The sequence below is a fragment of the Microbulbifer sp. MCCC 1A16149 genome (assembly GCF_050368945.1).
GTDB lineage: Bacteria > Pseudomonadota > Gammaproteobacteria > Pseudomonadales > Cellvibrionaceae > Microbulbifer.
The window spans coordinates 2955514-3070856 of the sequence record NZ_CP185959.1; the positions used below are offsets into that span (position 1 = coordinate 2955514).

General features: G+C 58.9%; 88 protein-coding genes and 1 tRNA gene (2 of these 89 only partly in view). 34 read left to right on the forward strand and 55 right to left on the reverse strand.

Annotated elements, in window-relative coordinates:
• The 6 genes from ACONT6_RS12470 to ACONT6_RS12495 form a co-directional block, all read right to left on the reverse strand.
• On the reverse strand, positions 1–2406 hold the 5' portion of the coding sequence (locus ACONT6_RS12470; RefSeq protein ID WP_428818821.1) for a glycosyl hydrolase family 18 protein. Its footprint begins 459 nt before the window's first position; only the first 2406 of its 2865 coding nucleotides appear in the window; the start codon lies at positions 2404–2406; its stop codon lies off the left edge, out of view.
• A 744-nt stretch (positions 2407–3150) separates the two neighbouring features.
• Positions 3151–4917 carry a carboxylesterase/lipase family protein gene (locus tag ACONT6_RS12475; RefSeq protein ID WP_428818822.1) on the reverse strand — a complete coding sequence of 589 codons (1767 nt, stop codon included), beginning with the start codon at positions 4915–4917 and terminating at the stop codon, positions 3151–3153.
• 140 nt (positions 4918–5057) lie between these two features.
• The gene (locus ACONT6_RS12480; RefSeq protein ID WP_428818823.1) at positions 5058–6689 is read right to left on the reverse strand and encodes a long-chain fatty acid--CoA ligase; all 1632 of its coding nucleotides are present in this window, start codon (positions 6687–6689) and stop codon (positions 5058–5060) included.
• Between the two features lie 39 nt (positions 6690–6728).
• Positions 6729–9005 (reverse strand): TonB-dependent receptor, encoded by a 2277-nt coding sequence (locus ACONT6_RS12485; RefSeq protein ID WP_428818824.1) that lies wholly within the window; start codon positions 9003–9005, stop codon positions 6729–6731.
• Positions 9006–9058: 53 nt separating this feature from the next.
• Positions 9059–9886, reverse strand: a complete 828-nt coding sequence (locus tag ACONT6_RS12490; protein ID WP_428818825.1) for an alpha/beta fold hydrolase — start codon at positions 9884–9886, stop codon at positions 9059–9061.
• A gap of 240 nt (positions 9887–10126) precedes the next feature.
• Positions 10127–10762 carry a TetR/AcrR family transcriptional regulator gene (locus ACONT6_RS12495; protein WP_428818826.1) on the reverse strand — a complete coding sequence of 212 codons (636 nt, stop codon included), beginning with the start codon at positions 10760–10762 and terminating at the stop codon, positions 10127–10129.
• 277 nt (positions 10763–11039) lie between these two features.
• Here ACONT6_RS12495 and ACONT6_RS12500 point away from each other — a divergent pair, with 277 nt between their 5' ends.
• Entirely contained in the window at positions 11040–11306 is a 267-nt protein-coding gene (locus ACONT6_RS12500; protein ID WP_428818827.1) for a YMGG-like glycine zipper-containing protein, read from the forward strand.
• A gap of 51 nt (positions 11307–11357) precedes the next feature.
• Here ACONT6_RS12500 and ACONT6_RS12505 read toward each other — a convergent pair whose 3' ends face one another.
• Positions 11358–11648 (reverse strand): DUF3820 family protein, encoded by a 291-nt coding sequence (locus ACONT6_RS12505; RefSeq protein ID WP_428818828.1) that lies wholly within the window; start codon positions 11646–11648, stop codon positions 11358–11360.
• Positions 11649–11903: 255 nt separating this feature from the next.
• On the opposite strand from ACONT6_RS12505, the gene ACONT6_RS12510 reads away from it, so the two are divergent.
• The 3 genes from ACONT6_RS12510 (at position 11904) to ACONT6_RS12520 (ending at position 17551) form a co-directional block, all read left to right on the forward strand.
• Positions 11904–14159, forward strand: coding sequence for a S46 family peptidase (locus ACONT6_RS12510; protein ID WP_428821514.1), 2256 nt, complete (start codon positions 11904–11906; stop codon positions 14157–14159).
• Between the two features lie 556 nt (positions 14160–14715).
• A complete protein-coding gene (locus ACONT6_RS12515) occupies positions 14716–17085 on the forward strand; it encodes a TonB-dependent receptor (protein ID WP_428818829.1) in 2370 nt (789 codons plus the stop codon).
• A 268-nt stretch (positions 17086–17353) separates the two neighbouring features.
• Entirely contained in the window at positions 17354–17551 is a 198-nt protein-coding gene (locus ACONT6_RS12520; protein WP_181252491.1) for a hypothetical protein, read from the forward strand.
• A gap of 79 nt (positions 17552–17630) precedes the next feature.
• Here ACONT6_RS12520 and ACONT6_RS12525 read toward each other — a convergent pair whose 3' ends face one another.
• Genes ACONT6_RS12525 through ACONT6_RS12535 form a run of 3 tightly spaced genes read right to left on the reverse strand, consistent with a single transcriptional unit; the run spans position 17631 to position 19479 of the window.
• Positions 17631–17816 carry a hypothetical protein gene (locus tag ACONT6_RS12525; protein WP_181252490.1) on the reverse strand — a complete coding sequence of 62 codons (186 nt, stop codon included), beginning with the start codon at positions 17814–17816 and terminating at the stop codon, positions 17631–17633.
• Between the two features lie 39 nt (positions 17817–17855).
• Positions 17856–18413: a cytochrome b gene (locus ACONT6_RS12530; RefSeq protein ID WP_428818830.1), complete on the reverse strand. Its 558-nt coding sequence runs from the start codon at positions 18411–18413 to the stop codon at positions 17856–17858.
• Positions 18406–19479 carry a catalase family peroxidase gene (locus ACONT6_RS12535; RefSeq protein ID WP_428818831.1) on the reverse strand — a complete coding sequence of 358 codons (1074 nt, stop codon included), beginning with the start codon at positions 19477–19479 and terminating at the stop codon, positions 18406–18408. Before ACONT6_RS12535 ends, ACONT6_RS12530 begins: the two co-directional genes overlap by 8 nt.
• A gap of 91 nt (positions 19480–19570) precedes the next feature.
• On the opposite strand from ACONT6_RS12535, the gene ACONT6_RS12540 reads away from it, so the two are divergent.
• On the forward strand, positions 19571–20116 hold the full coding sequence (locus tag ACONT6_RS12540; protein ID WP_428818832.1) for a MarR family winged helix-turn-helix transcriptional regulator: 546 nt from the start codon (positions 19571–19573) through the stop codon (positions 20114–20116).
• A 10-nt stretch (positions 20117–20126) separates the two neighbouring features.
• Here ACONT6_RS12540 and ACONT6_RS12545 read toward each other — a convergent pair whose 3' ends face one another.
• Both ACONT6_RS12545 and dcd read right to left on the reverse strand, forming a co-directional pair.
• On the reverse strand, positions 20127–21332 hold the full coding sequence (locus ACONT6_RS12545; protein ID WP_428818833.1) for an NAD(P)/FAD-dependent oxidoreductase: 1206 nt from the start codon (positions 21330–21332) through the stop codon (positions 20127–20129).
• Between the two features lie 26 nt (positions 21333–21358).
• Complete coding sequence (gene dcd / locus ACONT6_RS12550) at positions 21359–21928, reverse strand: dCTP deaminase (RefSeq protein ID WP_181252451.1); 570 nt, start codon at positions 21926–21928, stop codon at positions 21359–21361.
• A 198-nt stretch (positions 21929–22126) separates the two neighbouring features.
• Between dcd and imuA the strand changes: the two genes are divergently transcribed.
• The 3 genes from imuA to ACONT6_RS12565 are packed head-to-tail and all read left to right on the forward strand — an operon-like array spanning position 22127 to position 27547.
• Positions 22127–22834: a translesion DNA synthesis-associated protein ImuA gene (gene imuA / locus ACONT6_RS12555; RefSeq protein ID WP_428818834.1), complete on the forward strand. Its 708-nt coding sequence runs from the start codon at positions 22127–22129 to the stop codon at positions 22832–22834.
• A gap of 45 nt (positions 22835–22879) precedes the next feature.
• On the forward strand, positions 22880–24400 hold the full coding sequence (locus ACONT6_RS12560) for a Y-family DNA polymerase (RefSeq protein WP_428818835.1): 1521 nt from the start codon (positions 22880–22882) through the stop codon (positions 24398–24400).
• A gap of 48 nt (positions 24401–24448) precedes the next feature.
• Positions 24449–27547 carry an error-prone DNA polymerase gene (locus ACONT6_RS12565; protein ID WP_428818836.1) on the forward strand — a complete coding sequence of 1033 codons (3099 nt, stop codon included), beginning with the start codon at positions 24449–24451 and terminating at the stop codon, positions 27545–27547.
• A 58-nt stretch (positions 27548–27605) separates the two neighbouring features.
• Here the strand turns inward: ACONT6_RS12565 and ACONT6_RS12570 are convergent, their stop codons facing one another.
• From ACONT6_RS12570 to ACONT6_RS12580, 3 genes are all read right to left on the reverse strand, one after another.
• A complete protein-coding gene (locus ACONT6_RS12570; protein WP_428818837.1) occupies positions 27606–30209 on the reverse strand; it encodes a TonB-dependent receptor plug domain-containing protein in 2604 nt (867 codons plus the stop codon).
• A gap of 272 nt (positions 30210–30481) precedes the next feature.
• Positions 30482–31681, reverse strand: coding sequence for a pyridoxal phosphate-dependent aminotransferase (locus ACONT6_RS12575; protein WP_078084063.1), 1200 nt, complete (start codon positions 31679–31681; stop codon positions 30482–30484).
• Positions 31678–33132 carry an amidase gene (locus tag ACONT6_RS12580; protein ID WP_428818838.1) on the reverse strand — a complete coding sequence of 485 codons (1455 nt, stop codon included), beginning with the start codon at positions 33130–33132 and terminating at the stop codon, positions 31678–31680. Before ACONT6_RS12580 ends, ACONT6_RS12575 begins: the two co-directional genes overlap by 4 nt.
• A 257-nt stretch (positions 33133–33389) precedes the next feature.
• On the opposite strand from ACONT6_RS12580, the gene ACONT6_RS12585 reads away from it, so the two are divergent.
• Positions 33390–33716 (forward strand): hypothetical protein, encoded by a 327-nt coding sequence (locus ACONT6_RS12585; protein ID WP_428818839.1) that lies wholly within the window; start codon positions 33390–33392, stop codon positions 33714–33716.
• On the opposite strand, the gene ACONT6_RS12590 is transcribed toward ACONT6_RS12585, so the two are convergent.
• The 3 genes from ACONT6_RS12590 to arfB form a co-directional block, all read right to left on the reverse strand.
• A complete protein-coding gene (locus tag ACONT6_RS12590; RefSeq protein ID WP_428818840.1) occupies positions 33713–34015 on the reverse strand; it encodes a hypothetical protein in 303 nt (100 codons plus the stop codon). The genes ACONT6_RS12585 and ACONT6_RS12590 overlap by 4 nt on opposite strands.
• 63 nt (positions 34016–34078) lie before the next feature.
• A complete protein-coding gene (locus ACONT6_RS12595) occupies positions 34079–35134 on the reverse strand; it encodes an Ldh family oxidoreductase (RefSeq protein ID WP_428818841.1) in 1056 nt (351 codons plus the stop codon).
• A 35-nt stretch (positions 35135–35169) separates the two neighbouring features.
• Complete coding sequence (gene arfB / locus ACONT6_RS12600; RefSeq protein ID WP_428818842.1) at positions 35170–35586, reverse strand: alternative ribosome rescue aminoacyl-tRNA hydrolase ArfB; 417 nt, start codon at positions 35584–35586, stop codon at positions 35170–35172.
• 145 nt (positions 35587–35731) lie between these two features.
• Here arfB and ACONT6_RS12605 point away from each other — a divergent pair, with 145 nt between their 5' ends.
• The 4 genes from ACONT6_RS12605 (at position 35732) to ACONT6_RS12620 (ending at position 43078) form a co-directional block, all read left to right on the forward strand.
• Complete coding sequence (locus ACONT6_RS12605) at positions 35732–37717, forward strand: BCCT family transporter (RefSeq protein ID WP_428818843.1); 1986 nt, start codon at positions 35732–35734, stop codon at positions 37715–37717.
• Between the two features lie 58 nt (positions 37718–37775).
• Positions 37776–39764 (forward strand): BCCT family transporter, encoded by a 1989-nt coding sequence (locus tag ACONT6_RS12610; RefSeq protein WP_428818844.1) that lies wholly within the window; start codon positions 37776–37778, stop codon positions 39762–39764.
• 291 nt (positions 39765–40055) lie between these two features.
• Positions 40056–42428 (forward strand): autotransporter outer membrane beta-barrel domain-containing protein, encoded by a 2373-nt coding sequence (locus ACONT6_RS12615; protein ID WP_428818845.1) that lies wholly within the window; start codon positions 40056–40058, stop codon positions 42426–42428.
• A gap of 128 nt (positions 42429–42556) precedes the next feature.
• On the forward strand, positions 42557–43078 hold the full coding sequence (locus ACONT6_RS12620; RefSeq protein ID WP_428818846.1) for a GNAT family N-acetyltransferase: 522 nt from the start codon (positions 42557–42559) through the stop codon (positions 43076–43078).
• Positions 43079–43211: 133 nt separating this feature from the next.
• On the opposite strand, the gene ACONT6_RS12625 is transcribed toward ACONT6_RS12620, so the two are convergent.
• The 3 genes from ACONT6_RS12625 to ACONT6_RS12635 all read right to left on the reverse strand — a co-directional run bounded on the left by ACONT6_RS12625 (position 43212) and on the right by ACONT6_RS12635 (position 46650).
• A complete protein-coding gene (locus tag ACONT6_RS12625; protein ID WP_428818847.1) occupies positions 43212–44912 on the reverse strand; it encodes a sodium:solute symporter family protein in 1701 nt (566 codons plus the stop codon).
• A gap of 2 nt (positions 44913–44914) precedes the next feature.
• Positions 44915–45250 carry a DUF4212 domain-containing protein gene (locus tag ACONT6_RS12630; RefSeq protein WP_428818848.1) on the reverse strand — a complete coding sequence of 112 codons (336 nt, stop codon included), beginning with the start codon at positions 45248–45250 and terminating at the stop codon, positions 44915–44917.
• Positions 45251–45327: 77 nt separating this feature from the next.
• The gene (locus ACONT6_RS12635) at positions 45328–46650 is read right to left on the reverse strand and encodes a DcaP family trimeric outer membrane transporter (protein ID WP_428818849.1); all 1323 of its coding nucleotides are present in this window, start codon (positions 46648–46650) and stop codon (positions 45328–45330) included.
• A 265-nt stretch (positions 46651–46915) separates the two neighbouring features.
• Here ACONT6_RS12635 and acs point away from each other — a divergent pair, with 265 nt between their 5' ends.
• On the forward strand, positions 46916–48874 hold the full coding sequence (acs, locus tag ACONT6_RS12640) for an acetate--CoA ligase (protein WP_428818850.1): 1959 nt from the start codon (positions 46916–46918) through the stop codon (positions 48872–48874).
• A 254-nt stretch (positions 48875–49128) separates the two neighbouring features.
• Complete coding sequence (locus tag ACONT6_RS12645; protein ID WP_428818851.1) at positions 49129–49851, forward strand: response regulator transcription factor; 723 nt, start codon at positions 49129–49131, stop codon at positions 49849–49851.
• Here ACONT6_RS12645 and ACONT6_RS12650 read toward each other — a convergent pair.
• Together ACONT6_RS12650 and ACONT6_RS12655 are read right to left on the reverse strand one after the other, a co-directional pair.
• Positions 49844–53389: a NahK/ErcS family hybrid sensor histidine kinase/response regulator gene (locus ACONT6_RS12650; protein ID WP_428818852.1), complete on the reverse strand. Its 3546-nt coding sequence runs from the start codon at positions 53387–53389 to the stop codon at positions 49844–49846. The two genes, ACONT6_RS12645 and ACONT6_RS12650, sit on opposite strands and share 8 nt — an antisense overlap.
• A gap of 190 nt (positions 53390–53579) precedes the next feature.
• Complete coding sequence (locus ACONT6_RS12655; protein WP_428818853.1) at positions 53580–55007, reverse strand: catalase; 1428 nt, start codon at positions 55005–55007, stop codon at positions 53580–53582.
• Between the two features lie 248 nt (positions 55008–55255).
• On the opposite strand from ACONT6_RS12655, the gene ACONT6_RS12660 reads away from it, so the two are divergent.
• Positions 55256–55546 carry a DUF1540 domain-containing protein gene (locus ACONT6_RS12660; protein ID WP_181252434.1) on the forward strand — a complete coding sequence of 97 codons (291 nt, stop codon included), beginning with the start codon at positions 55256–55258 and terminating at the stop codon, positions 55544–55546.
• Positions 55547–55669: 123 nt separating this feature from the next.
• Here ACONT6_RS12660 and ACONT6_RS12665 read toward each other — a convergent pair whose 3' ends face one another.
• The 19 genes from ACONT6_RS12665 to ACONT6_RS12755 form a co-directional block, all read right to left on the reverse strand.
• Complete coding sequence (locus ACONT6_RS12665) at positions 55670–56920, reverse strand: sugar MFS transporter (protein ID WP_428818854.1); 1251 nt, start codon at positions 56918–56920, stop codon at positions 55670–55672.
• A 385-nt stretch (positions 56921–57305) separates the two neighbouring features.
• Positions 57306–59135 carry a glycoside hydrolase family 6 protein gene (locus ACONT6_RS12670; protein WP_428818855.1) on the reverse strand — a complete coding sequence of 610 codons (1830 nt, stop codon included), beginning with the start codon at positions 59133–59135 and terminating at the stop codon, positions 57306–57308.
• Positions 59136–59226: 91 nt separating this feature from the next.
• Positions 59227–61233, reverse strand: a complete 2007-nt coding sequence (locus tag ACONT6_RS12675; RefSeq protein WP_428818856.1) for a cellulase family glycosylhydrolase — start codon at positions 61231–61233, stop codon at positions 59227–59229.
• Positions 61234–61426: 193 nt separating this feature from the next.
• Entirely contained in the window at positions 61427–62158 is a 732-nt protein-coding gene (locus ACONT6_RS12680) for a hypothetical protein (RefSeq protein WP_428818857.1), read from the reverse strand.
• A complete protein-coding gene (locus ACONT6_RS12685; RefSeq protein ID WP_428818858.1) occupies positions 62155–62976 on the reverse strand; it encodes a TolB family protein in 822 nt (273 codons plus the stop codon). The genes ACONT6_RS12680 and ACONT6_RS12685 overlap by 4 nt, the downstream gene beginning before the upstream one ends.
• Positions 62977–63790: 814 nt before the next feature.
• Positions 63791–64843 carry a lipoyl synthase gene (gene lipA / locus ACONT6_RS12690; RefSeq protein WP_428818859.1) on the reverse strand — a complete coding sequence of 351 codons (1053 nt, stop codon included), beginning with the start codon at positions 64841–64843 and terminating at the stop codon, positions 63791–63793.
• Positions 64836–65573: a lipoyl(octanoyl) transferase LipB gene (lipB, locus tag ACONT6_RS12695; protein ID WP_428818860.1), complete on the reverse strand. Its 738-nt coding sequence runs from the start codon at positions 65571–65573 to the stop codon at positions 64836–64838. The genes lipA and lipB overlap by 8 nt, the downstream gene beginning before the upstream one ends.
• A complete protein-coding gene (locus ACONT6_RS12700) occupies positions 65573–65854 on the reverse strand; it encodes an HP0495 family protein (RefSeq protein WP_181252429.1) in 282 nt (93 codons plus the stop codon). The genes lipB and ACONT6_RS12700 overlap by 1 nt, the downstream gene beginning before the upstream one ends.
• A 200-nt stretch (positions 65855–66054) precedes the next feature.
• Entirely contained in the window at positions 66055–67203 is a 1149-nt protein-coding gene (locus tag ACONT6_RS12705) for a D-alanyl-D-alanine carboxypeptidase family protein (RefSeq protein WP_428818861.1), read from the reverse strand.
• 78 nt (positions 67204–67281) lie between these two features.
• Complete coding sequence (locus ACONT6_RS12710; RefSeq protein WP_428818862.1) at positions 67282–68196, reverse strand: septal ring lytic transglycosylase RlpA family protein; 915 nt, start codon at positions 68194–68196, stop codon at positions 67282–67284.
• A 133-nt stretch (positions 68197–68329) separates the two neighbouring features.
• The gene (gene mltB, locus ACONT6_RS12715) at positions 68330–69319 is read right to left on the reverse strand and encodes a lytic murein transglycosylase B (protein ID WP_428818863.1); all 990 of its coding nucleotides are present in this window, start codon (positions 69317–69319) and stop codon (positions 68330–68332) included.
• 161 nt (positions 69320–69480) lie between these two features.
• Complete coding sequence (gene rodA / locus ACONT6_RS12720; protein ID WP_428818864.1) at positions 69481–70626, reverse strand: rod shape-determining protein RodA; 1146 nt, start codon at positions 70624–70626, stop codon at positions 69481–69483.
• Positions 70619–72526, reverse strand: coding sequence for a penicillin-binding protein 2 (mrdA, locus tag ACONT6_RS12725; protein ID WP_428818865.1), 1908 nt, complete (start codon positions 72524–72526; stop codon positions 70619–70621). The genes rodA and mrdA overlap by 8 nt, the downstream gene beginning before the upstream one ends.
• A 237-nt stretch (positions 72527–72763) precedes the next feature.
• Positions 72764–73240 (reverse strand): 23S rRNA (pseudouridine(1915)-N(3))-methyltransferase RlmH, encoded by a 477-nt coding sequence (gene rlmH, locus ACONT6_RS12730; protein WP_428818866.1) that lies wholly within the window; start codon positions 73238–73240, stop codon positions 72764–72766.
• 41 nt (positions 73241–73281) lie between these two features.
• On the reverse strand, positions 73282–73644 hold the full coding sequence (rsfS, locus tag ACONT6_RS12735; protein ID WP_078084347.1) for a ribosome silencing factor: 363 nt from the start codon (positions 73642–73644) through the stop codon (positions 73282–73284).
• Positions 73645–73670: 26 nt separating this feature from the next.
• On the reverse strand, positions 73671–74315 hold the full coding sequence (nadD, locus tag ACONT6_RS12740; RefSeq protein WP_428818867.1) for a nicotinate-nucleotide adenylyltransferase: 645 nt from the start codon (positions 74313–74315) through the stop codon (positions 73671–73673).
• A complete protein-coding gene (locus ACONT6_RS12745; RefSeq protein WP_428818868.1) occupies positions 74312–75601 on the reverse strand; it encodes a glutamate-5-semialdehyde dehydrogenase in 1290 nt (429 codons plus the stop codon). The genes nadD and ACONT6_RS12745 overlap by 4 nt, the downstream gene beginning before the upstream one ends.
• Positions 75602–75698: 97 nt before the next feature.
• Positions 75699–78437, reverse strand: a complete 2739-nt coding sequence (locus ACONT6_RS12750) for a DUF2339 domain-containing protein (protein ID WP_428818869.1) — start codon at positions 78435–78437, stop codon at positions 75699–75701.
• Between the two features lie 76 nt (positions 78438–78513).
• The gene (locus tag ACONT6_RS12755; RefSeq protein WP_428818870.1) at positions 78514–79089 is read right to left on the reverse strand and encodes an LON peptidase substrate-binding domain-containing protein; all 576 of its coding nucleotides are present in this window, start codon (positions 79087–79089) and stop codon (positions 78514–78516) included.
• A gap of 182 nt (positions 79090–79271) precedes the next feature.
• Here ACONT6_RS12755 and ypfJ point away from each other — a divergent pair, with 182 nt between their 5' ends.
• Both ypfJ and ACONT6_RS12765 read left to right on the forward strand, forming a co-directional pair.
• Complete coding sequence (gene ypfJ / locus ACONT6_RS12760; RefSeq protein WP_181252419.1) at positions 79272–80177, forward strand: KPN_02809 family neutral zinc metallopeptidase; 906 nt, start codon at positions 79272–79274, stop codon at positions 80175–80177.
• A gap of 163 nt (positions 80178–80340) precedes the next feature.
• Complete coding sequence (locus tag ACONT6_RS12765; protein ID WP_181252418.1) at positions 80341–80622, forward strand: peptidylprolyl isomerase; 282 nt, start codon at positions 80341–80343, stop codon at positions 80620–80622.
• A gap of 237 nt (positions 80623–80859) precedes the next feature.
• Here the strand turns inward: ACONT6_RS12765 and ACONT6_RS12770 are convergent, their stop codons facing one another.
• The 7 genes from ACONT6_RS12770 to ACONT6_RS12800 all read right to left on the reverse strand — a co-directional run bounded on the left by ACONT6_RS12770 (position 80860) and on the right by ACONT6_RS12800 (position 91026).
• Complete coding sequence (locus ACONT6_RS12770) at positions 80860–81699, reverse strand: hypothetical protein (protein WP_181252417.1); 840 nt, start codon at positions 81697–81699, stop codon at positions 80860–80862.
• A gap of 107 nt (positions 81700–81806) precedes the next feature.
• Positions 81807–86117, reverse strand: a complete 4311-nt coding sequence (locus tag ACONT6_RS12775) for a YhdP family protein (protein WP_428818871.1) — start codon at positions 86115–86117, stop codon at positions 81807–81809.
• 66 nt (positions 86118–86183) lie between these two features.
• A complete protein-coding gene (gene rng, locus ACONT6_RS12780; protein WP_428818872.1) occupies positions 86184–87671 on the reverse strand; it encodes a ribonuclease G in 1488 nt (495 codons plus the stop codon).
• Positions 87672–87683: 12 nt separating this feature from the next.
• Positions 87684–88310 (reverse strand): Maf family protein, encoded by a 627-nt coding sequence (locus ACONT6_RS12785; RefSeq protein ID WP_428818873.1) that lies wholly within the window; start codon positions 88308–88310, stop codon positions 87684–87686.
• Positions 88311–88463: 153 nt separating this feature from the next.
• Positions 88464–88943, reverse strand: a complete 480-nt coding sequence (mreD, locus tag ACONT6_RS12790; RefSeq protein WP_428818874.1) for a rod shape-determining protein MreD — start codon at positions 88941–88943, stop codon at positions 88464–88466.
• Between the two features lie 4 nt (positions 88944–88947).
• Positions 88948–89820 carry a rod shape-determining protein MreC gene (gene mreC, locus ACONT6_RS12795; protein ID WP_428821515.1) on the reverse strand — a complete coding sequence of 291 codons (873 nt, stop codon included), beginning with the start codon at positions 89818–89820 and terminating at the stop codon, positions 88948–88950.
• 171 nt (positions 89821–89991) lie between these two features.
• Positions 89992–91026 (reverse strand): rod shape-determining protein, encoded by a 1035-nt coding sequence (locus tag ACONT6_RS12800; RefSeq protein ID WP_043318714.1) that lies wholly within the window; start codon positions 91024–91026, stop codon positions 89992–89994.
• Positions 91027–91398: 372 nt separating this feature from the next.
• On the opposite strand from ACONT6_RS12800, the gene gatC reads away from it, so the two are divergent.
• The 6 genes from gatC to cysZ all read left to right on the forward strand — a co-directional run bounded on the left by gatC (position 91399) and on the right by cysZ (position 97635).
• Positions 91399–91686, forward strand: coding sequence for an Asp-tRNA(Asn)/Glu-tRNA(Gln) amidotransferase subunit GatC (gene gatC / locus ACONT6_RS12805; protein WP_181252412.1), 288 nt, complete (start codon positions 91399–91401; stop codon positions 91684–91686).
• Positions 91687–91758: 72 nt separating this feature from the next.
• Positions 91759–93213, forward strand: a complete 1455-nt coding sequence (gene gatA / locus ACONT6_RS12810) for an Asp-tRNA(Asn)/Glu-tRNA(Gln) amidotransferase subunit GatA (RefSeq protein WP_428818875.1) — start codon at positions 91759–91761, stop codon at positions 93211–93213.
• Positions 93214–93224: 11 nt separating this feature from the next.
• On the forward strand, positions 93225–94676 hold the full coding sequence (gene gatB, locus ACONT6_RS12815; protein ID WP_428818876.1) for an Asp-tRNA(Asn)/Glu-tRNA(Gln) amidotransferase subunit GatB: 1452 nt from the start codon (positions 93225–93227) through the stop codon (positions 94674–94676).
• A gap of 181 nt (positions 94677–94857) precedes the next feature.
• Positions 94858–96414: an amidase gene (locus tag ACONT6_RS12820; RefSeq protein WP_428818877.1), complete on the forward strand. Its 1557-nt coding sequence runs from the start codon at positions 94858–94860 to the stop codon at positions 96412–96414.
• 15 nt (positions 96415–96429) lie between these two features.
• Positions 96430–96726 (forward strand): PA4642 family protein, encoded by a 297-nt coding sequence (locus ACONT6_RS12825; protein ID WP_428818878.1) that lies wholly within the window; start codon positions 96430–96432, stop codon positions 96724–96726.
• A 3-nt stretch (positions 96727–96729) separates the two neighbouring features.
• Positions 96730–97635 (forward strand): sulfate transporter CysZ, encoded by a 906-nt coding sequence (gene cysZ, locus ACONT6_RS12830; RefSeq protein WP_428818879.1) that lies wholly within the window; start codon positions 96730–96732, stop codon positions 97633–97635.
• A 211-nt stretch (positions 97636–97846) separates the two neighbouring features.
• Here cysZ and rhlB read toward each other — a convergent pair whose 3' ends face one another.
• Positions 97847–99355 carry an ATP-dependent RNA helicase RhlB gene (rhlB, locus tag ACONT6_RS12835; RefSeq protein ID WP_428818880.1) on the reverse strand — a complete coding sequence of 503 codons (1509 nt, stop codon included), beginning with the start codon at positions 99353–99355 and terminating at the stop codon, positions 97847–97849.
• 172 nt (positions 99356–99527) lie between these two features.
• A complete protein-coding gene (locus ACONT6_RS12840) occupies positions 99528–100154 on the reverse strand; it encodes a DoxX family protein (RefSeq protein ID WP_428818881.1) in 627 nt (208 codons plus the stop codon).
• 119 nt (positions 100155–100273) lie between these two features.
• Here ACONT6_RS12840 and ACONT6_RS12845 point away from each other — a divergent pair, with 119 nt between their 5' ends.
• Together ACONT6_RS12845 and ACONT6_RS12850 are read left to right on the forward strand one after the other, a co-directional pair.
• Positions 100274–101626: an MATE family efflux transporter gene (locus tag ACONT6_RS12845; protein WP_428818882.1), complete on the forward strand. Its 1353-nt coding sequence runs from the start codon at positions 100274–100276 to the stop codon at positions 101624–101626.
• Positions 101627–101773: 147 nt separating this feature from the next.
• The gene (locus tag ACONT6_RS12850; protein ID WP_428818883.1) at positions 101774–103336 is read left to right on the forward strand and encodes a succinylglutamate desuccinylase; all 1563 of its coding nucleotides are present in this window, start codon (positions 101774–101776) and stop codon (positions 103334–103336) included.
• A gap of 33 nt (positions 103337–103369) precedes the next feature.
• On the opposite strand, the gene ACONT6_RS12855 is transcribed toward ACONT6_RS12850, so the two are convergent.
• The 4 genes from ACONT6_RS12855 to hemA all read right to left on the reverse strand — a co-directional run bounded on the left by ACONT6_RS12855 (position 103370) and on the right by hemA (position 107605).
• Positions 103370–104278: a cation diffusion facilitator family transporter gene (locus tag ACONT6_RS12855; RefSeq protein ID WP_428818884.1), complete on the reverse strand. Its 909-nt coding sequence runs from the start codon at positions 104276–104278 to the stop codon at positions 103370–103372.
• 89 nt (positions 104279–104367) lie between these two features.
• A complete protein-coding gene (prmC, locus tag ACONT6_RS12860; protein ID WP_428818885.1) occupies positions 104368–105210 on the reverse strand; it encodes a peptide chain release factor N(5)-glutamine methyltransferase in 843 nt (280 codons plus the stop codon).
• Between the two features lie 5 nt (positions 105211–105215).
• Positions 105216–106301 carry a peptide chain release factor 1 gene (gene prfA / locus ACONT6_RS12865; protein ID WP_428818886.1) on the reverse strand — a complete coding sequence of 362 codons (1086 nt, stop codon included), beginning with the start codon at positions 106299–106301 and terminating at the stop codon, positions 105216–105218.
• Complete coding sequence (gene hemA / locus ACONT6_RS12870) at positions 106301–107605, reverse strand: glutamyl-tRNA reductase (RefSeq protein WP_428818887.1); 1305 nt, start codon at positions 107603–107605, stop codon at positions 106301–106303. The genes prfA and hemA overlap by 1 nt, the downstream gene beginning before the upstream one ends.
• A gap of 420 nt (positions 107606–108025) precedes the next feature.
• Here hemA and ACONT6_RS12875 point away from each other — a divergent pair, with 420 nt between their 5' ends.
• The 8 genes from ACONT6_RS12875 to ychF form a co-directional block, all read left to right on the forward strand.
• Positions 108026–110014, forward strand: a complete 1989-nt coding sequence (locus ACONT6_RS12875) for a tetratricopeptide repeat protein (protein WP_428818888.1) — start codon at positions 108026–108028, stop codon at positions 110012–110014.
• A gap of 10 nt (positions 110015–110024) precedes the next feature.
• Positions 110025–110678, forward strand: a complete 654-nt coding sequence (gene lolB, locus ACONT6_RS12880; protein ID WP_428818889.1) for a lipoprotein insertase outer membrane protein LolB — start codon at positions 110025–110027, stop codon at positions 110676–110678.
• A gap of 65 nt (positions 110679–110743) precedes the next feature.
• A complete protein-coding gene (gene ispE / locus ACONT6_RS12885) occupies positions 110744–111628 on the forward strand; it encodes a 4-(cytidine 5'-diphospho)-2-C-methyl-D-erythritol kinase (RefSeq protein ID WP_428818890.1) in 885 nt (294 codons plus the stop codon).
• 21 nt (positions 111629–111649) lie between these two features.
• A tRNA-Gln gene (locus ACONT6_RS12890) sits at positions 111650–111724 on the forward strand.
• Between the two features lie 426 nt (positions 111725–112150).
• Entirely contained in the window at positions 112151–113083 is a 933-nt protein-coding gene (locus ACONT6_RS12895) for a ribose-phosphate pyrophosphokinase (RefSeq protein WP_305075982.1), read from the forward strand.
• A gap of 225 nt (positions 113084–113308) precedes the next feature.
• Positions 113309–113941: a 50S ribosomal protein L25/general stress protein Ctc gene (locus tag ACONT6_RS12900; RefSeq protein WP_181252397.1), complete on the forward strand. Its 633-nt coding sequence runs from the start codon at positions 113309–113311 to the stop codon at positions 113939–113941.
• A 39-nt stretch (positions 113942–113980) separates the two neighbouring features.
• Entirely contained in the window at positions 113981–114580 is a 600-nt protein-coding gene (pth, locus tag ACONT6_RS12905; protein WP_428818891.1) for an aminoacyl-tRNA hydrolase, read from the forward strand.
• A 53-nt stretch (positions 114581–114633) separates the two neighbouring features.
• Positions 114634–115343, forward strand: partial view of a redox-regulated ATPase YchF gene (gene ychF / locus ACONT6_RS12910; RefSeq protein WP_428818892.1) — the 5' portion only. Its footprint extends 382 nt past the window's final position; 710 of the gene's 1092 nt are visible here — the first part of the coding sequence; its start codon is at positions 114634–114636; its stop codon lies off the right edge, out of view.

Genomic DNA, 115343 nt, shown 5'->3' on the forward strand with positions numbered 1-115343 from the left:
GCTTTCCATACCACTCCAGGTGTAAGTCAGTGCATCGCCGTCGGCGTCGCTGCCATTCGCGGTGACGGTGAAGCTTTCACCTTCGTCGACAGTGATCGGACCGGGCAGGCTGACTTGCGGCGGATTGTTTTCTGCCAGCAGGAATACACTCACCTGATCGGTATCGGACAGTGAACCGTCGCTGACGGTCAGCGCGAACACCAGCTCTTCTTCGGCACTCACCTGAACCGCGGAGAAGGTGGGGCTTGCTGCACTGTTGTCGCTCAGCGTTACTGCGGCGCCTGAGGTCTGGCTCCAGCTGTAGGTCAGCGCATCGCCGTCCGGATCGTTGGAAGCACTGCCGTTGAGGGTAACGGTTGCAGGCGTGACCACCATCTGGTCGGCACCGGCATCGGCGTTGGGTGCGCGATTCGGCTGCTCGGCCAGTACCGTCACGGAAACCTGATCGGTATCACTGGCATTGCTGTCATCGGCAACGGTCAGTGCAAACACCAGGGTTTCGTCGGCGGTAACGGTGGGGGCAGTAAAGCTTGCGGAAGCGCTGGTAGCGTTCTGCAGGCTCACGCTGGTTCCGGAAACCTGCGTCCAGCTATAGGTCAGCGGGTCGTTATCCAGGTCGCTGGAATTACTGCCATCGAGGGTTACGCTTGCACCACTGTCTACAGACACATCACCACCGGCGCGGGCAGTCGGCGTACGATTACCCAGGCCATCGCCGTGACCGAGGCTTTCGTGCATGGCGTTCATGATGTCGCCATTGTCCGCATCAATTTCCCAGGAGAACAGACCGGCCAGGTTGTTGGCCTGTACATAGGCACCCTTGGCCATCACGGAGCGACTGTTATCGTAGGTGATCAGGTCGCCGGTGCTCGGCTTGAAGATGTACGGCGCTTCTGCAGTTTCGTCGTAATACTCTTCCCACTCACCGGTGGCGAGTCGGCCGACGATGTCGCGGTAGTCCACAACGCCATCTTCCCAGGTACCGGAAACCATGCCAGTGGCAGTACCGGTCATGTGATCGTTGCCGGTCCAGCCGGAAACACCGGTCCAACCGCGGCCGTACATGGCAGCACCAACCACCAGCTTGCCGGGATCAACACCCAGGCCGAGCAGATTCTGGATACCATTGTCGGTGGTGTAGTCGGTGTCCGGACGCCAGCTCGGTGCGTACAGCGCAGTCTGGTGACCCAGTACTTCGTTGCTCCAACCACCGTAGAAGTCGTAGGTCATCACGAAGAAGTAATCCATGTACTGCTGTACATCGGTGTAGTCCACATCTTCGATCTTGTCGGAACCCGCACCAATCGCGGACGTAAGCTCGTACTGACGGCCGGTTTCCTGCTCGAGACCGTCGAGCATGGCACGCAGGTCGCGCATCAGCAGGCGATAGGTTTCGCCGTCGATGGACGCATCACCCAGGTTCGGGTTAGCGCCCTGGCCGCCCGGATATTCCCAGTCGATATCCACACCATCGAAGAACTTCCAGGTGCGCATGAACTCTTCAACGGAGTCGACGAAGGTTTTACGCTTGGCCGCATCGCTGAAGAAATAGAACGGATCGGACAGGGTCCAGCCACCGATGGATGGCAGGATCTTCAGATCCGGATAGGCCTGTTTCAGGGCCATCAGCTGGCCGAAGTTACCCTTGTAGGGATCGGAGAAGGTCTGGTCGGCCTGGGCTTTCTGCAAGGCCGCGAACGGGTCGTGCAGAGAAACCTTGAAGTCTTCACGGCCGGAGCAGGAGCGCTGCAGGGCCTGGAAGGAACCTTCGATTTCTTTCAGGCTGTCGTTGATGCCATCGCCACCACAGATGGGGATAAACCCGTAGATCAGGTGGGTCAGGTTGTAGGAAGGCATCATGTCCACGGAGAATTTACGGCCGTATACGCCCCACTCCACAAAGTAAGTGCCCACCACGGAATTACTGGTGTTCTGGTATGGCTGGTTGTTTTCACCGGCGGTAACGGTGATCGGGTCCAGGTGGCTGCCGTCAGTGTCGGCAACCACGATGTCTTTGGCTGCAGAAGTTGCGCAACCGTCGTCGTTACACAGCGCCACTTGCAGAGCGTACTGGCCGCCCTCGGCAACCTGCAGAGTCGCGGTACCGGATTGGGTATCGCCGCCACTGATGGTCTGTTCCAGTACGACTTCGCCATTGAGCAGGTACTGTGCGGTGGTGGCCGGGTCGCCGGACCACTTGGACCAGGCTACCGGAACTTCCGCGTAGTCGTTGATGGTCACCAGCTGCTCGTAGGCAGTGGCCGCTTCGTCTACTTCAATGATGGCAAAGCTGGTTTCCATCCAGTCGATGGTGGGAGCGCCGGGCGCGGCGATGGCAGCGGAGGAACTGGCAAGTCCCAACGCGAGGAGTGCGCGACGCCAGTGGCTTGGTGTGAGCCCTTTCATTGATTTTCACCTTGTCGTTATCTTTTATGGATCAGGATCTATCAAAGAGGGCAGCGGTGTGATGTATCCGTCAAACCTCGACGGGCAGCGCTGCCCCCGATTGAACGGCATTCAAAAACATCTCTATGCCGGTACATCTAATCTGTTACTGCGAACAGGTACCTCAAATTTCCCCAGCCGAGGCCGGGACAATGACACCGCTGTCATTTTTAATTAAATTATGACAGCGGTGTCATTACTTTTTCACAATACCCTGCTCTCTCATGATTTGGCCAGCCCCTTTGAGACAGTCTTGAGAGGTGAGTCACATGAAGATTAAGATTCTGGCGTCGAAATCCCGCTCCATGGCCTGGAGAGAGACTCGTGAAAGCACCGGGAAAGCGCAGAAGAATGCATTTCCCCGGTCCACAAAATGAAAAGCGGCCGATATACATCGACCGCTCCGCCCCACTTTACCCAATCAAGCTGACTGAAACTTCCCGCTCTTTCACTCGCTGAAATCAATCAATTTCAGATCAGTGGTCACCCGCTGTGGGCCTATTTACGGTCATGTCCAGTCTCGGTTACGGACCGCTTGTTGTTGGCACTCCACCTCGTCTCGCGATGGGGGAGTCTTCCCGGGACTGTTACCAGTTTAGGATCGCGCTGCCCTACCCCAAACTTTTTTCTCATTTTTTGCGGCAGGGCTGAAGAATCTTTTAAGCCGCTAACCCCGAGGAAATCGCTAACCCCGAGGCCCAAGACTTACTGGTAGGTCACATCCGCATCTTCCAGTTGCACCTGGAAGTTGGACATCAGCTCTTCCGCCCGCTGCCGATCCGCCGGGCTCAGCTCATTCAGTGCGCCATTCACATCCGACAGCCAGAAATCGTGTGAATTGGTATGCACGTTGTTGTCCAGAATCATCCGCTTCTGATAAATCCAAAAGTTCGACCAGTCGTACCACTCGGGCAAGCCATCGAACCATTTGTTGGGGTTGCCCGTACGCATAAACTGGCTGACGTACTGGATAAACGTATCTGACAGGGCCTCGCGCTGGGACTGGTTCTGCGCGCTGATCATATAGCGCATAAAGTCCGGTTGATCAGGGCCTGGGAAGTTGCCAAACAGAAACGGCAGGTCCATACCGTGAATCGCGCCGAAAGATTCCTTCCACGGTTGCGGAGCATCGTCCCAGTCGAAGTTGTAGCGGTAAATATTGCCCTGCATTAAACGCAGATAGCGGCAGATATTATCAACGGTCAGATCCACCGCCAGGCTGAGGGTACGGTGCACCGGGTAGTAAGAGGCGTACAGTTCCGGCTTCACGATATCCGTCACTGCCAGGTTCGCAGGGTCCTGATAATTTGCCATATCCCACAATTCGGCCAGAGACGGCTTCAGGTAACCAGCGAGCACTCCCGCAAACAGGGTACCTTCGTCTCCCGCGGTACCCAGAATCATCGGTACCTTGTGATAGCCGCCGGCAATCAAGTCTGCATACCCCGCCCAGGGAATGACGTGCCCATCGGTAAAGTGCCCCATCACAACCGGACTCGGCGTATGCCGTACTATTGCCTCCGCGGGAAGCGCGCGCAAAAAGTCACGGAGCCACGCATCGCTTTGATTCAAACGAAATTGCGCTGCGGAAAGCTTGTCTGCTGCATAGCCATTTTCGACCAACAGCTGGTCAATCACATCACTGGACTGCACCTGCCCCAGCGCCTTCGGATAGGCATTGGGAAGCCCGGACATACACAACATCCGGTCTACCAACGTATCGGCCAGTGGCGACTGCAGAAGGCCCCAGGCATTGATACAGCCTGCAGACTGGCCGGCAATGGTCACGCTATTGGGGTTGCCGCCAAACTGCTGGATATTATCGCGCACCCATTCCAGCCCCTTGATAAGGTCCAGGGTCGCATAATTTCCAGAGTCGTCTTTCGGGTCCCCCTCGGCCAGGGCATCGTTGTAGAACCAACCTAGGCTACCGACCCGATAGTTGACACTGACCACAACGGCGTTGGCTTTGTTCGCGAAGTTGGCTCCGTTGTAAAGAACCTCGGAGCCTGCACCCAGGCGGTTGGAACCACCGTGAATCCAGAACAGTACCGGCAGATTATCCGCACTACTTTTCGGTCGCCACACGTTCAGGTACAGGCAATCTTCACTGCCAATAGGTAAATCAAATGTGGCGGGATCCGGCTCGCCGAAGAAGCTGCCGGGCTGGGGGCAGATATTGCCGAACGTACTGGCATCGCGCACCCCACTCCAGACCTGGGGATTTCTCGGGGCACGCCAGCGCAGACTACCAACGGGTGCCGCCGCAAACGGGATTCCTCGCCACGACTGCGTGTTGCTCTGGTCGTTCACACCCTGGACCTGGGCACCCCCCATGGAGGGAATATTGCGTATCAGCGACTGACTGTCTGCCGCCAGGGATACCGGACTAAAGGATAAAAAGACAAGCAACATGATCAATCGCTTGCCCAAACACTTGCTTTTAACGGATAGGTCTTCGAAGTTCTTCATTATTATTTTCCTCGATTATTTTGTCCGCGACGGCAGAATTTACAGCACTCCTTTTTTCACAGAGTAACGTTCTCGCAGAATACAGGTTGAGTCCCCGGGAAAATCAGAGCTTCCCGGGTTCATCGCTAGTTGAAATAAATCTAGGCCGGATCCAGCTGTGGCCAGTGGTAGTCCCTGAGTTTTACACGCAAGTCTTTCTTGCTGGTTTTTCCGGTCGCGGTGTGCGGAATTTCGTCCACCAGCAAGCAATCATCCGGAATCCACCAGCTCGCCACTTTCCCATCAAAGCCAGCCAGTAACTGTTGCGGTTGGGGTTGACTGCCGGGCGTGGCGACAACCACAAGCAAGGGCCGCTCATCCCACTTTTCATGGGCGACACCAATCACCGCAGCCTCCTGCACGCCCTCCATCGCCACGGCAATATTTTCCAGCTCGATGGAAGAAATCCACTCTCCACCGGACTTGATCACATCCTTGGTACGATCGGTGATTCCGAGATAGCCCTGAGGGTCAATCGTGGCGACGTCGCCGGTATCGAACCAGCCATCGGCTGTCAGTGCCGAGGTTTCCGCCTTGAAATAGCGCTCGCAAACCCAGGGTCCACGCACTTGCAAAGCGCCAAAGGCAATACCATCTCTGGGCAACTCTCGACCCTCGTCATCGACGATCCGCATCTCCACCCCATACACCGCGCGCCCGGCCTTGAGGCGGCGTTTTTTCGCCTCTGCAGCGGGAAGTGAATCCGGCACTCGTCCGTTGAACGTTCCAAGAGGGCTCATCTCCGTCATACCCCAGGCATGATGGGTGTAAACACCATGACGCTCTTCGAATTCCTGCATAATCGACCAGGGACAGGCGGCGCCGCCCACGATCACCCGCTGCAGACTCGGTATTTCAAGAGCGGACTCGCGCAGGTACTTCTGCAGAGCCAGCCAGACAGTGGGGACCCCGGCGGTTACGTGGACGCCCTCCTCCCGGATCAAACGACACAGGCTTTCCCCACAGCCCATTTTGGGCCCCGGCAGAACCAGTTTGGCCCCGGTAACCGGGGCGGCGTAAGGCAGGGACCAGGCATTTACATGGAACATGGGCACGACCGGCATGACCGTCTCACAGCCCTGTAAGGCAAATGCATCAGGCAGCAATACACCGTAGGTGTGCAGCGCAATTGCCCGGTGGGAATAGAGCACGCCCTTGGGGTTACCGGTTGTGCCGGAGGTATAGCACAGCGCGGCCGCTCTGGATTCCTCAATCTCCGGCCAGTCGAAATTCCCATCTTCCGCGGCCAAAAGTTCCTCGTAACAGTAAACATTTGGCAGGCGAGTTTTCGGCATCTGCGCTTTTGGCGCGAGGACGACAAAGCCTTTCACCGCGGAAAGTTCGCTCTCCAGAGATTCGATCAACGGCACAAACATAGGATCGATGAATAGCAACCGATCTTCTGCATGCTGAATGATATAGATGAGTTGATCGGCAAATAGCCGTGGGTTAATCGTATGGCACACAAGCCCGCTACACGAGGTGGCAAAGTAAAGCTCGAAGTGCCGGTAATCGTTCCACGCCAGCGTGCCGATACAATCACCCGCGCGAGCGCCGAGTTTTTCCAGCGCGCTCGCCAGCTTCGCGACGCGCTGAAAAGCCTCCCCATAGGTATACCGGTGGCGTGGGTTGTCCGTCGTAACCGAGACAATTTCCTGTTCAGAGAAATTACTCTGCGCGTGACGCATTATCCCGGTCAGTGTCAGTTGTCCCTGCATCATCAAGCCCTGCATGTTTCTGGCCTCTTCGGTTATTTGTGTGCATCTCAATGTTTAGAGGTCTACATTCAGGCGCAGAGCCCAGACACGAGGATCGCCATAAAATCCCGAAACAATCGGAAACCCGGATCCACGCAGGTCGTACCCGGTATTTCGATATGCTTCATCGGTCAGGTTGCGTCCTTCCAGGGCCAGACGCCAGCTTTGTGCATCCGGCGTAAACACCAGCGCTGCATTCCAAAGGCCATAGCCCTCCTGGAACACGAGGTCACTCAGGTCGGTGGTCGGGTAGACATCATCCCGATAGCTGTAACTGAGCCGTGCATCCAGGGTGCCCACGTCACTGATTGGAAAACTGAAATCGCCGTTCAAGGTATAGGTCAGTTCCGGGGTGTTGGTGAATACCTGCTCATCCGCTACGTTTACTCCACCCGAGAGGTACTCTTTGTAATAGGCGTCCAACCAGGTTGCATTGCCACTTAGGGTAAAAAATTCGCTGGGCAACCATTGGTATTCCAGTTCGAGACCGCGAATCACACCGGCACCAGCATTGGTGAAATCACCGAAGAAGCTATCGGTATTTCCATCGCCCGTCGTATCCACACCGGTAAAAATGCTCAACTGGATATCTTCGTAGTCGCTGTAGAAGGCCGCAGCATTGACACGCAGGGTATCGCTGATATCAGCCTTCGCTCCCACTTCGTAACTGACCACCCGCTCCGGCTTGTAAGGTTTTCTTGAGTCTGGAACCTGTACGGTGTTGGCGCGAATATTGAAGCCACCACTTTTGAATCCCTCACTGTAGCTTGCATAAAGCAGGGTTGTTTCCGTCAGCTGATGGTCAATTCCGACACGGGGCGAAAAGTCTGTCCAACTTTCCGATTCGGTAAAGTCTGCAGATACCTGGCCATTGGGGATGGTAAAGTCCTCATCGGCCATATTCTGGTTGAGGACGTCTGCCCGCTTCTCCTCGCGGTTGAATCGCGCCCCCAGGCTCAGGGAAGTGGTGTCGGTCAGGCTGTAACTCAAATCGCCAAACAGCGCTGCCGCACTGGTTTCCACCTCACCGCCACTGGCACCGTAAATTGCAATGGTGGGCCCGATGATGGTTTCCAGCCCCGGGGCCACCAGAGCGGTAGGCAGGCCGAAGCGGTTGCGGACCATTCCGCCAGCAGTGGCATCCAGTAGATAGAGACCGAAAACACCGTCAAGCTTGTCGCCACCATACTGCCACTGGAATTCCTGACTGAGCTGTTTGTCCGTCTGCACCCCATCCACATCGGCAATCGGGTGGGGCCCCAGGTCAAAGTCAATGGCCTGATTAAATTCCCCCTGGCGTCGGGCAGTGATGGATTTAAACCCCCAGTTACCTTCCCCTTCCCAACTTACCGTCAGCGCAGTGCCGGAATTGTCTGTGTCGTTGCTCTGGTTGCTGAACCCGTTATCCACATCGTAACGGTGCTCGCTGACAGGAAGTGGTGCCGCACCACTGAAAAAGGATTCAATACCATTCACCACCATCCGCTGGGCACCGGGTACCGCAGATCGATCGTAGACCGCATCGTGTGCGAGGTTTACAGACCACTGATCGCTCGGCCGCCACTCGATCGCCGCGCGCCCGGCGTAGAGCTGCTTGTTGGAAACCTCTGCGCCGGTGAGGCGGTTTTCCCCAAAACCATCGCGTTCGAATGACCCCAGGGCCAGGCTGGCATACAAGTTTTGTGCAAGCGGCGTGCTGACGGCCACCTTGAGATCCCGCTGGTTATAGCTGCCGAGCGCCGCCTGAACAGAAACCTCCGTTTCGTCACCAATCGGCCGGCTGACATACTTGATCGCACCGCCGATGGTATTGCGGCCATAGAGCGTCCCCTGGGGACCACGCAGAATTTCCACACGCTCTACATCGAGCATTTCCAGAAGTGCACCTTGTGGTCGCGCCAGATAGACATCGTCCACATAAATGCCGACCCCCGGTTCAACTCCCCACAGCGGGTCCGACTGGCCGACACCGCGAATATACGCAGTGACCGTGGAACTGGTTGCGCGCGCCGGGTAAACCGTGAGTCCCGGAGCCTGGGACTGTAAATCTGAAAGGTCTGAAATGCCGGATATCAGCATCTCATCGCTGCTGATGGCGCTGACCGCCTGAGGAACTTCCTGCAGTGATTCATTGCGCCGGCGCGCAGAGACCACCACCTCCTCCATGACCAGGGCACTTTCTTGTGCAAAGGTTTGCGGTGCGTGAACGGCGCCTATGCTACTCAAACCGGCGATCGCCAGTGGCACAAGCTTTTTTTGAAATCCAGGTACCGCATTATTTTTATTAGACATACCCAATTCCTCTCTCGCTATCGTTTTATTGTGAAATCATTTTTCTGTTCATTTCAGTCGGCGATTTCCGCACTCGGCAACCGCGTCGTGTTCTTGGAATGTGTGCGCAGAAACGCGCGAATTCTCACGTTACAAACTTCCGGCACCTCCATGGGTGAAGCGTGGCCGGAGTTCTCAATAACAAAAAGCTCGGCATTTCCCATGGTTGCGGCGTACTCCGCCTTGTAGGCAACCGGGGTGTAATCCCGGTCTGCAGCCATGATCAGTGCCGGCACGGGACTGCCCGCAATTTCGGGCCAGACATTGAAACGACCAATTGCACGCAGGATTTTCAAGTAGGTTTCCCTGTCCACCGCAGCGATGCTGTGCAGGAACTGCTCGCGCAGTATTTGCTGATCGGTGCGGGGAAAGAGTTTGGGGGCGATGCGTTTTGCCAGGGCCGGCAGACCGAAGCTTCGCACCATCAAACTGCGCAGCGCGAGCACCATGTTCAGACGCCAGCGCCCAGCCAGCATCCCCGGCCCGGAATTGATGACCGTGACCGAACGCAACCGTTCTGGATTACTGGCGAGCAGCTGAAAGGTCACCATCCCACCCAGGGAGAGGCCGGCGATATGCGCACGGTCTATTGCGAGATAATCCAGCAGTGCCAAGGCATCTTCGGCCAGGGAGTCCATGGAGATATGTCCCGCAGGAGCATCACTGCAGCCGTGGCCGGGAAAGTCGAGTGTGAGCACACGGAATTCTTCCGCCAGGCTGTCAACCTGAGGTTGCCAGTCAGTGCCCCGGGACCCAAGCCCGTGGAGAAACAACAGGGGCTCACCCTGTCCGGCGCTGTCAGTGAAGTGGAGATTGTGGCCATTGCGGCTCAGGTACGGCATGGACTCTTCTCATTTCGCTATTGTTATTTTTCTGCGTGGGTTAACCCACTCCATACAGGGCTAACGCCCAAAAATGGAATCGGAATACTGATTCCGATAACTGAAGATTACTCCTCCCATCAGCTCTCCGCAAGGCGTTAATTCGGCAGAAATAAATTTAGGCGCCAGCAAGTGGCGCGGGCAGGTCGCGGGGGGCCGTGGAAGTGTTGTGAATTGGGCGATGGCGCCAGGAGGAAGTGCTTATCGGGGACCGCGCAGGTACCCCAACAATAAGCGGGCGATCTCGTTTCGCAGGGCGTTCGCGGGCAAACCACCGAGTGTGCCCGTTACCGTGTGCTGGTTAAGTGCACCGAGCACCATATGCACTCCGGATGCCACCGCCTGGCGGGGATTGTCGTGCAGCACCTGATCCATATAAGGCGCCAGGCAGTCACAGGCAGTCTCGGAGATATGGGTATTGAGCTGGTGCACCAGGTCCCGGAAAGCCGTACTACGGGAAGCCCTGAGAATGACGGCCCGGAGCACACCGCGCCTGCCGGTATACACATCAATGTAGGTGTCCGTGAGCAGACGCACCCCTTCCGCGAGGTTCTGGCAGCCTGCACCGGCATCCCGCAGGGAGGCGGTCGCTTCGGCCAGGCGCTGCATAAAGCGCTGCAACAAGAGCAGAGACAGAGTCTCTTTATCCCCCAACAGTCGATAAAAAGTCCCTACGGAAGAGTCTGCCTGGCTGGCAATATCGGCCACGCTCGCCTCTTCGAACTGATTGTTGGCCAGCAATTCCTCCCCCGCCGCCAACAGGCGCTCGAGAGCCTGGCGGCTGCGAACCTGGCTTGGTTCCGGCACCTGAACCAGTGTGAGATCGGGTTGCGACATTGTTATTCCATCAGTCCCTGGCTGCTTCTCGACTGTTACCTTCCGTCACTGTGTCATTGCGTCACGCTGATGACAGCTCTAACGCGCAGGCGAAAGCTTACCCCATCGCCGTCTGTTGACATACACGCAATCCTACCGACTGCAGATTTTTTGTGGTCAGGAGAACGCGACCATACACTCCCTCCGACTGTATCCCGAGTTTTACTAATAACCCGGGAGCTGATTCAACTGGTTATTCGATCTCGCTGTACTCGAACGAGTGGAGAAAGGTGTACCTATGCAGATTAAGTCGATGAAACAATTGGGGCTAGCCGCAGTAATGGTTGCAGGCCTTGCGGGCCAGGGTTGTGCCAACATGAGTGATACCGATCGCCGTGTGGGTACCGGTATTGGTATTGGCGCGGTAACCGGCGCGTTGGTTACGGGTAGACCTGGCGGCGCTGCGGTTGGCGCAGTCCTGGGCGGTGCTGGTGGCTACCTGTATGACCGCGAGAAAAAACGGCGCTACTACTACGACCGCTACGGTCGCCGGGTCTATCGCTGAACACAGCTTATTGCACCGTTTAAGTACAACCATATGAGCCCCTGCCGGGGCTCATTGTTTTTTCAGGGGTTTGACCAGCCCCTCCAGGCCTTCGATTTTTATCTCCAGCGTAATCGCCATCAGGTGGCCCAATCGCCCCTTGGGAAACTCCTTCTTTGCAAACCAGAGCAGGTACTCCTCCGGCAAGTCGATCAAAGGCCGCCCCGCATACTTGCCGAAAGGCATCTCGGTACGGGCAATATCTATCAGGTCCTGCTTTTCCAACATCGTGATTCCTGTACTACGTTTGCGAATCCGCCAGTGATTTATCCCCTGAACCTTGGGGTACTGCAGCACCCGCATCGACATCTCATCGGCTACCGGCACACATTCTACACTGTGAGTAACTTATCCCACCGAAAGTACCACTGGCCGCAGAAGTAATTCTGACGCCAGCGGTTCTGTGGCAGCATCTGGTTACATGGCCGTCTCTGCGGCCGTTCATTTTTTAACCGTCGCACATGATCCGACGCACCCGCATAAGGAATTCGAGTGAACGATAAAAAGCTTCCCCAGCGCCTGGGCCTGCCCCTAGGGCTCTCCCTCGCTATTGCCCTGCTGTCCGCCTGTAGCAAACCTGCGCAAGACGCGGCAACCGAGACCGCAGCACCCGGTGCGAACGACAGCGCCGCCAGCGCTTCCGATACCGTATCCACCGAAGGTATGTGGATGCCCCGCCAGCTACCGGAAATTGGCGGCAAGCTGAAAGATCTCGGTCTGGAGCTGGATCCGGAAACCATGACCGACCTGACCCAGTTCCCGATGAATGCGGTGGTCAGCCTCGGCGGCTGCTCCGCGTCCTTCGTATCTCCCAAGGGCCTGGTGGCCACCAACCACCACTGCGCCTACGGCTCCATCTCCTATAACTCCACCGAAGACAACGACCTGCTGGCCAACGGCTTCCTCGCCAAAACCCTGGATGAAGAAGTACCTGCAGCGCCGGGCTCGCGCATTTATGTCACCGTGGACATGCAGGAAGTCACCGACAAGGTGAAAAGCAAACTCAACGACGACATGGATGGTGCCACCCGCTTCAAGGCCATTGAAGACGCGGAAAAAGCGCTGGTTGCGGATTGCGAATCCGATCCGGGCCACCGCTGTGAGGTCTACAGCTACTACGGCGGTGCCAGCTACTACCTGATCAAACAGCTGGCCATTCGCGACGTGCGCCTGGTGCACGCTCCCGCTTCTTCCATCGGCAAGTTTGGTGGCGATATCGATAACTGGATGTGGCCGCGCCATACCGGTGATTACTCCTTCCTTCGCGCCTATGTTGGCCCGGACGGCAAGCCCGCGGACTTCTCTAAAGACAACGTACCCTACAAGCCCAAGCATCACCTGAAGGTTTCTACCGAAGGACCGCAGGAAGGCGATTTCGTAATGGTTGCCGGTTACCCCGGGCGCACCAACCGTTACCGCACCGCGGTTGAAGTAAACAACAACTTCAACTGGTATTACCCCACCATGCAGAAGGTGCTGGCGGAGTGGTCTGAAGTCATCGGCAAAGCCACCGCAAACAATAAGGACGCCGCGCTCAAATACGCAAGCCTGGTGGCCGGCCTGAACAACTATTCGAAAAACTTCACCGGCATGATGGAAGGCTACAACCGCAGCGACCTGCTGCAGCGCAAGCAGCGTCTGGAAAAAGACCTGCAGGCGTGGATTGAGGCCAACCCGGAATCCAAGAAAAAATACGCTTCAGTAATTAAAGACCTGCAGAAACTGATTGCCGAGCAACAGTCCACCCAGGAACGCGACATGCTGCTGGGTTACATGAGCCGCTCCTCAATGCTGAGCTCGGCACAGCGCCTGTACCGCCTGAGCCTGGAAAAGCAGAAGCCGAATATGGAACGCGAGCCCGGCTACCAGGAGCGCGACATGACCCGCTTTACCGAGAGCATGAAGCGTATTGAGCGCAACTTTGCGCCTTCGGTAGACCAGGCCATCTGGACCTACTTTATCGAGCGTTACAACGCACTGCCGAAAAACCAGCACCTGGAGAGCTTCGACAAGTTCTTTGACGGAGAGCTGAGTGGCGACGCCCTGCAGCAGAAGCTGAGTGCGATGTACGAGAAAACCGGCCTTACCGAAACCGACACCCGACTCGAGTGGATGGATAAATCCCCGGAAGATTTCCGCAACAGCGAAGATCCGTTCATCCAGCTGGCGGTCGCCACTTATGATGACCGCTACGCGCTGGAGCAACACGACAAAATGATGTCGGGCAAATTTGCCGAACTCCGTCCGCAGTATATGGACCTGCTGATCGCCTACTACAACGAACAGGGCAAACCGGTTTACCCGGATGCCAACAGCTCCCTGCGCCTGACCTACGGCCTGGTAAAAGGCTACACACCGCCTGCAGGTACCATCAAGGGCCCGGCCGATGGTAACGACGGCAAAGACAGCTTTGTGCCCTTCACCACCCTGCGCGGCATTGAAGCCAAGTACACCGGTGAAGACCCGTTCGATGCGCCGCAGGCAGAACTGGATGCGATCAAAAACAAGGACTACGGTCGCTTCTACGATGAGAAACTGGACTCGGTTCCGGTCAACTTCCTGACCACGGTGGATATCACCGGCGGCAACTCCGGCTCCGCCACCATGAACGCCAAGGGTGAGCTGATCGGCCTGGTCTTTGACGGCACCTATGACAGCATCAACGCCGACTGGGACTTCAACGACAACACCCGCGCGATCCACGTCGATGTGGAATACATGCTGTGGGTAATGGAAAAGGTGGACGGCGCCCATAACCTACTAGAGGAGATGGGCGTGGCAGCCGAATCAGTCGAAGCGCAACCTGCGGACTGACGGCCCGGCCCCACGAAGAAAAAACCGGCGCTTGCGCCGGTTTTTTTGTTTCTGCGCTCCTCCTCCCAGCCCCAAACCTCCCGAGACGGGATCCACATCTGGATGTCACGGCCATCAGGTCCGATCACTAGCTCCTCTCAACCGGCCCAGCGTCACCTTCCATTCCCGCCACCATCGGGGCAGCCAAAGAGTGCCTCGAGGTCAAAAAACGACCAGATAACGGTATGCAGTTCCGCCCCTTGACGCATTATTACAGCAGCTGTAATTTCTTACTCGGGAACTTACAGTAGCTGTAACTTATGAGGCTACTCAATGGAGCAACTGCCAGCCGCTTACACAGGCTCGGATGCAAATTGTTGTCGATGCCACCTCCCCGCCGTCACCCGGCGGGATGGCGACACGGCAGCAACCCCCTCTCAGGACGCTATTCAGTTAGCGCTCACGCAGTTGTGGAGGGAGATCCCCCGACGGAGTGACCTCGCTAAACAATAAAACCCAGAGGACAGACGTGATGAGACGCAACTTACTTTCCTTAGCAATTGCCACCAGTGTGACGATGGTTCCGCAAGCCTTTGCCCAGACCATTGAAGAGGTGACGGTTACGGCGCAAAAGCGTGCGCAGAGTGCACAGGATGTCGGCATCAGCATCGCCGCCATGGGCAGCGAAGAGCTGGAAAACCTTGGCGTAATGGAGGCCTCGCAAATCACCGAATTTGTGCCCAACATGGAACTGGGCATGTCGCCCGACTCGGGCATCCCCATTTTCGTGATTCGCGGTGTGGGACTGCAGGACTACAACGCCAACAACACCCCGACCACGGCCATGGTGGTGGATGATGTCTATCAACCCTTCGGGGTCTATGGCGCATTTGCCATGTTTGACACCGAGCGTATGGAGGTATTGAAAGGACCCCAGGGCGGTCTGTACGGACGCAACTCCACCGGCGGCGCCATCAATATCGTTTCACGCCGCCCAGAGTTTGGCGAAAACCAGGCCAACGCCGCGGTGGACGTCGGTAACTATGGCACCTTCAACGTGCGCGCTGGGGGCGACCTGTCCCTCACCGACAATCTGGCGGCGCGCGTGGCCCTGCAAAACGAGCTGAGCGAGGGTTGGTACGAAAACACTTACCTCAACCGCAAACAGGGTGGGCGCGACAAGACCCAGGCACGGATCACCCTGTCCTATAAACCCACCGACACACTGCGCGTGGACCTGCGCCAGACCTTCGGCCGCGACAAGTCCGAAGTGGGCATTCCCGAACCCGAAGGTTACCTGAACCCCAACAGCAGCTTCGGCCCCACCGGACTGGAAGACGGCCTGGGCAATGCCAGCCCCGACATTCAGGGCCCCAGTCCCGGTGACTACTGTGACTCGGTCATCAATACCGGCATCCCCGATTCCAGCTGCGTAACCATGAACGGCAAAACTCCCGACGGTATCTATCGCGGTGAAGATTCCGTCGTGCGCCACGTCGACGACACCTTCAATTCCACCTCGCTCAACGTAGAGTGGGACCTGGATGCTGTGACCCTGGTGTCAATAAGCAACTTCACCACCCTGGATTTCTACCACACCAACGGCCCCGGCGGGGTCGGCACCGGTGCGGCCAACCAGGCCGAGTGGGAGGCCTATGCCGAGCTGGTCGGTCGCGATATTAATTTCGACAGTAACTACGTCACCGACTACAACTCGGATATCAGTTCACTGTCCCAGGAGCTGCGCCTGCTGTCGGATAACGACGGGGCTCTTAACTGGATGGCGGGCCTCAGCTACGCGCAGGACCAGCTTGACGAAAACCGGACCTGCTCCTTCGGCGCCAACCTGTTCGCCGACTGGTTCGCCTTCCCCGGCTGCGGCACCATGGCCTATGAGCAGGAAACCCGGGTCAGCTCTGCATACGGCCAGCTGGTATACGACTTCAACGAAGCCTTTACCCTGACCACCGACCTGCGCTACACCCGCGAGCAGAAGGACTATGTCGGCGGCGTGCTGGTCAACGACGGTGCCTGGGCCTGTTACGCATGGGGTTTTGCAGACTATCAGACCTGCCTTGCGGGCTATGAAGACCAACCGATTCAACTCTCTTCCGGTACCCCGGCAACCTACGACGAAACAGACCCATCCTGGAAAGTGACCCTGGACTGGAAACCCACTGACAACACCTTGCTGTACACAAGCGTGGGACACACTTTCAAGTCTGGCGGTTTCTTCGGTGGCTTCTTCTTCAATGCCGAGGCGGTGGAATCCTACAAGCCGGAAACCAACACCGCGATAGAGCTGGGCTTCAAGTCCACCCTGGTTGACAACACAGTGCAGCTGAACGGAGCCGTCTTCCATTACGACTACAAGGGTTTCCAATCGCCGCTGGAAATCCAGACCGCTACGGGCACTTTCTCGGGCCTGACCAACATGGGTGACGTAGAGACCCGTGGAGCCGAACTGGATCTGCGCTGGCTGCCGATCGTTGGGCTGGACCTGCGCATGGGCCTGGGTTACATGGACACTGAAATCGTGAAGGGCCCGAGCGGTACCGGCCGTATCTACGATATCCTCGGTCAGGAAGTGGATGTAGTGGGCAACCAGCTCAACAACGCCCCCGGCCTGAGCGTGAGCTCCCTGGCGCGTTACGAGTTTGGCGTGACCGACGAGCTCGGCGCGGCGCTGCAGCTGGGTGTTAACTGGACCGATGACTACTACCTGAGTATCACCAACGAACCCTACTCCAAAGAAGAAGGAGGCACACTGGTCAATGCCCGCGCCGAGTTGTTCCAGGAAGCCGGTGACTGGAACCTGGCACTCTGGGGCAGGAACCTGACCGATCGTCACTATCGCACCAGCACCAACGACGACGGTGTTTTCAGCAATTACTCCAACTGGAGTGCACCGCGCACCTTTGGCGCTACCTTGTCGTACAACTTCTGATTCCTTGCACCAGACACCACCACGGTGTTCTATTGGGATTAGCGGCCCTCCGGGGCCGCTTTTTTTATGCCCACCCACAAAAACGGAGATCACCACGACTGCTAGCCCCTACTTTTGTGATTCGTTTAACGTTCCACACCTTTCGTCGAGCTCGCCGCGCTTTCATCCCTTGAAATCAAAATGTGCGCACGCATGTCATACACAGCAGCGCATACTGCATGCTATTGCACGCAGCACAGAATCCACCCGAGCTGAAAGGAGCAACCTTATGGATATTTTGAAAAAATTGAGCGTCATCGGATTTGCCGCGCTACTGGTAACGGGTATCACTGCCTGTGAAAAGGAGTCCGGCGCGGAGGAAGTAGGCGAAACCATCGATGAGACGGTGACCGACATGGGCAATGCCGTGGAAGACGCCTGTGAAGATGTGAAAGAAAAAGCCGGCGCAGAGGACCAGGACTGCTAACCAGCAAGTGGGCGGAGCTGGCTCGGACTCGTTTTACTCGAGCCCGGGCCAGCTGGCCTGATATGAGAATTCGATAAGATTACAGCAATTCCGTTTTTACTTTGCCGCACCGCTGGCAGCGGGATTCGGTAACCAGCTTCCCTCTTTTCACATCAAATTTCCGCTCGGTCACTACTTTCCACTTGTGGAATCCATCGCGACACAGGCTACTGCCTTTGTGTTTTTCCCACGCGGTTTTTCGCTTGAATGGCAGTACGTCCCCCATAAGGGTCTCCAGTCTGTTTGCTCGGCGGTTAGGCTAACGTCAATGCTGATCCCTGCGGTAAGACAACATCGTTTGCAGCACGCCATCCTTTCTGACCCAACCATGATAAAGCGCCCCGGCAATATGCAACAGCACCAGTCCCATCAACCCGAGTGCCATCAGTCCGTGCACTTCCCGCAGCAAGCCGTAGGTATCGAGGCTAGTCGGTAAAACCGGTGGCATGGCAAATTGCCCGAAAAATGTAAGAGGTCTACCGGCGGCATTCTGCATCAGATAACCGCTGACAGGTAGCACAATCATTGCCACATACAGCAGCAGATGGCTGCCCCTTGCAATGAGGCGTTGTAAACCTGACAGGCCAGCCGGGAGGGACGGCGCGGCACTCATCAGTCGCACCGCAATCCTGAAAACTACCGCGACAAAGGCAATGATCCCGAACGACTTGTGCATCGAGAGAAGGGTCGGCTGCCAGGGTTCAAGGCTGCGTACCATCAGCAAGCCGGCAAACAGCATGGAAAATACTAATGCAGCCATTCCCCAGTGCAGGATTCGTGCGCTCAGGCTGTATCGGATGACGCTGCTTCCAGAGTTATTCATCAGCGCTCTCCTCGCCATTGAACTTCAGTGTTTCTATTTTCCAGTGCTCGAAGGCGCGACGGCGATACGACTCCGCATAGGCTGCAGAACGTGCCCGCAGGATGCGATCATCTGTGGCAGCCATCCCTGGAGGCAGTACCAGGGGGTCAAAGTTGATCGCATTACAGCTGCCATTCACCTGTGGTGAAGCATCCGTAATGACCACTTTGCCGGCAACCAGCTGCTGCCGCGCAGCGGGCCAGGGCTGTGTGGGGTCGCTCTCATCGTCCTCTTCTTCCGCCAGGGTAAACACCAGGTCAAAGGTTACCGGACCGGATGCAAGACGGCGGAAAAACTCATCGTGTAGTACGTTGCTCCCCTCCCCGGTAGTCACGCCATGGTCTTCCTCCTCGGTTTTACCCGGCCGCGCTTCCCAGCGCACTGCACGCCGCTGTCCCGCACTATCCTTCAGGTAAAACGCATTGATACTGTGATAGGTTTCGGTTGCCAGACTGTCGCTTGCGCGGTACTCAGATGCCCAGCGGGTAAACGCCCTGCTTTCCGGATGCGCGGCAAAGAACTGCTGTATTTTTTTCGGGTCCCGCTTTCCGGTTTCCTGGTCTGGCGCCAGTGCGCTCAGTTGCTGGTAAAAGTCCTCGGGATTACGCACCGCCATCACGGGCGGCGTATTCATGGCGGTGCGCCAGACATTCTGTGGATCAACGGCGATACTCAGCGCCAGGCTGCGCACCGGCGCTTTCAGATCTGGGGCAGTCGGGTCATTACCGGCAATGGAGAAACGGCCAGTAAACGGCGTTGTGCGTTTGGAAAACACAAGCGCCGTGGTGTATGGCTCCAATGCTCCGTCGGAAACAAACTCTCCCGCAATACAGAATCCTTTGGCATGGGCGCGGCGAAACCCCTCGTGGACCTTGTTGCCCTGCTGCAAATCGACAAATTGCTGCGTGGTGACACGCCCGCTGCCAAACCCGCCCGCCGCGTACACAAAGGCCCCGGCCAGCCCGCCGACCACCGCGACCAGCGGCAAATAGCGCCTGGCAAAGTAGACCAGATTACCCATCTTCATTGCATCGACCTCATTGCCCTAACCTCTTTACCGCGGCTCTTTATCTAGAAACTAGTTATCTCGAAACTAGTTATCTCGAAACTATCTTCAATTGAAGATAATTCATTGGTATCTTGAACTCAAGATTTCACACCTGTACGCAGATATGGACAACCTGGATCACATTCAAGCTCTCTGGGCCAAGCAGATGCCCGAACTGGACACTCACTCAATGGCGCTGATCGGCCGGCTGCAGCTGGTGTACAAGCATATGACCCAGACGATGTCGCAGACCTTCCGCCGTTACGGCCTGACCGACGCAGGGTTCGATGTACTGGCCACACTGCTGCGCAGCGGACCGCCACATACACTGACCCCGACACAGTTACTCGAGCAAATGCTGGTGACCTCCGGATCCATGACCAGCCGCCTGAACTCTCTGGAGAAGCAAGGCCTCATCCGGCGTGAGGTGAGTGAGGATGATAGAAGGGGGCGGCAGGTCGCCCTGACAAAAAAAGGGCGCACGGTTATCGAGAAGGTGATGGCACACCACGTGGCCACTCAGGATAACTTGTTAAGCGTATTGAACGAACGGGAGAAAACGCAGTTGATCAGACTACTGCGCGGTTACCTGGCCCGCACTACGTCCGACCACTGAGGCTGCCGGGTTACACTTCGGCACCGGCAGCGTGTGCCGAAGCCCAGGCCCACTGAAAATTGAAACCACCAAGCCACCCGGTGACATCCAGTACTTCACCAATAAAGTACAGCCCTGGCTGCTTGTGGCTGCCCATACTGCGGGAAGATACCTCATTGGTATCCACGCCTCCCAGGGTCACCTCGGCGGTGCGGTAGCCTTCGGTTCCCTCGGGCACCAGGCGCCATGTCTGTAGCTTCTCACCGAGTGAGGCGATCTCACTCTCGCTGTACTGCTTGAATGGCTTGCTCTGGATAGCACTCTGCTGCAGGAAAAACTGCACCAGTTTTTTACTCCAGAGCTCTGCCAGTACCGTGTGCAGATAGCTTTCCGGTTTTTTACCGCGCTGCTCTCCCAGCCATTGGGCCAGATCCAGTCCCGGGGCCAGGTCGAACTCTACCGCTTTCCCCTCGCGCCAGTGGCTGGAAATCTGCAATACCGCAGGACCACTCAGTCCCTTGTGGGTAAACAGCATCTGTTCGTGAAAATGTCCCTCATCGCAACTGACATTCACGGCCAGAGAGGTCCCCGGCAACTCCTGCTGTCGCGCCAGTGCGCGCTTGTTCAGGGTAAATGGAACCAGCGCTGCGCGGGTGGGAATGATGTTGTGACCAAACTGACGGGCAACCTCATAGCCAAACCCGGTCGCCCCCATGGTGGGAATCGACAGGCCGCCGGTCGCGACAACCAGGGATTCGCATACCACCTTGCCGAGGGAAGTGTGCACCTCAAAGCCTTTTGACTCGCCCTCCCCCAGCGGCTCGATGCGCTGAATTTCGCAGCGAGTGCGGATCTGCGCTTTCGCCTCCCGGCACTCGGCCAGTAACAGGTCAACGATATCCCGCGACTTGTTGTCACAGAACAACTGGCCGAGGGTTTTCTCGTGGTAGGGAATGCCGTGCTTTTCCACCAGCGCAATGAAGTCCCACTGGGTGTAGCGGGCCAGGGCGGATTTACAGAAGTGCGGGTTTTCGCCGTAGAAGTTGTCCGGCGCCGTGTACAGGTTGGTGAAGTTGCAGCGACCGCCACCGGACATCAGGATTTTCTTGCCGACCTTGTTGGCGTGATCCAGCACCAACACACTGCGGCCGCGCTTGCCCGCCACCGCCGCACACATCAGGCCGGCGGCACCGGCGCCGATGATCAGCACATCGGTCTGGGCGGGAAAATCAGTCATGGCAAAAAAATTTCAGAATAGAACGATCAGGTCTTGGGCAGTGTCACGCCGCGCTGGCCCTGGTATTTGCCGCCGCGATCCTTGTAGGACACGTCGCAGATCTCATCGGATTCGAAGAACAGCATCTGCGCCACACCTTCATTAGCGTAGATCTTGGCTGGCAGGTTGGTGGTATTGGAGAATTCCAGGGTCACGTGGCCTTCCCATTCCGGCTCCAGCGGAGTCACGTTGACGATGATGCCACAGCGGGCATAGGTGGACTTGCCCAGACAGATGGTCAGCACAGAGCGCGGGATGCGGAAGTACTCAACGGTACGCGCCAGGGCAAAAGAGTTTGGCGGGATTACGCAGTAATCGCCCTGCACGTCCACAAAACTGTCTTCGTCAAACGCCTTGGGATCCACGGTTGCGGAATGCACATTGGTGAAGATCTTGAATTCGTTGGCACAGCGCACGTCGTAACCGTAGCTGGAAGTACCGTAGGAGATCAGGCGATCACCGGAGGTACCGTGACGGACCTGGCCCGGCTCGAAGGGCTCGATCATGCCCTCGTTCTCTGCCATACGGCGAATCCACTTATCGGATTTGATGCTCACCCTGCCCCCTCGATTGCTGTAAATGACTGGTCATAAAAAAGAGGCCGAATCATAGCCGGTTTGCCCTGTTCAAAAAAGTGCCAGTAACACTGCTGTCCCTCTTGCTGCCCCCAAACAACTACTGTATAAATTGCCAGTAGATACTGTATAGATAACCAGTCAAACACAGCCAGACAGCCCGAGTGGAGCAAGCCAATCGTGAACAGCGCCGAAAACTTCATGCAAAACAAGCAGTTAAGTGACCAGGCCGACAATCAGCCCCTGCGACAGCTGCTGACACGCCCGGATATATGGCAGCTGGCCAATCGCCAGCGACAGCCCCGCACGGGTATTGCCAGTGGCTACCGCGGCCTGGATGCCCTGCTCGCCAACCACGGCTGGCCCCGTGCCGCCACCACCGAGCTGCTGGTGGATAAAGCCGGTATCGGTGAAATGTCGCTGATACTCCCCACTCTCGCACAACTGACCCAGCAGGGGCGGATGGTGATATTGATCAACCCGCCGCATGTCCCCTACGCACCGGCACTGGTGCAGGCGGGTATCCAGCTGGAGAAACTGCTGATCCTCCACCCCAGAGGTCAGCGCGATCAATTGTGGGCAGCGGAACAGTCGCTGCAATCTGGTGCCTGCGGTGCCCTAGTGAACTGGCAGGGCAAGGAATCCCCGGCAGACAAGGACCTGCGCCGCCTGCAGGTTGCCGCCCGCGATGGCGACTGCCTGCACTTCCACTTCCGCCCCGGCTCCAGTGCCGACACCCCCTCACCCGCCACTCTCAGGCTGAAACTGCAGAGCGACGGGGAGCAGCTGGCGCTGCACCTGCTGAAACAGCTCAACGGTAAATCCGGCCAGCGGCTGCACCTGGCCCGCAGCCCGGATCTGGTCCGCCGCGACCAGCCGCTGCACTGATTCAGGCACCCATCGGGTTCCTGTAACGGAGAGGAGGTTTTCCCCATGCTCTGGCTCTGCATCCAGTTCCCACAGCTCCCCCTGGAAGCGCTGACCCGCGCCCACCGGGCCGGAGACCAGACCCCGGTTGCCGTTTCCCAGGGCAACCTGATCCAGGCCGCCAATGCCGCCGCCCGCGCCCACAATGTCTGCGCGGGCCTCACCATTCCCACCGCCTGCGCCTACTGCCCGCCCCTGGAGTTACTGGAGCGCGACCGGGAGCGGGAATCCCAGCTGTTGCAGCAGCTGGCCCAGTGGGGCTACAGCTTTACCCCGGTGGTCTCTCCTCGCGGCGGTGTTTCCGACAAAAGCGGGCAGGCACCGGCAACACCGGGGGACGATACCGCCTGCCTGTTTCTGGAGTTGAGTGGCAGCCTCCGGGCCAGCGGAGGCCTGGCGCCCCTGTTACAACAATTGCGCAAGGAACTGCACAAGATGCGGATCCAGCATGTCATGGGGCTGGGCCACAGCCCCAGTGCCGCGCACCTGCTCAGCCAGCTACCGGAACACCGCCAGTGGCTGGCAGAAACCAAAACCCCGGCCACGCCACAGCAGTGGCGTCAGTGGATAAGTTTTGCCCCCAGCAAACTGCTCGATTGCAGCCACACGGCCATCGCCAAGCTCTATGCCAGTGGTATCAAGCGGGTGAGTCAGCTGCTCGCCATCCCGCTGTCGGAGGTGGGCAATCGTTTCGGCCGCGGCTTTATCGATTACCTCGCCCGACTCAATGGCACCCGTCCGGACCCGGTACCCAGCTACCAGCCACCGCCGGAATTTCACAGCGAACTCTTTTTTTCCAGCCCACTGGATAACAGCGAGCAACTGCTGTTCCCCGCCGGACGCCTGGTGCGGGAACTCTGCCGGCAGCTCCAGCGCCGCCAGCTCTACAGCCAGCAACTGCGCTGGGTCCTCGATTACGGCAGCCGGGGCAGCCAGGAGGTCAACGTGGAAATCTCACGCCCACAGCTCGATCCACAGCGGCTGATCGCCCTCACCAAGCTGCAGCTGGAGCGCGTGGAGCTGCGGGAGCCGGTTCAGGCCCTGGCACTCAAATGCCAGCAGCTGCGCGCACTGGAGGCCCAGAGCCTGCGCGAAGACTTCTTCGACGAAGGCAGTAACCCACACGACAGCTATCAACTGATCGACAAGCTCAAGGCCCGGCTCGGGCACCAGGCGCTGTCCGGGGTGACCCTGCAGGAAAGTTACCTGCCGGAGCAGGCCTGGAGCAGCGCGGACAGCCTCAGCCTGCAGAGCAGACCCCGAGGCCATCAGCTGAACCCGATCAATGCACCCCGCCCCAGCTGGCTGCTGCCCCGGCCAGACAGGGTGCAACAGCGCAATCACAAACTGTTTTACGACGGCGAGCTGCAATTGCTACAGGGTCCCGAACGCATCGACGGCTACTGGTGGCAACACCATCGTCACGCCCGCGACTACTACATCGCCCGCAGCGATCAGGGCAGCCTGTACTGGGTCTATCAGGACCTGACTTCGGAAGACTGGTTTCTACACGGCGTGTATTCCTGATCCCCCCGATAAATACCGTACCAATACCCCACAGCCACAACACTTTGCATGCAGTACGCAGAACTTTTCTGCCAGAGTAATTTCTCGTTTCTCCAGGGCGCTTCCCACCCGCAGGAACTGGTCAGCACCGCCGATCAACTCGGCTACAGTGCCATCGCCATCACCGACGAGTGCTCCATGGCCGGCGTGGTGCGCGCCTATGCAGAGCTGGAAAAACTCAGGGCCACGGGCAGCCGCCTGCAGCTGATCTGCGGCAGTTTGTTCCGCCTGCCGCAGGATCGACAGGAGCTGGTTTTACTCGCCCCCGACAAAACCGCCTACAGTGAAATCTGCCAGCTGATTTCCACCTCGCGCCTGCGCGCCGAAAAAGGCCAGTACCAGACCTTCCTTCAGGATATTATCCGCTTCTGCAGGCACGCTCTCTGCCTGTGGCTTCCGGGAGATGCCACGCTGGAAATACCCGCCGTGCTGAAACAGCACTTCGGCAAGCGCCTGTACATCGCCCTCAACCACCAGCTGTTACCCGGGGAAAACCGGCAACTACAGCGCTTGCTCGCATTTGCCGAGTCCCAGCAATTACCCATCGTGGCCACCAATGCGGTGCTGATGCACAACCGCAGCCGCAAACCGCTTCAGGATGTGCTCAATGCCAACTTCCATAACTGCACGCTGGAACAGCTCGGCTATCGCCTGCAACAGAATGCGGAGCGCTATCTGCGCACCCTGCCAGAGATTGCCGCACTCTATCCCCAGGATGCCATACAAAACACGCTGAAGATCAGTAGTGAATGCACTTTCAGTCTCAGGGAACTGCAATACCAGTATCCCTCCGAGGTCCTCGCCGCGGGCAAGGGGGCCAGTGAATATTTACGCGAGCTGGTGGAAACCGGCAGTGCAAAACGCTGGCCCCAAGGACCACAGGCACATATCCGCCAGCAGATCGAAACCGAACTGGCGTTGATTGCCGAACTCAAATACGAGCACTACTTCCTCACGATTTACGACATCGTGCAGCACGCTCGCGACCAGCATATCCTCTATCAGGGACGCGGCTCGGCGGCCAACTCCGTGGTGTGTTATTGCCTGTTTATTACCGAGATCGACCCGCACAAAATCGGCCTGCTGTTCGAGCGGTTTATCTCCCGCGAACGCAACGAGCCGCCGGATATCGACGTCGACTTTGAACACGAGCGGCGCGAAGAAATCATTCAATACATTTATCGGAAGTACGGCCGGGAGCGGGCCGGGCTGGCGGCCACAAAAATCACCTACCGGTTCAAAAGTGCCCTGCGGGATATCGGCAAGGCGCTGGGCCTGGGGGCGGCAACCATCGAACGCCTACAGGCCGGGCGCGCCTGGTGGGATACCCTGGAGGATTTCCCACAGCAGATGCAAAGGGCCGGTATTCCTGCGGATGGCACCGCGGGCAGAATGCTCCCCACCCTGCTTGAGCAGATCTACGGCTTCCCACGGCACCTGTCACAGCATGTGGGCGGCTTCGTGATTACCGAACAGCCCCTGAGCCAACTGGTGCCCATCGAGAATGCGGCGATGGATGAGCGCACCATCGTGCAGTGGGACAAGGAAGATATTGAAGACCTGAAACTGATGAAGGTCGACATTCTCGCCCTCGGCATGCTCACCGCGCTGCGTAAATCCCTGACCTACATGGCCCTGTACGGACAGCGGATACAATTGCGCGACATCCCCACCGAGGACCCGCACGTCTATCGAATGATGTGCAAGGCAGACACTGTCGGTGTCTTCCAGATCGAGTCCCGGGCGCAGATGAGCATGCTGCCGCGACTGCAGCCGAGTACCTTTTACGAACTGGTGATCGAAATCGCCATCGTCCGCCCCGGTCCGATCCAGGGTGGCATGGTGCATCCCTACCTGCGCAGGAAACAGAAACAGGAACCGGTGCGCTACCCCCATGAAAACCTGCGTCCGGTACTGGAGCGGACACTGGGCGTGCCCATATTCCAGGAACAGGTGATCAAACTCTCCATGGTGGCGGCAGGATTCAGCGGCGGCCAGGCCGACGCCCTGCGCCGCGCCATGGCCAGCTGGGGAAAAAATGGCAACCTGCTGCAGTTTAAGGAAAAGCTGGTTAACGGCATGCTGCAAAACGGTTACCCGCGCAACCTGGCAGAGCAACTGTTCGAACAGATGAAGGGTTTCGGCTCCTACGGCTTTCCGGAGTCCCACTCTGCCAGCTTTGCCCTGCTCGCGTATTTTTCTGCCTGGATCAAGTACCACCATCCGGCCGCTTTTTACTGCGGCCTGCTGAACAGCCAGCCCATGGGGTTTTATGCACCGGCGCAGCTGGTGTACGACGCCCAGCGCCATAACGTGAAAATACTACCGCTGGATGTGAACCACAGCGGCTGGCACCACAGTCTGGTTATATCGGAGAAAAAAGATGGCAACGGGCAATCCGATGCAGCAGCCAGTCCCGCCATCCGCCTGGGAATGCGCCTGATAAAAGGACTCGCCGAGGAATCCGTAGACGCGATAGAAACGGAAAGGGTACAGGGCAACTTTCAATCCCTGGAGGAGTTCGCCCGGCGAGTCGACATTCCCTCCCAGCAGAGTGCGATCCTGGCCCACGCCAATTGTTTTTACAGCATTGCGGAGAACCGTTTTCAAAGCACTTGGCAGGCATTGAACCGTCAGCTGGAACAAGCCACACCGGTACAGCATCAACCAGAAACCAGCCAGGAAGACAATATTTACAGCGACTACCAAAGTACCGGCCTGACCCTGCGGGAGCACCCGATCATGCTGCTGCGCAAGCAGCGTCGCTTTTCCAATCTTACCCGCGCCTGCGATCTTGAAGGACTGAGCGATGGCGACCGAATCAAGGTGCTCGGCCTGGTTACCTGTCGCCAGCGTCCAGGCAGTGCCGCCGGTGTATTGTTTTTGACACTGGAGGATGAAACCGGGGTGATCAATGTGGTGCTGTGGAAACAGACTCAGGAGCGCTATCGTGCAGAGATTCTGCGCGGGAAAATTCTATTGATCGAGGGCAACCTGCAAATCAGCCGGGACGCGCAGCAACAGAAATATGCGGTCATCCACCTGATTGGGAAAAAACTCGACAGCCTCACCAACAAGGAAATTCAGCATGTGCGAAGTTTCCACTGAGGTAAGCGGGCAATAAAAAAGGCCCCACAGAGGGGGCCTTTGTTGCAAACAGCGCGAATCAGAATTCGGCGCTGGCTCTCAGGTACCAGAAGCCACCATTGAAACCAAACGGTGACGTCAGAGACTGGCGCACGCCGAGGAACTGCAGCGTCGGGTCTACTTCATCATCCGGGCGAACATCGAAAATATTCTCACCACCGAGGGAAAGTTTGTAGTTCTCCTTGAGAGTGATCGTGGTTTCGATATCAACCAGAATTTCACCGCCATAAGACGACGCATCGGAAGCATCACCCGGGCCGAACAGGCCGAAGGTGCTTTCCCAGCCGCTGTAGCGGTTGAACCGCAGGTAACCGTTGAACAGGTCACCGGAGTCGTAGTCGAACGTCAGGGTGGTGCGATCGCTGGGCACCTGGTTTTCCAGATCGAACACACGCGACGCGTTGATGGTATTGGGCGCAACTTTGGTCACGTCCTGCTTGTTGTGATTGTGGCGCAGGTCAACCACCAGCAAGCCACCGGCGAGGTCGAAGTCACTGGTCACTGCCAGGTCGATGCCCGACACATCGGAATCAAACGCGTTGACGAAATAGTTGGCGTTGCTGTCCTCCAGCAATGCGGCATTGGCCACACCGGCATTTTCCAGCAACGTCACCTGCGCAGCACCAATCGTGTTGTTGCGCAGCGCCAGGCGGTCCTCGATTTCGATATTGTAGTAATCGATGGTCACGCTGGTGTTATCCAGCGGGCTCCACACTGCACCCAGGGTGAAGCTGGTGGACTCTTCCGGAGTCAACTCTTTGGCGCCCAGCGCCATGGCGACCGGGTGATTTACCGGATAAGTTCCGTTGGGAATCAGGTTGCCATCGGAGTCGGAAGTGGTGGTTACGTTGAGAGTATTCACCTGCCCCGGGGTCGGTGCGCGGAAGCCGGTGTTGGCGGTACCGCGCAGGGCAAAGTTTTCGGTAAAGTCGTAGCGCGCAGAAAGCTTCCAGTCGAAAGTGGAGCCAAACTCTTCAAAGTTTTCAAAGCGCAATGCCGCACCCAGCAACAGCTTGTCGGTAACGTCTGCCTCCAGATCCACATAGGCCGCCGTACTTACACTGCTGTACTCTCCGGCCGCTTCCGTCGGGAAGCCCTGGAAGCCATCGGAGCCGACACCGAATACCGCAGCAGTTGGCCCCACAGCGATAGAAGCCTCATCACCGGCACCAATTTTGTAGGTTTCGTCCCGCCATTCCATACCGAACGCCAGGTTCAGCGGCGTAGCGAAAGCTGCAACGTCGATTGGTTTAACAAAATCCGCATTGACGCTGGTTTCGGACTGGGTGAGCGTGCCCGGATTGAACGTCAGCGGAGAATTGATCCCCAGGCTCGGGTTGATGGAATTTTGCAGTACGTAGGAAACTTCATTCTCGGCACTGCGCGCACGCAGATCCCAGCTGATGCCATTGGACCACTCACCGCGGGCACCGACCACCGCTGAGAAATCGGTGATATCAGCACCAAACGCCGGGTTGTAGCCGCCCGGGAACTGGGTGTAGATGGGGTTGCGCAACACGAAGCCGCTGTCGCTGCCGCTATCTGCAACCAGGTAATCGGCGGGGTTCAGACCCTGGGCGATAATATCGTCCACAAGCGACTGGGGCGCGTCGTCCGGAATAAAGTCTCCGTTCGCATCCTTCTGCAGGGTTTCACGGGCAGTGAACATCTCAGAGGGATCCAGTACCGGACCGCGATAGAAGAAGTCGGAAATGGTTTCGTTCTTGGAATAGCCCAGGTTGCCGTACAGCTCGGTGGTGTCGTTCAGTTCATAACCGGTGTTCACGAATAGCTTGAGTGCCTCCACTTCCGGGTCGCCCCAGCGCTGGCCAAGACCATCCAGCGGCACCTTGTCTGCACCTACCACGTCTCCGACCGCCAACGCATCCGGACGCGCACCACCGCGCCAGGTTTTGTCCGCGGTGGAATGTTCTATAGTGGCATTCAGGAAGCCCTGTTCACCCAGTGCAAAACCGCCATTGGCAGCCAGTGACGTGCGGGCGCCGTCGCCATCGAAATACTCACCGGTCTGCGCAGACAGGGCGAAGCCTTCCGCATCATCTTTCAAAATCACGTTGACCACACCGGCAATGGCGTCGGAGCCGTACTGGGCCGAGGCACCATCGCGCAGCACCTCAACCCGCTCGATCGCCATGGATGGCAGCGCGGCAAAATCCACTGCCTGGGCGCCCTGATTGGTGGTACCCAGCGGCGCCAGCTGCAGGTTTACCAGCGCAGAGCGATGGCGACGGGTACCGTTGACCAGCACCAGGGTCTGGTCCGGGGACAGGTTGCGCAGGGTCACGGGGCGGATAAACGCGGTGCCGTCGGCGATGGGGAAACGTTGGGTATTGAACGAGGGCGCCACCTTGGCCAGGGACTCGGTGAGATCAAAACTGCCCTGATCGGAAAACTTGTCGCCACCGAGTACGTCAACCGGTGACAGGGTCTCGGTAGGCGCTACCCCCTCTTTGCGGGTACCGGTGGTGATGACCTCTTCCATCACGCCGTGATCCGTCGCAGGCGCTGGATCGGCTTCCTGTTGGGAAAACGCCAATGAGGCCGGCAATGCGGTTGCCGCCGCAACCGCCAGGGTCAATGCCTTGATTCTGAATTCTCGCATAGTTATCCGTCCTATTATTTTTCTGAAATCGGGACCGATAGATCGCTTTTAGTCGTGTCACGAAAACTAACGTGACCCAATTTTCATTATTGTTTTCATATTCGAAGCTGCACCAGAGTAGGGCAAATTTTGAGATGCATCAATAAATGGTGCACGAAATGAATTAGACGCCAAAAAATAACAAAAACCCCTGTGATCAATCCTGATCCAGGGGGATAGGTATATTGGGAAATATAAAAAGAAGAGACTTTTATCCGCAAAACAGGGAACTGTCAGCCAAAGTCCTGCTTTGCCATCCAGGGAATGATGCGTTCAAAGGCACGCTCGATATTTTCGATGGACGTGGCATAGCTGAACCGCAAGGCATTGCGACTGCTTTCACCAAAGGTATCACCGGCGATGGTGCAGACACCCGTTTCGCGCAAAAGGCGCAGGGCCACATTGTTGCCATTTACCCCTTCGGGAAGGGAGGGAAACATATAAAAAGCGCCCTCTGGCACATAGCCTTCCAGGAAAGGGGTCTCATCCACCAGCTCTACCAAGCGGTTGCGACGCTTCTTGTAGGTATTCACCACGTCGGTCACAAAGCTGCGATCCCCCTTGAGCGCGGCCACCCCACCCCACTGGCAAGGCGTGTTTGCCACCGTGGTAGTGAACATGTGGTAACGGCGCAATTTGCGAATGGCACCCTGGCTGGCAATGAGCCAGCCGACCCGCATCCCAGCCATACTGAACGTCTTGGAAAAGCTACTCATGACCATCACATGGTCCAGATCCGAGCAGCACGACAGCACACTGGCGTAGTCCCGATCATCGTAGATCAGATGGTCATAAACCTCATCGCTGATCACATAAATTCCGCGATATGCCGCTTCCTGTACGATGGTCTCCACCGTTTCCCGCGGATAAACCGTGCCGGTGGGGTTGCTGGGAGAGTTGAGGATAATCGCGTGGGTGTTGGTATCGATCGCATCGATCACTTCCTGCGGATCCAGCTGGTGATTGTTTTCCGCCCGGGTCGGAATATGTTTCACCTCGCCCCCATTCATACGAATCAGCGGTGCATACAGCATGAACGATGGATCAGGCACGATAAATTCACGGCCCGGTGCAGATACCGCGGTGAGCGCCAGATAAATGGCCTCGGTAGCACCGGTGGTGATCAGGATATTTTCAGGACTGATCGCACGCCCGGAGCGCTCTCCGTAATATTCCGCCAGTGCCTCCAGTAATTCCGGCAATCCCGCATCCATGGTGTAACCGGTCTGTCCCGCATTCAACGCATCTACCGTGGCCTGTACCACATGGGGAGGGGTTGGCGCATCGGGCTGGCCAATAGACAGGTGAATAACATCGTCCATGGACGCGGCCATATTGACCATTTTGCGAATACCCGGCACAGGAATGGTAAGCAGCGCCGGGTTCCAGACCGGATCTTCCGATTCGTAAAAATCAAAATCCAGCCGGCTCATATACCCACTCCTGCGGTGGCAGTTTCTTCCGAGCTCTCAAAAAAAAGTCCCGGCCGCTTGTCGGTAAGCGGCGCCGCCAGCTGATAAGCCTGGGCCGCGCGTAACACCGCCCGATCATTGAAGCGCGCACCGACAAGCTGCAGCCCAATGGGTAGCCCGGCACCGTCGAAACCACAGGGTACGGAGACGGCCGGTTGCCCGGTCATATTGAAAGGATAGGTAAATGGCGTCCACGACGGCCAGCGCGTGCTGGGCCAATCTTCCGGAACTTCGCGGCCCGCGGTAAACGCCGTGATCGGCAGTGTCGGGGTCAACAGTAAATCGTATTTTTGATGGAAAGCCGCCATACGCTCGCACAGCGCCGCGCGCTCGTTGACCGCCTCCAGATAATCCAGCATGGAAAGCTGCGCGGCCTTCTCGGAAACCGCCACCAGCTGCGGATCCATAACCATACGTTGCTTCTTGCCGATATCGCGTAATGCATTGGCAGCGCCGCCGTAAAACAGGTGGCCAAATGCCGCCAGCGGGTCGTCAAATCCCGGAGCAACCTCCGTCACCTCAGCACCGAGAGACTGCATCAGCTGTGCCGCCTTGCGCACGGTTTCTTCAACTTCGCGATCCACCTGCACGTAGCCGAGCGTCGCACTGAAGGCAATCTTTACGCCCTTAAGCAACTGCTCTGGCTCTCCCTGGATTTCTGCGAGGTAGTCGATATTGCGCCGCGGAATGGCGTTGGTATCGCGGCAGTCCGCTTCGCTGAGTACATTCATCAGCAATGCGCAGTCGGCCACGGTCCAGGTCATGGGACCGGCGTGCGCCAGGGTACCGAATGGACTCGCGGGCCAGTGCGGCACTTCGCCAAAACTGGGTTTGAGCCCCACAAGGCCACTAAACCCAGCGGGAATACGGATTGAGCCGCCGGCATCAGTACCGAGCGCGAGCGGCCCCATCCCGAGAGGCACCGCAGCGGCGCTGCCGCCGCTGGAACCACCGGCGGTCTTGGAGGGATCCCAGGGATTGCAGGTAACGCCATCGACGGGGTTGTCGGTAACCCCCTTCCAGCCAAACTCCGGGGTAGTGGTCTTGCCCAGGGGCACCGCGCCGTTTCGATTGAGTGCCGCAACACTCGGCGCTTCCTTGCCGAGCGTGGATTTTGGATCAATGGTTTTTGAGCCCTTGATGGTGGGCCACTGGGGAGTGAGGAACACATCCTTGATCGCCACCGGCACACCGTCCAGTAGCCCTTTGGGATTACCCTGCTGGTAGCGCTGCTCGGACTCGCGGGCAAATTCCAGCGTGGTCTCTTCGTCCACCAGATTGTATGCGTTCACGACCGGGTTACATCGCGCTATCTGCGCCAGCATGGCCTGAGTGGCCTCTACCGGGGAAAACTGCTTATCTTGGTAACCTTTGAGCAATTCCAGTGCAGACATACGAATGAGATCGTTCATCGGCGATTTTCTCCCGTTTGCGCAATCACCTGCGGTGTTTTTATGACATGTCCCCCTAATGTAGACCTAATCGGCGCCGTTTCGGCAAAATACACGTCGAACAACCCGCCCCGATGATGTCTACGCCGGCACCTCTATCGATCCAGCCAGGTAAAAGGAATCCAGCCCGACATCAAAACTGTGGCGGCAATATGCTCCGTGCTTTGCGTATCCCAGACCTCCGCGGAACTGGCCATCGGTAACGCTGGATAGTTGGAGTGAGGCGCGTACAGCTTGCCCTGCCATACCATGTCACTATCCATATGGATCAGAGGCCGAGCCTCACTGCCCCCCAACTGCACAAGCGGCCAACCATCTGCCTTACGATGTTTGGTGATACGGAAGTTATTCACCACATAAAAGTGATCTGTATCGACGGCGACTCACCGCTGGGGCCGAAAAATAAAACCAGGGTTACCAGCGCTGACTTTGCTGTTTTCGATAGGAATTTTTTCAATCCTGCGATATTCATGCCAAATTTCTTTACAGCAAAAGCAAAAAAAGCCCTCCAACTGGAGGGCTTTAACATTCGCTTAAATAATTAGACTACATAAGTAGTACCGAGATAAAAGGTAGATACCTCAGTTTCGTACTCGGTATTCATCCGCTCATCGCCGCTCTGAAACGCTGTGGTGGACTCGTCGTTCGGATTATTGATATCCAGATATACGGAGAGATTTTCTTTTGCAGCATAGGAGGCACGGAAGTCCCAGTGACCAAACTCACCCCGCTCAATACCATCCGATGAATTTTCCAGGCCATTCAGGGCAGTGTACAACCCGGAAAACTGATACTGCAGATTGAATTCGCAACCGAAGATTTCCGCAGTATCAGCATTTTTCACCGTGCGAACGGTCAACTCATTAACGCCGGATCACAAATAATCGTTTTTTGCTCGGTACGCTTCTCAAGCGCCGGAAACTTCAGGCATTGGAATATTGTAGGTTTGGGACAATGCTTCCAGGTCCTGCACAATCGTGGGATACAGCATTACGCCTTCGGCCATTTGCTCACGCCGCAGATCCCAGGCCCGCTTGCCGGGTACGCGTATAGCGCCGCCGTCATCCGCTGCACAGGACTCCCACAGGTGGGTCAGTGCCGCCGTCTGGCGAAGGAAATTCTGCTCACTGCCAAACGCCTTCGGATCGATAATCTGCAGGAACACAGAGTTGGCTTCATCGTCTTCCGCCACATTGTCCGCGCGGCCATAGCCACTGAGTGCCATCGAAAGCACTTCCAGCATTGCTGACAGCGCCGCCCCCTTGTAGCCGTGATCAGCGCCCCCCACCGGCAGGATACTGCCACCGCCGGCGAAGGCTTTCGGGTCATCGGAAAGGTTGCCCTGGGAATCTTTCAGGTAGGCCTGAGGCAACTTTTTCCCTTCCCGCTCCGCCCTGGCAACATAGCCACCGGCAGTGACCGACATACTGATATCAAACAACAGTGGATAGTCAGCGGCAGGCGCGCAGAAGGCAATGGGATTGGCAGAGAACAGCGGTGTTCTGCTACCCTGCGGCGAAACGGTGTGTTCCGCCGGTGTAGAACAAGTAAGGATCGCCACACAATTTTTTTCGACGATTTTCGGCAGGTAAGCCGCAAGACAGGCGATGTGCTGGCTGCGGCGGATAGTCGCGGTCACCACACCGTGCTCCTGAACGCGCGCCAGTGCCAGGTCAATAGCCTGATTGACGACCCAGGGGCCCGGCAGGAAGTCGGCGTCCCAATTGAAGCAATTACCGCGGTCGGAAAGCGCGTGGGGCTCACCCTCAAGACGCGATTCGCCGCTTTGCAACCACTTCAAGTTGCTGGCCACACGATTGAGGCCATGGGTAGTAAACCCCATCAGGTCGGCTTGCAGAAAGGTTTCCGCCATCACATCCGCACGTTCGCGGGCGAGGCCAGAGGACACAAAGAGGTCGCTGGCAAACTGTTTCAGCGCTTGCGCCGAGTATCGGGTGGACATGGAAACTCCTCTACTTTGATTTTCGGTTGTCGGGCTCAGTGGTCGGAAACCTTGCCCCGCATGGATTTGATCTGCCCGCGGCGGGTCTTATGCTTCAGCCGGCGTTCCTTGGAGCCGCGGGTCGGTTTTGTAGGCACGCGCTTTTTCGGGGTTTTAAGCACACTGGAGATCAACGCCTGCAGCCGTGCCAGCGCATCTTCCCGATTTTTTTCCTGGGTGCGAAAGCGCTGGGCCTTGATCACCACAACACCGTCAGCGGTGATACGCTGGTCCCGCAAAGCTAGCACACGCTGCTTTATTTCTTGCGGCAGACTGGAAGCCGCGACATCAAAACGCAGGTGGATCGCGCTGGATACTTTATTGACGTTCTGGCCACCGGCACCCTGCGCACGCACGGCACTGAGTTCAATCTCAGACTCGGGCAACTGGATCTGGTTAGAAATAATCAACATGAAAAGCTCTCTGGATATTCGTACAAAGCCTAACCCGATCCATCGGCTATGCTCAAATTGTCCGGCGTGAATTTCGCCCAGACGCACCCTGCCTGAACACTGTGCAAATAGACTGAACGATTAGCAACTCCGGGAAACTCTGCGGATGGAAAAATCCAAAAATTTAGACCAGGCCCACTTCAACCCACCGGTATTTTACGCCGCGACTGCCGCCCTGTTGCTGATGGTCGCCTACGCCGTGCTGGCGCCGGACCACGCAACCAGCACCTTCAAGGCGCTGCAATCCTGGGTTGTAGTGCATATGAGCTGGTATTACGTCTTGGTAGTGGCGATCATCCTGATCGGCACGATCATGATCGCCTTTTCCAAATTCGGCGAGATCAAGATGGGACCGGAGCATGCGGAGCCCGATTACGATTACCTGTCGTGGTTCGCAATGCTGTTTTCTGCGGGCATGGGTATCGGTCTGCTGTTTTTTGGCGTCGCAGAGCCGGTCATGCACTATCTGCAACCGCCAGTGGGGGAAACCGGTACCGTCGAGGCAGCCCGTGAAGCCATGGTACTCACTTTTTTCCACTGGGGTTTTCACGCCTGGGCGATTTACGCCATCGTAGCCCTGATTCTTGCCTATTTCAGTTACCGCCACAAACTGCCATTGACCCTGCGCTCGGCGCTCTATCCGATGATCGGCGAGCGTATCTATGGCCCTATCGGTCACACCGTCGACGTATTTGCGATCGTCGGTACCGTCTGCGGTGTCGCAACCACTCTGGGATATGGTGTGTTGCAGATCAACTCCGGTCTGAATCACCTGTTCGGTCTACCGGTGGGGCCGACTGTTCAGGTCGTACTGATTATTGTCACCACCATTCTGGCCACCATCTCGGTAGTACTCGGCCTGGATGCGGGGATAAAACGACTCTCGCAGATCAACATGGCACTCGCAGCGATCCTGCTGTTCATGGTGCTGCTGTTCGGTAGCACCGTTTATCTGCTGCAGGCGTTCGTACAGAATTTTGGCAGTTACATGTCAGAAATCGTGAACAAGACCTTCAACCTGTTTGCCTACAAGCCCACCGACTGGCTGGGTGGCTGGACCATCCTGTACTGGGGCTGGTGGATGTCATGGTCACCGTTCGTGGGACTGTTTATCGCGCGGATTTCTCGCGGGCGCACCATCCGCGAATTTGTGGTCGGCGCCATGATGGTACCGGCACTGGTCACCATGCTGTGGATGACCTTCTTCGGCAACTCTGCTATCCATATGATCCTGGACGAGGGCCTCACGCAGCTGGGGGAGATAGTGGCCCAGGATCAGTCGGTGGCCCTGTTCCAGTTCCTCGAACAGTTTCCATTCTCCGCCCTATTCTCTTTTGTCGCGGTGATTATGGTGGTGGTGTTCTTTGTCACCTCTGCAGATTCCGGCGCGCTGGTGGTCAATATGCTGTCTTCCCACGGGCGCGATGACACCCCCCTGTGGCAAAGGATTTTCTGGTGTTTCCTGATCGGTGTGGTCGCCATCGCCCTGCTGCTGGCGGGCGGTCTCGGCTCCCTGCAAACCGCAGTGATCACCAGTGCACTGCCGTTCTCTGCGATTCTGCTCGTTGCCATGTACGGGCTGATAGCCGCTTTGCGCACGGAAACGGTCAAGCGGATTACCCAGTCAGCCATCGTCGCCCCGATCAGCGCGCGTAACCCGGTGGTGTGGCAGCGGCGCCTGAAAAATGCCCTGCAACTGCCCTCACTTGAGGAGGTGCGCGAGTACATTAGCAATACCGGCAAACCCGCACTGGAAGAGTTTGCCGCGGAGATGCGCAAAAACGGCTATGAGGCCAAGGTGACGGAGCACGAAAACCAGTTCGTGCAGATTGAAGTATTCCAGGGCGATGAGGTCAGCTTTGTCTACGGTCTCCACCCGAAGGCCACCATCAAACCCGATGCCAGCAATCCGGAGCAGGAACTGGACGATACCTTCGATGACGGTTCACCCGATAAATACTTCCGCGCCGATGTGCACCTCTTCGAAGGTGGCCAGGATTACGATGTCATGGGCTGGACTGCAGAGCAGTTGCTGACCGACATGGTGTCGCAGTATGAACGGCACCTGCAGTTCCTGCACACCTTGCGCTAGGGTTGAGATGTTTACGGAGTAGCCACAAAACCCCAAATTCTCAGACCGGGCCAGCCCAATGAAACTGCGTACGACCGACGACGGCAAAGCGAGATTTGATCCGCCGGTGTTCTACACCTCTACCGGCGTATTACTACTGCTGGTGGCCTACGCGGTTCTGTTTCCGGAAGATGCCACCGCGCGTTTCCAGAGCATGCAGAACACCATCGTCACCTATATGGGCTGGTACTACGTACTGATTGTGGCCATCCTGCTGGTTACGGTGGTGCTGATCAGTATGTCGCGGCTGGGCGATATCAAGCTCGGACCTGAGCACGAAAAGCCCGAGTACGGATTCTGGTCCTGGCTGGCAATGCTGTTCTCTGCCGGCATCGGTATCGGCCTGCTGTTTTTCGGCGTCGCAGAACCGGTGATGCACTACCTGAATCCGCCGGACGCCGACCCGGGCACTGTGGAAGCCGCGCGCGAGGCAATGATCCTGAGTATCTTTCACTGGGGTTTCCACGTGTGGGCCATTTTTGCCGGCGTGGCGCTGATCCTCGGCTATTTCAGTTATCGGCATAATCTGCCACTGACCCTGCGCTCCGCGCTTTATCCCTTGATCGGTGAGCGTATACACGGTCCTATCGGCCATGCGGTGGATGTATTTGCGATCGTCAGTACCGTGTGCGGTGTTGCCACCACACTCGGGTTCGGCGTGCTGCAAATGAACGCCGGTTTGAATCACCTGTTCGGCATCCCAGTGGGGGAAATCACCCAGGTTATCCTGATTGTGGTCACCACTTCCCTCGCCACCATTTCAGTCGTGGTCGGGTTGGATGCGGGCATCAAGCGGCTGTCGCAACTGAATATGGGCCTGGCGGCACTGCTGTGCCTGACTATTCTGGTGCTGGGCAGTACCGTATTTCTGTTTCAGGCGTTTGTACAAAACGTGGGAAGCTATCTCTCGGTACTGGTCAATCGCACCTTCAACCTGTACGCATATGCTCCCACCGACTGGATCGGCGGCTGGACGATTTTCTACTGGGGCTGGTGTCTCAGCTGGTCGCCTTTCGTGGGGCTGTTTATCGCGCGGATTTCCCGCGGACGCACGATTCGGGAGTTTGCGGTGGGCACTCTGCTGATGCCCACGCTGATTACCATCGTCTGGCTGACCGTATTCGGCAACTCCGCGATCAGGTTCATCAGGGATGAAGGCCTGCAATCCCTCGCGGATATCATTCAGAAAGACCAGTCCCTGGCCCTGTTCCAGTTTCTCGAGCAATTCCCATTTTCCCAGGTACTTTCCGGGCTCGCCATCATATTGGTGGTGATCTTCTTTATCACATCGGCGGACTCCGGCGCGATGGTGATGAACATGCTGTCGTCACACGGTCGCGACGACACCCCGGTTTGGCAACGCATCTTCTGGTCGGCCATTATCGGCGTGGTGGCGATCGCCCTGCTGCTGGCGGGCGGTCTCGCATCACTGCAAACCGCCGCCATCGCCAGTGCCCTGCCCTTTTCCATTATTCTGCTGGTGGCCATTTACGGATTGATCAAGGCCCTGCGCATGGACTCCGCCAAACGCGATGCGCAGTCCGCCCCGGTCGCGCCGATCAGCGCGCGCAACCCGGTGTCCTGGGAGCGTCGTCTGCGCAACCTGGTCCAACTGCCCTCACTACAGGAAGTGCACGAATATATTCGCGAAACCGCAGAGCCCGCCATGGGCAAGTTTGCGGAGCAGATGCAGAAAAACGGTTTTGTGGCGAAAGTCAGCGGAGAGGAAAATGCGGTGGTCCACCTCACCGTCTACCAGGGTGAGGAGGTGGACTTCCTGTACAGCATCTACCCCAAGGCCCATCTGAAGCCCAATGCATCCAACCCGGATACGGTCCTCGACGATACCCGCGATGACGGCTCCCCCGACATCTACTTTCGTGCAGAAGTGCACCTCAGTGAGGGCGGACAGGATTACGATGTCATGGGTTGGACCAGCGATCAGCTGCTTACCGACATCCTCTCCCAGTACGAACGGCACCTGCAGTTCCTTCACTCCCTGCGCTAAGCCAAGTGGCGCAGCCACCGCACAATCTCCTTCTTCTCGGGAGGAGATTGACGCCATTCCCCCCGGTAAATGTTTCAAAAATACCCGCCTAAAAAAATGTGACCAGCTAGGCACAATTAGTTTCGACTTTCCGTTCACTCTCCAATTTGCGTCAGTTAATATCGGACGGATCCCGGTTATTCCGGGACTTTTAGCGACATAACAATAACGACGCGCGCACCAGATAAGCATCGATAACAAGTGGCTAACGGCCGCCAAAAGCACAGTGCGCAGCGATGAAAGGAGAAAAACATGCCCAACGCCAAGCGCAGCCTGGCGGCAGCCATTGCCCTCGCCTCCCTGACATGCGGTCTGAACAGCACCGCTGCAGCGGAAGACTCCCCTTTTTCTCAAGTGATCGCCTTCGGCGACAGCCTCACAGACGTGGGCAATGCCGGCGTTTTCACCAGCGGTGAAGACAAGCAGGCGGCCATCAGCCTGATGTCACAGAACCTGGGCCTCGGCCAGGTAACCCCTTCCTGCGCGGGCATGTACCTGTGCCTGCCAGATGTCGATCCCTCACTGCCTGAAGACCAGATGCTCGCCTCGGCACAGGCACAGGTGCGCGCGGCACTTCCCAACGTGGGCGGAGGCTGGGCGGTAGGTGGCCACCGCGCTGCGGACGTCCTGCTGAATATTCTCGGCACCCGCGGCTATATGAATTACCTGAACGAACAGGGGCTCACTCTGGACACCAGCGCGCACAACTTTGCCAGCGCCCTGTTACCAGACCCCACCCGCACCACCAGTACCGGGCTTTACGCCGATCTGAACCTGCTGGGCCTGTTACTGCAGGGGCCCGCCGCGGTGGCTGAACTCCGCGCCGCCGCCGAGCAGGCGGAAGCTGCCGGAGACCCCACCACCGCAGCACAGCTCAACGCGCAGGCCGACGGTCTGCAAGCACAGATTGATGCCGCTCCCGCAATGATCGTTGCCGACTCCGGAATCACCGGCAATCCGCATCCGCTGGGGCTCGGCTACCTGGAAGCCAGCAGCGGCCGCGCTGACGGCAAGGCGCTTTACTGGGTGAACGGCGGCGGCAATGATCTGCTCGCCGGATTTACCGCAACCCTGAGCGGCGGCATCACCGCACAAGAGTTTGCCGCCCAGACTGGTCTCGCCGCCAATATGCTCGCCGATGGCGCGCAGGCGCTGTCCGATGCCGGCGCCAACTACATCCTGGTCGCCAACGTGCCGGATATCAGTCAAACCCCGGGCATGTTCGCCGCCGTCAGTCAGGCCGTTGCCGCGAGCCCGGAAGCCGCGCAGCTCGCGAACGCCGTGGCCGCAGGCCTCATGACCCAGGAAGAGGCCGACGCTCAGCTGGCTGCCGCGATAGACACCACCCTCGCCCAGGCCAGCGGTGCGGTAACCCTGTTCAATAACACCCTGCTGTCCGATGCCGGAAGCATCGACGGCGTGCTGATGGTGGATATGCAAGGCATCCTCAAGGTCTCCCTCGACAATGCCGCGGCGCTGGGCTTTTCCAGCGAGTTTGACCAGAGCACCCTGTGCTACGAAGGCGGCAGCTGTATCGAGCACCCGGTATACGGAAAAAATGGCACCGCGCCCGATGCCGACCAGTTGATTTTCAACGATGCGGTACACCCCACCCAGGCCGCACAGCGGTTGCTGGGGGATTACTATACGGCGGTGGTCAGTGCCGCGCAGATTGCCGGCCAGCTCCCCGACATGGGCGTGCAGGCATCCCGCAGCCATGTAACCGCACTGGAGGAAGGGTTTGTCGGCACTCGCTACCGCACCGCGGAAACAGGAGTATTTGTTAGCGGTGTCTTCGGCAACAGCGATTACGACAATAGTTTTGCCCAGGCAGCGAGTGGCGATGCCACCGGTAGCCTGATCGGTGCCGGATATGCACTGCGCGATAACTGGCAGTTGGGTTTCGCGGTAAGCCGATCAGACCTGTCTGTCGACAATAGCCAGAGCAATGTGGATTCCACCTCCACCAACTACAGCCTCTATACCCGCTTCCACTACAACGAGTTCTTTGTCGACGCCAGTGCGACGGTGACCGACGTGGATTACGATCGTATTGGCCGACAGTTACAGCTCGGAGACCAGTTCAGCGATACCATGGAAGGCCAGACCAGCGGCGAAAACACCACCCTGGACCTGACGGGCGGTATCAATATCTCCGGTGGCGAATCCCGCTACGGGCCCTTTGCCGGCGTTACCAGGGTCACTGCGGACGTGGATGGCTACAGCGAAGAGGCACTGGACGGATTTACCTATACCGGTGCCGACGGCAGCCAGATGGACCCGTTCGGGATGAACTTTGGCAGTCAGGAGCGCCGCTACACCACCATGCGACTCGGTGCCTTTGCCGACAAAGCCTGGGGTAATGTGAGCGCCTACGCACAGCTGTGGTATGAAGATACTACCGGGACCGAAAACGACTCCCTGGAAGTGGGCGTCAAATCCATGACCGGTAACATGAACGCCATGCCGAGCTACGCCAGCAAGGACACGGGCCTGTTCGAAGACGGCGCCGGTGCGCTGGTGGGACTGCGCTGGCAGGCGGCGAATGCCATTGCGGTAAGCGCCAACCTCACCTCGCGACCGAGCTCCGAACACGGCTCGCTCAACGTGACCTATCGCTTCTGATTGCCACCGCAATCTGCTAGCGACACCCCCTACTTCGCGCCCACTTCTGTGGGCGTTTTTATTTCCAGCCTCCGAGACGCTGCTGACGTTGTACACTCGGCACTTCCATTTCAACCAGTAAGCAATTCATGTACCTGATCCAGACACCGCGCCTGAGACTGCGCGAACTGACCGATAGTGACTCTGATGCAGCGTTTACCCTTGCACTGGTAAACGACCCGAGCTTTCACCAGTTCATCGGCGACCGCGGTGTGCGCACGCTGGAAGATGCCCGCAGCTATATCGAGCAAGGGCCCCGGGCCATGTACCGCACCCACGGCTTCGGTATGTACCGGGTAGAACTGGAAGACGGTACGCCCGTAGGCCAGTGTGGATTGATCCGGCGCGATGAGCTGGACGACGTGGATATCGGTTTCGCTTTCCTGCCCGCCTATCGCGGCTGTGGTTACGCGTTCGAGGCCGCTTCGGCGGTGATGGACTGGGGGAAACAAACCCTCGCCCTGAAACGTATCGTCGCCATCGTATCGCCGGAAAATCGGCACTCCATTCGCCTGCTGGAAAAGCTTGGCCTGCGCCACGAGAGAGACATCACGCTACCCGGCGATGACAAAGCCATTTTACTGCTGGGCTGGCAAGCGCGAGAGGGTTGAGCCCGACAGAAACCGCTACTGTCTAAAAGCCATGCTGCTGTGCACAATAGCTACCGAGAAAGAAAGTTGCTGTGCATAAAAAAACCGCAACCGGTCACCCGGCTGCGGCTTTTTTATTTACACAGGATCTCCGTCAGTGTGCGCTGGCCTGGCCGGCGCCCTGCGGGAAGCGGATGCTCTCCACCATCTCCTGAACTTCACTGGGCGCTTCGCGGGTGACTTTCGCCACGGCGATGGCGACCGCGAAGTTGATGATCATCCCCAGGGTACCGATACCTTCCGGTGAAATACCAAACCACCAGTTATCTGCGGTATTGGCCGCCGGATTGATGAACTTGAAGTACACGATATAGGCCGCGGTAAACAGGATACCTGACAGCATCCCCGCAATCGCCCCTTCCTTGTTCATGCGCTTGGAGAAGATCCCCATGATGATCGCCGGGAAGAAGGACGATGCCGCGAGCCCGAAGGCAAAGGCGACCACCTGCGCCACAAAGCCCGGTGGATTGATCCCGAGATAACCCGCAATACAGATCGCCACCGCCGCTGCAGATCGCGCATACAACAGCTCCTGTTTCTCGGTAATGCGTGGCATCAGGTTGCGCTTCAACAGGTCGTGGGATATCGAGGTGGAAATCACCAGCAGCAAGCCCGCCGAAGTGGACAGTGCCGCAGCCACACCGCCGGCAGCCACCAGCGCAATTACCCACGCAGGCAGGTTGGCAATTTCCGGGTTGGCCAGCACCATGATGTCGCGGTCCACGGACATTTCATTGCGCTCGTCACCGGAGTAGAACATCTTGCCGTCGGCATTTTTGTCTTCCCAGGAAATCAGACCGGTTTCTTCCCAGTTGCTGATCCAGCTGGGGGCTTCCGCATGGGCGGTACCCTGGCCATCCGGGCCGTTGATGGTGTCGATCATGTTCACCCGCGCAAAGGTGGCGATGGCAGGTGCGGTGGTGTACAGCAGCGCAATAAACAGCAGCGCCCAGCCCGCAGATTTTCGCGCGTCGCGCACTTTCGGTACGGTGAAGAAGCGCACGATCACATGCGGCAGACCAGCGGTACCCACCATCAGTGCAGCGGTAATAAAGAACACATCGATGGTACTTTTTGTGCCCGAGGTATATTCCGCAAACCCGAGCTCAGTTGAAAGTCCATCGAGTTTATCCAGTAAATAGGTACCGTCAGACAGCATGCCACCAAAGCCGGTTTGCGGCAGCACGTGACCGGTCATCATGATGGAGATAAAAATCGCCGGTACCATGTAGGCAAAAATCAGCACGCAGTACTGAGCCACCTGGGTATAGGTGATGCCTTTCATACCACCGAGCACCGCGTAGAAAAATACCACGCCCATACCGATGACCACGCCGGTAACGATATCCACTTCGAGGAAGCGGGAGAAAACCACACCCACACCGCGCATCTGCCCTGCCACATAGGTAAAGCACACGAAGATCGCACAGATCACTGCAACGGTACGCGCCGCCTGGGAATAGTAGCGGTCACCGATAAAGTCCGGCACGGTGAACTTGCCAAACTTGCGCAGGTAAGGTGCGAGGCAAAGTGCCAGCAGCACATAACCGCCAGTCCAGCCCAGCAGATACACGGTACCGTCGTATCCCATAAAGGAAATCAGGCCGGCCATGGAAATAAACGAGGCTGCGGACATCCAGTCCGCCGCCGTGGCCATGCCATTGGCCACGGGGTGCACACCGCCACCGGCCACGTAGAAGTCGTTGGTGGAACCGGCGCGTGCCCAGATGGCGATGCCGATATACAGCAGGAACGTCGCACCGACGATCAGGAAAGTAAGTGTTTGCACATCCATGGTCAGTGACCTCCCTGCAGCTGTTGCGCTTCGCCGGCAACGTCGGTTTTACCCGCAGTCTCGGCCACATCATCGTCTTCGTACACGTCGTACTTGTGGTCCAGCTGATTCATTTTGTAGACGTAGACAAAAATCAGGGCCAGGAACACATAGATGGCGCCCTGCTGGGCAAACCAGAAGCCGAGCTTGAAACCGCCCATGCGAATCTGGTTCAACTCATCGACAAACAAGATCCCGCAGCCGAAAGACACCACAAACCAGATCACCAGCAGGGTGAACATCAACTTCAGGTTTTCTCGCCAGTAATCACTGGCGAGCTGTTTATTTTTGAAACTCATCGTTTTCTCTCCTCAATTATTCTGGAATTATCGGATTGACGTTGAATCTGTGTTGCACCGCTGGAGTACATCCCAGTTCAGAATACATATTTCACGGACAGTTGCATGCGCTGCATGTCCCCCTCGTCGTCAACCAGCAGCCCGCTGGTATTCTCAACCTCCTTTCTGGCAAAAATGTACTCGCCACCCAGGGTCATCTTGGGTACCGGTGAATACATCAAATTCAATTGCAGGCTCTGATAGGAAGACGGCGTAGTGTCGGAAACCAACCCCGGGTTATCCGCCTCAGTGGCGGAGAGCACCAGGTTGCTGCGCCACTGTTCGCTCCAGAAGTGACGCAGAGCGACAAAACCACCGTGCTGATCGATCAGCTCGATGTCCCCGTCGACGGGATCGATGATACCGGCGCGGTAACTGTTAAGCCCCAGGTAGCGGCCGAGGGCGTTCCCGTAACTGTACATAAAACGCAGGTCGTCGCGCCCCAGCTGCCATTTTCCGGAGAGGCTGATAGCGTAACCCTGTTCCGATTCAGAGACATCTGCACCCTCATAGGCCAGCTCGCGACTCATGGAGGCAACGGAATAATTGAGGTCGCCAATGCTGTTGTTGTAACGCAGGATCAGGTCCGGACGGCTGTTGTCGTCGTAGGGGTTTTCCGACCCGTTGTACAGGGTAGTTGCCGGGTTTTCTGCGGCGAATTGCAGGCTTCCGCTGCCGATGCCCTGGGTATAGCGAATCTGCGGCTGGCGTTCAAAAATGGTCCCTACCGGGCCGACAAAGTCCAATCCCTCAGGCAGTGCGCCCACATTGAAAAATGTCGACCACGACTGTCCTGCAAGTAGTGAACGGTCGCCATCGATTTTCCAGTCTACATAGGCGTGGCGCAGCCGCTGGGCGTAGGAGTTACTGATACGCTCATCGCCCTGGGCACCGGCCATGGCATCGATCTCGATATGGGTATTTACGCTGCCCGCGCCCATTTCGGTGGACGACTTGAAAAACAGCCGGGTGGATTTTGCATGGGCGTTGTAGTGCACATCACCACTCTCGCCCCTTTCCAAACCACCAACAGGGATGGTGGACGGCACCAGGAAGTCTTCACCAATGGCCGCGGTGGCACCACTGCCATCGGAATAGTCACTGAAGATACTGTCCAGTTTGACGTAGCCGCCTATCTGAATATTGGTGTTGCCGAATGTGGGGGACTTGGCCGGTTCCGGGTTTTCAATTTCAACCGGGCGCGCGGCGAGCGCGTCCACCTGTGCCTGCAGTTCGGCGATCCGCTGCTGTAATTGCGCTGCGCTCATTGCTTCGGTTTCCGCTGCCAGGGTGGGCAGGGCATTCACCATCGCTGCCAGAGCCACCGCACCGGCCAGTTTGCGGTTTTTTATTATTTTCACCGTCATCACTATTGTCCTTGCCGTTGTTTGCCATTTGGGGATAACACAGGTCCTAGCAAACAACGTCATGGATAATCAGGGTATTAACCATTGGTCTAAATTCGGGGTCCATTTAGACCAATGTCTATGCCCGGGAATATTACCCGGCGCGCACAGCCACTGCCTTTCGACTTTTGTCTAATACGTGCTGTTGTAAGCGCGGTGACAAAATACCCCCAACAATCGAAACACCAATAAATACAGCATCGATGAAGAGGGCCGGTCCGTGACCAGTACAAGTGAAACCTACCCCGTACCCAATGCCTACGCCGCCAATACCCTGTTGGACGAAACGCGCTATTTCGAGCTTTATAATCGCTCCATTGAAGACAACGACGGTTTTTGGCGCGAGCAGGCACAGCGCATCGACTGGATCGAGCCTTTCAGTCAGGTAAAGGATGTGTCTTTCGCCAAAGACGACCTGCATATCCGCTGGTTTGCCGATGGCAAACTGAACGTGGCCGCCAACTGTCTCGACCGCCACCTGGCGGAACACGGCGATACTACTGCCATCCTGTGGGTGGGCGATGAACCGGGCACGTCCCGCGAAATCAGTTATCGCGAACTGCACCGGGATGTATGCCGCTTTGCCAACGGCCTGAAAAGTCTCGGGGTCCAGAAAGGCGATGTGGTGACCATCTATATGCCGATGATCCCCGAGGCCGCCGTAGCGATGCTCGCCTGCGCGCGCATCGGCGCCGTGCACTCGGTGGTATTCGCCGGTTTTTCTCCGGAGGCCCTGGCCGGGCGTATGGACGACGGTCAATCTCGCACCCTGATTACCGCCAACGCCGGCCGTCGCGGCGGCCGCTCGGTACCGCTGAAACAGAATGTGGACCGGGCAGTGGCCCTGTGTGAAGAAACCACAGTGGAAAATGTGGTGGTAGTCAATTACACCGACGATGCGTCCGACTGGAACCCGGCAATTGATCGCGATTACGCCGAACTGGTGGCGGCACAGAGTGACGACTGCCCTGTAGAAGTGATGGATGCGGAAGATCCGCTGTTTATCCTCTACACCTCCGGCTCTACCGGTAAACCCAAGGGCGTCCTGCACACCAATGGTGGCTACATCACCTACGCCTCGATCACCCACGAGTACGTATTCGATTATCGCCGCGGCGAACGCTACTGGTGTGCCGCAGACATCGGCTGGATCACCGGCCACAGCTATATCATTTACGGCCCACTGGCCAACGGCGCCACCACCGTGATGTACGAGGGCGTGCCCCACTACCCCGACGTCACCCGGGTATCGCAGATCATCGACGACCACCAGATCAATATTCTGTATATCGCCCCCACTGCGATCCGCGCATTGATGGCCGAGGGCGACAAGCCGGTAGCAGGTGCCGACCTGAAAAGCCTGCGTCTGCTGGGCACCGTGGGCGAGCCGATCAACCCGGAGGCGTGGAAGTGGTATCACCGCACCTTTGGGCGCGGCCAGTGCCCGATTGTGGATACCTGGTGGCAGACGGAAACCGGGGCCGCCATGCTCACGCCGCTGCCCGGTGCCACGGCACTGAAACCCGGCTCCGCCACCCGCCCCTTCTTCGGCGTACAACCGGCGCTGGTGGACAATGAGGGCAATATTCTCGAAGGCGCCACCGAGGGCAACCTGGTGTTACTGGGCAGCTGGCCGGGACAGATGCGCACCGTGTTCGGCGATCACCAGCGCTTTGCAGACACCTACTTCAGCACCTTCGCCAACATGTACTTCACCGGTGACGGCGCGCGTCGCGACGAAGACGGCTATTACTGGATCACCGGGCGGGTTGACGATGTACTCAACGTATCCGGTCACCGTATGGGCACCGCGGAGCTGGAAAGCGCGCTGGTGGCCCACGAGGCCGTCGCCGAGGCCGCGGTGGTGGGCTATCCACACGATATCAAAGGCCAGGGAATCTACGTCTACGTCACCCTCAACAACGGTATCGAGCCCAGCGAAGCCATGCATACCACACTGCGCAACTGGCTGCGCAGCGAGATTGGCCCCATCGCCACACCGGATGTCATCCAGTGGGCGCCGGGCCTGCCGAAGACCCGCTCCGGCAAGATCATGCGCCGAATCCTGCGCAAGGTGGCCGCCGATGAGTGCGACCAGCTGGGAGACACTTCCACCCTGGCCGACCCGGGAGTGGTGGATGACCTGGTAGCCAATCGCGCGGCGGCGACGCCGGCCTGATAGCCAAGCGCGGGTTGGGAAATGTGCAAACGTTTCCGACCCGCAGTACCTTTCAGCAAGTCCAGCACGTCTTTTCCAACGCATCCAGCGCAGAACGACCCATAAAAATAATAATCCCGACTGGTGTAACAGGATGTACACCGGTATCAATAAAAATCTCGACAGGAAGCGCGGCGACTTTCCCAGTAAACTGTTCCTACTAGACTGGATCCAGGCAACCGGAAAGGTCCCACGTAAAGAAGGGATGTATAGCGATGAATTCTCACACCAGTAGCGGACAGGCTGCGCGGCAGTTCATCATTGCCGACGATCATCCGCTGTTCCGCGGCGCCCTGCGGCAGTCCATCCAGCAGCACTTTCCCGGCGCCACCATCTTCGAGGCCTGCGACATGCAGAGCCTGCAACAGTGTGTGGCAGAACACCCGGACTGCGACCTGCTACTGCTCGACCTGCACATGCCCGGAGCCCACGGTTTCAGCGGGCTGATTTTCCTCAATGGTCAGTATCCGCAGCTGCCGGTGATGGTGGTATCCGCCAATGAAAAGCCGGAAATCATGTGCCGCGCCATCGACTACGGCGCCTGTGGTTTCTTGCCAAAATCTGCGCCGGTAGAACAGATCGTCGATGCTCTGCAGCAGAGTCTCGAGGGCGAAATCTGGTTGCCACCGACGGTGGCGGAGCGCTATGAGGCCGGCCATAGCAGCGGCGATGATGCGGAAGTGGTAGATGTGATCGCCACCCTTACCCCACAGCAGTTCCGCGTGGCTACCATGCTTGCGGAAGGCTTACTGAACAAACAGATCGCCTACGAAATGCAGGTCACCGAGGCCACCGTCAAGGCGCACCTCACTGCCCTGTTTCGCAAGCTGAACGTCAATTCCCGCACCCAGGCAGTATTGGCCCTCGGCAGTCTGGATGTGGAGCCTCCAGGACAGTTTGCGCCGCCGCAGCGGCCCGAATCCAAACCGGTCAACTGACCTGCCCGCTGCGCACCAGTCGCCGGATCAGGTTGCGCAGCGCTGCCGGTTTCACCGGTTTGGCCAGGTAAAAATAGCCCCGCTCTGAGGCACTGTTGCGCACCGCTTCCGAGGTGTCCGCACTGATCAGTATGCCCGGCAGCGCCAACTGCCAGTGCGCACACAGGGCCTCCAGCGCATCGATCCCGGTCGCCTTGTGATCCAGGTGATAGTCGACAATCACCACTTCCGGCGGTGTGGAAAACTGCCAGCGCGCCAGCGCCTCATCCAGCGACACCGCGGTGACCACACGACACCCCCAGCCCGTCAGCAGGCTCTCCATGCCTCGCAGAATCTGCCGCTCGTTGTCGATACACAGCACCGCCGCCGATGCCAGGCTCGCGCTACCGCCGGCAGCGGGCTTCTGAATTCGCGCAGCCTGCACTTCGCCCACCGGCACACGGATACTGAACATGGAACCGCGCCCGGGGATAGATTCCAGGCCAAGGCGGTGCCCCAGCAGGTCCGCACTGCGACGCGCAATCGCCAGACCGAGCCCCAATCCTTTATCGGCACTGCGCTCACTGCTGCCGAGACGCACAAACTCATCAAAGATCTGCTCACGGGCGTCAGCGGCGATGCCCGGGCCGGTGTCCCATACCTGGATTTCCAGCACCTTGCAGGCTTCCCCTTCACTTGTGGTTTCAGTGCGCCGACGCACCCCTAGCAACACCCGTCCACGGGCGGTGTAGTGCAGCGCATTGCTGAGAAAGTTTTGCAAAATCCGCCGCAACAGATGGCGGTCTGAGTAGACCCAGGCATCGGTGGGTACATAGCGCAGGGAGAGTCCGCGCTCGCTGGCCAGCGCGGAGAATTCCGCATTGAGTCCGTCCAGCAGCTCACGCAAAGGAAAGCTGGCGTGCTTGGGGGTCAGGCTGCCCGCGTCCAGTCGACTGATTTCCCGCAGCGCGCCAATTAATTGTTCGGCGGAAGTGAGCGCACTGTCGATATAGTGAATGTCGTCCCCCATCTCCCGCCAGCTGCCGGCCGCGGCTTTTTGCTGCAGGGAGGCGATAAACAAGCGCGCGGCATTAATCGGTTGCAGCAGGTCGTGGCTGGTGTGGGCAAGAAACCGGGTCTTGGCCGCGTGCAGTTCGCGGATTTTCACTTCCGCCTCGGCGCGACGGCGGTTCTCCTGCTGAAGCGCCCGGTTGCTATCCGATAATTCCGCAGTACGCTGCTGTACCCGGTCTTCCAGGCTGCGCCGGTTTTCCTCCAGTGCGTCCACTGCCGCGCGGTACTCGCTGATATCGGTAAACGTGGTAACAAAGCCACCGCCGGGCATGGGTGTACCCCGCACCTCAACGATGGCGCCGGAAGGTAGCCGTCGCTCGAACCGGTGCGCGCTGCCGTGGCGCAACAGATCCAGGCGTCGCTGCACCTGCGCTTCCAGAACCTGCGGATCGTCACTGCGTCCGTACAGGCCGCGCTCGGCATTGTGCCGGTAGAGATTCGCCACCGGACAACCGATGTACAGCAGTCGCTCGGGATAATTGAACAGCTCCAGGTACTGGCGGTTCCAGGCCACCAGGCGCAGCTCGGCATCCACCACGCTGATCCCCTGGCTGATGGTTTCCACTGTGGTCTGCAGCAGTTCCTGGCTGAAGCGCAAGCGTTCCGAGGTGCTATCCACCAGCCGCGCAATATCCTCGAGCTTCAGCGGCCGGTTACTGTGCAGCAGTCCCATCACCTGGTGCGCCGCCGCGGAACCCACGATCCCCGCCAGGGTGCGCTCCGCCTCGCCAATCACAAAACGCGGCGCAGCGTCGTCGGGCAACAGACGCTGCTGGCTGCGCTGCTCGAATTCGTTCCAGATTTCCTCCAGCCGGTCGCGCCCCACAAATGGCTGCAACAGGCTGTGCAGCTGTCCCATACGGATACTGGTGGGCACCATATCCGGCACCGGCTCGTCACTGTGCTCCGGGATCACGAAAGCTATGGCCTGGCGAATATCCCCGGCGCTCTGGCGGCAGAAAAACGATACCCCGACCAGCAATACCACATTGAACAGCAGGCTCCAGAAAACCCCGTGGCTGAGGGAATCCAGGTTGGAAAGCCCGAACAGCTGCTGCGGTCGCAACCAGTCCAGCCCGAAAGCGCCCTGCTGCAACAAAAGTGCATTGGGGAAAGTCGCCGGTAACACCAGGCAGTACAACCACAGCCCGTACCCCGCAATCAGCCCCGCCCAGATGCCGCGTCTGTGGGCCCTGGGCCAGTAGAGCGCAGCAATTAAAGCCGGCGCCAGCTGCGCAGCCGCAGCAAACGACAACAGGCCAATGGACGCCAGTGCTTCCATACCGGTGATAGCCCGGTGCATCCCCCAGCTCAATAGCATCAGCAGCAGGATACTTACGCGGCGGATCAGCCGCAGGTGTCTGCCCAGGGAGACTGCGGTCAACCGCGTATACCGGCTCAGGTAGAGCCACACCGGTGCCACCAGTTCGTTGGAAACCATTACGGCGAGGGTGACCGCGGCAACGATCACCATGCCGGTGGCGGCGGAAAAGCCGCCGATATAGGCCAGCATGGTCAGTGCGTTCTCGCCACCCTGCAGCGGCAGGGTCAATACCAGGGTGTCGGGATCACTGAGCCCGGCCGCCACCAGCGGTTGCCCGACCAGAGCAATCGGCAGAATCAGGACAGAGAACAGTATGAGGTAAGCGGGTAACAGCCAGCGCGCGGTATGCAGGTCGTCCGGGTTGCGGTATTCCACCACCGCCATATGAAATTGCCGCGGCAAACAGATAATCGCCGCCATCGCCAGCAGGGTCTGGGTAACAAAATTGACGTCCGGAACCAGTCCCTGGAAATTCAGGGTCCACTCGCTACGGGGCAACTCCATACCGCTGCCGCCGGATACCAGTAGCCAAAGCGCGAACACCGCCACTGCGGCGAACGCCAGTAACTTCACCAGGGATTCCATCGCGATCGCCACCACTACCCCCAGGTTGCGCTCGCGGCCCTCCAGGTGTCGCGTGCCGAACAGGATCGCAAACAGCCCCATCAGCAGCGCGGTGGCCAGCGCGGTATCCAGGTTGACGAAGGTATCGCCCTCGCCGCTGCCGCCGATGGCCTGCCAGCCCATGGTCACCGCGCGCAACTGCAGGGCGATATACGGCAGGCTGCCGACAATGGCCAGCAGTGTCACCAGCGCCGACAGCCCGCGGCTCTTGCCATAGCGCGACCCGATAAAGTCGGCAATAGAAGTGACTTTCTGACGCTCCCCGACCTGCATCAGCTTGCGCAGGAAACCGCCGGCAAACACGAATAACAGGATGGGGCCCAGGTATATCGGCAGGTAACTCCAGGTGTCACTGACCGCCTGCCCCACGGCACCAAAGAATGTCCACGAGCTGCAATATACGGCCAGGGTGAGGCCATAAATGATCGGGCGAAAACGCTGGATCCACTGCTTGCGCTGGTCTGCCCGCCACGCCACCACAAACAGCAGCGCCACGTATAAAAGGGCAAAAAATAGCAACAGGGGCTTGCCGATCATGGTCTTCTCGCAGCAGCAGGACAGGACAATTCAATTCCCTGTATACCTGAAGGATAAGCCGAAGGGCAATTAGCGAATAGTCGAGCGACTGGTGGCGAATGGATGCAGAAATGAAAAGGAGCGGCGGGTTACCCCGCCGCTCTCGCTGAGAGTCAGAAATCAATCAGGCACTGCACAGTTGCCCCCGGGCTCAAGAATCCAGAGCCGCTTTCACCATCTCGGCGTACCGGGCATCCGCTTTGCCGAACTGCACCAGCATGCGTTGCTGGACCGACGCGCTGGCCTGACACAAACCGCCGGCAATGTTATCCACAAGCTGTTGCTTCTGATCGTCCCGCATCAGACGGAACAGGGCTCCGGCCTGGGAGTAATAATCCTGATTATCCTGGCTGTGAGGCTTCACCCACGCATCCCGCTCCAGGGGCATGGGTGGCTCGGCTACGGACGGCACCGGCACCGGTGCCCCCTGATTGATCCGGTCGTTGGGGAAAAAGTGCACCTCACTGCCCTGATTGACGGCAAAGGCACCGTCGCGCTGATAGTGGCTCACCGGACACTTGGGTGCATTTACCGGAAGACTGTTCACGTTTGCGCCCACGCGATAGCGGTGTGCATCCTGATAGGCAAACAGTCTCGCCTGCAACATCTTGTCCGGAGACGCGCCGATCCCGGGTACAAGATTGCTTGGTGCAAATGCGGCCTGCTCCGTCTCGGCAAAATAGTTTTCCACATTTCGGCTCAACTCCAGCATTCCGATATCCACCAGTGGCGCCTCATCATGCGGCCACACTTTGGTGAGATCGAACGGGTTTACCGACAGGTTTCTTGCCTGTTCCTCGGAGAGTATCTGCAGTTGGACTTTCCATTTGGGATAATCACCGGCATCGATGGATTCCACCAGATCCTGCTGGGCGCCAAAGGCGGGGTAATTTGCCGCATCCTCGCTGCGCACATTCTTGATACCCTGCTGTGTTTTCAGGTGCCACTTCACCCAGAAGCGCTCGCCCTCTTTGTTCCAGAAACTGAACGTGTGCGAACCGAACCCATGCATGTGCCGATAACTGAGGGGAATCCCGCGGTCGGACATGAGAATGGTCATCTGGTGCAGCGATTGCGGGTGATTCGCCCAGTATTCAAAGCTCGCCGCCGGATCCGGCACATTAGTTCGCGGGTTCTTCTTCTGCGAGTGGATAAAGTCCGGGAACTTGGATGGATCATTCAGGAAGAACACGGGTGTGTTATTGCCCACCAGGTCGAAGTTGCCCTCCCTGGTGTAGAACTTGATGGCGAAGCCGCGGGGATCCCGCGCATAATCGCTGGAATCCTGACCACCACCCACCGTAGAAAAGCGCACGAACACCTCGGTGTCCTTTCCCGCTTGCTGCAGGAAATCGGCAATGGTCCAGTCGCTGAGGTCTGTACTCAGGCGGAAGGTTCCATAGGCACCGGTTCCTCGCGCGTGTACCACACGTTCGGGAATGCGCTCGCGATTGAAGTGAGCCAGTTTTTCGAACATCCGGAAATTATCGAATGTCAGCGGACCCCGCTCACCAGCAGAAATGCTGTTGTTGTCGTCGGCAATCGGCGCACCGGCGGAAGTGGTCAGTGTGTTGCTCATGGCGGATACCTCTTTCCATTGACCCGCCAGTATCAGTAACAAAACTTCGCGACGAGTCAGAGCCTGCGCGATTCTTCTCCCCCGCGAAAAGTGACGATTGATCCAGGTCAAGAATGACGATTATTCCGTCAGCCCCTTCTCTTTGGTATATGACTATCCAGACGCCACTTATTTGACACACCAGCCCCCTCAACTAGGCTCAATTCGGGAGTTTGATCCTTCGATGATAATCAAAAGAGAATTGCGCCATGATCATTGCTACTGACATGCCAGAAGTGAGCCGCTGTGCCGCCACCGAGTGCGCCTACAATACCGATTCCGCCTGTCACGCCCGCGCGATCACCATTGGCGATGGCGAGGATCCGGATTGCGATACCTTTTTCAGCAACCACGAGCACACCAAGCGTGAGCGCGTTGCCGGGGTCGGGGCCTGCAAGGTCACCGGCTGTAATCACAATCAGGATTTCGAGTGCAGCGCCGACCAGATCGAGCTTGGCTACAGCGGAGACTCGGTCAACTGTCTGACCTACGCCCACTGAACCAGACCGCGTTCGCAAATAAAAAAAGGGAGGGAAGCCGAAGCTTCCCTCCCTTTTTGCATTTCTTCTAACTTCAGTTTCTAGCTTCAGCGTCTCACTTCAGCTTTTAACTGCACGCTGTGCTCAGTCGGCCACTTTTGATCCCTTGAGACCGTAGTAGGCGATGTACACATAACATACCACCGGCACCAGGAAAGAGATCTGCAGGCCAGCGGTGTCCGCGACAATGCCCTGAATCAACGGCACTATGGCGCCACCGACAATGGCCAGACACAGTACTCCGGATGCCTGTCCCGCCTGCTTACCCAGTCCCTGCAGTGCCAGGCTGAAGATGGTCGGGAACATGATCGAGTTGAACAGTCCCACCAGCAGGATGGCCCACATGGCCAGGGCTCCGGCGCCGAGAATCGCAGCAAGCACCAGCAAAATGGCTGCCGCGGCATTGAAAGCCAGTACCAGCCCCGGTGAAACCGTGCGCATGACCACGGCGCCGATAAAGCGTCCCACCATGGCACCGCCCCAGTAATAAGCGATGTAGTGTGCCGCCTTGGCCTCTTCCATCGCCGCCACACTGTCGAGGCCGAGGAAGTTCACCAGGAAGCTGCCGATGGACACCTCTGCACCCACATACACAAAGATACCGACCGCGCCCAGCACCAGGTGGCGATGGGACCAAACGGACTCCCCCTCAGCGGCCACCGCACTGTTTTCATGCATCTCGATCTGCGGCAGTTTCAAGCGGCTGAACACCACAGCCAGCGCCGCCAGCACACCGGCCAGCATCAGGTAGGGAACCTTGACCGCGTCCGCCTCTGCGTCGGCGCTCAGGGCATCCGCGCCCACCGTCGCTGCTGACAGGATCAGGACACCGCCAAAGAAAGGCGCAACGGTGGTGCCGAGGGAATTGAAGGCCTGGGTCATGGTCAGGCGACTGGAAGCCGTGGCCGGATCGCCGAGAGCGGTCACGTAGGGGTTTGCAGAAACCTGTAACAGGGTGATCCCGGAGGCGAGCACAAACAGGGCGGCCAGGAATACGGGGTAGGAATGGCTCTCAGCCGCCGGATAAAACAGCAGACATCCCAGTGCCGCTACCGACAGGCCACCCACTATCCCCTTCTGGTAGCCGATGCGTTTTACCAGTGCACCTGCCGGCAATGACACCGTGGCGTAGGCGCCAAAAAAGCAGAACTGGATCAACATGGCCTGGGTGTAGCTCAGGTTGAAAACCGCTTTCAGATGGGGAATCAGAATATCGTTGAGGCAGGTAAGAAAGCCCCACATGAAAAACAGAACAGTTAACGCGGTCAGCGCAAAGCGAAAATTGCCACCGGCAGCATTAACGGAAGAACCCGCATCGGTATTTATATTGGTCACTGGAGCCTGGATCCCGGCCATAGTTCACCTCTTATGATAGTTATTGTCCCTGCATCACCATTGTCTGAATGCCTGGTCAGCGGAGTACCCGGACGCAACATTCGGGGATTGCCCCAGTTACTGAGACGCACCAGACAGCACTAACCAATCCCCGCTTCACACGGCTCACCAGAATTGAGGTAGGTGATTGGGCAGCGGGAGTTTGCAGTGCAGCCGCAGACAGTAGCACGGTGCCAGGGCACCGGCTGTTGCCACTTTATTGCAGGCGTGTCCCACTTTTACGGGCGGTGGGAAGTGGGAGAACCCAGACAAAAAACGGCCGCCGGTTGTCCCGGCAGCCGTTCGATTCGCCGCCAGAAATCGCGGCGGCGGGGTTAGCGTGTAATCACTCTTCCAGGGGCGGGTAGGCGTTTTCTACCAGTACCTGGAACGCTTCCGGGAACCAGCGGCCCGCGTGTGGTGCATTGTCCAGGGCACCGGTACCCACGGAATTGTCGTAACGGTTCTGGGCATTCGGGTCACACATGGGATCGTGCTGCTTGGCCGGATCGTTGGGGTCCGGGGTGAAGTTGGGGTCGCTCACACCGTCGGACTCACCCTGAGGTTTCACCCACACATAGGCGTCGATACCCGGCGCGGGTGCGGCTTGTGGACGGAAGCCCACACCGCCGGCCTGGTTACACCAGTTGCCGCGGTGTACCCGGCGATCGATCCGACTCTCGTTCACATAGGTGTTGAGATCGGTACTGGTGGACGGACCCGTGGGTCTGTCGGCACCGCCCCAGCCGTTGCGTCCGGTGTCGATCAGCATACCGAGGGTCTGCGGTGCGCCGCGGGCGATCATCGCATCGCGCCAGTCCTGGGCAAAGGTGAGTTCTTCCAGGTAGTCGTTCCACTCGTAGAAGTCCGCAGAGCGCACCGGCTGCCCCCCCACATTCAGGGTGGGATCTGGCAGGTAGGGCTCCTCTACCGGGGTGTAGTTAGCGGAGTTGGTGACGAATCCGGCAATGCTGCCCCAGCCTGCATCGGTGGAGTCCACCACATCACCGATCAGGTTCACGGCCGGACCGAAGTTGCTGCTCCAGCCGAGCCAGCCGGAGTGGGCGATATCCACGTAGGAGTAGACATTGTCCAGTTGCGAAAGCTGGTTAAGGGCGTAGCGGATACCATCGCGGTAGCCGCCGGGACCGTTCGCCTCCTGACAATCTGGCAGGCTGATGTTGGTGATCAGGTTCGGCAGGGAATCCACTTCGATGATGGTAACAATATTCAGATCCGCATAGGTGGGGTCTGCAAGGATTGCCACCAGCGGATCGATATATTCCGTTTGGTAGCGCTCGAAGCCGTTTTCTGCAATCAGCAGTTCACCGTTGGAGGCGAGTGCCGCGCAATCACGGTTGGGCAGGTTGTACACCACCACCATAAACAGATCGGCACCCTGGGCCAGGGCCTCGTCCAGATGGCCCCTGAGGCCGCGACCGTCAGTGAGCGCACCGATGCGGTCCATCCACACCGCAGAACTGACATCGGCAATGGCGGCACCGCCCGGCTCGTTCAGCGCGTTTGCAGCCCAGTCCGGATTCACGTACCACTTGCCCGACGCGGCGAAGGGGTTGTCGTGACGCACGCCGGAACCACTGCCGCTACCAGAACTGCTGGAAGAGCTGGAGGTACTACCACTGGAGGAGCCGGAACTGCTGGAGCTGCCACTGGATGACGAGCTCGAGGACGAAGAGCTTGAGGAGGAACTCGAGGAGCTGCTGGACGAGCTACTACTAGACGAGCTGCTGGAAGAACTGCTCGAACTACTGGACGAGCTGCCGCCGGAGGAGCCGCTGCCCCCGCCGTCACCATCCACCGTTACCGCCACCGGCGCGAGACCGCCGGGGAACGCAATAAAGCCCACACTCACCTGGCCACCAGCGGGAATACTGTCGTTGTAGCCTGCGGAGGCAACAACATAGCTGGCGCCCTCCCGGGAGGCGACAACACCGTTCCAGATATTGCCGATCTCCACCGGCATATCAAAACTGAGCGTCCAGTTTGTCAGGGGGGTAGTGCCATCATTGACTACGGTGATTTCTCCCTGGAAACCGGCACCCCAGTCGTTGGCTATTTTCATGGTTGCCTGCGCAGCGAACGCCTGCACGGTGCTCAGCATTAATGCGAGCGCGCAGGAGCACACCAACAGCACCCTGTTCGGTATCTGTTTCATGATCGCTATCCAATTATTGTTTTGTCGTTAAACGTTTGTGATGGGAAGAAAAACCGGTGCCATCGCGGCACCGGTTTTCAAGTCCGCCGGATTACTCGGGTGAGTTTGTCCACAGGCGGTTGAGCAGGTTGGTCTTGCGCTGGTCGAAGTCGAGCCATTCTCCCCAGCCCGCGGTATTGCTCTGCGGGTCGTAGGCATGGCCGTACCAGCCTCCGGTATCACCGGATTCCGGGTTGATCGACCAGTAGCAGCCCTGGATATTTTTCTCGACCATATAATCGACAAATGCTTCCTGCCACTGGATATCCACAACCCCGGGCTGGATGTGATCCCAGCGAGCCTGGTCGCGCAGGGTGGCTTTCGCCGGCCAGTCCATATTGCCGCCGAACTCGCCGACAACCACCGCGTAGCCCATCTCGCGCAGGTAACCGAAGTGCTCGTCCCAGCCCTGACGCAGGAATTCCGGATCGATCACGATATTACAGTCGGCATCACCGGCAGCGTCGCCTTCGAGCCCTTCACATTCCGGCTGCGAGGCCACATCCATAAAGCCTTTCTGTACGAACACAGAAGGACCGTAGGTGTGCGGAGACCATACCAGGCGATCCTTGGGGATATCCGGCGGGTTGCTGCCCGCTTCGAACAGGTTTTCACCCCAGTTCGGGTTGGTCAGCGCATCACCGTGGGGCACTTGAGTAATGGTTTCCGGAGTACCATCCTGGTTACCGGCCGTGGCTGAAATACCTTGAACGAACAACAGGGTGTGCGGGTTTACTTCATTGATTGCAGCGAAGGCATCTTCGGTCAGGCTCTTCCATTCGTCCCAGGTGTAATCCCAGGGCTCATTGTAGATATCGATACCGATGATGTTGTCTACACCCAGTTCCTCTTCCAACCCGGCCAATTCGCGCAGGTTGTCGAGCCACATATCGCGGTTGTACTCCTGCACACGGGTAACGGAATCCGGATTACCGGTAGCCGCACAGGAACTGTCTTCACGGGGGAAGTCATACATATCGCGGTCGCGATCCACATAGGGCGGACGCGCATCCAGGCGGCCCGCACGCCAGCCGACGTAGTTGGAGCAGGAGTGGATATCCAGCATCACTTCAATACCGTTCTGGTCCGCGGCAATGATGAACTCTTCCATCGCCTGACGCGCATTGGGCACCAGTACCGACTCATGGTTTTTCAACACGCTACCGCTGCCCTGGGGATCGTTCGGGTCCAGGGTCTGCGGCGCTACCGGGAAGCGCACAACGTTCACACCCATCGCGGTGATTTCGCTCATGGTCTGCTGGATGGTGCGGCCGGTACCGGAGTTGCCATTCGCCCAGAAGGTATTGCCCACATAGAGTTCCATGGGAGCGCCGCTGGGGTTGGTCTGGTCGTTGGAGGGTTCGTGGCGCCCTTCGAGGCCAAACCAGGAACCACAGTTCATGGGAATAACTTCGCCGTTTTTGGTGATATTGCCCGAGTCGTCCACACGGAAACGACCGGAACCGGAAGAGCTGCCGCCCGATGAGCTGGAAGAACTACCAGAAGAACTACCAGAAGAACTGGAAGAACTTGAGGAACCACCGGATGAACTGGAAGAGCTCGAAGAGCCCCCGCTAGAAGAACTAGAGGAGCTGGAAGAACTCGAGGAGCTAGACGAGCTGGATGAGCTCGAAGAACTGGATGAACCGCCACCGGAAGATGAGCCGCCGTCGTCACCGATCACGGTAACTTCCGCTGGCGCCAGGCCACCGGGATAGGCGATAAATCCGACGCTCACCTGGGCGCCAGGTGCAATGGTGCCGTTGTAATCTGCAGCAGCCACCACATACTGGCTGGCGCTCTGGGACTCAATCACCCCGTTCCACAGGTTGTTGATATCCACATCCATATTGAAAGATACGGACCAGTCGGTTAGCGGCTCGCTGCCATCATTGATGACTACGATTTCCCCCTGGAAACCGCCACCCCAGTCGTTGACGATTTTCATTTCCGCCTCTGCCGCCAGCAGTGCAGCGGACGAGGTGCCCAGCCACATCACCAGGCCGGCTTTGGCGAAGGCCTTGTACATGGCCCGCCTTTGCATTGTTTTTACTTCCATCTCTTCTCTCCAATCGCTATCGAGTATTTCGGTTTTTTTTCTGGTACGAATCCGGGCCGCTACTGCAAAGCAGTGACGGCGCAATACAGGCCCGATCCGCGCCCGGCTTCCTGCCTTACCTCATTCCTGTGCAGCGGACACCGCCTGTCCGCACTGCTGCCCCACTAATTCCATCCTGTGTGAGTAACTGGTTTTAATCGGTAGCCAGCGAGTAAACCCGCTGCTCCTCAATTCCTCGCGTAACAAATTGCACCTGCAGTTCGCTGAGATCGGAGAGATAGGTCATATCCACAATCTCTCCCACATCGCGATCGAGTACCCGGAAGTGACTGCCATCCGGGAGGCTCATGGCGAGGCTCTGGCGGTCCTCGCGATTCAGTGTTCCATCACCGTTGCTGTCATCCGCCACATACTGGAAAAGCAGTCTTACGGTGATCGCCCCGTATCCCACGTTGTTGTGATAAAGAGGCCAGTAATGGGTAATGACCTGCGCACCGTCTGGAAACAACCTGCGCGGGACAATGCCGTCGCGGATAAAGAATCCGATATTGCGAAGACTCCCCTCTCCTGCTTGATATTCTGCTTCACGCAGTTCGCGCAATTGAATGGAGACACCGAGCAGATCCACTGAAGTGATCGCGTACGTATCGGTATCGGCAACCTCTTCCCGGAGACCGGCAGTTTCTACCTGCGTACCGTTCACCGCGGCTCCGTCCGACATGGACAGTCGTGCAGATGCCGTGGCGCTATCCGGTGCTTGGATCGTTTGCGGGGAAAGCGCGCTTTCAGAAGAATTACCAAATGGCCACACATTCACTAACACCGCCGTCGCGCCGCAGAGAATCAGTAGAGACACGAAGGTGACCCAGTCCACCGCAGCAATGCGCCGGAAAAAATGATCGGAAGGAATACTCTGAGTTTTCACGGGCGCACCGCCAATCCAGAATTTCGCGCAACGCGATCGAATACCCGTTGTTCGCTCACACCCGCAAGGTCACGTACAACCAGGGCATATTCACGCGCACTCAAGCTTTCCGCCTGCAGGTAAGCAAAGTGGTCATCATCAAGAAAAACCGGCGCGTGCGCGGCCACCTGCTTGTGGGTCAGCTCCGCGCGCTTCCCATCGAGATACGTCATAAACACCTGCATACTGCCCTCGTAGACTTTGCGATGCCGGGATTCATCGTAGTGAAACCGGTAATCCACCAATGCCGCATACAACAGGGATTTACCACCCGGGGACCAGCTGGGCGCACCCTGTACCTGGTGTTTTTGCGCGGACAACTGCAACGGAGCCGTTGCAGCAGCCGAAGCAGTATCTTCATCCAGTCTCATCACCCAGAGACTGCGAGCTGCAGGCGTGTCCGGATGGAATACGTAGGCCAAGCGATCACCTGCGGGCGACCAGGCCAGCGCCACTGCGCTGCCGCAGGCTGTACAGCGACCGTGCGCTTCGGATACGTCGTGTGCACTCGACTGCCGCAGAAAGCTTGCCAGCTCAATGAGGGGCGCGGCCTGCTGCACACAATCGCGGGCACATTCCGCACGCAGAATTTTTCCGCGGCTGTGATCGCGCGCGGCGATGGCGAGGCTTTTCCCATCCGGAGACCAGTCAAAATCCAGGATTTCCTCAGCCTCGAACTGCACACGCTCTTTTCCGGAATCCAGTGCCAGCACCACCAGACTTTTACGCTGTCGTATAAACGCCACGCGATTTCCATCGGGGCTGAACTTGGGGGACATTTCGTCCTCCAGTGTTCTGGTAAGCGGTGTCAGAGAATCCTGATTCCCTCTATACAAATAGAGATCAAACGCTTCATTTCTGCGGGAAATATCTATTTTTTTATTTGCTTCACGATTGGAGGAAAACACCACCAGACCCTGCACGGAAACATCGGCATCGATATCCCGCCAACGAACATTCTCGGTAATTTTTTTCAGCTTTATGCTTGTATCAAGTCCATTGAAAACATCAGCAGAATACGAATAAATATTCGATACCGGCCCCATCACTTTTGCACTGAACACTACTTCCTGCGCGAGCAAGGGAAGAGACAATGCACAAGGCACTGCGTATACAGCCATTCGAAAAAAACAAAACCGACACTGATGATGAAAACTGCTGAAAAATTTCAACCGCATCTCCATGACAACCAGGCATATCTGGAAAAATAATTATTTTGGGCAGCGCCACGCGCGACACCGGTGTTGTTGCAACGTGCCTGAAATTCAAAACAGACCCACAAAAAGATGACTTTCGAGCCAAATTTTCAAAATTGCGGCATTGAAAATACTGAGAGGAAAAAAGATGTGAAATCAGGTACAAAAAATGAGACGCACTCGTCACATCGGGAATGTGAGTGCTGCAAGAGGGAGTTTTTCTGCTAAGAGCCTACAGATTCGAAGGCAGCTACCAAGGGAAAGTAGCGCGGAAATTCGTTTCGAGGATGGTGATATCCGAGAATTGGGATGATCGGGAGGTAATTCAGAGGAGAGATAAAAAGGGGAGGAAGCGGCCCGGTACACGTTTACCGGGCCGCAAGATCAAACCGGATTGTCAGCTGACCTTTTCACCGTGCGCCTGCTTGTCGGCGTGGTAGGAGGAGCGCACCATCGGGCCACAGGCCGCGTGGGTAAAGCCGATCTGCTCCGCGTAGCGGCGGTACTCCTCGAATTCGTCCGGGTGTACATAGCGCTGCACCGGCAGGTGCTCCTTGCTCGGCTGCAGGTACTGACCGATGGTGAGCATGTCGATATCGTGCGCACGCATATCGTCCAGCACCTCGAAAATTTCTTCCTTGGTCTCACCGAGGCCCACCATCAGGCCGGACTTGGTCAGCACATCCGGACGGCGTTTTTTGTATTCCTGCAACAGTTTCAGGGACCACTTGTAATTGGCACCGGGACGGGATTCGCGGTACAGACGCGGCACGGTTTCCAGGTTGTGGTTGAACACATCCGGGGCTTCGGCCTCGAGAATATCCAGCGCGATGTCCATACGGCCGCGGAAGTCCGGGGTCAGGATCTCCACCTGCAGGTTGGGCGACAGTTCACGGGATTGCTTGATGCACTCGGCAAAATGCTGGGCACCGCCGTCGCGCAGGTCGTCGCGGTCTACAGAGGTGATGACCACGTAGCGCAGACTCATGGCCGCAATGGCTTCAGCCAGTTGCTGAGGCTCATTCGGGTCAAGCGGGTTGGGCTTGCCGTGGCCCACATCGCAGAACGGGCAGCGACGGGTACAGATCTCACCCATGATCATGAAGGTGGCGGTACCGCCGCTGAAGCATTCCCCCAGGTTCGGGCAACTGGCTTCTTCACATACGGTAGCGAGCTTCTGTGAGCGCAGGATGCTCTTGATCCGCTCCACTTCCTTGGACGCCTTCACCGACGGCACTTTCACCCGGATCCAGTCCGGCTTGCGCAGCGTCTGGTCGCTGGCGATCACCTTCACCGGGATACGCTCTACCTTGTCACCATCGCGCAGTTTTTCGCCCTGCTGCAGACGACGGGTGCGCTTTACCGGGGTGATTTCAGGTTTGGCGGCCTCACCCGGGTCGACAGTGGTCGCTTTGATTTCGGACTGGTCGGCGTCAAATCGTTCAGACATTGCTCGTTCCTGGTTCGGTGCCCTGCGCTGTGCCGGCTACCGCAAATAACTTTTCGTCAAATAACTGTTCGTCCACCGGCTGCCAACTGGCCTCCGGTAATTGCAGCTTTTGCTGCAGGGCCGCGACAAAGCTTTTTGCCACAGCATCCCACGCGGGGGTGGGCTGGATAATCTCCGCCATCTGCACCATCTGCATGCCCGCGTAACCACAGGGATTGATACGCAGGAAGGGGCCGAGATCCATATCGATATTGATCGCAATACCGTGGAAACTGCAGCCTCGACGTACCCGCAGGCCAATGGAGGCAATCTTGTTGCCGGCGCGCGGTCCTTCGGTCAGATAGACCCCCGGGGCATCCGGGCGCGGTGCGGCGGCGATTCCGAATTCCGCCAACATGGTGACGGTGGCCTCTTCCAGCGCGGTAACCAGATCGCGCACACCGATCTTGCTGCGGCGCAGGTCCAGCAGCGGGTATACCACCAGCTGGCCGGGACCGTGATAGGTCACCTGGCCACCGCGATCCACCTGTACCACGGGAATATCCCCGGTATTGAGCAGATGCTCAGCCTTGCCGGCCTGGCCCTGGGTGAATACGGGGGGATGTTCAACGCACCAGATCTGATCCCCGGCGTCATTGCCGCGGTTGTCGGTGTAGTGGGCCATGGCGCGCCATACGGTTTCGTAGTCGCGTCGGCCAAGGTTATAGATGACCGGTTCAGGGGCGGCCATCACAGCACCATATACACGCCCGGATGGGCTTTGAGCTCTTCGAACAGTGCCTTCAGCTGGGGCTCGCCGGTGGCAAGAATAAAGAAGGTCACCGAGGTGAATTTGCCATTGCGGCTCGGCTTGTGCCGCAAGCGCTCTTCATCCAACTCTGGCGCATGGCGGCGCATCACCTCCATGACGAATTCGTGGACCTGGTCATCGGTGTCTCGCACCACTTTGACCATGTAGTCTTCACAGGGAAATTCGATTTTTGGAGGCTGCTGCTCTGTATCCTGGGTCATACCACACTCACTGGGCCGCAGGGCAGATAATGGAGGCGCGGGGACCAATCCCAGCGGGAGTTGCGGCCGGGCGGCGATTATACAGTGCAGACAGGGGAGTGGACAGGGAGGAAAGATTGCAGAAGAAACTGCTTTAGGGAGGAAGAATCATAGCCCGGTGGACCACTCCACCGGGCTGATCGGGGTATTTTTGGCTCGAATTACTCGAAAAAGCCCATGACAAAGCGCTTGATCGCATCCCAGATACGCTTGAAGAAGCCGGCTTCTTCCACATCTTCCGCCACCACCGCAGGTACGTCGGCGACGGTTTCTCCATCCAGAGTCACAACAACCTTGCCCACCTGCTGGCCCTTGGCCAGCGGCGCCTTAAGCTCGCCGTCAATGATCAGGTCGGCCTTGATGCTCTCCTCACCGCCGCGGGGAATGGTGACGAATACATCGTTCTTCACCGCGACACCCACAGAGTCAGTTTTACCCGCCCACACGCGCTCGGTCTGCAGCACATCGTTGCTACCGTACACCTTATGGGTCTGGTAGTAACGGAAACCGTAGGCCAGCAGTTTCTGGGTTTCGGCAGCGCGTTTTTCATCGCTGTCCGTGCCCACCACCACGGAGATCAGGCGCATACCGCGTTTTACCGCGGAAGCCACCAGACAGTAACCCGCCTCTTCGGTGTGACCGGTCTTGATGCCATCTACCGCGGGATCGCGCCACAGCAGGCGATTGCGGTTGGGCTGATTGATGCCATTGAAGCGGAAGTATTTTTCCGAATACAGGGCGTAATGATCCGGGTGATCCTGAATCAGAGCGCGCGCCAGCTTGCCCAGATCGCGTGCGGTGGTGACATGCCCTTCCGCGGGCCAGCCAGTTGCGTTGACGAAATGAGTATCCTGCATCCCCAGCAGTTGTGCCTGCTGATTCATCACCTCGGCAAAGACTTCTTCACTGCCGGAAACATACTCTGCCAGGGCGATACTGGCGTCGTTGCCGGACTGCACGATAACGCCACGCAGCAGGTCGATCACCGGTACCTTGTCGCCGACCTTAACGAACATCTTGGAGCCGCCCTTGCGCCAGGCCTTCTCCGAAATATTCACCATGTCCTGCTCTTTGATGGCGCCCTTATCCAGCTCTTCGGAAACGATGTAGCTGGTCATCATCTTGGTCAGGCTGGCCGGCGGAATCTGCTTGTCCGCATCGTGTTCAACCAGTACCTGGCCGGTATGGGCGTCAATCAGTAAATAGGCGGAGGCTGCAAGCTGCGGCGGCGCAGGTATCAGCGGTTTATCGGCCTGGGCCACACTGGTGCTGACTATCAGGAGCAGACAGGCAAATAAGCGTTTGAACATGGGTATCTCTTTATTCCTTGCGTTCGAAAAGTGTCAATAACCCGGCGCCGGCCGGGGAATGCGCTGCCGAGCAGCTAATCAGTCAACCACCACCTGGGGTTGGCCGAAATTTTCCTGCTCTACAGATTCCCGCAATGCGGCCAGTGCCCGCTGCTGGGCAATGGGTCCGATACGCACCCGGTAAAGCATTTTTCCGTCACGGTTTATCGGGCTGACGGATACAGGATAGCCGAATGCAGCGGCCAGTTGGCCACGAATCTCTTCAGCCTGGGACGAGGAGCTGTAAGCACCCACCTGCAAAAATGTATTTTCTGGCAGCTTGAAACTGGCGTCTTGCGGGAGGCCTTTACGCGCTGCGGCGTCCTTTTCCACAGCCAGGCTTTCTGTCGCACTGGGCAGGGATTCGGGATCCAGGGCAACCACTTCGACCCGCGCTACGCCCTTGTCGATATACCCCAGTTTCTGTGCCGCGGTATAGCTGAGATCAATAATACGCCCCGGCACAAAGGGGCCGCGATCGTTGACGCGGACGATGATGCTGCGGCCGTTATCCAGGTTGGTGACTTTGGCATAGCTGGGCAGCGGCAGTGTTTTGTGTGCCGCGGAAAGGGCGTACATATTGTAGACCTCTCCATTGGCTGTTTTACGCCCGTGGAATTTGGTGCCGTACCAGGAGGCATGCCCGCGCTCGCTGTAGCCCTTCACGCCCTTCAATACCCGGTATCTGACACCATTGACCACATAAGGGGATTTGTTGCCAGCAACACCGATTGGTTCCCGCACCGGGGTAACTTCCGGTGTGGCCAGCATATCGACGGGCACATCCGGACCGCTGTCGCGGACCTGATCGAAGGGCACATCTTCCGGCTCCACTTTGGCCTTGCCAGAATCCTGCAGAGGTACAGTGCTGCAGGCGCCAAGCAACACCAGCGTAAAACCGGCCCCGAAACGGGCAAAGCCCGCGGCTTTAGCCGCAATTTTTCTGATTTTCATGCCTTCCCCCCGGAGCAGGCCAAACAGCGCCCGCTACCGCGATTTATCGTAATTGCTATGCGTCAAAAGGCCGGACATACCAATGATATCCGGCACATAAATTCTGTTTATTGGTTTGGCGCCCCCCGAAACCTCAGGAGCGACCACCCCGCGCTTTGATAATTTCCTGACCAAGCTCGTATACCGCCATGGCGTACAAACGGCTGTGGTTGTAGCGGGTGATTGTGTAGAAATTGTTCAGACCAATCCAGAACTGTTCCCCATTCTCAGTATCCAGGGAGAACACGTTGGCAGGCATATCCTTGGTAACCTGCGCCGTGGTGGGGAAGCCCTTGGCTTCGAGCTCACCCACAGTCCACTTGGGTTTCAGGTCGTCATTGACGATGGTCATGTCCGCATTGGGCAGTGGCTGGGTAATTACGGTGATTGGTTCGCCGGCTTTCCAACCGTGCTCGACAAAATAGTTGGCCACGCTACCGATGGCATCTTCGGTATCGGTCCAGATATCCACGCGGCCATCACCGTTGAAATCCACCGCATAGTGACGGTAGCTGGAGGGCATAAACTGCCCGAAGCCCATGGCACCGGCATAGGATCCCTTCAACGTGGCGGGGTCGATTTTTTCGTCTCGGGTGAGCAGCAGGTAGTTTTCCAGTTCCTTGGTAAAGAATTTGGACCGGCGGGGATAATTGAACGCCAGCGTAGAAAGCGCATCCAGCACCCGGTAGCTACCCATGTTGCCACCGTAGCGGGTTTCCACACCGATAATCGCCACGATCATTTCCGGTGGTACACCGTATTTCTCTTCCGCTGCTTTCAGCGCATCAGCATTCTTGTCCCAGAATTCCACACCGCCGGCAATGCGGGTGTTGGTGATAAAAATTTTGCGGTACTCGTGCCACGGTTTGGCTTTTTCCGCCGGACGCTTGATCGCCTTGAGGATTGAATCCTTGCGCTTGGCGTCTTTCATCAACAGCTGCAGCTCATCGCGGTTGAAGTTGTGCTCGGCCACCATGTAATCCACAAACGCCTGAGCCTGGGCATTTTCCTCGTGCCCCTGCTCTTGCGCACAGGCGCTGAGAACCAGTCCCAAACCTGCCAACAATCCTGTGGTCCACTTCAAAACAACCGCTCCTGTGTTCATAGAGTACTTCCAACTACTTTTTCAGTTATTAAAATCGATACGCTGTTGTGACTGCAAACGCGCCAAAAAGTGGCACGATACACGGGAAAAAGTGAAGTTAGGCTGAACGGGCTCACATTGAGCCACCAAGTATCAAGCCATTAAAAAAGTACTCTGCGTCTTTCCGTACTGATCGCCATCAGAATGCCGAAACCGGCCATCAGGGTAATCACCGAGGTGCCGCCGTGACTTACCAGCGGCAGGGGCACCCCCACCACCGGCAACAGGCCCGTCACCATGCCGATGTTCACAAACACATATACGAAGAATGTCAGCGTGATACTGCCCGCCAACAGACGTCCGAATACATGCTGGGCCATAAAACTAATATAGATGCCCCGGGCAATGATCAACAGGTACAGGGTGAGCAGGATAAGTGCACCGCGCATCCCCCACTCCTCGGCCAGCACCGCGATAATGAAATCCGTGTGGCTTTCCGGCAGGAAATCCAGCTGCGACTGGGTGCCTTGCATGTACCCCTTGCCGGCCCAACCACCGGACCCGATGGCCGCCTTGGACTGGAAGATGTTCCAGCCGGCGCCGAGGCGGTCCGCATCCGGGTTGAACAGGGTCAGAATGCGCTGCTTCTGGTATTCCCGCAGGCCCCACATCCACATGGGCCAGGCGGCCATAGCGCCCATGACTGCGGCACCACCGATCATTCTCCAGCTCAAACCAGCCAGGTAGAGCGCGAAAATCCCCGATGCTGCGATCAGGATTGAGGTCCCCAGGTCCGGCTGCCGCACAATGAGCGCCGCCGGAATCCCGATAATAATGAGGGTTCCCGCCACCGTGAGGAACGAAGGTGGCAAGCTGCGCTTGTGCAGGTAGGCTGCTACCGCAATGGGTACTGCGAGCTTTAGCGCTTCCGACGGCTGAAAACGAAATCCGCCAATCTGCAACCAGCGTTGCGCCCCCTTTGCGCCTACACCGAAAAACAGCACCGCCACCAACAGGCAACAGCCGGCAAGATAAAACCACGGCGACCAGCGCCGGTAAAATTCCAGCGGGATCTGTGCGGCGATCGTCATGCCCACAAACGCGAGCCCCATGAACACCGCCTGTCGCTTGACGTAGTGGATCTCTTCCCCGGATGCGCTATACAGCACCACCAGGCCGACACCCGCCAGCACCATCAGCAATAGCAGCAGCGGAACATCGATATGCCAGCGACGGGAGAAGCTTTCCGGCCGCCGCAGGCTGCTGCCGGCGTCCGGCAAGCGGTGCATATAATCGCGACTAGCCACGGATGTGCGCCTCCTGTGTAAGCATCATGGGCGGGCGCCAGGTCTGCAGGCTGGCGGTATCCTCCAGCGGACGAGACATCCAGTCAAAGAATACTTCCCGCGCCACCGGCGCCGCCACGAGGCCACCACCCTCACCATTTTCCACCAGTACCGACACCGCAATCTGCGGATCGTCCGCCGGCGCAAACGCCACAAACAGGGCGTGGTCCCGGTGACGCTCCTTGAGCGCCTCGGAGTCGTACCTTTCCCCCTGGGCGATCCCCACCACCTGGGCGGTGCCGGATTTACCCGCCACCTTGAAATCCAAGCCGGCGCCGGCTCTCTTGCCAGTGCCGTGGAGGCTGTAAACCACGGCTTCCATACCTTCGAATACCAGATCCCAGTGCTCCGGTCGCGCATCCACGTGATGCAGTATCTCCGGCGGCTGCTCCACGCCGTCGACGGCCATCACCATCTGCGGACGATAATGGGTGCCGCGATTGGCGATGGTTGCGGTCATCACTGCCAGCTGCAGCGGCGTAGCCAGTACAAACCCCTGTCCCAGCACCGCATTCAGGCTGTCGCCGGGGAACCAGGGCACACCGCGGGCGCCGCGTTTCCAGGCGCGTGAAGGGAACAGCCCCGGATACTCCCGCGGCAGGTCAATGCCGGTTTTTTCCCCCAGTCCAAAACGCGTGGCAACATCGTGCATGCTGTCGATGTCCCAGCGCGCAGCCATATCCCAGAAGTAAACGTCACAGCTCTGGGCCAGCCCCTGGATCAGGTCGACATGCTTGCCGTGCCCCCAGCGCTTCCAGTCGCGGTAGATGCGCTTGTCATTGGGCAGCTTGTAATAGCCGGGATCAGCTACTTCGGTTTCTGCAGTAATGATGCCCGCGGCGAGACCACCTAGACCCATCATCGGCTTCAGGGTCGATCCTGGCGGGTACTGCCCCTGTACCACACGGTTGAACAGCGGCACATCCAGAGAGTCCCGCAGCGCACTGTAATCCTTGAAGCTGATGCCGGTAACGAACAGGTTGGGATCAAATGAAGGCTGGCTGACAAAAGCCAGTACCCCGCCAGTTTTGACATCGATGGCCACCACCGCGCCGCGGTTGTCACCCAGCGCTTCGGTAGCCACCTGCTGCAAGCGGGTGTCCAGGTGCAGGGTCAACTCGGAACCGGGCTTGGGGTCGTGGCGCTCCAGCACCCGCAGTACACGACCGCGGGCATTGGTCTCCACGTTTTCGTAACCGACCTCGCCCAGCAGTAAATCTTCGTAGGAGCGCTCCAGTCCCACCTTGCCGATACTCTGCGTACCCCGGTAGCGGCGCACATCTTCCTCGGTGAAGCTGGACAGCTCGCGGTCATTGATCCGCCCCACGTAACCGACGCTGTGGGCAAACAACTTGCTCTGCGGGTAATAGCGGACCAGTTCCGCCTCAACGGATACCCCCGGCAGGTGGAACTCATTCACGCTGATACGGGCGATTTCATCCTCGCTCAGGCGGTAACGCAGGGGGACGGGCTCAAACGGTCGGCGGCGCTGCAGGCGGCGATTGAATTTCTCTACATCGCTGTCGTCCAGTTCCACCAGGTGGCCAAGCAGCTCCAGGGTGGCATCCAGATCCTTGACCCGCTCGCGCACGATAGAAAGGGTATAGCTGGGGCGATTGTCCGCCAGCATCTCGCCGTTGCGGTCGTAGATCAAACCGCGAGTGGGGGGAACGGGACGCACCTGGATTCGGTTCTGGTCGGACTGGGTGCGGTAGTCCTCAAAGTTGACCACCTGCAGGTTGTAGAAGCGCGCAACCAGCACCCCCAGCAAGGCCACGACGCCACAGATCGCCACCAGCATACGGTTGCGAAACAGCCGCTGCTCGGTGTGGTGGTCTTTGAAACGCAGGTTTTCAGACATGGTGGTCGAAACGGATTATTCGGTGGCGCGAAAATGACCACGAAGTGTACACAAGTTTGCCGCCCCTGCGGAGCTTTCGATACCCGGGCAGCGCCCTGGCCCGCCGAACAGCAGGTCGGCTGCACTCAAAAAGAATTGAACGCCAATCCCCTAAGACAGGGAATTGGCGGGCAAGTTCAGTCGGGATGGCTGGTGATCGATCTCCCCGCTGGGAGGCAGCCCCGGGGGGAACCGGGGCTATTTGTGGTACGGATGCCCCGCCAACAAGGTCCACGCCCGGTACAGCTGCTCAGCCAGCAGGACCCGCACCAGCGGGTGCGGCAGGGTCAGCGCCGACAGGGACCATTTCTGGTTGGCCCGCGCCACGCAATCCGGGGAGAGGCCATCGGGACCGCCAATCAGCAGGCAGACGTTGTCGCCAGACATCTGCCAGTCCGCCAGTTCCCGCGACAGTTGCTCGGTACTCCAGGACTTGCCCTTCACCTCCAGTGCAACCACGTGTTCCCGCGGATTGATGGCAGCGAGCATCGCCTCGCCCTCTTTCTGGCGGGCCTTTTCCACCAGTGCCGCGGAGTTCTTCTGGCCGCGATTGCCCAGGGGCACCTCGACCATTTCCAGCGTCAGTTCCCGCGGCAGGCGCTTGGCATACTCGTTGTAGCCTTCCTGCACCCACGCGGGCATCTTTCCACCTGCGGCGATGATTCGGATCTTCATGGACAGGACATCACTATCCGGGGCCTAAGCACAGTTCGCCCTCAGCTTTCGTGAGGATCGCTGCCGTCGGCGTTGTCGCGGGTGTTGGGGGTCATCGACCAGAGCTTTTCGAGGTCATAGAAACCGCGGGTCTCCGCCTGCATCACGTGCACCACGACATCGCCGTAGTCCACCAGCACCCACTCGCCCTGTTCCGTACCTTCGACACCGATGGGGCGAATGCCGGCTTTTTTACCGTCATCCACCACATTTTCGGCGAGAGATTTAACCTGGCGGCTGGAAGTACCCGTGCAGATGATCAGGGTATCCATCACGTCGCTGAGTTCCGATACGTCCAGCGAGACAATGTCCTTACCCTTGAGGTCTTCCAGTGCGTTTACCGCAATTGATTTGATATCAGTCATAACACCTGTATCTGGAGCCTTGGCTCCTATTGATTTCCGCTCTTGTAGAGCTGATGAGTTTGAATATATTCCAGCACCCGCTGCGGCAGTAAATACTGCGGCGAACGGCCACTTTCGATCAGGCTGCGGATACCCGTAGCGGATATCGGCAGCAGAGTCTGTTCCCTTACCAGTATGCGACCGGCGGCCCGCTGCTGCAGGTCACCGATATCGCCGCGATGGGTCGCCAGCAGCTCAGCCACCTCCCCCTGCGCGGGAAACTGCCAGCCAGGGCGGGCAACCACCACCAGATGCGCCAGTTCGATCAGGCGCTCCCAACGGTGCCAACCGGGCAGCCCCAGCAGGGAATCCAGTCCCATGCAAAAGCTGATGGAAACCCCCTCGCCCAGCTCCGCGCGGAGCTCTTCGAGGGTATCCACGGTATAGGTGGGCCCGGCGCGCAACAGTTCGCGCTGGTCGAGTTGCAGCGCCGGGCAATCTGCCAGCGCGAGCGCCAGCATGTCGCGCCGCGCCTCTGCGGTAACCCCGGGCGCCGCCCGGTGCACCGGCTGATGCGACGGCAGCAGGCGCATTTCCTCAAAGCCCAGTACTTCTTTCAGCTCCAGCGCCATGCGCAGGTGGCCAAAATGCACCGGGTTAAAGGTGCCGCCGAACAGGGCAATGGTTTTCATCCGCGAATATGTCCGTCCCCGAACACAATCCACTTCTGCGACGTCAATCCCTCAAGCCCTACCGGGCCGCGCGCGTGAATTTTGTCGGTGCTGATACCGATTTCCGCGCCCAGACCGTATTCGAATCCGTCTGCAAAACGGGTGGAGGCATTGACCATTACCGAACTGGAGTCCACTTCGGCCATAAAGCGGCGCGCGCGGGTGTAATCCTCGGTGACGATGGACTCGGTATGCCCGGAGCTGTAACGGGCAATATGATCCATGGCCGCTTCCATATCCGCGACCACGCGAATCGCCAGCACCGGCGCCAGGTATTCGGTGGCCCAGTCTTCGTCTGTGGCGGGCAGAGCCGCGGGCAGAATCTCGCGGGTCCTGTCGCAACCGCGCAGTTCTACGCCCTTCTCAGCATAGGCTTCTGCCAGCCGGGGCAGGAATTCCGCAGCCACGGCTTCCGCCACCAGCAGGGTTTCCATGGCGTTGCACACACCGTAGCGGTGGGTTTTCGCGTTGAGCGCAATATTGAATGCCTTTTCAGGATCTGCGCGGTCGTCCAGGTAAACATGGCAGATACCGTCCAGATGCTTGATCACCGGCACCCGCGCTTCGCGGCTAATACGCTCGATCAATCCCTTGCCGCCGCGGGGCACGATCACGTCCACATATTCCGGCATGGAGATCAGTGCACCTACCGCCGCGCGGTCGGTGGTAGCCACCACCTGCACCGCCGTTTCCGGCAGACCTACCTTTTTCAGGCCCGCGGAAATGCAGGCGGCAATGGCGCCGTTGGAGTGCAGCGCTTCACTGCCACCGCGCAGAATGGTGGCATTGCCGGATTTCAGGCACAGGCTGGCCGCATCGATGGTCACATTGGGGCGGGATTCGTAAATGATCCCCACCACGCCCAGGGGCACACGCATTTTGCCCACCTGGATGCCACTCGGGCGGTACTTGAGGTCCGAGATCTCACCCACCGGATCCGGCAGTTCCGCGATCTGCTTCAGGCCGTCGATCATGCCGTCGATCCGCGCTTCGGTGAGTTCCAGGCGGTCCAACAGCGCAGCGTCGAGACCGTTGTCACGGCCGTTCTGCATGTCGATTGCGTTGGCCGCCGCCAGTTGCGGTCGCTGGGCGTCCAGCTCGGCCGCAATGGCCTTGAGAGCGTCGTTTTTGGTGCCGGTGTCCGCTCGCGCCATCAGGCGGGCAGCAGCGCGCGCGGCGCGGCCCATGGCCTGCATTTTCGCTTCGGTAGAGTCCTGTTCGACCTCGGTAGCACTGACACTATTCACTGCAATCCTCCATGCATTTCACGCAAAATCCGGGGCACCCCCTCAAAATGGCCGCGCAGTATACCGCAACCGGGCCCGGAAAAGCCGACAGTACCGGTTATTCCCTGGCAACCCCCTGTTTCCCACCCAGTTTCTGATGAAGATAGGCGATTCCCAGCAGTGCCAGGCCCATGCCCATAAACGACGCCACGCGCAACAGGCCTTCAAGCCCGGACATATCCACCAGGAACAGCTTCACGATCACCAGCGCCAGTATCGCCATTCCGCCCTGATAGCAGCTGCGCCATCCGCGCCAGCTGCCAAACAGGATCCCCGCTACCGCCAGCAGCAGCCACACTGCGGAGTAGGTGTAGAGCTCACCGGTAGGCGTCGGCACATCCAGGCGGATGGTGCCCTGCCACAAGTGACGGACCTCCAGAGATACCCAGACAAATCCGGCCAGCGCGGCCACCAGGGTCGCGAGGCGACGCACACCCGGCAGATAGAACCGGCTGACCAGCAGGGCAAGCAGTGCGGCGCCGGCGAACGCCGGCAGCAGCATATTCCACAGCGGTCGCTCGCCGATGGCGTGCCATACCCAGGGCTCGCTCGTGGCCACGGAAAACAGGATTACCAGGTAATTGACCAGGCCCGCCAACACCAGCAGCCGCCCGTAACCGTCGTACCAGCGCGCGAAGCTATCCGCCACCAGTGCCTTGCGGTAGTAAACCAGGCCCAGTCCGGTAAACAGCCACATATTGACCACTGCCTCGGTAAAGCTAAATTCCGCGGCAAACGCATTGCCACCGTAAAGCCAGTAGCGGCACTCGGCCCACAATGCGAGCACCAGCAGGTGCAGCGCTGCGGCCTCCGCCCAAGCGGCGAGGGACCGCTGGCTCTGCTTCAGGATCAGCGTGGCCAGCCACGCACACAGGGCGGCACCACCATAGGTCCACAGGGACCAGTGGGCATCATCACCGTAAGTGAGCAGCCAGGGGTTCAGGGTGAGGCGAACGACCACCAGCAACAACACCGCTTTCAGCAACCAGCCCAGCGCCGGTACCTCAAAGCGCCGGATCACCCACGCCAGGGAGACCACCTGTAGCGCCAGCGCCAGGGTAAGACTCGCCTGCTCCAGCCACAGGCACACGGCGAGGCTGTAGGCAAAGTGCGCGGCGATAAACAGCCACACCACCATCCCCTTGTGCCACTGGTGCAGGGCCCCGCGGCTCCCCAGATACATGAACGCGGCACCAAACACTGCCGCGTACAGGCACCACCAGTACACCGGTAGATAATCACCGGCGAGCACATAGCCGGTAAGCAGGGACAGCAGCGGCGCCATCACCGACAGCGAGGCCCACCAGTAGCGGGCCAGTCCCTGGCGATAGTTATATAGCGCAAGACCGCCGAACAGCGCCGCAGTCACCAGCAAGTAGAGCAGGAAGCCGCCCTGCTGCTCCGCCGGCAGCGGCGACAGGGCAACGGGTGACCCACCCCACTGGTCAAGTCGCGCGCCCAGCCAGGCCACCAGTTGCCCGAGCATCAGAGCCCAGGGCACCAGCGCCAGACTGGCGCGCTGGCGGGCGGCTACCAGCACCACCAGTGCCAGTGGGCTCCACGCCCAGATGGCCCCGGGATGGAATCCCTCGCGCAGGATCGACAGACACTGGGCAGCGGCCAGCACCAGCAGACTGGGCAGGATCAGGGCAGAAATCCGGGCCGTGGGTTTCTCTCCCGCCTGCTCTCCAGCCTTCTCTCCAGCCTTCTCTCCAGTCTCCTGCTCGGTCTCTGCCGGGGTTTTCCACAGCAACCAGTTTCCGGGGACCACCGCGAGCAGCGCGTAGGCCAGTACCGCGAGATAGACACCGCGCCAGTGGTCGGCCTGATGTCCGAGCAGGGAAATCAGCCACCAGGCCAGTGCCCCGGCCAGCATGCCGAGCCACAGCCAGCTGCGGAATACATAGCGGAGCAGGAACAGCACCGACACCGAAATAATCAGGGCGTAAATCATGGCGCCCAGAACATTGCCACCGCCGGTGGATACCAGCGCTGGCACCGAGTAGGCGCCGAGCATGCCGATTGCCGCCAACACCGGCCCGTGCAGACGGGCCAGCCACATGGTGATCATCGCCACCACGGCGAGCAGCCCAAATGCCAGCCCCGGCTCCATAAAATGGTAAAGGTGCAGTGCGGAAAGCACTGCGGCAAATGCGGTAATGGCGCCGCCTCCGGCAAGGGCAGCGAACACCGGGTGACTGCCGCCGGTCCTGCGCCGCAGCACTTCGGAAGCGATGTACAGTACGCCCGCGGTAATCAGCCCCATGGCCACGCGCACCCGCGGCCCCAGCAATCCCTGCTCGATACCGTAGCGGGCAAGAAAAATTCCCGACAGGGCGACACAGGTTCCGCCCAGCCACACCATCCAGTTTTGCTGTATGCGGCTCCACAGCTGTGCCCGCGCCGCGGCCACTTCCGGGCTGACACCCCGAGCGCGCGGTTTTGGCGAATGCGCGGCGCGGGCCCGCTGCACGGGACGGGACGCGTACCTGGCGGCTACCGGGGGCGTGCGCTGTTCCTCCACCTGGCTGTCTGCAGAGGAAGCCGGCCCCGGAACGTCACTGGAGTTATCGGTGGGTGAAGCGGGCCCATCGGGAATGGCGACAGGAGGCGACTTGCTGGCAGGCTCTCGCGCAACGGTAGTGCGAGGCGTATCGCGCAATTCTTCCAACATCGCGCGCAGACGACGCAGTTCCCCGCGCAGACTTTTGACTTCGGCGAATGCAAATATCCCCATGAATGCGCCGACCACCACGGTGAGGATCAACAGCACACCGAGCAACACAAAGTTATCCATAACTCTCCAGAAAGCGATTTATTGTTTTTGCTGTTTATTCTTGTTTACCAGGGGACGCGAATTCCGCGCCGCCCGGTTATTGTTTTGCCCAGCGATCCAGGTTGGCGGCGATGCTGGCCAGCCGTTCCAGCGGGTCGTGGCTGGCCAGCAGCTCCACCCGCGCGGCATCTTCCAGCGGCAATAGCTGCGCCAGCTGCCAGGACAGCGCTTCGGCACTCTCCACCGGCGCGAATTTGAGCGCCAGGGTTGCCGCGTGCTGCTTCAATTCGTTCAGTACCGCCAGCAGGCCGTCACAGCTTTCCGGCACCGGGTGGGACTCCTCGTCCGGCAGCCACTCCACATCGGCCATCAGCAATCCGCCCTCCTCGGCAAAGGTCTCCAGTACCCGGAAGCGCGACTCCCCAGCCACATCAATATGTAGCAGCCCCTCTTCCCCCTGGCTCCAGTCGACAATGCGCACATACAACCCCAGCGGCCACACTTCTGCAGGACCCACCTCGCGGCCGTTGCGGATCAACACGACGCCGAAACCGGTATCGGTCTTCAGGGATTCGGTGACCAGCCGCAGGTAGCGCTGCTCGAAGATACGCAGCGGCAACGTCACCCCGGGAAACAGGGCCATATTGAGCGGGAACAGGGGGATCAACGACAAAATTTTGGCTCGCTTGCTGCTCTAGACGATTCTGGGCGGCGCGGGGCGCCAACCAGCGGAAGGAAACAAAGATACCACTGGTATTCCAGCCACAAGGATAATCTCCCGCACATAAAACAAAAAATCGCGCCAGCTGTTCTATGCTCAAAGCAATACGCGAATGCGAATCGAGAGGTACTCCCATGCGCTGGCGTCAGGGTCGCAGAAGTTCGAATGTGGAAGATCGTCGTGGGGAAAGGTCTCCCGGCGGCGGTGGCGGTATGGGGGGGCTGGGCAATCTGCTTGCCCTGGCTCCCCTGCTGCTGCGCAGTAAAAAAGGCTGGCTGATTCTGCTGGCACTGGGGGCGCTTTACTACTTTGGCGGCAACCTGTTCAGCGGTATGCAGAGCACCGAGTCCCCCAGCCTGGGCCCGGATGCCCAGACGGCGCCAGGTGTAGCACCGGACGATGAGGTGGCGCAATTCGTTTCCGTGGTGCTGGCGGATACGGAGGACACCTGGGGAAACCTTTTTCAACAGGCCGGCTCCCAGTACCTGACACCGAAGCTGGTGCTGTATACCGATGCAGTGCGCTCGGCCTGTGGCCTGAGCTCGGCGGCGGTGGGCCCCTTCTACTGCCCCGGGGACCAGAAGGTGTATCTGGACCTGAGCTTTATGAATGAGCTGAAAAAACTCGGCGCGCCCGGCGACTTTGCATTTGCCTATGTGATCGCCCATGAGGTCGGGCACCATGTGCAGAACCTGATGGGAACATCGGAAAAAGTACAGCAGGCGCGGATGCGCGCGGACAAGGTGACGTCGAACCGGCTCTCGGTGATGCTCGAATTACAGGCGGACTGTTACGCCGGCGTGTGGGCTTTTTACGCGCACCGCGACCGCAATATGCTGGAGCCCGGTGATATCGAGGAAGGGCTGCGCGCAGCCGCAGCGGTCGGCGACGACCATCTGCAACGCCGCGCCGGCCGCGCAGTATCCCCGGATGCCTTCACCCACGGTAGCGCCGAACAGCGCGCCTACTGGTTCAAGCAGGGTTTCACCAGCGGCGATGTCAACAAGTGCAATACGTTTGCGGCCCTGTCTGGACAGTAGCCTCTATGTGATAGCTCTGAAACAGTTACCGTGGCGACACCACTACCGGGGTCTTCGCATTAAGCAATGTGACTTAAACACCATCGTGAACTGGCTCGCCGGATCAGAACCCACTAAGCTTGCCGCTCACAAACTTACTCAACAAAAGTTCAGGGAGACTCCCGTGCCAAAAGCAACAGCCCGCCACATTCTCGTAGAAAGCGAAGCCCAGTGTCAGGATCTGAAAAAGCAGATTGAAGACGGTGCAGATTTCGGAAAGATTGCCCAGCAATATTCCAAGTGCCCCTCCGGCCGCAACGGCGGCGATCTGGGTGAGTTCAGCCAGGGTCAGATGGTGCCGGAATTCGACAAGGTGGTTTTCAACGATGAGTTGAACAAGGTACACGGCCCGGTGAAAACCCAGTTCGGTTATCACCTGCTGGAAGTGACCAGCCGGAAGGATTGATGAAACTGCCCCACAAATTCCCGTCGAATAAGGTGAGGTAGGTAGAAGCTAAGACAAGGTGCTGGGGCAAGTATTTCGAACCGTCGTCGCCATGGATGGCGGCGCCGGAGCGTACAGGGATGTATTCACAGCGATTCGAAATACTTGCACCAGTACCTTGGCGCCACCGAGGTACCTTACAGGGCTTACAGGGCTTACAGGGCTCCCAGACCTGGATCAGGGAGCCACTATTTTAATTCACTCTGCGCTGGTCTCAGCCTGCCACTCGAACAGGTTCAGCTCGATAAAGAAGAAGGCAACGAGCCACAGGAAGGCGTCCCAGAAATCCAGGAAGCTGCCATTGATACCCCAGTAAACGGCGCACAGCAGCAGGGTGAAGTACAGCAGGCCCTTGATCACCTGGGAGTAACGCATGATGGAATCGGACAGCTGATGACGCAGCTGCAGCCATACATCGAATGCCAGGATCGCCACCACCAGCAGCCAGGCACCCGCATTGATCACATCTACCCAAGCCAGCCACTGAATTTCACGCCACACCGCCGCATCACCGAGGACCTGGGCATCTGCCAGGCGCAGCAAATGGGTATCCGCCAGTGAACCGCAGTTCGCCGCGGTCAGTGCCACATAGTCGTCCTGCTCCAGTACCATCGACCAGCCTCCACTGTTGGCGAGGTCACAGGCAGATCCGGCTACCGGCAGCAGATGGGTCAGTGAGACCATCTCCGAGACGTAACCGTAAAACGAATAGACGATAAAGACGTAACAGAAGGCGGATACCGCGTTTAGCACCCATTTGGTACTGCCCTTGATCTTTTCATCGGACAGCACCCAGGTTTCCAGCTCGAACACCAGCAGTAACAGTACCCAGGCCAGGGTATCGATGGAGTCGTTGTAGGCTTCGATGATTTTACCGAAGCTGACACCATCGGCGAATACCGTGCCCGCCGCCGCCTGGTTTTCCATAAAAAACGCGTAGACGTTGTATGTGAGCAGGCAGTAGACGGTGTACTTGAAGATCTTGAACAGCGTATAGCGGTTGAACGGTATTCCGGCCAAAGAAACCACCTCAGACATTGGCGACGCCCCCAGTTAGCGTGATTATTTTTCGGTTGCTGCTATTATCAAACGTGAGATGCGCCAATATCGAATAATTATTCGGTTTTTGCAACCTTGAACACGAATTAACCGGTACCCAGCGGCAGGGGAACCGGCGTGGTAGAGCGGGACTGTGCCGCCGGCAGCTCGTCGGAAAGCTGGGCATCCCCCACTGGCGGTACCTCGGCACCGTTGGATTCCGACGACTCTGCTGTCTGTGCCGCCTGACGTGCAGCCTCCGCAGCCTTTTCCTGCTCTCTTTGCGCCACCGCAGTCTGCCCCTCACGACCGGCAGCGCCATCGTCAAACAGCTTGTCGAAGCGCACTTTCGGATCCGTCCACTCGCCATCGATGCGATAACTGACGCTCGCCACCCGATCCACCTGTTTCTTGAACACCTTACTGATCAGGTACACCCCTGCAGCAGCGGGCAGGCCACCGGCCAGCGCTGCTACGAATGCCAGGTTGTTGCCCACTGGCAGGGTAGCCACCAGGGTCAGGTTAAGGTCTTCGCGCTGGAGATTCACCCGGCCGGCCATCTGCAGCTCACTGGTGGGGCCTTCCACCTGGATGGGCACCGCGATCAGCAACTCCCCATCCCCCTCGAAATATACTTCCCCATGCACCCGGTCAAAGGTCAGGCCACTCTGCACCAGGTCGGAGAAGTCCAAGCGCAGACGGCGCGCCCAGGTATCGAAGTTGAACAGGGACAGCAAACGCAACAGGGAGGTACCCGCGTTTTCGCTGGCACGCATAAAGCGACCGTTGCGGATATCGATACGAATCTCACCGTTGAGGCTGTTCGGGCTGACCATGGCGGGAGAGCCCTGCCAGCGCAGGGCGGTATCAAACACTGCACTGCTGCTTTCGATGGCGGCTTCCTGCCCCCAGGCCTGCAACACCTTGCCGAGGTTATCGCCGCGCAAGCGACCGATAAACTGGGAAGATTCCCTACCGTCGCTGTCGCGCATCCACATCAATTGTGCGCCGAGACGATTCTCCCCTTCCCCGCGGCTATCGATCTGGATTCCGCGCAGTGTTCCCTTGATTTCACTCACTACCAGGCGCTGCTCCGAGGGGCGCAACTGGAAGGACCAGGGCCCCATGAGCTCTTCCCCCAGCCACAGCGCTTCGGTGCTGAAATCCACACTCGGCAGGCTGGCAAAATCAAATCCCTTCCAGCGATCCTGAAGTTCGGCGGTCAGTGTATCCGCACCCTCACCAGCCTCTTCACCGGCAGTTTCTTCCTGTCCCTCCGGGTCTTTCCCCTTCAGCGCAGGCAGGCGCAGGTGGGCAAGTTTCAGCTGCAGCGGTGTCGCCGCATTGAGCGTGCCGGCGAGTTCGCCCGCCGCGGTCTCGCTATCGAAATCCAGCTGCCAGTCGGCCCCCAGGCCGCGTCCGCGCACGTGAATATTCTCGATGCTGGTGGCTTCGGATACCTGTAACAGATCGGTACTGAGATCCAGGGTAATCGGCAGCGGCGATGCCTCTTCCCGCGCGCTGTCGACAACATCCTGCGCCACCTGACCCTGTGCGGAGGTGTCCCCGGTATAGATTGCCAGCGCATCTTTCCATGGCTGCAGCTCCACCCGAGACAGGTCGCCGATCACGGAGATTCCCGGTGTATCCGGCAGCCTTGCCCCGGCATTCAGGGCAATCGAGGCCCGCTCCAGCTGGCCATCGACCTGCCACAGCTGTCCCTGCAGATGCTCCCCGTAGCTGAGGTGGTACAGGTTGCCCTGTTCACCGATAGGGACCCGCAACACGAAACGGGATTTCTCGCCCGCGGGCTTCGCCAGCGGCGCCGGCAGGTTTACGGCCACCTGCTGCAGGTCCGAAGACAACTCCAGCACCGCGGCATAGGGCTTTTCCTTGGATGGTGCGGGAATGGTGACCCGGGCGGTGTAGTCCAGACTACCGTCCAGCCACTGCAATTCCGGGCGACCACTCCACGCGCCGATGCTCTCGGTCACCGCCTCGCCATGTATCACTACCTGGGTATCCCGCGCATCCCCTTCACCCAGATGCTGGATGGACGCCCGCAGGGGCTTGCCCCACAGCTGGCCACGGAATCTGGAACCTTTGAGGCCATCGCGACTGTGGTAGCGCACGTTGCCGTTGAGCTGTTCGATATCCAGTTTTAGATTCTGCAGCGAAAGGCTGGCGCCGGAGAGGGTCAGGTCGATCTGCTGGCTGGGTTCAAAGTCCGCGCCGCCCAGGGGCTGGCTCAGTTGCAACTTGCCCTGCATGGCTCCGTCCAGGGCCCAGCTGTCAAAGGCATTGCCGAGGCGGTCGCGCAGCGGGGATTCACGCAGGATTTTCAGGCCATCCGCTGCCGGGCCAGCGAGCTGGGCGCGCACATCCAGACGGGAACCGGCAGCTTCGGGAGAAAGGTGCACCGAGACATTTGCCCCATCCACATTCCACAGCCTGGCCTTGGGCGCCATCACCAGCACATCGCGATCATTGACGCTGAGGTGTCCATCGACATGCTCGGCCGCGGGCCAGTCCGGTGCGTATTTGAGGCTGCCGTCGCGGATATCCGCCTGTAACTGTACCGTGTGGCGGTTGTCGTGCTGCCCCAGTGCCAGCAGCGCCTCGTCATCGCCCTCGCGATAGCTGTATCCGCGGTAAATAAAGCCAGCCGAGGGAATCTTGCCGTCGTTGCGCTTGCCAACACTCTGGTTCAACCAGTCGCGCAGGTCATCACTCACCACCGTCGGCACCAGATTGCGCTGCTCCTGCACCGCCACATTGCGCAAGCCCAGTGCGAGCGTGAAATCTGCCGCGCGCGTGTGCGGTGTGAGCGGAATCTGTAACAGGAACTGGCCGCGGAAGTCGCCGGCTGCGGGAACGGCTTTGTTTTCGGATTCCGCCACAGCGTCCAGCAGCAGCGGCCCGGAGTAGATGGAAACCGTGTTGTGGTCGCGGTCGACATCCCAGGCAACGGTGCCGCGCGCGGCGCCGAAGGAAAACGGTACGTCGTAGAGCAGCGGGAAATGCGCGCTGAAACCGGCATCGCTGGCGAGCTCGACTCGTCCGCCGCGACCGTTCAGCGACAGGTAGCCGTTCACCCCGGTGACCGCCGGCGCACCGCGGTGTGCACCCGCATCCACATTGTGCAGATTGGCGGCAACGGACACCTCGCCATCGATACGCGCCAGGCGTACGTTCTGCAGCTCACCGGTTGGCTCCAGCGCCCTGAGCCACTCGTCGGCTTTGTCGGGCATCAGCTCCAGCACCCGCAACACCCGGTGCCAGGCCTGCAGTTCTATCTGGTCTACCGCGAGCTGCAGATTGCCGTGCTGGTCGCCACTGGCCTGCAGATTGACATCGGGCACCTCAAGTTGCTGCCAGTTGAGGCCCAACTCCTGCAGTACCAGCTCCCAGGAATCCCCTGGGCGCCAGCGCCCGGAAATATTGCTGGACAGGGCATTGAGGGTTTCCAGGGCACCTTTTTTCTGTGTCGGCGCCTGCGGCTGCTCTTGTTCGGTCGCCGTCATCTGCGCAAGGCTCAGGTCGCCGCGCAGGCTGTAGCCGGTCTGCGCATCCGAGCTCAGCCACAGTCGCCCACCGGCGAGCTTGCGCCCCGGCCAGTAGAGTTTTTCCGGCAGCGGCGACAGCTGGTACAACAGACCAACGAGGTCCGCGTCGACCAGCAGCTCGTTCAGCTGCACGTAGCCCTTGAGGGTGAATTCTTCGCTGTTGCGGGGATTGCCGTGACCTTCCAGCACCAGATGCAGGCTCTCTTCGCCGCTGTGCAGGCTCTCCATGGCACCGGTGACAAAGGCGCGGGCAACCAGGCGATGGAAGTCACCGCTGTTCTCCAGCTGGATCTCGCGCAGGTCAACATTGGCGGACTGTCCGTCAGTCAGGGTCAGGCCGATACTGGCATCGCGCACCAGTACCTTCGGCCCCAATTGGAAAATGCGGGCAGGATCCCCCAGGCGCGGCCCCATCTCACCGGTCTGCGGGTGTTTCTCCGCTGCCCCGGATACCAGCGGGAAGCCCTGCACCTGCCAGCCACCTTCCGGGCGCTGCTCCAGCTGTGCGGAAAAGCCGTCGACTTCCAGGTTTTTCCAGATCAGCTCGCGGTTCCAGATACTCGACAGCAGATCCAGGTGAAACAGGCCACGCTGCAGACGTACCTGCCCTTCGCCGCCAATTTTGAGACCGTCGATCTGCAGTGCCACTTCCAGCGCCTGCCAGCGCAACGAGATATGTTCCAGACGCACCGGTGCGCCTAGGCGTTCGGAGAGCCAGGCGCCGATTTCCGGGCTGTACTTGCCCACCTGGGGAGACAGGATGCGTCCGGTCTGGACCACGATGGCCAGAGAGATCACCAACACCACAACCAGTAGCCAGAACTTGCGGGCAAACCAGCGCAACCACAGCATCAGGAGAACCTCCCGCGGCCGTGACAGCACAGGTTATGGTTGCCGCTCGCGGCCACTGTGGTGAACTCACACCAGTACAATGTCGTACTGCTCCTGGTTGTAGATGGGCTCGACCTGAAACTGGATCGGGCGCGCGATAAATTCTTCCAGGTCCGCCACATTGGCGGACTCCTCGTCCAACAGCAGGTCGATCACCACCTGGCTGGCCAGTACCATGATCTTCTCGCTGTCATAGGCGCGGGCCTCGCGGATAATTTCCCTGAAGATCTCATAGCACACCGTCTCTGCGGTTTTCAGGGTGCCGCGACCGGCGCATACCGAACAGGGCTCGCACAACATCTGGCCGAGGGATTCGCGGGTGCGCTTGCGCGTCATTTCTACCAGCCCGAGCTCGGACACCCCGGTGATACTGCTCTTGGCGTGATCCCGCTCCAGCGCCTTCTCCAGGGTACGCAACACCTGGCGCTGGTGTTCCGTGTCCTGCATATCGATAAAGTCGATGATGATGATGCCACCCAGGTTGCGCAGGCGCAGCTGGCGCGCGATCGCAGTGGCCGCCTCCAGGTTGGTCTTGAAGATGGTTTCCTCGAGGTTGCGATGGCCGACAAACGCACCGGTGTTCACATCGATGGTGCTCATGGCCTCGGTCTGCTCGACTATGAGGTAGCCGCCGGATTTCAGCGTGACCTTGTTCTGTAGCGCCTTGCGGATCTCCTCCTCGACGCCGTACAAGTCGAACAACGGCCTTTCACCGGGATAGTGCTCTATCCTGGGGGCGATTTCCGGGGCGTACTTGCTGGTGAACTTGGCGGCGCGGCCGTGGGCCTCGCGGGAGTCGATCCGGATTTTCTCCGTGTGGGGACGCGCCAGGTCGCGCAGTGCGCGCATAAACAGCGGCAGGTCTTCGTAGATGATCGCCGGTTCCTTCGCGATCTTGATGCGCTGCTCCAGCTCGATCCACAACTTGTACAAGAACGGGATATCCCGCAGCAGCTCCTCTTCGCTCACCCCTTCGGCGACGGTGCGCAGAATGAAGCCGCCGTCGCCAGTGTGGCCTTCCTCGGCCAGTTTGGCGGACGCCAGATCCACCAGGTCGCGTAGGCGGTCGCGCTCGGATTCGTCCTCAATGCGGTTGGAGATACCGATATGGCGGGTCTGCGGCATATACACCAGGTAGCGGGCAGATACCGACAGGTGGGTAGTCAGACGGGCGCCCTTGCTGGAGATGGGGTCTTTCACCACCTGCACCACCAGGGACTGGCCTTCACGCACCAGTGCGCGGATATCCGCCACCTCGCCCTCGCGGGATTCCATCCCCTCTTCGTCCAGCGGCGCGATATCAGAGGCGTGGATAAACCCGGCCCGCTCCAGGCCGATATCCACAAACGCCGCCTGCATACCCGGCAGCACGCGCACCACCTTGCCCTTGTAGATATTGCCGACAATGCCGCGGCTGGCACTGCGCTCCAGATAAACTTCCTGCAGCACACCGTTTTCCACCAGCGCTACGCGGGTTTCCATCGGTGCCACATTGATGAGTAACTCTTCGCTCACTGGGCGTAACTCCTAGATCATCCCTGCGCCGGCGCGCTTGTCGAATTGCCAGTAGGGAATACCCGCCTGTTCCAGAAACCCTGCCAGGGTCTCCAGGGGCAGCCCCACGACATTGCTGTAACTGCCGTGGATAGACTCCACCAGCAGCGCGCCCATTCCCTGAATACCGTAGCCACCCGCCTTATCGGCAGGCTCGCCGGTGTTCCAGTACCCTTCGATCAGGCGACGGTCCAGGGCGCGGAAGCGCACCCGGGTTTCCACAACCTCACTGAATGCCGACTCAGTGCCGGTAAGACAGATGGCAGTGAGCACAGAGTGCTCCCTACCTGACATCAGCCGCATCATGCGGGCAAAATCGGTGAAATCACGGGGTTTTTCCAGAACCTCGCCGTCGATCACGCCGAGCGTATCGGCGCCGAGGGACCAGATATTATCGCTGTCCTGCAGCGCCAGGCCGGCGCGGGACTTCTCCTCGGCCAGTCGCAGCGCATACGCCTGCGGCGACTCTTCGGGGCCGCGGCGCTCTTCGACGGAAGTGGCAGCAGAGGAGAACTGCACGCCGATCTGCATGAGCAGTTCCGCCCTGCGCGGGGAGCCGGAGGCGAGAATCAGACGCTGTTCTGGGGTGGAGTGTGGCACGGTTCAGTTATCGTTATATCTTTGATGGTCAGGTGATCGACTGAACGCCTGATTATAGCGCCAGCGCTCGAAAAATAACCGCAATCTGCGCGTGACTTAACACTAATTTGCGTTATCGGCCACGGGATACCGCCGCCACAAGGAACCTGCCGCCTAGCGAATCTGCAAGCGGGAGGCCATCCGGTGCAGCCACGGCGTCACCAGCGGCCACAGCAGTGCGGTGGTAAGCGCCGGCCACAGGAAGGTCAGTCCGGGTACCGGCTTGCCCGCCAGGCTGTGCACCCAGTTGCCCAGTAGCTGGTTGATACCCACCAGCACGAACACCCACATCAGTTGCTGCCCGGGGTTAAATGCCCGGGTACGACGATATGTGAGCAAGCTGAAGTATGCCAGCACCGCCAGCGCCAGTGCATGTGCACCGAGGGTCGAACCGGTCACCAGATCCTCCACCAGCCCCACCATCCAGGCGAAGCCGACGCCCAGCTCCTGCGGCATGCGCGTGGTCCAGAATATCACCAGCAGCGCGCAAAACGCGGGGCGGAACCACAACCAGTGTGCTGGCAGGGGCATGACTGCCAGCAACAGGGCGATAAATATCGTAAACAGGATAAACCAGCGATTGTGCGCTTCCATGGCCTCAATCCTGAGCCGCGGGATCGGCACTGCTCTCGATGCCCTCTTCCAGCGGGGGCTCCACGTCGATGACCGCCAGCACAAAACGACTGCGGTTCATGCGTCCGCGCGGCTGCACTTCCACGTCCGCAAAGGCGCGGCCGGGATCGCGGCTGACCGAAGTAACCTCTCCCACCGGATAGCCCGCCGGGAATCGCCCACCGAGGCCGGAGCTCAGCAACAGGTCACCCTCGCGAATATCGCTGGTGTTGGCCAGGTGGCGCAGCTTGAGTCGGTACAGGTCGCCGGTGCCTTCCGCCACCGCGCGCACACTGTTGCGCAGAACCTGCACCGGCAGCGCATGGTTGGCATCGGTGATCAGCACCACACGGCTGGAAAAGTCGCCCGCTTCGATCACCTGTCCCAGCAGGCCGCTGGCATCCATAATCGCCGCGCCCTGTTGCACCCCGTCACTGCGGCCCTTGTCGATGATCAGCACATGCTCGAGCGGATCCGGAGATACCCCGATGACCTGCGCCACCAACACCCGTTGGTCAACGCTCTCGGCAGAGTTCATCAACTCCTTGAGCTGGGTATTTTCCGCGCGCACGGCAGCGAGCAGCTGGGCCTGTTGCTCCAGCAGCATCACCTGGTGTTGCAGTCGGCTGTTTTCTTCCAGCAGTTCTTCGCGGGTGCGCAGCTGCTCGCCGGCCCAACCGCCCACGCGCGAGGGAGTGTCGGTAATCCAGTAGAAAGGAGCAGCGAGGCTGGAGAGGCGCTCACGCGCGGGGTCCAGCCAATCGGTGTAGAGATTGATCAGGATCAGCGCAGTTGCCACCAACCCCAGTACGACAATGCGGGATTCTGGCGACGGGCCTCGGGTAAATAGCGGTTTAATGGGCGGCCCCCATTGACCAGTTCGGCAATGATGTTGTTATTGGCTTCGGCGCGCATCCATACGCAGGTGAATGAGCGGTACTCTTTTAATCTGCTTAATCTGTTCTTTCATCTACTCACAGATCGAACAGCACAGTCCCTGAGTACCGCCACTGACTAAGCGGGATTCCGCTCAGTTGGAAACCAGATACAGGCGGCTCTTGTCCATCATATCCAGTGCCTGGCCGCCACCGCGGGCAACACAGGTCAGCGGATCGTCGGCAACGATGACCGGCAGGCCGGACTCTTCCATCAACAGGCGATCCAGGTCACGCAGCAGGGCGCCACCACCGGTGAGCACCATACCGCGCTCGGCGATATCGGAGGCCAGTTCGGGGGGAGACTGCTCCAGCGCGCTCTTAACCGCCTGCACGATGCCGGTCAGCGGCTCTTGCAGCGCCTCCAGGATTTCGTCGCTGTTCAGGGTAAAGCTGCGCGGCACCCCTTCTGCCAGGTTGCGTCCGCGCACGTCGATCTCGCGCACTTCGCTACCCGCGTAGGCGCAGCCGATCTCTTCTTTGATGCGCTCCGCGGTGGCATCGCCAATCACGCTGCCGTAGTTGCGACGCACATAGTTGACGATGGCCTCGTCGAAACGGTCACCGCCGATGCGCACGGAATCAGAGTAAACCACGCCATTCAGGGAGATGATCGCGATCTCGGTGGTACCACCACCGATGTCCACCACCATGGAACCACTCGCCTCTTCCACCTTCAGGCCGGCGCCAATTGCCGCAGCCATGGGCTCCTCGATCAGCCACACCTCACGGGCACCGGCGCCGAGGGCGGATTCACGAATCGCGCGACGCTCCACCTCGGTGGACTGACAGGGCACACACACCAGCACCCGCGGGCTCGGGCGCATCCAGCTGTTCTCGTGCACTTTCTTTATAAAGTGCTGCAGCATTTTCTCGGTTACCTGGAAGTCGGCAATAACGCCGTCTTTCAGCGGGCGTATGGCCGTAATGTTGCCCGGGGTGCGACCCAGCATGCGCTTGGCCTCTACGCCTACCGCTTCCACGATCTTGGTACCGTTGTAATGACGGATGGCGACAACTGAGGGTTCATCGAGGACTACGCCGCGATCGCGCACGTAGATCAGCGTGTTGGCAGTACCCAGGTCGATGGAGAGATCACTGGAGAACATGCCCCGCAAACGTTTAAACATGGAATTCGGTTACCTTAATCTGAAATACAACACCTGAAGGCAGAATCAGGCCAGGTGCCGCAGAGCGCCGATCACAGACCCGATAGCGCCCCCCGGCGGGGAAAGCGTTACAGAGTAGTTAGTCCGCGCAAATAATTCTGTGTTCCGGGCGGCGTTTTCACCCGGTCTTCGTCAAATAAGCCAGCAGCTTGGGCGCCCTGGCCAGAATCGGCAAACTCTAACAACGGCGGGGGTTGAGGGCAAGGCTGAATAATAACCATAAAGAGATTCCCCCACACTTATGGTAAATTTGCGCTCCTTCTGTTCCCGCCGGCCCCCGCAAACCGGGCCTGGCCGCAATTTAGCCAATGAGAAGCTGGAGTCTCTATCCCCATGGCCGTCGACGCGCAAACTGTTGAAAAACTGGCCGAATTGGCCCGAATCGCCATTTCCGAAGAAACCATAGACGAAGTCAGCAACCGCCTGGGCGACGTTCTGCAACTGGTGGACCAGCTGCAGGCCGTCAATACCGACGGCGTAGAGCCCATGGCGCACCCCCTGGACGCAGTGCAGGTGCTGCGCAAGGACGAGGTCACCGAGCCAAACCGCCGCGAAGAGTTCCTCGCCCTGGCCCCCCAGACCGAAGCGGGCCTCTACCTGGTGCCCAAAGTCATCGATTAAACCCGTTCATCGACTGACCAGCCGAGCGCACCTGCTTAACAGACAGAGAATAGACAAGAAACCGGATTTCCCATGCATCAGTTGACCATCGCCGAGATCATCCGCGGCCTGCGGGAGAAGCAGTTCTCCAGCGTCGAGATCACCAGTCACCTGCTGGAACGTATCCAGCAGCTGGATAGCCAGTACAACAGTTTTATCACCGTCACCGGCGAACAGGCCCTGCGCGAAGCCGCCGCTGCCGACGCCCGCCTGGCGGAAGGCAATGCCCCGGCACTCTGCGGTGTGCCCATCGCACACAAGGATATTTTCTGCACCAACGGCGTGCGCACCAGTTGCGGCTCAAAAATGCTCGACAACTTCGTACCCCCCTACGACGCCACGGTTGTGGACAACTTCCTGCAGGCCGGCGCCGTGAGCCTGGGCAAAACCAATATGGACGAGTTCGCCATGGGCTCGTCCAATGAATCCAGCTTCTACGGCGCGGTGAAAAACCCCTGGGATCTGGAACGCGTGCCGGGTGGTTCCTCCGGCGGCTCCGCCGCGGCAGTGGCTGCGCAGCTGGTACCGGGCACTACCGCCAGCGATACCGGCGGCTCCATCCGCCAGCCGGCGGCACTCACCGGAACCACCGGCCTCAAGCCCACCTACGGGCGCGTTTCCCGCTGGGGTATGATTGCGTTCGCTTCCAGCCTCGACCAGGGCGGGCCCATTGCGCGCACCGCCGAGGATGCCGCGCTGATGCTGTCGGTGATGGCGAGTTCAGATAAAAAAGACTCCACCTGCCTGGATCGCCCGACCCAGGATTACACCGCCAACCTGCACGACAGTATTCAGGGACTGAAAATCGGTGTCCCCAAGGAGTATTTCGGCGAGGGCCTCGACAGCGAAATCGGCGCGCGCATCCAGGAAGCTCTGCAAGCTTATGAAAAGCTCGGCGCGGAGCTGGTAGAAATCAGCCTGCCCCACAGCAAGCTTGCGGTGCCCGCCTACTACGTGATCGCCCCGGCAGAGGCTTCTGCCAACCTGTCCCGCTTCGACGGCGTGCGCTACGGCTACCGCTGCGAAAACCCCACGGACCTGCGCGACCTTTACATGCGCTCTCGCGGCGAAGGCTTCGGTGAGGAAGTGAAACGCCGGATTCTGGTAGGTAGCTACGCCCTCTCCGCCGGTTACTACGATGCTTACTACAACAAGGCACAGCAGGTGCGCCGCCTGATCAAGCAGGACTTTGTCGACGCGTTCCAGAAAGTGGATGTCATCATGGGGCCCACCGCACCGAACCCCGCGTTCAAGCTCGGCGAGAAAAACGCCGATCCGGTGGCCATGTACCTGGAAGATATCTACACCATCGCCACCAACCTGGCAGGCCTGCCGGGCATGTCCCTTCCCTGCGGATTTGCCCACAACCTGCCCGTAGGGCTGCAGATCACCGGCAATTACCTGGACGAAGCGCGCATGCTCAATGTGGCGCACCAGTACCAGCAGGCCAGTGACTGGCACACCAAAGCCGCCCCAGTAGCAGAATAAGGAGACGCGACGTGGAATGGGAAGTCGTCATCGGGTTGGAAGTACACGTTCAACTCTCCACCCAATCAAAAATTTTCTCTGGCGCCAGCACCGCATTTGGTGCCGAGCCGAACACCCAGGCCTGCGCGGTCGACCTGGCCATGCCGGGCACTTTACCGGTACCCAATGAAGAGGCCTTCCGCTACGCGGTGATGTTTGGCCTGGCGATGAACGCGGAAATCGGCAAACGCTCCGTGTTCGAACGCAAAAACTATTTCTATCCCGACCTGCCCAAGGGCTACCAGACTACCCAGCTGGAAAAGCCGATCGTGGGTGCGGGCCAGGTGGAAATTCACCTGGAAGACGGCAGCAGTAAAACTGTTCGCCTGCACCACGCGCACCTGGAAGAAGACGCGGGCAAATCATTGCACGAAGACTTCCACGGTATGTCCGGGATCGACCTCAACCGCGCTGGCACTCCACTGATCGAAATCGTATCCGAACCGGATATGCGCAGTGCCGCAGAAGCCGTGGCCTACCTGAAGAAAATTCACAGCATTGTGACCTATCTGGGAATTTCCGACGGTGACATGTCCCAGGGTTCCCTGCGCTGTGACGCCAATGTTTCCGTGCGTCTCAAAGGCGAGGAAGAACTCGGCACCCGCGCGGAAATCAAGAACCTGAACTCTTTCCGTTTTATCGAGAAAGCGATCAAGGTAGAAGCACAGCGTCAGATCGACCTGATCGAGGACGGCGGCAAGGTGGTGCAGGAAACCCGCCTGTACGATTCCGACAAAAACGAAACCCGCTCCATGCGCAGCAAGGAAGTGGCCAACGATTACCGCTACTTCCCCTGCCCGGACCTGTTGCCGGTGGTGCTGACCGATGAATACGTGGAAATTATCCGTGGGGAACTGCCGGAATTACCGGATGCTAAGTGCGCGCGTTTCGAGAAAGACTACGGCCTTTCCGCTTACGACGCGGACCAGCTGACCCAGGAACGCGCAACTGCGGATTATTTTGAACAGGTTGCAGCCAAGTCCGGTGAACCGAAACTGGCGGCCAACTGGGTAATGGGTGAACTGGCCGCACTGTTGAATCGCGAGGAAAAATCCATCGCCGATTGCCCGGTATCCGCCGAGCACCTTGCCGGGCTGATCGCGCGAATCAAGGACAACACCATTTCTTCAAAAATCGCCAAGCAGGTGTTTGAAGCGATGGCCAATGGTGACGGGGATGCGGACGCGGTGATTGAGGCCAAGGGCCTGAAGCAGGTTTCCGATACCGGCGCCATCGAAAAAATGGTGGAGGATGTGATCGCCGCAAGCGGCGCGCAGGTGGAAAACTACCGCAACGCGGACCCAGACAAACGACCGAAAATGATGGGCTACTTTGTTGGCCAGATCATGAAGGCCTCCAAAGGACAGGCGAACCCGCAGATGATCAACAAAATTCTGAAAGAGAAACTGGACGCGTTGCTGTAACCCGCAGTCTTCCAGGACGCACCTGCAGGGGATTAGGCATATTGGCCCAGCCCTTGCAGGCTCCCTGCGTCAATTTCTCCCGCGCCTCCCAGTTAGGGTATTCTTCCTTTGAAGCGGACATGCGCAGGGGAAATCACGCATCATAGGTAGCGTCCAGAAATCAATCGGGAGTGAACAGGCAATGAAAATAATAAACAAACTGCTGTACGGGCTCGTCATTTTCACCGTGGGCAGCATGGCGCAGGCTCAGGGTAACTTCACCACCACCTCGGAAATTCGCGCCGCCCTGGAAACCGGCACCACCACTTCAGAACTCCTCGTCAGTCGCTATCTCAAACAGATCAATCAGCTCAACGACAAACTGCACGCTGTCACACAGCTCAGCCCCTCGGCGATGGAAGAGGCGCGACGCCTCGACAGATTGAGACGTGAGGGTCAGATTTTGGGTCCGCTGCACGGTATCCCGGTGCTGCTAAAGGACAATATTGATACGGGCGACGGTCTGGCAAACACCGCCGGCTCGATATTGCTCAACGACAACATTCCCACGAAAGACGCCTTTCTGGTCCAGCAACTGAAAAAGCGCGGCGCCATCGTACTCGGCAAAGCCAATCTCAGTGAATGGGCCAATTTTCGCTCGACCAAATCCTCCAGCGGCTGGAGTGGCACTGGTGGCCAGGCGCGCAACCCCTTCGACCTCTCCCGCAGCCCTTGCGGTTCCAGTGCCGGCTCCGCCATTGCGGTTTCCGCCGGCATGATCCCCCTGGCGGTGGGCACCGAGACCGACGGTTCCATCACCTGCCCCGCTGCGGTCAATGGTATCGTGGGCATCAAGCCGACACTGGGGCTGATCAGCCGCTCGGGTATCATTCCCATTTCGGCCTATCAGGACACTGCCGGGCCCATGGCCACCACGGTCACCGGCGCCACCCTGATGCTGGACGCGATGGTTGGGCAGGACCCACGGGACAACGACAGCCTGGCACCGAGCGGACAATACGCCGATGCGCTTAATCCGGAGGGGTTAAAGGGAAAACGTATCGGTGTCGTGCGCAACCTGATGGGATACAGTCCGCAGACCGACGCCGTATTTGAGCTGGCACTGACCGTATTGCAGGAACAGGGCGCGACAATCGTCGACAACGCAAATATCGAAACCCTGGAGAAAATCCACGGCCTGGAATTCGAACTGCTGGCCTGGGAGTTCAAGGACGCCCTGAATGAATACCTCGCAAATTCACCTTCCCAGTACAAATCTCTCGAAGCCCTGATCACGGCGAACCAAAACGCGCGGGAAACGGAAATGCCGTTCTTTGGCCAGGAAATTTTTGAGATGGCCCAGGGCTCCCGGGGACGTAAAGAAGAGGGCTTCGTGAATAAAATCGAAGAGCTTCGCCGGCTCGCCCGCGCACAGGGCATTGATGCCACCATGGCAAAGCACAACGTCGATATACTGATTGCTCCCACGGTCAGCCCCGCGTGGAAAATCGACCATATCAACGGCGACCACTTCACCGGCTCCGCCACCACCCCGGCAGCCGTTGCCGGTTATCCACATATCACCGTACCCATGGGGTTTGTACAACACCTGCCCGTGGGACTTTCGTTTTTTGCCAGTGCCAATCAGGAAGACAGGCTGATCGCCGCCGCTTACAATTACGAGCAGGCCAGCAAGCAACGTCGCGCCCCGCGGTTTCTGAATGGCGACCCCGCCCCTTACATTTCCGGCACCAATTGACAGAAGGAAGTAACAATGAGCCTGAAAAAAGACAAGCAAAAAGTCCTCGGCGAAGTATTCGATGATGAGCGCATCGCCGGCTTTCTGGTGGGCGAAGCCCCGGAAGGATTCAATCGGGATTTCTACCTGCTGGAGCGCGCCTACCGCGGTATGAAAGCGGAGAACTTTGAAACGTTCGTGCGCATGTTCAAGGAACAGGGTCTGGATCTGGACAGCCAGAGCCCCGAGGGCCAGACGCTGCTGGCGCGCATCAGCGAACACACTCAGGGTGACGATTACGCAGAAATCCTGCGTGCAGCTGGAGCAAAATAAGTCATGACCTCCAACCCGGCACATGGCGTCAACGCACTGATCCGGGGGGCGCAACTGCTTACCCGTAAAGAGTTGCGCCCGTTTATCATCATTCCCCTGCTCATCAACCTGGTGCTGTTCATCGCGCTGGGAGCAATGATGGTCAGCCAGTTCGACGACCTCGGCCGCTATATCGGCAGCCTGCTGTCCGACACCCCTGTAGATACCTCCAACATGTCCTGGTGGCGAGCAATTCTCGCCAAGGGCGCAGACTGGGCCGCGAGTGTTTTCCAGTGGCTAGCCTGGCTGATTGCCATCGCCGTGGTACTGCTGTTCTTTCTCGTATACGGCTACCTGTTCGGGATCATCACCAACATCATTGCCGCCCCCTTTAACGGCCTGCTGGCAGAAAAAGTCGAAGAACTCCTCACCGGCCACCCGCCGCCCCCTGAGTCCATCAGCAGCATGGTTTTCCGCACCCTTGGTCGCGAACTGCGCAAGCTCATGTACTTTATCGGCTGGGGCATCGTGATTTTTATTATCGCCCTGCTCACCAGCTGGACCGTCTTCATTCCCGCCATTCTCACCGCCCTGTGGGGTGCCTGGTGCATGGCGATTCAGTATGTCGACTACCCGCTGGATAACCACCAGCGCTCCTTCAGCGAGCTGAAAAGCGTACTGATGCGCAAGAAATTCACCACCCTCGGGTTTGGCGGTTCGGTGATGCTGGCGAAGATGGTACCGATTCTGAATATCTTCGTGATGCCCGCAGCAGTCGCCGGCGGCACCGCATTGTGGGTGGAAAGAATCTGGACGGAAGGCGATCCGGGAAAAGGCCCAAACGGCAAGGGGTTCCCTGTTGAACAGCCACCGATTACGAAAAGTAAAACGTGGCCAAAGGGCATTGAAGGCCCGAAAGGCAAGCAATAGACAGACATAAAAAACGCGGGCATCGGCCCGCGTTTTTTATGTCTAACGAAGTGCAAAACTGGCTGTGAAGGCCAAGAGCCGGGTGTCGGCTTTCAGAAGCGTCGGCGACAAGGACGTCGCCGACGCAGCGTACAAGAAAGTATTCACAGCGATTCTGAAAGTCGACACCCGGTGCTTGGCCGCCACGGGAGTCCCTCCGAGACCTCCAGAGTTAACGGCGTGGACGGCCACCGCCACCGCGACGTCCACCACCGCGATTGCCACCGCGATCATTGCGGTCGCCACCACTGCTGCGTTGCACGTGCACTTTGGGCGGCTTGACCAGCAGCTCTTCCGGCGGCACTTCACACTTGAGCTTGCTGCCCAGCAGCTCTTCAATCGGTTCCAGACGCATCGCGTCATCTTCACAGGCAAAGCTGATGGAAGTGCCGCTCTTGCCCGCGCGCCCGGTACGGCCGATGCGGTGAACGTAGTCTTCCGGCTCTTCCGGCAGGGTATAATTCACCACATGACTGATGCCGTCGATGTGAATACCACGGCCGGCAACATCGGTAGCCACCAGCACCTTGGATTTGCCAGTCTTGAAATCTTCCAGCGTGCGCACGCGCTTGTTCTGCGCCACTTCACCGGACAGCAGTCCCGCGTTGATACCGTGAGCCAGCAGGTTCTCGTGCAGGCGGCGGCACTGGTCGCGACGGTTGGCAAACACGATCAGGCTTTCCACATCGTCCTGCTGCACGATATTGAACAGCAGCGGATACTTCTCATCCCCGGAAACCAGATACACGTGCTGGGTAACCGTGTCGGTCGCCACGCGCTCGGGCTGGATTTCGACAATTACCGGCTCCGAAGTCCACTGCTCTACCAGATCGTCCACTTCCGGCGTGAAGGTGGCGGAGAAAAACATGGTCTGGCGGTGGGTCTTGCGCGGGGTCTGGCGGACAATGCGGCGCACATCGGGGATAAAACCCATATCCAGCATGCGGTCCGCTTCATCGATCACCAGGATTTCCGTCTGGTCGAGAAAGCAATCCCGTTTGCTGACGAAGTCCAGCAGGCGACCCGGGGTAGCTACCAGAATATCCACCAAACGCTCGTTCAGCGCCTTCTGCTGTTTCTGGTAATCCATGCCGCCCACCAGCGTGTGGATTTCCAGGTCGGTGTATTTGCACAGGCCCTTGGCATCGTCAGCAATTTGCATCACCAGTTCGCGGGTCGGCGCAATAATCAGCGCGCGCGCCTCACCGGCGTAGCGCTGGCCTTCAAAGGGGTTCTTGAGCAGATCGTCGATCACGGTGATCAGGAAGGCCGCGGTCTTGCCGGTACCGGTCTGGGCCTTGCCCACCAGATCGTGGCCGTTGAGGGTATGGGGCAGCGACTGGCCCTGGATGGGGGAAGCGTACTGGAAACCCAGGTCGGCGATAGCGTGCATCAGCGGCAGCGGCAGGTCCAGGTCGTGGAAGCGCACCTTGCCCTCGGCTTCCGGCACCGGGAACTCGTCCAGGCTCCACGGCTTCTGCGGTGTTTGCTTGCGAGCCTTGTCACCGCCCTTGCCGCCTCCGCTACCGCGACGCCGATTGCGCTGGCGGCTACCCTCGGACTTGCGGTCCGATTGCGGCGCCGAAGAAGCACTCTTTTCTGGCTGGGATCCGGAAGCTTTCTGCCCTTCTGGGGCACTCTGGGACTTGTCTGACGACCGACGGAAAAACTTACCTATCAAAGGATTGCTCGCTCAATTGTTCACAGGCCGGCCAGAGCCGGGACCTGCGCGCCGCGGACGCCCCACTGCTGTCAGAGGGCCCGCCACAGGCGGCGATGGGTTAAATAATCGGCGAGTATATCATTTATCCCGATAGCGCGAGTTACAGTCCGGACACACGTCCAGCGGCGCCTCAGGGTACCGGGAAACCGCGGTAACGCGCGATCCAGTAGTCAATACTCACATACCGTCCACCCCCACTAAACAGCAGCGCCAGCAACATCACAAAATAGGTCGCAGCGAACTCGATACCGTTCTTGAGCACGGTGAAACTGCCCGCCTCGGTCAGCCAGCTGTAGTTGCCGTGAGCCTTCAGCAGCGCTACCGCCTTTTCCTTGCGCACCACCGCCTCCTCGATGAGGTCCTCGCGCCACTCCCAGGGCATGGTGAGTGTTTGCTCCGGCAGAGCGTGCCATCCGTATTGCCAGTGGGCGGTCACTGCCGCCACCGCCATGGTGAACATCAGCGGAATCACTGCGATACGCACCCCCACCCCCAGTACCAGGGCTATGCCCCCGCAGAACTCGGTCAGTGCCGCCAGCCAGGCCATCAGCACCGGCGCAGGCAGGCCCAGGCCCCAGTCCGGATTGCCAAACCAGGCGGCGACATCATCGATCCCGGTGAGCTTGTTCCAGCCCGCGAGGATGAAGATGGGCCCGAGGAACAGGCGCAGTAGCAGTGGCCCCAGTCCATCCAGGGGCCGCAGCATGTTCAGGAAACAGGCGTAAATCCGATTGAACCCGTTGCTGGCGCCATCCATAATTCGCTCCCGATTTACCGTGAATGCCATATTGAACTGGTCGGACGGGGCGCAGGATTCTTACACTGCGCCCGCACCTGCCCGGGCTCCGAACAGTTTAGCCATCCTGTACCCACTCCATGCCAAGACTCTACAAACGCGCCACCGCCACCGAGCTGCGCAATCTCGCCAATCTGGGCGGACCGCTGGTTGTCAGCAACCTGGCGGTCGTCAGCATGGGGGTTACCGATACCATCGTTGCCGGCCAGTCCGGTGAAGTGAATCTCGCCGGACTGGCGCTGGGTTCCAGTATCTGGGCCGTGTGTGCGGTTGTGCTGATGGGCATGCTGGCTGCGCTATCGCCGGTGGTCGCCAGCCTGCGCGGCGGGCGCGACGAAGAGGGCTGCGCGCGACAGATGAGCCAATCGGTGTGGATCGCGCTGGTGGGAGGCCTGCTGGTGGCGCTGGCGCTGCTGGCTTCGCCCCTGTGGAGCCAGTGGATCCAGACAGAAGAACCGGTGCGCAAGGTCATGGTGCTGTACCTGCTGGCACTGGCCACCGGCACCCTGCCATTCGCGTTTGGCAGTGCCCTGCGTGGCTACTGCGAGGGCATGGCACAGGTGCGCCCCGTTATGCGTATCTACCTCGCCGCGGCGGCACTGAATATTCCCCTGGATATCCTGTTCGTGTTCGGCTGGGGGCCGATTCCCGCCATGGGCGGTGCCGGCTGTGGCTGGGCCACCAGTCTGGTGTGCTGGAGTATCGCCATTGCCCTGTACTGGCACGCGGGGCAGGATCCCGCATATCGTGCGCTGCGCCTGAAACTCCTGCCGCCGCGTCCCCACTGGCCCACCCTGAAGCACCTGCTGGCAGTGGGCATGCCGATCTGTATCGGCGCAGCCAGTGAAGTCACATTTTTTGCCAGCCTGACACTACTGCTCGCCTCCTACGGTGCCACCATTGTCGCCGCCCACCAGATCGGCCTCAGTATCGGTTCCACCTTCTATCTGGTGGCGCTGGCACTGGCCCAGGCAGTCAGCATCCGCACCGCGCAGGTGCTGGGACAGGGACGCCCCAAACGGGCGCGCTTTATCAGCATCGTTGGGGTCAGCAGCGGGCTGGTGTACGCGCTGCTGACCGGTGTGGTGCTGATCGGCTTGCGCAATGTGCTAGTGCTCGCTTACACCAGCAATCCCGACATCATTGCCATTGCCAGCAATCTGCTGCTGCTCGCGGCGGCCTTTCAGCTGGTGGATGTTGCCCAGGCCATGGCCTGGGGCGCCCTGCGCGGCTACAAGGACACCCGGGTCCCCATGTACATGCAGCTGTTTTCCTACTGGCTGGTGGGGCTGGCGGCGGCCTACTGGCTCGGCGAACAGTACTGGGGCGTTTACGGCTACTGGGTGGGTATCTGTGTCGGCCTTGGAACCGCCGCCGTCTTGCTGCTTGTGCGGTTGCGACATACCAGCGGCAAGGCGCTGATCGCACACTGATCGCCGGATTCGCCAATTACCGCGCAAATTGTCGGGAACCGATTGGCTATACTCGCGCTCTCAGCAAGCTGACACCCGATTCCCCGTTTTCAATTGTCTGTTTCCAACTTTGTATTTCCCTGCGCAGTTTCCGTAATGGAGTTTTTCATGCCCCGCCGCCGTTTGAGCCTTCCCGTAATCATTGCCCTCGCCTGCTACGCCGCCTACCTGCCAGCGGAGGAGTCCGATGAAAATGGCGAGCCGGTAGAAACTACCTCTACCCTGAACACGCAAACAGACGCGGCAGAGCAACAGGACCCGGAATCCCCCGCGGCAGAACCCTCTGGCAACGAGGTAGCGGAACAACCGCCGCAGGAGCCTCAGAGCAACGAGCGCGCCGCTACCGGCAGCAATGTCGATGCATCTGACCAGCCCGAAAAGCCGATGCCGAAGGCAAAGAGTATCGAACTCGATAAACCGGTCAGCGAAAAGGAGCTGGTGGCCCCGCCACAGGAGGAAGCTTCGGAGCAGCAGGCAGCCGACGCGGCAGCGGAGCCCGCAGCCCCCGCGCCGCAGGCCGAGCCAGAAGCCCCTGTCGGCAAGCCACTGCAGCTGCTGGGTTCAGAAGTCCCACCGGCCACGTCCACCCGCCTGGCCTGGTCCCCCAGCCAGCACTTTGAAGGCGTCTACAGCGCCACCCCGGTACTGGTGGTCAACGGCGCGGAGACCGGCCCTACCCTGTGTCTGACCGCCGCCCTGCACGGCGACGAGCTGAACGGCATCGAAACCGTGCGCCGGGTGATGTACAACCTGAACCCGCAAACCCTGAAAGGCGCGGTGATCGGTGTGCCCATCGTCAACCTGCAGGGGTTCCATCGCGGATCCCGCTACCTGACCGACCGGCGCGACCTCAACCGCCATTTCCCCGGCGACAAGAATGGCTCCTCCGCCTCGCGCATTGCGCGCTCGTTTTTTGACGAGGTGGTCGCGCACTGCAACGCCATTGTTGACCTGCACACCGGATCTTTTTATCGCACCAACTTGCCCCAGCTGCGCGGCGACCTGAAAAACCCAAAGGTGGTGAAACTCACCAAGGGCTTTGGTTCCACCGTGGTGCTGCACAGTGACGGCGCCAAGGGCACCCTGCGCCGCGCCGCCGTGGAGGCGGGCATCCCCACGGTCACCCTGGAAGCCGGCGCGCCCATGGTGCTGGACGAAACCTCGGTAAGCCACAGCGTGAAAGGCATACGCACCCTGCTCAATCAGCTCGGCATGGTGAACAAGTTCCGCCTGTGGGGAGACCCCGAACCGGTCTACTACAACTCCACCTGGCAGCGCGCCACTACCGGCGGGATCATTTTCAGCAAGGTTCAGCTGGGTGAGTTTGTCAGCAAGGGAGACCTGCTGGGCACCGTGACCAACCCGATCACCAATGTACGCAAGGAGATCCGCTCCCAGCACAACGGTCGCATCCTCGGAATGGCCATGAACCAGGTGGTACAACCGGGCTTTGCTGCCTACCACATTGGCATTCAGGCGCCGGAAGAACAGATCCCGGCACCGGAAGACGTAACAGCCGAAGAAGCGCCCGCCGCCACCGAGCAGAGCACGCAAACGGAGTCCGCCGGGCAACAGGAAGAAACACCGGTGACATCACCCGAGCCGGCTTCAGACACCCCGGACGAAGACGCGCCCACCGTGGATCACGATGAGCAGAGTGAGGAAGATTGAGCGCCTAACCAGACAGACGGGCCAATAACCTTTTTAAGGTTGCGGCCCGCTCACCCGATCAATGATCGGGGTTTTATCCACATGCAGTGGCTCCGGCTGCAGTGTGATATGACTGATGGCGAAGCGCTCGATCAGTGTCTCGCGCAGCATTGCCAGCACTTTCGGCCAGGTGGCCAGATCGTCCACCACGATATGCGCGGACAGGGAAATCATACTGCTGTCCAGCCGCCAGATATGCAGGTCGTGCACCGAGCGCACGCCCTCCACCGCGGCCATGGTTTCCCCCACCAGCGGCAGGCTCAACTCTCTTGGCACCCGCTCCATCAGCACATCCACCGCATCGCGCAGCAACTTCAGGCTGGAAAACAAGATAAGTACGCAGATCAGTACCGACAGCAACGGGTCGATCGGCGTCCAGTCGGTGAAATAAATCACCGCGCCCGCGACCAGTGCCGCCACCGAACCGAGTAGATCCCCCATCACATGCAGCAGCGCACCGCGAATATTGAGTGTCTGCTCACCCCGGTGCAGCACCCAAGCCACCGCAATATTCACCAGCAGTCCGATACTCGCAATCAACATCACCATACCGCCCTGCACCGGCTGCGGCGCGCGCAGGCGATCAAGCGCGGCGATGGTGATACCTACCACAATCAACAACATCAGTACCGCATTGACGATGGCCGCCAGCACTTCCGCGCGCCCCCAGCCAAACGACATCTCGCGGCTTGCCGGCTTGCGCGCGAGCATTGCCGCTACCGCGCCAAGTGCCAGGGAAAAGGAATCGGTGATCATGTGCCCGGCGTCGCCGAGCAGTGCGAGGGAGCCGGAAATCCAGCCGCCGATGGCTTCCACCACGGCAAACGCGAGCGTGATGACCAGGCCCCAGACCAGGGGTTTTAGATGGTTGCCGTGACTGTGGTGATGGGCGTGCTCGTGCATAGACTCCTTCCTGCCGGTTGCGTTGTTGCAGGAGCCTGGCTCGCGGCGAGTTGTCCCAGGTGTGGTCTGTTCGCCTGCGCAGGAGGCCCCTACGGGGGAGTACTTTTGTTGCGACCCAGTGTGATACGTTCCCGCCCGGCATAGTCAAGCCGGGTTTCCACCTCGGCGTAACCCGCTTCGGTAAAAATCCTGCGTACCGCCTTGCCCTGCTCCCAGCCGTGCTCGACCGCAAGCAATGCGCCATCGCTAAGGAAGTCCAGCGCGTCCTCACCAATGCGGCGGATATCCGCCAGCCCATGCTCTTCCGCCACCAGCGCCGATAGCGGCTCGAAGCGCACATCGCCTTCGCGCAGGTGCGGGTCCTGGGTATCAATATAGGGCGGGTTGCTGACAATCAGATCAAAGCGCTGTTGCGGCACCGCGGCAAACCAGTCGCTCTGCAGTACCGCAACGTTGTCGAACCCCAATCGTTGTCGGTTTTCTTCCGCCAGCGCCACCGCCGCCGGCATTCTGTCCACAGCTGTCACCTGCCAGCGGGGCCGCTCGCTCGCCAGGGCCAGGGCGATCGCACCGGTGCCGGTTCCCAGGTCCAGAACCGAGAGCCGCTCTTGTGGACACAGCTCGAGCACCGTTTCTACCAGTACTTCGGTATCCGGGCGCGGGATCAGGGTGGTGCGGTTGACCTTTAGGGGAAGGGACCAGAATTCCCGGCTACCAGTGAGGTGGGCCACCGGCTCGCCGGCAATACGGCGCTCCAGCAGCCGCTCGAACTGTAACTGCTGCTCATCGTCCAGCGGGTGTTCGGGCCAGGTGTAAAGCCAGGCGCGGGACTTCCCCAGCAGGTGGCAGAGCAGCACCTCCAGGTCCAGCCGCGGGCTGTCACTGTGCTTGAGTTCTACCGCGCGCTGCAGGTTTTCCTTCACCGTGGCCATGGGGATCAGTGCTGCCCCAGGGCGGCAAGTTGATCCGCCTGGTATTCGGTGCGCAACGGGCCGATTACCTCGTCCACTGCGCCCTGCATGACCTCGTCCAGCTTGTACAGGGTCAGTCCAATACGGTGATCGGTCACCCGCCCCTGGGGAAAGTTATAGGTGCGGATTCGCTCGGAGCGATCGCCACTTCCCACCAGGTTTCTGCGCGCGTCGGAAATTTCCTGAGCGGCAGCAGATTCTTGCGCGTTGTTCAGTTTGGCCTGCAACAACGCCATCGCCTTGGCGCGGTTCTTGTGCTGGGAACGTTCGTCCTGACACTCCACCACAATTCCCGTGGGAATATGGGTAAGGCGCACCGCGGAATCGGTTTTGTTGACGTGCTGACCACCGGCGCCGGAAGCGCGGTAGGTATCGACGCGCAGGTCCGCCTTGTTGATCTCGATGGCATCGCGCTCGTCCGGCTCCGGCATCACCGCCACGGTACAGGCGGAGGTGTGGATACGCCCCTGGGACTCGGTCTCCGGCACCCGCTGCACCCGGTGTGCGCCCGACTCGAACTTCAGCCGCGCATAGACATCTTCACCGGCAACACGGGTGATGATCTCTTTGTAACCACCGTGCTCGCCGGGGTTTTCGCTGATCACTTCGATGCGCCAGCCCTGCTTTTCAGCGTAGCGGGAGTACATGCGGAACAGGTCACCGGAGAAGATCGCAGCCTCATCCCCGCCGGTTCCGGCACGGATCTCGAGGTAAACGTTTTTGCGGTCGTTGGGGTCGCGCGGCAACAGCAGGGTCTGCAGTTCTTTTTCCAGCGGCTCGAGCTCGGCTTCCGCTTCGCGCAGCTCTTCCTGGGCCATTTCCCGCATTTCATCGTCGCTCTCATCGAGCATTTCGCGCGCGGTGGCCATATCGTCCTGCAGGGTCTTGTAGCGGCTGTAGCATTTGACCACGTCTTCCAGCTCGGAAAACTCTCGCGAGAGGTCGCGGAACTTGTCCTGGTCGCTGATGATTTCTGCATCACCCAGCAGCGCGGACACTTCCTCGTGGCGCTCCACCAGGTTGTCGAGTTTCTGTTGTACAGAAGCTTTCATTATTTGAGTTTCTTTTTCTCCGGCGCAGTGGCCGATACATCTGATTCCTGGTCGCAGTCTTCCGGGGCCAGGCCTATTATTTCCCGCGCAATGCGCAGCCGTTCCATATCGCCATCGGCGGTCGCCTTGCGCAGGGCCACAGTAGGCGCATGGATCAGTTTATTGGTAAGCGAGCGGGCCAATTGTTCCAGCAACTGCTCAGGGTCAGCACCGGTGCGCAACTGCACCAGGGTCTTTTCCAGTTCATCCTTGCTGATTCCCTGGGCCTGCTGGCGGTAGCTGCGGATGGAGTCCACGGCGCGCAGGCTGCGGTGCTCGCGCATAAAGTCCTGGGCCGCGGAATCGACGATCACGTCGGCAGCCTCGGCGGCCTTCTCGCGCAATCGCTTGCCCTCGTCGATCACCCCGCGCAGGTCGTCCACGGTATACAGATAGACGTCGTCCAGATTGCCTACTTGCGGCTCGATATCCCGCGGCACCGCGATATCCACCATAAACATCGGGCGGTGACGGCGCTGCTTGAGCGCGGTCTCTACCGCGCCCTTACCCAGAATCGGCAACTGGCTGGCGGTGGAACTGATCACGATGTCGGCGCGCGGCAGGTGCTCGGGGATATCCGCCAGCAGGATCGCCTCGGCGCCGAAATCCTGTGCCAACAGTTGCGCCCGGTGCAGCGTGCGGTTGGCCACGATCAGCTTCTTCACCCCTTTGTCCAGCAAATGCCGGGCCACCAGCTCAATGGTTTCCCCGGCGCCGATCAACAACGCGGTCTGTTCGCCGAGATCGGTAAAGATACGGGACCCCAGAGACACCGCGGCAAAGGCCACAGAGACCGGGTTTTCGCCAATGGCAGTTTCGGTGCGCACACGCTTGGCGACCGAAAACACCTGCTGGAATACATTGTGCAACGTAGAACCGACACTGCCGGACTCCCGCGCCACCGCGTAAGCGGATTTCATCTGGCCGAGGATCTGCGGTTCCCCGAGCACCAGCGAATCCAGCCCGCAGGCCACGCGCATCATATGGCGCACCGCAGTTTCATCGGTGAACTGATAGTGACAGCCGGTCAGCTGGTCGAGGGGAACGCTGTGGTAGTTGGAGATCCACGCCAATACCGCCTCCGGCGCTACCTCGCCGTAGATCTCGGTGCGATTGCAGGTGGAGAGTATCGCCAGTTCCCGACAATCCAGGGCCGCGCGGGCCTCTGCCAGCGCACTGGGCATTACCTCGGGGGCGAATGCCACTCGCTCGCGTACAGCAACGGGCGCACTATCGTGGTTGATTCCCAGGGCAAGGATCGGCATAGGTTCTCGTCGTCTCGTTCGGGCACCTCGGTGCGCCCGTCCCGAATAATGGTACTAGGGTCGGTAAAAAGGTCGCACATTGTCCGGGGCCGCTGCGCACCGTGCAAGCGCTATCAGGCTATCTGTGTGATAGTGTGCAGCAAGTGTCCAGCCAGTCACAACCTGTTTGGCCGCCAAACGCGGCTTGCATACCGCGGTTTAAATAGATGCTGACTTCGCGCCGAAACCCCGACCGCGGCCACAGCAGGAGGAATTCACAACTAGAATTATACGGCGATAACCCGGAAAAATACGCCAACAGACGCCCCACCACACAGAACGGCCCCGCCTCACTGCCCGCAAAAGCACAGGAGGTGCCACAGTTCAGCCCAGGACTCACGGCTGACCGGTGACCGGCGCGAACGTACGGACACGTTTTTTATGCAGCTTTTTTCATCCCCGATCCTTGCCACCTTTTTCGCCCCGCCCCAGTTGAGCCGGAAGGCCATCGCGTCTTCTGTACAGAATTCCGATGTACAGACATCCGATGGCAGCGCGCCGCAAGATGGCGCCCGACGTCATCCGACACGCGTACTCGCAACTGCAATATCGGTAGCTATCCTGTGCGCCTGCAGTCAGCAACCCCTCCAGGTCGATGCCGCCAATGAACCCGTGGCAGGTGCGGCCTACGCGGCCCCCGAAATATCCACTGCCGCGCAACCCATCGCCAGCGGCGCAGAGAAAGTGGCTGAAAATGACGAAACGACGCTGGCAAAACGGGGGGTGCCTGCTGAAAAAGAAGAAAAGAGCGACAAAACCAAACCTTTCCCTATTGAAACCTTTTACACGCTACTGGTGGCAGAAGTTGCAGGCAATCGCCAGCAGTATGACCTGGCGCTGGCGAACTACTACTTCCAGGCCGAGCGCACCAAAGATGCTGGAATCGCTGCCCGCGCCACCCGGATCGCACGCTACCTGAACGCGCGCCGTGCGGCACTGCGCTCCGCCCAGCTGTGGGTAGAACTGGAGCCAGAAAGCCCCGAAGCGCAGCTGGCTGCGACTGCCGAACTCACTCTCGCCGGAGAACTGGATGCCGCCATGCGCCACGCAGAACTGGCACTCAGCCTGGGCGGCGATGCACCACTGCAATCCGTGGCGGCCACCGCGGTAGATAACGAAGAACTGGCGAAGAAGATACTTCCGGAATTCCGCCGCCTGTCACAGAAATACCCGACCAACAACGAGGCCGCCCTGGCGCTCGCCATGCTGCTGCGGGCCAACAACAACCCCCAGGAAGCCCTGAACCTGACCCACCAGGTACAGGAGCGAGACCCGGCGCTACTCGATGCACCGCTGCTGGAATCCCATATCCTGATTGATATGGGGCGCAACAAAGAGGCGCGCCAGCTGCTGGAAAACCTGGTATCCCTCTACCCCAAAGAGAGCCGCCTGCGCCTGCAGTATGCGCGGTTGCTGATTCGCGAAGATATTGAACTGGCGCAACATCAGTTTGTGGAGCTGGTGAAACAGCGTCCCAACGATGCCAACTTGATCCTTTCCCTGGCATTGATCCAGTACGAAACCGGACAACTCGACAACGCCAAGCCACTACTGGAAAAACTGCTGCAACTCGAGGAACACGAATCCGCGGCACACTTCTATCTCGCCGGCATTGCCGAGAAAAAAGATAAGGTAAGTGAAGCCGTTACCCACTATCGCATGGTGCGTCCGGGCGGCGATTACGTACAGGCGATTACCCGTGGCACCAACCTGCTCGCCGCCAGCGGCAATACCAGTGAGGCGCAGGACTGGTTTGAAGAATTGCGCGCGCGCCATCCGGGCCAGAAAGAACAGTTCTATCTATTGCAGACGGAACTACTCACTAAATACGGTCGTCTTAAAGAAGCGCAGACGCTTCTCTCCGGCGCTCTAAAAACCAACGGTGACAGTAAACGACTGATCTACGCCTATGCCATGACCAGTGAGCAGCTGGGAGATGTGGAAAACTTTGAACTGAGTTTGCGCAAATTGTTGTCCAGCGATCCGGATAATGCGAACCTGCTGAACACATTGGGTTACAAACTGCTCTCCTATGAGGACCGCCTCAACGAGGCACTGGTACTGATCAGCAAGGCGCTGGAACTGAGCCCGGATGACCCCGCCATTATCGACAGTATGGGCTGGGCACATCACCGCCTGGGCAACCATGCTGAGGCAGTGAAATACCTGCAAAGGGCTCACGAGCTGCTCAAAGATCACGAAATCGCCGCACATCTGGGTGAGGCGCTGTGGGCACTGGGTCAGCGCCAACAGGCCATGCAGGTGTGGGAGCAGGGATTGCAGAACAACCCGGAAAGTAAACTAATTCCCGAGGCCATGCAGCGGCTACAGGATCAACAAAGACTGGAACAGCATGTTACGGAAAGCTGAAGTTCTCTCTGTGTCCCGATTACCATTCACGTTCGATAAAAAACTGTGCGGGCGCATCGCTACCCGCACCCGGCAGCTGGTTACCGCGGTGCTGCTTGTCGCTGTCACCGCGTGCAGCTCGCAGAAACCACAACCGTCCCAACCACCAGCCCAATCGGCACAACCGCAATCCGCCGCCGCACTGCAGCGCTGGGAGGCCACCGGAAAACTGGGGGTACGGTCCCCCAAGGAAAACGGCAGCGCCAACCTTACCTGGCAACAGGCCAGCGGCAACTACCGCATCCATCTCAGCGGCCCATTGGGCGCCGGCGCTACGGTAATCAGTGGCTCACCTGCCGGTGTCAGCTTACAAAGCGGCAGTGAACCCGCCGTGTTTGCCTCCAGTCCCGCTCAGCTCACCGAGCAGATCATGGGCTGGCCCCTGCCTGTGTCTGAGATGTTTTACTGGGTGCGCGGACTGCCTGCGCCGGGTGCGATTGCCGGTGAGCAGAAGAATTCCCAGGGACTACTGCAAAGCCTGCAGCAAGCTGGCTGGCAATTGAGCTTTGGCGGCTACCAGAATGTCGGCCCCTACCAGCTCCCCACCCGCATCAAAGCCGCCACCAATCAGGCCGCCGGGCCGGTGAGTGTCACTGTGGTGATCAAGGACTGGCAGCCCAAATAAGCTGCTACAGCAAAAGTCTGGCGACTGCTAAACTGGCCGCCAGACTTTTTAACCGCCCACTCTCCATGAATGCGTTTTCCCTCCCTGCCCCTGCCAAACTGAACCTCATGCTGCGGATTCTCGGTCGCCGCGCGGATGGCTACCACGAACTGCAGACGATTTTTCAGTTACTGGATTTTGGCGACACCCTGACTTTTGAAGCCACCACCGACGGACATATCCACCTGCAGTGCCCCGGTGTTGACGTGCCACCACAGCAAAACCTGATTTATCGCGCTGCCCAATTGCTCCGGCAGCACTGTGGCAACCGAGAACAGGGCGCAAGGATTACGGTAGACAAGATTCTTCCCGCCGGAGGCGGAATTGGCGGCGGCAGCAGCGATGCCGCTACAGCGCTCCTGGGCCTGAATCATCTGTGGCAGTGCCGCCTGGACCTGGACAAGCTCGCGGAACTGGGTGCGCAACTCGGCGCCGATGTGCCGGTATTTGTACGCGGCCATTCCGCATTTGCCGAAGGAGTGGGCGAACGCCTGACCCCGGTATCCATTGCTCCCCAGTGGTACCTGGTGCTGACACCAGCCTGCCATGTCAGCACGGCGGCGCTTTTTTCCGATCCGCGTTTGACAAGAGATTCTGCCGCAATTACATTAGCGGCCCTTCGCGACAGGCGGCTGAACACACACTGGCTGAATCAATATGCCGGTAACGATTTCCAGTCGCTGGTTGAGAGCCTCTACCCCGAGGTGCATGCAGCCCGATCGTGGCTTGCGCACTACGGACAGGCCTACCTGACAGGAACCGGCGCATGTGTTTTTGCCGGATTCGCGTCAGAAGAAGCGGCGCAAAAAGTGTTCGCTGAACGGCCTGAAGGGTGGCAGGGCTTTATTGCCAAAGGCGTCGATGACTCTCCGACCCACAGGCAGCTCGCGAAATTTGCAGCAACGGTCTAAATTGATTAGCTGCAACATTGCTGGGGTGTAGCCAAGCGGTAAGGCAGCGGGTTTTGATCCCGTCATGCGAAGGTTCGAATCCTTCCACCCCAGCCATATTTTCAGGTTGGCAGTGAGTTTGGCGAAAGCAACGCACTCTGACAGGTTCGAGCCGGAGCTGGCGCAGCCAGCGGAGACCAGCGAGCCGCAGGCGAAGCTAATCCTTCCACCCCAGCCACTTTCTTAGTTTTCAGGAATTCATCCATGAATTCCTGAAAAACGCTAAGCGCGGCGCATATCCGCACTTAGCTCCCGCCAAACCAGCTGAACTGGTTTGCGGGCGAGCCATCCATGGCTCGCTTTGGAGCTTCGGGCCCAACCCCGACAAGCGGCCAATCAGGGCCATCCTCTACACTTGCACCAATGGTCGCCCAATGACACGGCATCACACTAACCTGCAAGCAGTTCGCGCTCCGAAAACCCCCTGAATTTCACTACTATCATCTACTCCCAACGAAAAAGGTACTCGCAGTGGCTGACTTAATGGTCTTCACCGGCAACGCAAACCCGGAACTGGCACAAAAGGTTGTTGAGCATATGGCGATACCGCTGGGAGAGGCGGTGGTCAAGCGCTTCTCCGATGGTGAGATCGCGGTTGAGATCACCGACAACGTGCGCGGTCGCGATGTTTTTGTGGTGCAGTCCACCTGCCAGCCCACCAACCGCAACATCATGGAACTGATCCTGCTGGTTGACGCCCTGCGTCGCGCCTCAGCCGGCCGCATTACCGCGGTAGTCCCCTACTTCGGCTACGCGCGCCAGGATCGCCGGGTGCGTTCACAGCGGGTGCCGATTTCCGCCAAGGTCGTGGCAGACATGATGGTGAGCGTGGGCATCGACCGCGTACTGACCGTTGACCTGCACGCCGAGCAGATCCAGGGCTTCTTCGACGTGCCGGTAGACAACGTTTACGGTTCTTCCGTGCTGCTGGACGATATCGAGCGCCAGAAATATGAAGACCTGGTTGTCGTGTCCCCGGATATCGGCGGCGTTGTGCGCGCCCGCGCCGTTGCCAAGAGTCTCGACTGCGATCTGGCCATCATCGACAAGCGCCGCCCCGCTGCCAATGTTGCCGAAGTGATGAACATCATCGGTGAGATCAACGGCCGCACCTGCCTGCTGGTAGACGATATGGTGGATACCGCGGGCACCCTGTGTAACGCGGCCAACGCCCTGAAAGAACACGGCGCCAAGAAAGTCGTTGCCTACTGTACCCACCCGGTACTCTCCGGCAAGGCGATCGAGAACCTGAACAACTCGGTTCTGGATGAACTGGTAGTCACCGACTCCATCCCGCTGGGCGACAAGATGGCGCAGTCATCGAAAATCCGTCAGCTCACCCTGTCTGCGATGCTGGCCGAGTCCATGCGCCGCATCAGCAACGAAGAATCACTTTCGGCAATGTTCCGTTCATAAGGCCGCTTCACAGCCCTATCCAGCAACGGAAAAGCACCCGCCAGGTAGTCGTAAGCAAACCACGATTACACTGGCAATCCCCTGCGCTTGCCCTTAGAATACGCGCCCGCCCGGTACCGCCGGGCGTTTACTATTGGGTGTTTCAATAGATTTCGCCCATTTTATAGCAACGCCAGAAGGTTCCGGTCGCAGGTCCTTCTGGACAGACAACCTGAGGTTTACCCCATGTCTGATTTCAAACTGAATGCCAGCGTCCGTAGCGACGAAGGGAAAGGTGCGAGCCGCCGCCTGCGTCGCCTGGAAGCGAAAGTTCCGGCCATCATCTACGGTGGCGAAGCCGAACCGCAATCCATTGCCCTGCTGCAGAAAGATATGTTCAAGGCTCTGGAAAGCGAAGCCGTTTACTCCTCCGTTCTGACCCTGAATGTCGACGGCAAGGAAGAGACCGTGATCCTGCGCGACCTGCAGCGTCACCCGGCCAAGGCGATCCTGCTGCACGCTGACTTCCAGCGCGTATCTGCGAACACCAAAGTACACGTTAAAGTACCCCTGCACTTCCTGAACGAAGAGTCCTGCAAAGGTGTTAAAGCTGGCGGCATCGTGTCTCACACCCTGACCGAGCTGGACATCAACGCACCGGCTTCCAAGCTGCCTGAGTTCATCGAAGTAGACCTGGCTGACCTGGAACTGGACGCCACCGTTCACATCTCCGACATCAAACTGCCGGAAGGCGTTGAGTCTGTGGACCTGGCCCACGGTGAAGACCACGACCTGGTTGTTGCCTCCGTGCACAAGCCGCGTGGCGCCATCGAAGCTGACGCCGAAGAAGGTGAAGGCGAAGAGTCCGGCGAAGCATAAGCCGGCAGACGTTCAGGTCTCCCGATAAGGTAAAGTACCTTGAGCAAGGCTCCCGACACGCCCATTCAGTTAATCGTCGGCCTGGGTAACCCAGGCCCCGAGTACGACCGGACGCGTCACAACGCGGGAGCCGACTTTGTCTCCGAGCTGGCCCGTATCCACGGCGCTCAGCTCGCGCCAGACAGCAAATATCACGGTCTCACCGGCCGTGTGCGGATCAGCGGGCAGGATATCCGCCTGCTGATTCCCACCACCTATATGAATCGCAGTGGCCAGGCAGTAGGCCCACTGGCGAACTTCTTCAAGATTCCCGCCGAGGCCATTCTGGTCGCCCACGATGAGCTGGACCTGCCCAGTGGCACCGCACGCCTGAAAGGTGGTGGTGGTCACGGAGGCCACAACGGCCTGCGCGACATTATCTCGGCACTGGGGAACAATCGCGATTTCATGCGTCTTCGCCTCGGCGTTGGCCACCCGGGCAATGCCCGCGATGTCGTCAACTACGTTCTGCAGCGCGCCCCGCGGGTTGAGCAGGACCAGCTGGCCGAAGCCATCGACCGCGCCGTTGATGTACTCCCCACCGCCGCCTCTGGCGACTGGAACGGGGCCATGAAAACACTGCACACCAAAGCAAAATAGGTAAGAGCTGCCTGCGCGCGCTCTACTCACCGAACACCTACAGGATTCAGACCATGGGTTTTACTTGCGGCATCGTCGGCCTGCCCAATGTGGGCAAATCTACTCTGTTCAATGCCCTCACCAAGGCGGGCATCGACGCAGAGAACTTCCCTTTCTGCACCATTGAGCCCAACGCCGGCGTGGTACCCGTACCGGATCCCCGCCTCGACAAGCTGGCGGAAATCGTCAACCCGCAGAAAGTGATCCCCACCACCATGGAGTTTACTGATATCGCAGGCCTGGTTGCCGGCGCCTCCAAGGGTGAGGGCCTGGGCAACAAGTTCCTCGCCAATATCCGCGAGACCGATGCCATCGCCCACGTGGTTCGCTGCTTCGAAGACGACAACGTCATTCACGTGGCGAATAAGGTACACCCGGTTGCCGATATTGAAGTCATCAACACCGAGCTGGCGCTGGCCGACCTGGATACCGTAGAAAAAGCACTGCAGCGCTACACTCGTGCCGCCAAAGGTCAGGACAAGCACGCCATCAAGATGAAGGCACTGCTGGAAAAGATCCAGCCGCACCTGGATGAAGCCAAGCCGCTGCGCTCATTCGGCCTGAATGATGACGAGCTTGCGGACCTGCGCGAACTGAGCCTGCTCACCGTCAAGCCCACCATGTACATCGCCAACGTCGATGAAGACGGCTTCGAGAACAACCCGCACCTGGATGCGGTCTCTGCCATCGCCGCAGAAGAAAATGCCGTTCTGGTTCCCATCTG

Bases quoted from the DNA above. Each gene is read 5' to 3' on its own strand.
- ACONT6_RS12475 (WP_428818822.1), bottom strand. From the start codon at position 4,917: ATGAAGAACTTCGAAGACCTATCCGTTAAAAGCAAGTGTTTGGGCAAG.
- ACONT6_RS12480 (WP_428818823.1), bottom strand. From the start codon at position 6,689: ATGCAGGGCTTGATGATGCAGGGACAACTGACACTGACCGGGATAATG.
- ACONT6_RS12485 (WP_428818824.1), bottom strand. From the start codon at position 9,005: ATGTCTAATAAAAATAATGCGGTACCTGGATTTCAAAAAAAGCTTGTG.
- ACONT6_RS12490 (WP_428818825.1), bottom strand. From the start codon at position 9,886: ATGCCGTACCTGAGCCGCAATGGCCACAATCTCCACTTCACTGACAGC.
- ACONT6_RS12495 (WP_428818826.1), bottom strand. From the start codon at position 10,762: ATGTCGCAACCCGATCTCACACTGGTTCAGGTGCCGGAACCAAGCCAG.
- ACONT6_RS12500 (WP_428818827.1), top strand. From the start codon at position 11,040: ATGCAGATTAAGTCGATGAAACAATTGGGGCTAGCCGCAGTAATGGTT.
- ACONT6_RS12505 (WP_428818828.1), bottom strand. From the start codon at position 11,648: ATGCGGGTGCTGCAGTACCCCAAGGTTCAGGGGATAAATCACTGGCGG.
- ACONT6_RS12515 (WP_428818829.1), top strand. From the start codon at position 14,716: ATGGTTCCGCAAGCCTTTGCCCAGACCATTGAAGAGGTGACGGTTACG.
- ACONT6_RS12520 (WP_181252491.1), top strand. From the start codon at position 17,354: ATGGATATTTTGAAAAAATTGAGCGTCATCGGATTTGCCGCGCTACTG.
- ACONT6_RS12525 (WP_181252490.1), bottom strand. From the start codon at position 17,816: ATGGGGGACGTACTGCCATTCAAGCGAAAAACCGCGTGGGAAAAACAC.
- ACONT6_RS12530 (WP_428818830.1), bottom strand. From the start codon at position 18,413: ATGAATAACTCTGGAAGCAGCGTCATCCGATACAGCCTGAGCGCACGA.
- ACONT6_RS12535 (WP_428818831.1), bottom strand. From the start codon at position 19,479: ATGAAGATGGGTAATCTGGTCTACTTTGCCAGGCGCTATTTGCCGCTG.
- ACONT6_RS12545 (WP_428818833.1), bottom strand. From the start codon at position 21,332: ATGACTGATTTTCCCGCCCAGACCGATGTGCTGATCATCGGCGCCGGT.
- ACONT6_RS12560 (WP_428818835.1), top strand. From the start codon at position 22,880: ATGCTCTGGCTCTGCATCCAGTTCCCACAGCTCCCCCTGGAAGCGCTG.
- ACONT6_RS12565 (WP_428818836.1), top strand. From the start codon at position 24,449: ATGCAGTACGCAGAACTTTTCTGCCAGAGTAATTTCTCGTTTCTCCAG.
- ACONT6_RS12570 (WP_428818837.1), bottom strand. From the start codon at position 30,209: ATGCGAGAATTCAGAATCAAGGCATTGACCCTGGCGGTTGCGGCGGCA.
- ACONT6_RS12575 (WP_078084063.1), bottom strand. From the start codon at position 31,681: ATGAGCCGGCTGGATTTTGATTTTTACGAATCGGAAGATCCGGTCTGG.
- ACONT6_RS12580 (WP_428818838.1), bottom strand. From the start codon at position 33,132: ATGAACGATCTCATTCGTATGTCTGCACTGGAATTGCTCAAAGGTTAC.
- ACONT6_RS12595 (WP_428818841.1), bottom strand. From the start codon at position 35,134: ATGTCCACCCGATACTCGGCGCAAGCGCTGAAACAGTTTGCCAGCGAC.
- arfB (WP_428818842.1), bottom strand. From the start codon at position 35,586: ATGTTGATTATTTCTAACCAGATCCAGTTGCCCGAGTCTGAGATTGAA.
- ACONT6_RS12605 (WP_428818843.1), top strand. From the start codon at position 35,732: ATGGAAAAATCCAAAAATTTAGACCAGGCCCACTTCAACCCACCGGTA.
- ACONT6_RS12610 (WP_428818844.1), top strand. From the start codon at position 37,776: ATGAAACTGCGTACGACCGACGACGGCAAAGCGAGATTTGATCCGCCG.
- ACONT6_RS12615 (WP_428818845.1), top strand. From the start codon at position 40,056: ATGCCCAACGCCAAGCGCAGCCTGGCGGCAGCCATTGCCCTCGCCTCC.
- ACONT6_RS12620 (WP_428818846.1), top strand. From the start codon at position 42,557: ATGTACCTGATCCAGACACCGCGCCTGAGACTGCGCGAACTGACCGAT.
- ACONT6_RS12625 (WP_428818847.1), bottom strand. From the start codon at position 44,912: ATGGATGTGCAAACACTTACTTTCCTGATCGTCGGTGCGACGTTCCTG.
- ACONT6_RS12630 (WP_428818848.1), bottom strand. From the start codon at position 45,250: ATGAGTTTCAAAAATAAACAGCTCGCCAGTGATTACTGGCGAGAAAAC.
- ACONT6_RS12645 (WP_428818851.1), top strand. From the start codon at position 49,129: ATGAATTCTCACACCAGTAGCGGACAGGCTGCGCGGCAGTTCATCATT.
- ACONT6_RS12650 (WP_428818852.1), bottom strand. From the start codon at position 53,389: ATGATCGGCAAGCCCCTGTTGCTATTTTTTGCCCTTTTATACGTGGCG.
- ACONT6_RS12655 (WP_428818853.1), bottom strand. From the start codon at position 55,007: ATGAGCAACACACTGACCACTTCCGCCGGTGCGCCGATTGCCGACGAC.
- ACONT6_RS12660 (WP_181252434.1), top strand. From the start codon at position 55,256: ATGATCATTGCTACTGACATGCCAGAAGTGAGCCGCTGTGCCGCCACC.
- ACONT6_RS12670 (WP_428818855.1), bottom strand. From the start codon at position 59,135: ATGAAACAGATACCGAACAGGGTGCTGTTGGTGTGCTCCTGCGCGCTC.
- ACONT6_RS12675 (WP_428818856.1), bottom strand. From the start codon at position 61,233: ATGGAAGTAAAAACAATGCAAAGGCGGGCCATGTACAAGGCCTTCGCC.
- ACONT6_RS12685 (WP_428818858.1), bottom strand. From the start codon at position 62,976: ATGTCCCCCAAGTTCAGCCCCGATGGAAATCGCGTGGCGTTTATACGA.
- lipA (WP_428818859.1), bottom strand. From the start codon at position 64,843: ATGTCTGAACGATTTGACGCCGACCAGTCCGAAATCAAAGCGACCACT.
- lipB (WP_428818860.1), bottom strand. From the start codon at position 65,573: ATGGCCGCCCCTGAACCGGTCATCTATAACCTTGGCCGACGCGACTAC.
- ACONT6_RS12700 (WP_181252429.1), bottom strand. From the start codon at position 65,854: ATGACCCAGGATACAGAGCAGCAGCCTCCAAAAATCGAATTTCCCTGT.
- ACONT6_RS12705 (WP_428818861.1), bottom strand. From the start codon at position 67,203: ATGTTCAAACGCTTATTTGCCTGTCTGCTCCTGATAGTCAGCACCAGT.
- ACONT6_RS12710 (WP_428818862.1), bottom strand. From the start codon at position 68,196: ATGAAAATCAGAAAAATTGCGGCTAAAGCCGCGGGCTTTGCCCGTTTC.
- mrdA (WP_428818865.1), bottom strand. From the start codon at position 72,526: ATGTCTGAAAACCTGCGTTTCAAAGACCACCACACCGAGCAGCGGCTG.
- rlmH (WP_428818866.1), bottom strand. From the start codon at position 73,240: ATGAAGATCCGAATCATCGCCGCAGGTGGAAAGATGCCCGCGTGGGTG.
- rsfS (WP_078084347.1), bottom strand. From the start codon at position 73,644: ATGACTGATATCAAATCAATTGCGGTAAACGCACTGGAAGACCTCAAG.
- nadD (WP_428818867.1), bottom strand. From the start codon at position 74,315: ATGAAAACCATTGCCCTGTTCGGCGGCACCTTTAACCCGGTGCATTTT.
- ACONT6_RS12750 (WP_428818869.1), bottom strand. From the start codon at position 78,437: ATGGATAACTTTGTGTTGCTCGGTGTGCTGTTGATCCTCACCGTGGTG.
- ypfJ (WP_181252419.1), top strand. From the start codon at position 79,272: ATGCGCTGGCGTCAGGGTCGCAGAAGTTCGAATGTGGAAGATCGTCGT.
- ACONT6_RS12770 (WP_181252417.1), bottom strand. From the start codon at position 81,699: ATGTCTGAGGTGGTTTCTTTGGCCGGAATACCGTTCAACCGCTATACG.
- ACONT6_RS12775 (WP_428818871.1), bottom strand. From the start codon at position 86,117: ATGCTGTGGTTGCGCTGGTTTGCCCGCAAGTTCTGGCTACTGGTTGTG.
- mreD (WP_428818874.1), bottom strand. From the start codon at position 88,943: ATGGAAGCGCACAATCGCTGGTTTATCCTGTTTACGATATTTATCGCC.
- ACONT6_RS12800 (WP_043318714.1), bottom strand. From the start codon at position 91,026: ATGTTTAAACGTTTGCGGGGCATGTTCTCCAGTGATCTCTCCATCGAC.
- gatC (WP_181252412.1), top strand. From the start codon at position 91,399: ATGGCCGTCGACGCGCAAACTGTTGAAAAACTGGCCGAATTGGCCCGA.
- gatA (WP_428818875.1), top strand. From the start codon at position 91,759: ATGCATCAGTTGACCATCGCCGAGATCATCCGCGGCCTGCGGGAGAAG.
- ACONT6_RS12820 (WP_428818877.1), top strand. From the start codon at position 94,858: ATGAAAATAATAAACAAACTGCTGTACGGGCTCGTCATTTTCACCGTG.
- ACONT6_RS12825 (WP_428818878.1), top strand. From the start codon at position 96,430: ATGAGCCTGAAAAAAGACAAGCAAAAAGTCCTCGGCGAAGTATTCGAT.
- cysZ (WP_428818879.1), top strand. From the start codon at position 96,730: ATGACCTCCAACCCGGCACATGGCGTCAACGCACTGATCCGGGGGGCG.
- ACONT6_RS12840 (WP_428818881.1), bottom strand. From the start codon at position 100,154: ATGGATGGCGCCAGCAACGGGTTCAATCGGATTTACGCCTGTTTCCTG.
- ACONT6_RS12845 (WP_428818882.1), top strand. From the start codon at position 100,274: ATGCCAAGACTCTACAAACGCGCCACCGCCACCGAGCTGCGCAATCTC.
- ACONT6_RS12850 (WP_428818883.1), top strand. From the start codon at position 101,774: ATGCCCCGCCGCCGTTTGAGCCTTCCCGTAATCATTGCCCTCGCCTGC.
- ACONT6_RS12855 (WP_428818884.1), bottom strand. From the start codon at position 104,278: ATGCACGAGCACGCCCATCACCACAGTCACGGCAACCATCTAAAACCC.
- prmC (WP_428818885.1), bottom strand. From the start codon at position 105,210: ATGGCCACGGTGAAGGAAAACCTGCAGCGCGCGGTAGAACTCAAGCAC.
- prfA (WP_428818886.1), bottom strand. From the start codon at position 106,301: ATGAAAGCTTCTGTACAACAGAAACTCGACAACCTGGTGGAGCGCCAC.
- hemA (WP_428818887.1), bottom strand. From the start codon at position 107,605: ATGCCGATCCTTGCCCTGGGAATCAACCACGATAGTGCGCCCGTTGCT.
- ACONT6_RS12875 (WP_428818888.1), top strand. From the start codon at position 108,026: ATGCAGCTTTTTTCATCCCCGATCCTTGCCACCTTTTTCGCCCCGCCC.
- ispE (WP_428818890.1), top strand. From the start codon at position 110,744: ATGAATGCGTTTTCCCTCCCTGCCCCTGCCAAACTGAACCTCATGCTG.
- ACONT6_RS12895 (WP_305075982.1), top strand. From the start codon at position 112,151: ATGGTCTTCACCGGCAACGCAAACCCGGAACTGGCACAAAAGGTTGTT.
- ACONT6_RS12900 (WP_181252397.1), top strand. From the start codon at position 113,309: ATGTCTGATTTCAAACTGAATGCCAGCGTCCGTAGCGACGAAGGGAAA.